Genomic DNA, 115,343 nt, shown 5'->3' with positions numbered 1-115,343 from the left:
CGGCCTCTGGAGTCAATGCTGATTGCAGGGACCGGGCTGAGGATCGCGGCAGCAATGCGCTCATGGTAGTTAGCCCAGAGACCTGCCTTGCCGGCCAGAACATGATGTTGGCTATAGACGCGTAAGCCAAAGCCAACCATGGAAAGCAGTAGGTGCTGAAAAGCAAGGCGCCAGATTGGGGATTTGCCTGCCCGCTCCTCGATAGAGTTAAAAAGGGTGGAGAGTGCTTTGGCCTGACCGAGAGCGTCGGTCGCGTCGTTTGCCCCGAAGACGCCGCCTTGCCTGTACTTCACCTCGATAGGCGTGAGGTGCAAGCGTATTTTGCTATCGCTGGCGTGGATGCCGACTACAAGTAAATCGGGACGTGACAGTGAGGTATCTTTTCGGTCCTTCCCTAGCGAACGAGCTAAGTCGGCCATATAGCCACGGAATGGGTCGATAGGGATGATGATCGCGAGGGATGCGTCGTCTGCCGAACCGGTAAGTACCGGAAGTAGACTATTCAGGTTGCCCTCGAGGCGAAATTGGTCCTGTAGGAGACGCACTGCCAAGAACAGTCCCAGATCACCAGTGGCTCCCGTATCATCCCCAGAGAGACCACGCACAGTCGGGATGCCCCTTCGTGCGACCTCTAGGAGAATTTGCTCGACTTGTTCCCCTGGGAGCTCTTTGCAGCCGGGCAGTGGTAATAGGACTCTCCGCAGGGCTTCGCGGTCTGCTTCCTTGACTTGTGACAATAGGTAATAGCCGCTCGTATCGCCGGCTCGATGCGAATATGCGGGAAGGTCGTAATCCCATAGGTATGCCCCGTCAATCCAGCCACCGAGGAAACAAGCAGGATCTATCGCGGAGGAGGAAACAGCGACGAATCCAGCCTGCTTTTCTACGAGCATATTGGATACTGCATGGACGTTCGGAGCAAACTGTAATCCGACCTTACGATCTAGTCCGCCCTCCAGCGCAAGGATGCAGGCCGATACCTTGTCAGCGAACTCTTCCCCGGAAGGCGGCATTTGCAACCCCTGCCTGGATTCGCAAAGGAAGGCTCCGTGAAGTTGGCGCCGGACCCGGTGCCTGATCAATCCACCCATGGCTAGTGGGGAGCGCATTCCTACCTCGGTGGATTCCGGCTGCGCCGAGTCTAGCTGTGCAACAATTCCTAGGTCAGGCTTGGTCCCGAGAGGTTGCTTGTTGAACCACCGGACACTATTGCTGGTGTCCTCGGATAAGTTCGCGATCGTGGCTTGGTCAGGTCGGGAGCTATCCGGTCGTATGTCGAACACCTCCAGCACCCTCGGTCCAACCCCATGTCCCTGATTTCCTTTTTCGCCATCGCCGAAACGCCTAGTGCACCAGCTTGTAAGGCCATCGTTACAAGCGTCGGTCGTACCGCCGGCGCTGGACACTACCAGGCTAAGGACGGGCTTGGCTGCAAGTAGGTCAGAAACATCTTCGAGCGCTCGCGCGACTTGCGCAGGGCTAAAACCGCTCGCGATCCCACCGATGGTAAGACCAAATGAACCGTCGAAGGGTGGCCGAAGAGACCTATCGGCGAGTTGCCCAAGCTGCGAGCCATTCCAGAGTACGGACCAGTAATCGGAGTTGCATTCCACGGATAGGAAATCGACCATGGAAACTCCCCCTGGTGCCTGAATCGACATCGTCAGGAGATCGGGGATGCAATCTGGATCGAGGATGCTAGCTGCAGGACACGGGCGTGTGTCGTCGCCTGACACTTCCCCATACAGAACCTGTTGTGCCAGGCAGTGCCAGGCGAGCCGCAAGGGATGCAAGGGGGATAGGATGATGGCATCGGGGATCCTCGCAAGCGTGTGGCCGTCGGCTCCTAGGGAGCAAACCGCGATGGCATCAACCCAACAGGCGGTTTCCCTATCGGATGCCAGCCAGTCCATGTATGCCTTAAGGTATATCTCTACCTGCTGTCGGAACGAGGGATCGCACTTAAGCCATTCCCCCAGCCGAGCCGACTCTATAAGGCCTGACTGTTCGTCAGTACTTCTGATGCACCGTGCGATTTCTACCCTGGCTTCGATAAAGCCTTGTGGCGGCTGGAACATCTGGAGCCCGGGACGGGGGTCATGCAAAAACCTGCCTTGCGACAGGATTGGGCCATTTTGCAAATCCCAATCGGGCGGTGCCCAGCGCGTAACAAAGTCGTCAGCAATCACAAGGGGACGAAACGATTTTTCTACGTTTTGCTCGTCGAGGATCCAGGACTGTAAGCTCGAAGACCGGGCATGGCGATCAAGCTGAACTACTGCCTTTGCATCGAATTTTTCCAGATGCTTCCGGTTCAACTTGATAAGTCGCTCGAACTCGCTACGACAGCCTTCCTCCTTCGTTTCCTCGCAGGATACATACACCCGGCAGGTCTCTGGCTTCCTGCCCGACGGCGTGAATGTTATGTCGAGCTGATACTTGCCATCAGCTTCTATTTCTACCTGATAGCTTCCGTCCTTGAGCTCCTCGAGCTTGAGGGGGGCCCGGCTTTCTTCAAACTCCGTAGCATCGTCGGGCATTCCCTCTGCCCTGCTGATGCTCGTTCCCGGTGAGGCGTGTAGTCTCAATTCATAGCGCCCAGAGCCGGGCAGCGACATCGAGGTTTCCCACTCCGTTACCGCAGTTGTCTTGCGCGGCTTCTTTGGGGGCGACAGCTTTGTCGCAAGACGGCTAGATACTAGTATTCCAGGCGTCCAGCTATTGAGCGAAATTACCCTTGTCGTTGCGGTCTTATGTCCAGCTGCGGTGACCTTGTAGGATATTGGCGTCTTATGCGCAGGTGGAAATGAGTCCTCATCTGCGGCTTGATTTTCTACATCGATCAGGGTCGGTACCTTGCCAAAGGATCCTCCCGTCAGCGAAACCGTTACAGCTCGCCGCTCCTCCCCCGCGGAGATGGTCAGTTCGACCTCGTTTACTACCACCGCAGGCATACCTTTGCCAGCCGGGATGATGGAGTTGCTGCACTGGATGGAAAGGTCGCCTGCTGTCTCTTCTTGCTCTTCAAGAATGAGGTCGGACCATTGTTCCGCCGTCAATATTGTCCACCATGAAGGCGGGGACTCGATCTGGAGGGTATCTTCTGGCAGGTAGAAGGCCTCCGTGGCACGCTCAAAGGCGGTAGGTACCTCGCAATTTGCTTGCAAGTGAGCAAGGAGTCCGCGAAGGGCTCGTCCTGTTTCGTCCGCGGTGCCTTGAAGCAGGCGTTCGATGCCTGTTTTGAAACCATCGGCAAGCTCGTCTGCAACTCTCTCCAGAATGCCGAGTTGCGCCTTGGGTGAGATGCCGCCGTCTTGCATCGGTGGGATACCGCAAGCCAGTGCGAGTGCAGTTCCCGGCGGTAGTCCTGTCGAATTAGCACCTATCGAGTAGATGCGTGATAGCAGGCGCCAAGCTGCGTTGCGGATGCCTTCGTTAGTGTCTACTTCATCTAAGGACGAAGCAGACTTCTGGACTAGCTGTCTAGCATCGTCAAGCTCCTGAATCCCAGCGTTCTGCAAGCCACTGGTAACTACTCGCTGGACGAAGCCGTCATCCCACCAGGTGTCAAAGGACGCGTGGCCCATGCTGGTGGTAGCGCTCATGCCGAACTCGTCGGTCGTCGACGAAACCGATTTGTTGTTGTGCTGCCCAGGGGGTACGAGCGCCACGAAACTAGGACAGTTAGGATCGTTGCGAATATGCAGCAGATGGCTCTCGTCGCACTTGCCAGAGGCCCCAATTTCTGGGTTTGGGCCTTGGGCGAGACTGGAGGGGTACTGCAGCAGTACGGGCAGCGTGACAAAATATCCATTCTCCCCATCGGGGACCTGTATCCCTCCATCTCGGGCCAACTCTTCATAGACAGTTTCGAGTATCTCGATGGGCGGCCCATGGAAAATCAGTCGCGACTCAAGATTAGTACCACTGCGTCCTTGGGTTGCATTCAGGACTTTCTCGCGGATAAGGGCCGCAAGTGATTGTGCGAGTCTATTCATTAGCTGTTGTTCCGGACGGCTAGGCTTGCGGGGAAAGGCGGTAGCAGCAGCATGCCGCTTTCGGCATCCGGGCTATCGAGCACGAGGCCGAGCATTCTGAGTTGGTAGCCCAAGTCGTTCTTGGCTATGTCGTGCCTATCCACGGCCATGCCATAGGCCGCCAGATGCTGCCCTAGCCGGTGGATTGATCGGGGCCCGCCCATACCTGCAAGAGCGCAGTGGACAAAGGCAAGAACGGCGACTGGTCCCAGGGACACGACCCACGGGCTGGAGGGGCTGTTACCTTTCTTCTTGAGCACATACCCCTGGTCGTACCCCCTCAGCAAATGCACGGCTGCCTGACGTTGTCCCAGTACATGTCGCGCGAACTCGAACAGGTTTGAGCCAATGCCTTTCTTGCACAGCAATGCCCTGGCCTCGCGTTCGCGTATGTCCAGGATGATATCCCTGGCCCCGAGCGCAATAAGAGAATCCTTGTGTTTGTGGATATGTTGGCAAAGACTGGCGATTCCCTCGCTGGAGGAAAGATCCCCTTCGTACGGGGCGCCCACCTGTTCGAGCGACCAGAGGAGCGCATTGGTACCAAGTCGCGCGGAGAGGTAGCTGGAAAATTTATCCTTGAGCCCTTGAAATGCTTTCCCCCCGTAAGTCATGTACTGGGACATCTCCGGAAACATCGCAAATCTAGCTTCACTTTCTTCTACAGGCCCGTCCCCTTTGGTCAGAGCTGCCCATAGGCACCCCCAGGTCCTGTAATGCACATCGCACAGCCAGGTCACATGCGATACAGTCGCCAGTCGAAGTACTGCTTCGAGAAGGCTGATCCATTGCCGGCGGGTCATGGCATCCTTTGCCTGTATGATCGCTTTTAGGTCTTTGGTGAACTGGCGCGCAGGTAGGAAAGAAATACCATCGAAATCGCCCATGGCAAGTGACGCCACTTCCCCCTCTGGGACCACTGCCATCTCCCAAGGTGCAGAGCTGCTTCCCCAGGCGACAGTTTCCTGATCCAGCCAGCGGGCAAAGATGTCGTCGTTATCTCCTACGCTCAATGCCGAGAAAAGGTCCTTCCAAAGCGAAAGCGCCGACTCATCGTCCTTGGAGCCTAGCCAGATCATCCGTCTAACAAGTCCACCGGCATGCCAGGAGTTGCTGGTCAAACGGGCGGATCCTGAGAAAAGTGCTGTTCCAGGAACGAGCGGGGTGACTTGCAGGAAGCGCTTGGTCGACTGGTTCGGGAGCTTTGGGCTTTCCAGCACCCCATGGAGAACTGTGTTCCATGTCTCCACGTCAACGACCCCTCCGGTTGGCGTTGCGAGGGGCCTGTTGCGAAGCTTCTGGATTCGTTTGTCCAAATCGCGCCCCGATTGTGGGACGCTACTTTCCCTGGTCGATGGGAAACCGATGGTGCGGTAGAGCGAGGCAAGTAGCACCTCGGAGTTAGCGTATTCAGGTGCAGGGCTGATCGCTAGCGCCGATTCCTTGTATCTGGGGTGGGAAGTCCTCCAGGGGGCCTGCTTGAAATCAGCGAGGGTCATGCTCTTTCTCCTTGCTCGCCACGAAGCCATTCCATGAATGGGCCACTACTACACCATCTGCGCCGATACGGATCTTGGCGCCATCGAGCGAGTCCTCGTCGCGGACGATTGGACCTGAAAGTCGCGCTTTCGTGGTATCCAGCAACGCCACGACCGTACGGGGCAGTGACGCTGGCGACAAGCCTCGCTCCAGTTCCTTCACTGCCTTGAACAAGTCATAGGTCAAGGCAATGGGCTGTGCCGAACTGCCGGTACCCACCTCGAGAAAACATATTGGCGATCGAGGTCGGTTCTTCAGTGTTGGAGGCAAGATCCTGACTTTTCGTGGTTCCACAACTAGGGTTGCCTGCCGCTGTCGGGGCGGTAGGGGCTGACCGAAGGTTGTCGTCAGCGAAACCTCGAAGTCCTTGCCATTGTTGAGAAGATCCTTCACCTGTCTCGCAATCTCGAAAAGATGTTGCCTTTTCTCGTCATCTTCAACGACCTGCTGGAAGGACTTGAGGATTGCTGCATCCGCTACGACAGCGGAGCGGGTACAGATACTGCGCCTTACTAACCTGCATGCGAAGTCACGCAGCATGCGCTGGATACGGCTCGCCGCCGTGGGCTTCTTGCGTCGGATTGCTGGCAACGAAAGCATGGTGTCGGCCGCGGAAAGTCGCTTGAGCAACTCAAGTTCAGTCGCCGAAAGCGCTTGGTATTTGCGGATGAATTCAATGCCGCCAGCAAGTGATCGGCTGAACCTGATATCCAGCTCCCCTAAAATGATCTTGCTACGACTGCTTACCGCGACCTCGTTTTCTGGACTTGCCAGGGCAGGGTCCAAAAAGTCCACGAGACTTTCGAGTAAGGGGGCGATCGTTGCAGGGAGGTAGGGAGCCTTGCGTTCCTGAAGGAAATGGTAAAGGCCATTTAGAGTGCGGTTTTCCTCACGCTCGTATTGCTTCTCTAGGCCCAACTCCTTGAGGTCTTGCTTCAACGAGGCTGCGCTATCCCTGTCCCAGCGATGGAAGAGGGCTTGCTGGTAGCTGGACGTGACGATGTGGAAGATGGCGGTGAGCGCCTGTCTGCTCGGCTTCTTGGCGCCCGTTGTTTTTTGGTCGAGTTCAATGAGGTTAGCCGCCCACTCGCAAGGAGTGGATTGCTGCAGTTGCCGGGTTTGGCTGTGGTCAGCCGGGTGGTGTCCGGCCAGCAAGTAGGATACAAGCGAGAAGAGGTCTCGAAAGCTCCACCGCTTGCCGCTGGCGAGCTCGTACCAGCGCAGGATTTGTAGCAGGGCTGCCTGGTGTTCTTCGCGTGATAGTAGTGCTTGGCTGGTGCAGAATGGACATCCGTCCCCCGCTGGACAAGTACCCTCGGAGGGCCAGCATTCCGGCGCTGTTGCTTGGCCGAGGAGAATTGCTCCAGGTGACGTGGGCTCGCTGTCTGGCTTTACGAGTAGTGACTCTGCGTCCATCGGCCAAACGGCTATCGATGGGAAACCCTCCAGAGGCCAGCACGACGGCGCGTTGTACACCAGGCTGACCGCCCTGGTTATTGCTTCGAGAAGGATTCGTGCTTGCTCAAGTCCATTTTCTAGGGCATAGATCAACGCATCGTCAAGTACTCCGCGGTTGACGCAGCACAAATAGGCTTGGGAGCTAGATCCTTCAAGTACCCGGCCGAGCTCCTCGATTAGAAGGGCGGGAGCTGATTTTCCTTCGTGCCCGGCTGTAGCGGAGGCATCCTGAACAATGTCCAGATCTAGGTCGCTGTCCCTTCTCGCAAGCTTGCCAGCATCTACCTTTACTAGTCGTGGGACGGCAATTCCAGCGGGTGGATGAAAAGCCTTCGATAGCTCTTCGATCAGGCGTTGATCACAACCGAGGCTCTCATCTAGCCATCGGATGGTGGACTCGATCGCTTCGGTTTTCCCGTTGCCCGGTCCTCCAACCAGCAGGACTATTCGAGGGACCTCCGCCTTGGCATCCGCGAGCATGTAGGCCCAGCTACGAAGGCGGGCCAGGAGGTTCGTTTGTAACAATCGCTTGTTTGGTTGGCCGCTATTCTTATCTAGTAGTCGCTTTACTCCGCCGGAGTGATGACCTGCCCAATCGACAAGCGCGGCGGGATAGCGCGCTCCTTCCTGTTTGGAGCTATCCATATTTCCTTGTCCTCTATGTTCAAGCGATAGCAATCATTTTTTCTTTTTGCTTTAGGCCTTCCCGCTGAACAGCTAGACCAACAGCTTCCTGCACTGTCGCCACTATGGCTATGCCTATAGCTCGTGCAAGATAAGGAGGAACCGCATTGCCAACCTGCGTATAGCGAGGGCACTCCTTGGTTCGTTGACTTCCTCCGGTCGTGAACTTGCCTCGGAATTGGAACCAATCAGGAAAGGTCTGCAGCCGTGCCGACTCGCGAACCGTGAGGATTCGGGGTTCACTGTAGTGGAGCACATCGTCGGGCAGCGTTGTTATGGTCGGGGCTGGTGCAGTTGCTTGCATTGGACAAATACGGTGTTTCTTAAGACCGTATTTTTCGCGCAACGCGGCATTCATGTGAACACCCTTGGCACACTCCTGGTCCGCGATGATACGAGCGAATCTGTCTTTTACCTCTGGCCTATGTCTTGCGAGGCGAAGACTGTCCACTGCCTCATCGCATCCGTTGTGCATTAGCGTTTGAAATTTTGTCCGGGGCCCTGCATAAACAATCTCAGAGAATCCAGGGGGAGAAAAGGGATCGGTGCATGGCTTTTTCTCAACCCCAAGGGTCTCCAGATCTGAAATGGCATCCTTAGCCGTCACCACGTCCTGAAGGTCAAACTCCTGTAGCTGACTGAGTCTTGCCTCCTCGAGCAATTCGAAGGCTCTGCTAACGCCGCCTTCTAGATGGCAGGCTAGATCCTTTCGAATCCCAATGACTATCAAGCGGGATCGTTTCTGGGGAACCCCAAAGCGTGATGAATCAACGATGCGGCCGAGGACGTCATAACCAATCTCATCGAGTTTCTGAGCCAGTTTTTCATAGTAGGATTGAGGCTTAACCAGAATACCGAGTTGCTTCCATGTCTTCGTGGCGTGCGCAACCTTCATGCCTGGTACATTCTCGAGAACAAGGGCCGAAGGGCACAAGATCTCGACCATCTCTACATACTTCTCGAACAGCTGGTTACGAGGGTCGGATTCTTGGCGTTTTCCCGAGAAGCTAAAACCTTGGCAGGGGGGGCCGCCCGCGAGAATCTGTACCGAACCCTTGAGTTTGGAAAGCTTCAGGGGATGCTCTTTGAGGAGCTCATCGATAGGCCAAGCTTTCTTTTCTAGCCAGGATGGCCAGGAAAACTGTCCAACCGGTACTTTCCTTGCTTCAAGCAAATTCGCAGAAAGAGTTGAAAAAGCCATGGCGTCGCGTTCGACAGCAAAGATGCCTTTCAAACCCGCGAGTGATAGCCCAAGAGATAGACCGCCACATCCTGCAAAGAGGTCTGCGAAGGCCAGGGGAGTACTCAAATTTGGTAAAGGGGGAAAATCGAGTTTCTTCGTCATGAACTCCGGCCCGGATTCTTTTGCTTTCAAGGGAAGGAGGGTTTCGCATGGCTCCCGGTCAACGGTTGCGGAGGCTGTAGCGCTGGGGATTCCCATCTCCATCAAGACCTCTCTCCATGCCCTTAAGGCTGAGTTTTACATTAAAAAACCATCCCGAGGTCCCTGCCACAAGGCATAAGATCCAGAGCTAACGTACTAACCGGGGAGCGAGATTGGCGGATTGCACACATATGGCGTTGGATTTGAGGAATGATAGACCTGCCTCCGAAGAGCCGTATCCTACCAGTTTCCTCTTTGCAGAGCATATCTGACACAAGGCGGAATGCCTGATTTTTGTCGGCTCAATTGCAGCGGCACGATGCCATCATTTGGTGGGTTTCGAAGATCCATGATTGAGGGCGTCGTAAGCGCTCGATGATTAGTCGTGCGGTTAGTCGGTAATGATACCGGGTCTTCTACTGCGGTTGCAGCAGACGCTGATGATGCGGCGTGAAGCCGTTACCTCCCAATCAACTAGCTTTGATGCTTGAGTCTGTAATTGACGTTTGAGACTTTGCTTTTCCCGCCAAACCCTCCGATCCAGCGATCTTTGATCGCGCCGATCGGAGGGTTCACTCGCTTTTTCTCGCCGCCACTTCGATCTACCCTCCCATTTCAATTTGATTAGCGCAGGGCCGTCGTTTCCCCGCCAGTAATTACTTACGATCTTTATCGAGTGCAACGCAGTTTCAGCGTTAGAGCCGAGCTTGTCGTAATACTACGGTTAGACATCTGGCGACACCGGCGACACCGGCGACAACCCGCGTAAAACATGGCCTGCGGCATGGCGACACTAGTGGCGACAGTCGCCACTTCTTGCACGCTTTGGCCGTGATGCTTGACCGACTTTCCGAGTGGGTATAAAAATTGGCGCACGGATCGCTGTCGTTGACAGCACCAGCCCAGGTAGCCAGAACCTTCAAGGCTACGCCACTTGCGTGGTGGTTCTTCCCCAAGTGCGATTAGCGTCCGGCGGCTCGCACGGTCACTCCCAGAGAGTGATGGATGCCTATTCGACTTAGCTGCCCACTGCGGCAGACGATGGACCTACCTCGCTACGCTGCAGCCACCTCACCTTTAGGCACACTTCTATGCGCCAGACCGCGCCCGTCTCTTTCTCCCGGAAAGAGACGGGCACTCGTACCACTGCTGCAAGCCACGTTGTACAAGGCATTGCCGCAACTCTCCTCGTGACAATCGGCCTGACAAATACGATTCGTCGCCATCCGCAACGACAAAGACACCGGTGCCGCAGCCCATGGAAAGGCTGCACCTGACTGTCAGTCAGGCATGCCCCAGGTGTCTAGGTATTTGCCTTCTCTCACCCAGGATCTCTAGGTGCCGAACTCGTCAGTCGGCACAGCCTCCACCCGCCCGCATCTTCGGATGCGTTTAAGGAGGCCAGATTCATGGGTTCATGCCCTTGCTCCCGGTCGTAAGGAGCCGTTCGTTCCGCGTCAGTGAACACCTCACAGGCCGCAGGAGCCTTGATCCCTGATAACACTCAACAGCCGTGGCGGGACTACGTGAGGACAACCAGCAATGAGCGAGGAGAGGGGCCCATGCAGCAGTTAGATCCGAAGCTTGAACAACCACGACCGCCTCGACCGCTGATCGAGTCGAATCCCGTGGCCCAGCCTTATCCGGTGCAGGCACTGGGTGGGATTCTTGGGCCTGCGGTGGAGCGCATGGCCGAGGTCATCGGCGTGCCTCAGGCGCTGGCCGCGCAATCGATGTTGGCTGCCTCGGCGCTGGCCACTCAAGGCCATGCCGGCTTATATCTCGACGGACGCAGTTATCCGCTGTCGCTGTACCTGATCACGGTGGCCGCGTCCGGCGATCGCAAAACGGCGGCAGATCGATGTGCCTTGCTGCCAGCACGGCAATGGGAGCGTGAGCAGTGGCAGCACTATCGCGAACAACTTGCTCGATACCGTGCCATACAAAAACAGGCTCAGCGTATCAATCCTACCGAACCCGACACTGCAAACGGCACGCCACTCGAAGCGGAGCCCTCGGCCCCTAGGTTGATCACCTCGGACCCGACTATCGAGGCGTTGATCAAGGGGCTCTGTCATGACTTACCGAGCATGCGCCTGTTCTGTGATGAGGGAGGACAATTCCTCGGTAGCAGCACCATGAGTCGGGATAACCGTTTGAAAGCGGTTACGACCTTGTCGTCACTCTGGGATGGTAGTCCGATTGATCGTGCCCGCGCCATGGCCGGTGAAAGTCTGCGAGCCTATGACCGGCGTTTGAGCTTGCACCTGATGCTGCAACCGTACTTGGCCATGCAGTTACTCAGTGACCCGTTGCTGCAGGGGCAAGGCATCCTTGGTCGCTGCCTGATGACCTGGCCTACCAGCCTGGCTGGGCAGCGCAGTTATCAGTCTGTCGACTTGTCGAAAGACGCCGCTCTAAAGCGCTATCACCATCGCCTCTCTGCTCTGTTTCATCAGCCTTGGTCACTGTCTCCTGATGGTGCTTTGCAGTTATCACCGCTAACCCTCAGTCCGTTAGCCCGCCGCCGCTGGATTGATTTGCATGATGCCATCGAGGCGCAGTTGGGTGAGTTTGGCGAGTTGGCCAGCGTACGGCCTAGCGGTTCGAAGGCCGCCGACAACCTGCTGCGCGTCGCCGGCATTCTGGCAGTGGTGGAGGAGAGCAGAGTCGTGGAGGCCGACCATATCCAACGGGCCTCGGCCTTAGTTGGCTACTACCTCACCGAGATCCAGCGACTGACTGAGCAGGAGCCAGTGTGTCGAGTTAAGGAGGAGGCGGACCGGCTGTTGCGCTGGCTGCAGGTCAAAGATTGGAAGCGCTTTAGTATTCGAGACCTGAACCGTAACGGGCCCCGCTTTGCTCGTAAGAGCAGTCGCCATGCCACCAAGCTTTTAGTCGAGTTGCTTGATCATCAGTGGCTGATCACCGACGGCCACACCTTCGAGGTGCGCCATGTTCAATCTTGATGAGGCACTGCGCAACCATCTGGCTCAGCGCCAAAAGGAGCCGAAAGCGCGGTTTGTCGCCGCTACTGTCGCCACTTTGTCGCCACGCTCAAAGCCAGGCAGGACAAGAGTTGTCGCCGGTGTCGCCGGTGTCGCCACCACCCATAAAGCTATCATCTCGCCGACAGCCATCATCCAATGGTTGAAAGAGGAGGGTGCGCATCTCTACGTCTCCGATAACAGACTGTGTTTTCGTCCGACGGATTGGGCCCAGCTCGCCATCGTGAGTACGCACTGGCAAGCCCTTTTGCGTGATCTCGCTGCAGTCGATCAGGAACAGAAAAATGGCTCGGGTCGGTAAGCGAGCGGGACGTAATTTTGGCTTCGGTCGCCAGCTCAGCTATGCCGGACCACAAGCATTGAAAGATCTGTTTGGCGATGGCCACTTTGCTACCGTCAAAGCCCATAGCGATCGCTGGCAAGCCTTCGTGAGTTGGTGTCGATCCGAGGAAGAGCCGAGGCTGAATGACGCGCGACAGATCGACCGTGACATCCTCATGCGGTACGCCACTTATGTGAGGGAGCAGGTTGATCAGGGCAACGTCAGCATTGCCACCGCGCAGAACCGGCTGTCCAGTGTGAACCGCACCATGGCCGCGCTGCGCGGTGATCAGTACGTCAAAATCCCCAGTCCGAGCAAGGCGCTGGGCTTGCAGCGCTCAAGCGTGCGCAGTGAGGCCCCGCAAGGCCAAGACCGTGTGCAGGTCAGGCTGATTGCGCAAGCGCTGTTGGAGCAACAGCAAGCAAGGGTGAGTGCCATTGTGCTCCTTACCCGGGAGACCGGCATGCGCTTGCGTGAAGCGATCTTGGCGGACCTGCCACGGCTGCAACGGGAGGCTCAACGACTGGGAAAGATCAACATCCAGGATGGCACCAAAGGTGGTCGGTCAGGGGCATCGGCACCGCGTTGGATCGCGGTCACGGATCAAGTCCGCGCGGCCCTCGACAGGGCCAGCGAGGTCTCACCCACGGGCAGTCGGAACCTGTTAGCACCCAACGAGAGCTACAGAGACTTTATGCAATCAGTTGTGCGACCAGCACGGGACATCCTGCATAAGCAGGGTTTGAAAGGCTTTCATGAGCTGCGAGCTGCTTACGCGTGTGAGCGCTATGAGCAACTGACCGGCTTCTCCGCACCCATCAATGGCGGTCGTGGTCATCGAGACGATCGAGCACTCGATCAACGTGCACGCCAGCAGATCAGCCGTGAGTTGGGACATAACCGCATCGATGTGGTGAGTGCCTACATCGGAGGTCGTCGATGAAAGCAGCGTTCGACATCGCGTTGTTTTTGAGTCCCGTGCTCAAAGGAGCAAATGCCACACGGCAGCGGCATATCAGGCAGGCAGAAAGGATGCACGAGGTGATTCGTGAACGCTGGGGTTGCGCGACTCCCTGGTCCTGGAGAGAAAAGCACGTGAGATGGTTTCTTAAGCACTACCTGCGATGCTCAGCTCCAGCTACCGTCTACTACTACGACTTAACAGCAGGGTTGATCCGCCGCAGAAAGGCAAAAGTCGTGGTTGCCTGATAGACCTTTAAGCGTGAGCCCCTGAGTATGGGAATGCGGAGCCTTCCCATACTCAGGGGCTTGGCTGAAGAGGCGCAGGCATACCAGAGATCTAGCGACCGTCGTCACTTCTTTCGCCCTGCTACACGGCACGGACCGTAGCCGGTGTCGCGTACTTTTTGGATGCTCAGCGAATTGGTACGACATTGCGGTCTCTTGTTTGATTGATGGCCGATGCCGAGAGGCTGCCGGTGGCCGCCTTCTGGATATGCTCACTCCACCAAGCCATCATTGGACGCCGGCGTTCGATGTAGTCCGTCCTGTTGTAGGCGCTACGAACTTCGTCCTTGTCGACATGCGCCAGCGCGACCTCGATCAGTTCCGGATCCCAGCCATGCTCATTCAGGATGGTGCTCGCCATCGAGCGCAAGCCGTGGCTGACTAGACGGTCCTGAAAGCCCATGCGCTTCAACGCCATGTTGGCGGTTTGGCTATTGGCATGGGTGCGGGGATTTCTATCTGAGGGGAACACGTACTCTCTGTTACCACTGAGTTGCTTGAGCGTCTCCAGTAACGACAGTGCCTGATCGGTAAGGGGGATTGTGTGCGGGCGACGCTTTTTCATGCGCTCTGGCGGAATGGTCCAAATGCGCTTGTCGAAGTCGATATCTGCCCATCGTGTGGTGGCTGCTTCGGCAGGGCGGGTCATTGTGTGCAACTGCCATTCGATCAGGCAGCGGGTCGTTCGCTTGATGCTGGCGTTCGCGATTTCCATCATGAGCTCGGGAAGCTCCTCAGGTGGTAGCGCAGCCATGTTCTCTTTCTTGGGTTTCTTGAACACCGCCCGAATACCATTGAGGGGGTTCGCAAATATCAGCCCGGAGTTGACCCCGTAGGTCATGATCTCGTTGAGTCGTTGGCTCAATCGTTTCACGGTTTCGAGGCTCCCTTTGGCCTCGATTGGGCGAAGGATCTTGATAACCATCGGAGCAGTGATTTGAGAGAGCGGCGTTGTTTTCATGCTTGGGAAAACATGGAGCGTCAGCGATCTCCAAATGTCTTCGGCGTAGGCTTTGGTGACGGAGTCTTTCTTCAGCTCGAACCAGGCAGTGGCCACCTTCTCGAAAGTGTGTTCAGTCTCAGCAAGTTTGGCTTGCCTTACCTCATCACGCTGGGTTTTGGGATCAGTGCCCAAAGCGAGCAACTCACGCGCCTCTGCGGCTTTCTTCCGGGCGTTGGCTAGCGAGAGGTCGGGGTATGGACCAAGGGCCATGTTGATACGGCTTCTGGTCAACGGCTCGCGGTAATTGAAATTCCACATCATTGAGCCGCTCGCACGTACTCGAAGCTGTAAGCCATCGCCGTCGCTGAGGACGAAGTCTTTACCAGTTGCCTTGACTGCCTTGAGCTGGCGATCGGAGAGACGGGTTGCGTTAGTAGGCATGGGGCTACCTCCAGCACCGTTTTGGTATCCTGAAAATAGCATTTGGCAGTCCGGGATACCACCTGGGATACCAAAGCGGCTGGAACTCAGAAAACCTCCAGAGCTCCCATGAACGCTGAAACCCCCGTATTTACTGGATTTCAGGCACAAAAAAAGACGTCCGTGGACGTCTTTAGATGATGAAGTGGTGGAGCCGGGGGGAATTGAACCCCCGTCCGCCAGTACTCCGCTGTCGGTACTACATGCGTAGCCGTGTCTATTAAGTTAACCCTCAGCGACCCGACGGGCAGGGTGCTTTGGGCGAGTTGTGTAAGTTTTAGCCGCTTCGTCCACAACGTACTGCACGGCGATTCTGTTCTATATGACAATCACTTTGGGTTTACAGACATCCCCTGATGATTGCTGGACCCGAAGGTACCAGAAGCTCAGGATCTAAGGCTGCTTACGCAGCGAGAGAGAATTCCTGGCCGTAGGTTTCGTCATTGGCAACTATAAGTAGTTGCAACAGTGGATTTACGACTTCTGTTACCAAGTCGGCATGCACCTAAAGTTTCGCAACCGGCGTCGAATCCAAAGCGGCCCCGAACCTGCTGTGTGTAACCAGCAGGTAAGCGAAGTGTACGCCAATATGCGCGGCGAGTCGACCTTCTGTCCTTACCTGCATGTTATCTGGCCCGGCCCTAATGGCTATTCATGTGGCTTTGAATGTCCTGAAGCGCTTGCTGCGCCAGGGAAACACACTCTCTGTCGTTGTTGGAGGCGTGGGCGGCCTTGGCTTGTTCGGCTTTGGTGACGACGACACCTTTGGTGGCGGCGTCCAGCGTGGCTGCGCTGGACAGCTTGCTATTGACCTCCTGGAGCTTCATTACGCATTGATCGCTATCGTTTGAGGCGTATGCGGAGGAGGCCAGCATTGTTGCAGTGAGGAGCAGTCCAGCCAGGGCGGAACGCTTCATGGGTATCTCCTGGAACGGGGGTGGGGATTGGGCCACGCTGATTGGGGCTTAACAAATGGACTGTGACGGCGTGCAAGGGTTCTGTTTTCGCTTGCGAGGGAGTGAAAGATTTTCCGGGAGGAGGGTGCGAAAAAGGGGCAATGACGCCTAACGCACAATCCCTGTGGGAACGGGTTTTTGCATTATGCGTTATTGCCCCTTCTTTTTGTGCTTCGGTGTCAGACCGCTCTGGCCTGGGTCACCCGATCCACCAGATAGACCAGCCCGTGGTAGTCAATTCCACCGTGTTGTGTCAGACCAATCTCACAGGTGCGGCTGGTGGAAATCCCTTCGCTGCATTGCTGTACCGCGTCCTTCAGCGTGCGTAACGAATGGGCGTTTAATTCCGGCGTGGTGAAGCCTTTGTCGCCAGCAAAACCACAGCAGTGAATGCCTTCCGGAATGACCACGTTTTTACTGCATTTGCGCGCCAGATCGATCAACGCCTGGCTCTCGCCTAGATGCTGCGTGCTGCACGAGACGTGCACCGCGATCGGTGCTTCCTGCGGGGTGAAGTCCAGTCGGTCCATCAAATGCGTACGGATGAAACGCACCGGGTCGTACAGGTCCAGTCGTACGTCGCCGAGGTCCTGAACCAGCCGCAGCGTGCAGGGGCTGGTGTCGCAGTAGATCGGGTCGAGCCCGCCGCGGCTGGCGTGCAGCAGTGCGCCGATCAGCTCCTGACGTTTGTGTTCGGCCTGTTCGGCATAGCCCTTGGACGCGAATGGCTGGCCGCAGCAGAGGTTGTCCTGATTGTCTGGAAAGACTACCTGGTAACCGGCCTTTTCCAGCAGGCCACGGGTTTTGTCGTACAGCGACATTTGCTCTTTATCACCCGCCGCCGGGCCCATGACCCGCGACACGCAGGCCGCGAGATACACCACCCGAGGGCGTTCGTCCGATACGCTCGGGCTGAAGCGAATGGCCTTTTCCGGCTGTGGCATGGCGTTGGTCCATTGCGGGACCTGGCCTTTGGACAAGCGGGTCAATGTTGCCGAAAGCTTCGCCAAGCGTGGCGCCCCCAACAGCATCCGCGCACCGTTGGCGACATGCAGGGTGAAGCGCGCGCCTTGTAACGCAGTGGCGAAATTGCCTTCAATCCAGTTGGCGGTTTTCGTATGGGTCGCGTTACGGCCACGGAGCTTTTTCACCAGCTCGCCGGTGTTGATGCCTACAGGGCAACGTTGTGCACACAGGCCTGTGGCGGCGCAGGTATCGATGCCCTGGTATTCGTAGGCTTGCTCCAGTTCGGCGGTGTCTATGCCGGCGCGTTTCTTCGCCTGGATGTCACGCCAGATCACGATGCGCTGGCGTGGGCTCAAGGTCAGGCCTTTCGACGGGCACACCGGTTCGCAGAAACCGCATTCGATGCACTTATCCACAATCTCGTCGGCGGCCGGCAACGGTTTCAAGTGCTTGAGGTGAATCTGTGGATCGTCGCTGAGCACCACGTCCGGGTTGAGAATGCCGTTGGGGTCGAGCAGGCGTTTGAGCTGCCACATCAACTGGTAGGCGTCGCTGCCCCATTCCAGTTCGACGAAGGGCGCCATGTTGCGACCGGTGCCGTGTTCGGCCTTCAGCGAGCCGCCGAACTCCACGGCCACCAACTGCGCCACGTCGTCCATGAACGCCTGGTAGCGTGCGACTTCTTCCGCGCTGTTGAAGCCTTGGGTGAAGACGAAGTGCAGATTGCCTTCCAGGGCGTGTCCGAAAAGGATCGCTTCGTCGTAGTGATGTTTGTCGAACAGCTCGATCAGGCGATTCACGCCGATGGCCAGTTGTTCCACCGGGAAGGTCACGTCTTCGATGATCACCGTGGTGCCGGTTTTGCGCACCGCGCCGACGGCGGGGAAGGTGTCCTTGCGGATCGCCCAGAGCCGGGCGTTTTCCACCGGGTCTTCGGTGAAGTCGACTTGTTTTTCCACTGGGAAGTCGGTCAGCGACGCCATGATCTGCGCCAGTTGTTCCTGCAGCAAAGTGGAGGAGGCCGCGCGGGATTCGATCAACAGAGCGCAGGCATTAGGCGACAGTTGTTGTACGAAAGCCGGCATGCCGGGCTTGTCCTGCACTGAGCGCAGGCTGCGACGGTCCAGCAGTTCCACGGCCGACACTGGTTGGCTTTTCAGGACGGAAACCGCGTTGCAGCAGGTTTCCACGTCCGGGAACACAATCAGCGCCGATGCCTTGTTCGGGTGGTCGATTACTGTGTCGTAGGTCACCGCGCTGATGAACCCCAGCGTGCCTTCGGAACCCACCAGCAAGTGGCTCAAGATATCCACAGGCTCGTCAAAATCCACCAGGGCATTGAGTGACAGCCCGGTGGTATTTTTCAGACGGTATTTGTGGCGAATTTTCGCAGCCAGTTCGGCATTGGCGCGGGTCTCGCGGCCCAGTGTCGCCAGACGCTCCAGCAATTCGGCGTGGCTCTTTCGGAACGCCGCAACACTGCTGGGGTCTTCGGTATCGAGTCGGCTGCCATCGGCCAACACCAGACGAATCCCGGCCAGGGTGTGATAGGTATTTTGCGCTGTGCCGCAGCACATGCCGCTGGCATTGTTGGCGACGATGCCGCCGATTTTGCAGGCATTGATCGACGCCGGATCCGGACCGATCTTGCGTCCGAACGGTGCCAGCCACGCATTGGCCTGGGCGCCGATCACGCCCGGTTGCAGACGGATTTGCGTACCCTGGCCGCGGATCTCGCGACCGTTCCAGTTATCCCCCAGCACGATCAGCACCGAGTCACTGATGGCCTGGCCAGACAGGCTGGTGCCGGCGGCACGGAAGGTCACCGGGACGTGGTCCCGTTGCGCCAGTTTGAGCAGCGCCACTACTTCGTCTTCGGACTCGACGCGGATCACCAGTTTTGGAATCAGCCGGTAGAAACTGGCGTCGGTGCCGAAGGCCAGGGTCGACAGCGGATCGTCGAAACGTCGTGCTTCAGGAATCAGTTGCTGCGCATCGCGCAGAAAAGCCGCCGGTAGACTCATTGGTCCTCCAGGATCAACACCACCAGGTCTTTCGGGCCGTGGGCACCGTAAGCCAGCACTTGCTCGATGTCGGCAGTCTTCGACGGGCCGGACACCAGCAAGGCGTTGGTCGGCATGCCTTGGGCCCATTCGAATTCCTGCTGCACCTGATAGAAGTTGTCGCGGATTTCACTGGCCTTGAGCAGGGCGAAATGCACCGGCGGCACCAGGCTCATCAAGCGCGGTTCTTCCCGCGTCGGCCAGAGAATCAGGCTACCGGTCGCGGCGATCGCGCCTAGGGTAGTGGTCAGGCTTGCCGGGGTGTCGTTGAACAATTCGGCTTTCCATTCCTCGACCGGGCGGTTGTAGGCTTTGAGCGCTGGCAGGCCAGGGTTTTTCGCCCAATGCTCGGTGATGCGTTGCCCGTGGGGCGTCGTCGGCGCAATCAGCAGGCTCGGCAGCTGGCGAGTCTGCAGCAGTTGCGCCAGCAGTTCGGGCCAGCCTTCTTTGGACGTCAGATGGATTTCGGTGTGCACCGCTTCCATCAGTTTGCGCAGTTGCGAAATGCGTTGTTCCGGCGTGTAGGTGTAGGGCTCGGTCACCAGTTCGACATCGAAGTTGTCAGCCACCGGCGTGGTGCCCGTCAGACTGTTGCGCAACTTGGCGAGGATATTTTGCTTGGCGCTCATCAACGGTCCCCTTGTTTGGCCAGATGCTCGCGGGCCATGTCATGCAGTGAGCGGGCCGCGGGTTTCGGTGCGCTGTGGTTCTGGGTCCATGGGCCGACGTTGCTCGGTGTCAGCGCTCGCAGGCGAGTGGCGAGGAAGCCGAACAGGCGATAAAGCGTTGGCGAACTGTTGAGCCTGGCCCAGGCGTTCCAGATAAATCGTTCTTTGCGCGAATACTTGCTGCCCTGACCGCGCATCACTTGATGTGGGCTGTCCGGCGCTTTGACGTTTTCTTCCCGCAGGCGACGCAGCAATGCGGGGATCGGAATTTTTACCGGGCAGACCTCACCGCAGGCGCCGCATAACGACGAGGCACTCGGGTGGTCGGGGACTTTCGCCAGGCCGACCATGTGCGGGGTAATGATTTTTCCGATAGGCCCAGGGTAAACCTCGCCGTAGGCATGACCGCCGATTCGGGTGTAGACCGGGCAATGATTCATACAAGCACCGCAGCGGATGCAGTTCAGGGTCTGGCGCAATTCGCTGTCGGCAAACGCCTGGCTGCGACCGTTGTCGAGCAGCACCAGGTGCACTTCCTGTGGGCCGTCGAGTTCATGTTCCTTGCGCGGGCCGGAGATCATGTTGACGTAGGTGGTGATCGGGATGCCCAGGGCCGAGCGGGTCAGCAGCGACAGGAGTGGAACCACGTCGCGCAGGTTTTCCACGACTTTTTCGATGCCGGTTACGGCGATGTGCACTGGCGGCACCGTGGTGGTCATCCGCCCGTTGCCTTCGTTTTCCACCAGCAGCAAGGTGCCGGTTTCGGCCACGGCGAAGTTGACGCCGGAGACGCCAATGTCGGCTTCGAAGAATTTCTGCCGCAAGACTTTGCGACCGATCTGAATGAGTTGGTCAACGTCCTTGGTGTACTCCACGCCAAGTTTGTCGTGGAACAAGGACGCGACCTGACCGGCATTCTTGTGGATCGCCGGCATAATGATGTGTGAAGGCTTCTCGTGGTCGAGCTGGACGATGTATTCACCCATGTCCGACTCCAGGCATTCAATGCCTTGAGCTTCGAGGACATGGTTCATCTCCATCTCTTCGCTGACCATCGATTTGCCCTTGATCACTTGCCGCCCCTCGTGAGCGCGGATGATCGACAAGACGATGCCATTGGCTTCGTCCACCGTTTCCGCCCAGTGCACTGTCACACCGTTGCGGGTCAGGTTCTGTTCAAGCTGCTCGAGCAGGTCGGGCAGCTTGGATAATGCACGGGCGCGGACCGCATTGCCCAGCGCTCGCAAATGTTCTCTTTCATGGGCATCGCTGAAGGACGCTGCCCGTTTGTTCATCAGTGAATCCATCGCGCTGCGAAAGTTGTTTCGCAATTGCGTGTCAGCCAAAGCCTTGTGAGCCCGGCTGCGAAAATCTTCATCTACGGCGACCGTAGGAATAATCGTGGAGCTGCTCATCGGGCACCTCCGGTACGCTGCCAAAGGAAGCTGGCCAGATGCTGACCGCGCAACGCTTCCTGTTGTTTCTCCAGCGAGCCGTTGATGTTCATCAGGCAACCGCAATCGGCACTGAGTACCTTGTGCGCGCCGGATTCCTTCAACGCACGGGTCTTGTCAGCCACCATCGCACCGGAAATATCCGGCATACGGACGCTGAAAGTCCCACCAAAGCCACAGCATTCACTTTCGTGGCTGTGGTCGACTCGCTCCACGTTGCTCAGCTGCGCCAACAGCTCACGGCCATGCAGGTGGGTGTTCATTTCACGGCGTGCCGAGCACGACGTGTGCAACGCCACTTTCACCGGTTCGCCGCTGTCCTTGAGCTGCACCTTGCAGACAAACAGCAAGAACTCGGCAAGCTCGTAAGTCCGTGCCGCGAGGGCCTGAACCTGTTTCAGCGTTTGCGGCTCGTCCTTGAACAGGTCGGCATAGTGTTCGCGCAACATGCCCGCGCAAGAACCCGACGGCACCACCACCGGATAATCCCCGGCAAACAACGCCAGTTGCGAGCGCGCCACGGTCCGGGCCTGTTCGGTGTAACCCGAGGTGTAGGCCGGTTGCCCGCAGCAGCTTTGCCCTTGCGGGTATTCGACACGAATGCCCTCGCGTTCCAGCAGGTGGATCGCGTCCATCCCGGCTTCGGGGTAGAACAGATCCACCACGCAGGTCCCGAACAGGTACACCCGTGACGGTTTTTCGCTGGGGTATTGCCGAGGTTCAGGCAGTGGCGGGGCGACGCGGGTCGCGTTCGGCACAGCGTTGTAAAAAAGCTCGCTCATCAGGCGTGTCTCCGGGTGGTCCCGGTTATCCGTCCGCTGAGGCTGCTGAATATAGAGAGAGAAGCTTTCAGCAGCCTTGCAGACCCGGTTGTGAATAGCTGACGCCGGGGGCGTAACCCAGCGTCGGTTTTTTCCGTGTGGCGTGTAGTGCTTAGTGCACCAGCATGCCGGTGAACCAGTAAGCCTGAGCCAAGGTGATCAGGCCGACGATCGTTGCAAAGAATAGGCTGTGCTTGAGGGTGAAGCGGAACAGATCCGATTCTTTGCCCACCAGCCCGGTCGCGGCGCAGGCCACGGCGATCGATTGCGGCGAGATCATTTTGCCGGTCACCCCGCCGCTGGTGTTCGCCGCCACCAACAGGGTGTCGTTGACGCCGATCTGGTGCGCGGTGGTCGCTTGCAGCGAACTGAACAGCGCATTGGATGAGGTATCGGAGCCGGTCAGGAACACGCCGAGCCAGCCGAGGAATGGCGAGAAGAATGGGAACGCCGCACCGGTGGCAGCCAATACCAGAGCCATGGTCGACGACATGCCCGAGTAGTTGGTGACGAAGGCGAAGGCCAGCACCATGCCGATGGACAAAATCGGCCAGCGCAGTTCGTAGAACGTCTCTTTTAAAGTGGTCAGACCAGTTTTAATGTTGACCTTGAGCACCAGCATCGAGATCAGTGCGGAGAAGAAAATCGCCGTGCCGGTCGCGGAAACCGGATCGAGTTTGAACACTGCCGGAATCGCTGTCGGGTTGGTTACGATCGGTGCGACCTTGATCACCATTTGATCCAGGTGCGGGATCGCGAAGTTGAACACCCAGCCATACATCGAGCCGCCGGCGGCAAACATCGCCTTGAACGGTTTCAGCGTCCAGATGGTGACCAATACGGTGAGGATCAGGAACGGCGACCAGGCTTTGAAAATTTCTCCCAGGCTGTAGGGCGAAGCCACGGTGGTGCGCGGTTGGCCGAAACCACCGGTGCTGGCCACTACGGAAGCCGAGACTGCGCCGACGATGTGCGCGCCTGCAGCGCGTTTTGGCTGCCAGATTTTCAGGAACAGCGTCAGGGAAATCAGGCTGACCAGCGCCGAGGTGATGTCCGGCAGTTCCGGGCCAATGAAGTTCGAGGTGAAGTATTGGGTGATGGCAAAACTCAAGCCGGCCACCAGCGCAGCTGGCCAGGTTTCCCGAACGCCGCGCAGGCCGTCCATCATGAACACCAGCCAGAACGGCACGAACAGCGACAGCAACGGCAGCTGGCGACCGGTCATGGCGCCGATCTTGAAGGCGTCGATGCCGGTGACTTGCCCGGCGACGATGATCGGAATCCCCAAGGCGCCGAAGGCCACCGGCGCGGTGTTGGCGATCAGGCACAGGCCGGCGGCGTACAGCGGGTTGAAGCCCAGTCCAACCAGCAGTGCGGCGGTAATCGCTACCGGTGCGCCGAAACCGGCGGCACCTTCAAGGAACGCGCCGAAGCAGAAGCCGATCAGCAGCACTTGCAGGCGCTGGTCGTCGGTGATCGACAGCACCGAGCTGCGGATCACTTCGAACTGGCCACTCTTGACCGTCAGTTTGTAGAGGAACACCGCTGCCACGATGATCCACGCAATCGGCCACAGCCCGTAGGCAAAGCCATATCCAGCGGCGGCGAAAGCCATGTCGACCGGCATCTGGAAAGCGAAGATTGCCACGGCAATGGACAACGCCAGGGTGATGCTGCCGGCCACATGGCCTTTGAGGCGGAACACGGCCAAGGCCAGGAAGAAAAATACGATGGGAATGACGGCCGCGAGTGCGGACACGCCGAGACTGCCGAGCGGGCTGTAGAGCTGTTGCCAGGTTTGCATATGGGGTGGCCCCTAATTGTTGTTGGTCAGGCACTGGTCAGCGTTCTTGGATAATTGGTAAGACCAATTTACAATCGCTGTTGGCTAGGGTAAAAGCCTTGGAGGCGGTGTGTCAATTTGCCGCCCTAAAACTTTTGTCGAATGAGCGGTGCAGAACGCATCTGATCTGTTCGATCAAGCGTCGTCTGGTAGGTGCTGGCGCAGCGCCGATAGGCCAGAATAGAGAGCCCGGCGAGCCGCCGGGATCGTGGAGAATTGAGTGATGGGGTTTGATCAGATTCGGCAACGCCGTTTGTCTGACGATATTGTCGAGCAACTCGAGGGGATGATTCTCGAGGGCACCTTGAAGGCTGGCGAACGCCTGCCGGCAGAGCGTGCGTTGGCCGAGCAGTTCGGCGTGTCACGCCCTTCGTTGCGTGAGGCGATTCAGAAACTGGTGGCCAAAGGGCTGCTGGTCAGTCGTCAGGGCGGCGGCAACTATGTGGTGGAATCCCTGGGCTCGACGTTCAGCGATCCATTGCTGCACCTGCTGGAGAGCAACCCCGAGGCCCAGCGCGATTTGCTGGAGTTTCGCCATACCCTGGAAGCGTCCTGCGCTTACTACGCGGCACTGCGCGCCACCGAGGTGGATCGTGAGCGGCTGACGGCGGCGTTTGACGAATTGCAGGACTGCTATTCGCGCCACGATGAAGTGAGTCGGGCGGAAGAGGGCGCGGCGGATGCGAATTTCCACTTGGCTATCGCCGAGGCCAGTCATAACGCAGTGTTGCTGCACACCATTCGCGGGCTGTTCGATCTGCTCAAGCGCAACGTGGTGACCAACATTGGCGGCATGTACAAACAGCGCGTCGAAACCCGTGACATGCTGATTGCGCAGCACCGGGAGTTGTACCAGGCGATTATTGAGGGGCGGGCGGAAGAGGCACGAGAAGTGTCCAGTCGGCACATTTTGTATGTGCAGGAAGTGCTGGAAGAGGTGCGTCAGGAAGTGCAGCGCATGGCTCGGGCGGAGCGACGCAAGGGGATGTAGTGTGTGGCGAGGGAGCTTGCTCCCGCTGGGGCGCGAAGCGGCCCCCCGGCCAGCATTGTGGGCGGATTGTTTACGACTGCTTCGCAGCCGAGCGGGAGCAAGCTCCCTCGCCACAAAAGCCGCGATCAGGCAGGAAAATTAATCTTCCTTGCCCTTGTTCCGCACCGCACGCTGCAATTCACGGCCGGCATCGCGTTCGCGTTCGGTATCACGCTTGTCGTATTCCTTCTTGCCCTTGCCCAGAGCGATCTCGCACTTGACCATGTGCTTGCTCCAGTACCAGGACAGGCATACGCAGGCGTAACCTTTTTGCTGCACGGCAGCGGCCAGCTTCTCCAGCTCGCGCCGATTGAGCAGCAATTTTCGGGTGCGGGTCGGATCAGCGATAACGTGGGTGCTGGCCGTCGTCAGAGGCGTAATGTGGCTGCCGAGCAGCCAGGCTTCGCCATCTTTGAGCAGTACGTAACTGTCAACCAGTTGCAGCTTGCTTGCCCGCAGACTTTTTACTTCCCAGCCGGCCAGGACCAGACCAGCCTCGAACCGATGTTCGATGAAGTAATCGTGTCGCGCCTTTTTATTTTGCGCGATGGTCCCTGTTGGGTGTTTCTTCTGTTTAGCCATAGGGGCGGCATTATAGGGAGTTGCGCGCGAGTCGGCTACGGTGACGCTACGTGCTTGAGCAGGTTGATTGAATCCCGGACAATGCGGCCTCTTTTTTGAACGCTTGGGCGTGATAACGATGTCGACAGACAAGGTTTCTGTCCACGGCAGTTGGGCTAGCCGCTGGGTCTTCATACTCGCCGCGACCGGTTCGGCCGTGGGTTTGGGGAGTATCTGGAAATTCCCTTATATGGTTGGCGTCTATGGCGGCGGGGCCTTCGTGCTGATGTTCCTGGCCTGCATCGCGCTGATCGGTATGCCCGTCATGCTGGCCGAAACCCTGATCGGCCGGCGCGCGCGGCAGAGCCCGGCCAATGCCTTGAAGGTTCTGGCGCTGGACGCGGGGCATTCGGCGAAGTGGTCCTGGGGCGCCTTTGCCGGGATGATCACGGCGTTGCTGATTCTGTCTTTCTATAGTGTGGTTGGCGGTTGGTCGCTGGATTACATCATCGACATGGGCCGTGGCGACTTTCGGGGCGTGACGGCTGATCAGGTCGGCGCATACTTCGGTAATGTGATCGCCGACCCATGGCGCCTGACACTTTGGCACACGATTTTCATGCTGTTGTCGGCAGTGGTGATCGCCAAGGGGGTGGTCGCCGGGCTGGAGCGCAGCCTGCGGATCATGATGCCGTTGCTGTTCGTGATGGTGATTGTCCTGCTGGGTTACAGCATGACCACCGGCCACTTCATGGAGGGCGTGCATTTCATGTTCGACTTCCACCCGGACAAGGTGCTTGATGGCTTGCTGCCGGCCATGGGGCACGCGTTCTTCTCTCTGAGCGTGGGTGTCGGCTCGATCATGATCTACGGCGCCTACATGCCGAAGCACTCGTCGATTTCCGGAACCGTCGTCGGTGTGGCGTTGCTCGACACCTTCGTTTCGCTGTTGGCCGGTCTGGCATTGTTTCCGATTGTGTTCGCTGCCGGCCTGAACCCGAGCGAAGGCCCAGGCCTGATGTTCGTCAGCCTGCCATTCGCCTTCGGTAACGTAGCGTTCGGCCAGTTGATGGGCGTAGTGTTCTTCGTACTGGTGGCGATTGCGGCCTGGAGTTCGGCGATTTCCCTGCTCGAACCGATGGTGGCTTACCTGGTTGAACGCACGAAAATCAGCCGCGCCTGGGTCACCTTCTGGCTGGCATTCACCTGCTGGTTCGTGGGCCTGGGTACCGTGTTTTCTTTCAATATCTGGAAGGAAGCCAAGTTTTTCGTGAACGAAGGCGGGATGTTCCATCTCTACCAATGGGGGGCGGCCGGAGGCCTGGACTTCTTTGGTGTGATCGACTTCTTCACCTCGCGGATCATGCTGCCACTCGGTGGTTTGTGTTTCGTGGTGTTTGCGGGCTGGGTGATGGGGCGTGAAGCGGTGCGCGACGAGTTGTCGATCCGCAGCCCAGTACTGTTCGCCCTGTCCCTGTTTTTGATGCGCTATGTGGCGCCCATCGGCATTCTTGTAGTGTTTGCCGCACAGCTGTGGAAGTAACGCTGACATGACGACACACATTCAACGTTCGGCCCTGCTGCCGTATCCGGCGCAAGCGCTTTACGACCTGGTCAACGACGTGGCCCGCTATCCGGAATTCCTGCCGTGGTGCTCATCGACCGAAATTCTGGAAAGCTCTCCCGAGTTCATGCGCGCCAGCGTCGGTGTGGCCAAGGGTGGGCTTAGTCAGCATTTCGTAACGCGTAATACCCTGGTGCCCGGGCGTTCGATCGAAATGAACCTCGAGGAAGGTCCGTTCAGCCAGTTGCACGGCGTCTGGGTGTTCAAACCGTTGGGCGAGAAGGCCTGCAAGATCAGTCTGGACCTGTCGTTCGACTACTCCGGGCCGCTGGTGCGTGCGACGTTGGGGCCTTTGTTTAATCAGGCGGCGAATACGTTGATGGACGCATTCTGCCAGCGTGCGAAGCAAATGCATGGTTGAGGCCGTGATCAAGGTCGAGGTGGTGTATGCCGCCGTTGATCGTCAGGTGCTGCTGAGCGTAACGGTGCCGGTGGGTGCGACGGTGCGGGATGCGTTGTTCAAATCGGGCCTGAATGACGAATTCCCGGAGCTTGATCTGGCCAGTTGCCCGGTCGGGATCTTTGGCAAAGTGATCGCTGATCCGGCCACTCGCCAGGTTCAGGAAGGGGATCGCATCGAGGTTTACCGGCCGTTGCTCGCCGATCCAAAAGAAGTTCGGCGGTTGCGTGCAGCCAAGGCGGCCGAGGCCAAAGCCCGGAATCAGTGATTCGATTAAACGCCAGACAATAAAAACCCCGGACATGCCGGGGTTTTTATTGCGTCGCAAATTATTGCGGCGAGGTTTCCAGCGGTTCTGGAGTCGGGACCGGGACAGTTTCTACGTTGTCCACGTCCTTCTGGATCTGGTCCAGCAGCGAGCCTGGCTTGACCGGTTTTTCTGGCTTCGGCTTCTCGGCGTTTCCTGCCGGCGCGGTCACGGTAGTGCCGCTGTCCTTGCCGAGAATGGCCTCGTCGCGGCTCACGCCTGGCATGAAATCGCCAGAGAGGCTGACAAGTTGGTCATTTGGGTTGAAGATAACGCTAATGCGTTCCTGTTGGCGTTCACCGCCACCGGGTTGCAGGCTATACAGGTAATCCCAGCGATCGGCATGGAACGTGTCGGTCAACAGAGGGTTGCCCATGATAAACCGTACTTGCCGACGGGTCATTCCCGGGCGCAACTGGTCTATCATGTCCTGCGTGACGACATTGCCCTGCTGGATGTCGATTTTGTAAACCCCGGGGAATGAACAACCGGCGAGTGCGAGCAGTCCCACAAAGGTGAAACTGGTTAGCAAGAGCTTGGTGTTTTGCATCGGTGGGCGACTTCCACTATCTTGGCTGGGACAACGTAAACGCCGATCATACCCGCATTAAGAGAAGCTGCGAAGCAGCATCGCGAGAAAGCTGACCATGGTTGAAAATAGCGAACTACGCAAAGCCGGCCTCAAAGTGACCCTTCCACGGGTCAAAATTCTGCAAATGCTCGATTCCGCCGAGCAACGCCACATGAGTGCCGAGGACGTCTACAAAGCACTGATGGAGGCTGGTGAGGACGTCGGTCTGGCCACGGTTTACCGTGTTCTGACCCAGTTCGAGGCAGCTGGCCTTGTGGTGCGGCACAACTTCGACGGAGGCCATGCGGTCTTCGAACTGGACGACGGCAAGCATCACGACCATATGGTCAACGTCGAGACCAGTGAAGTGATCGAATTCTTCGACGAAGAAATCGAGCGGCTGCAGAAAGCAATCGTCGACAAGTATGGCTTCGAGATGGTCGATCACAATCTTGTACTGTACGTGCGCAAGAAAAAGTAAGCATGTCGCGCGAACTTCAGGTTCGCGAAACGAACGAAGGCGACCTCAGGGTCGCCTTCGTGCTTTCTGCCCTTCTTAGATTTTCGCGGTAACAACCATTTTCTTCGCGTGAGCCAGGGACTCCTTGGTGAGGTCGATGCCGCCGAGCATCCGTGCCACTTCTTCGACACGATCATTCTTGCTCAGCTTGGAGACGGCTGTGTGCGTGGCATCTTCACCGCGGACCTTGTGCACAAATAGATGTTGATGCCCCTGCGCCGCCACTTGCGGCAAGTGCGTCACGGTCAGAACCTGCCCGCGCTCCCCGAGGCGTCGCAGCAACTGGCCGACAATCTCGGCGGTCGGGCCGCCAATACCTACGTCCACTTCGTCGAACACCAGCGTCGGTACGCGGGAGGTCTGTGCGGTGATCACCTGAATCGCCAGGCTTATACGCGACAGCTCGCCCCCCGATGCCACTTTTGCCAGGGCTTTCAGCGGTTGCCCTGGGTTGGCGCTCACCAGCAGTTCCACTTGTTCTAGCCCGTTGGGCAGCAGTTCATCGCTGCTGTTGGGGCGCAGTTCGATGGTGAAGCGGCCGCCGGGCATGCCCAGGCGCTGGATTTCCTGCTCCACGGCGCTGGCCAGGCTGCTCGATGCTTGATGGCGCAGGTCGCTCAATTCCCGAGCCTTCTCCTGATAATGACGGGCGTAGGAGGCCAGCTCATCGCCCAGGCGTTCGATGGATTCATCGTTGGCATTCAGGGTTTCGATTTCGTCGAGTAGCTTCTGTTGCATCTCGGCGACCTCGGTCGGCTGGATGCGGTGTTTGCGAGCCAGGGTGTAGATCGCATCGAGGCGCTCTTCCAGGTATTGAAGGCGTGCCGGGTCTGCGTCGAAATTGTCGAGAAAACGGTTCAATTCGCCCACCGCTTCTTCAACCTGAATCTGCGCGCTGGTCAGCAGGTTGCTGGCTTCACCCAGGGCGCCGATCGAATTGTTCACGCTCGATAGGCGATTGAGGCTGGCGGTCAGTGCGTTCAATACATTGCCGGAATCACTTTCGCTGCATTGTTCGACCACTTGCCGACAAATGCCCAGCAAGGTTTCGGCGTTGGTCAGGTTCTTGTGTTCCTGCTCCAGTTGCTCCAGCTCGCTTTCGCCGAGGCCGAGGTTTTCCAGTTCTTCGAGTTGATAGCTGAGCAACTGATGACGAGCGCGCTGTTCGTCGCCGGAGTTGGAGAGGCGTTCCAGCTCCTGACGGGTCTGGCGCCAGCGTTGGGCGGCCAGTTGCACCTGACGGGCAAGGTCCGTGGCGCCGGCGTACTCGTCGAGCAGGCGGCGATGGGTATCGGTTTTGAGCAGGGATTGGTGTTCGTGCTGGCTGTGGATATCGATCAGCAACTCGCCCAGGGCCTTCAGGTCGCCGAGAGGGCAGGGGGTGCCATTGATATAGCCGCGCGAACGCCCTTCAGCGGTGATCACGCGGCGCAGAATGCACGGGCCGTCGTTCTCGAGGTCGCGTTCGGCCAGCCAGGCGCTGGCTTCAGGGATGTCGATCAGGTCGAAGGTGGCCAGGATGTCGGCCTTGTCGGCCCCCGGGCGGACTACGCCGCTGTCGGCGCGATCGCCCAGGGTCAGGCCGAGGGCGTCGAGCATGATCGACTTGCCGGCGCCGGTTTCCCCTGTGATCACGCTCATCCCGCGATCGAGTTCGAGATCGAGATGTTCAACGATGGCGTAGTTGTGTACGGACAGGTGCACCAGCATGAAGGCCGCTCCCAGGCTTTAGGTCTGGTTATTTATACAGTGTTTTGTTTCTGGCTGACAATGCCCCCGCTTAGGTCGATTTGCTTGATTGAAAGAAATCCTTAGTGCGCCTGGGAATGACAAAGCAGTTGTTTTTTGTAGGGTTAATCATCGGATAGCCCTTGAAGCTGAATTTTGCGACCCCATATACCGGGGCAGAAGCGTGAGTTGAGCTCGCGGACGATATTGGAAGGAGAAATCTATGGCTGACGAACAGACAGTGGATACGCAAAATCTAGACGCCAACCAGACCCCCGAGGCTTCGGGTGAAGACCTGGCGGCTCGTGTACAAGTGCTCGAAGAGCAATTGGCTGGTGCGCAGGATCAGGCTTTGCGTGTAGCCGCCGATCTGCAGAACGTCCGCCGTCGTGCCGATCAGGACGTTGAAAAGGCTCACAAGTTCGCCCTGGAAAAATTCGCAGGCGACCTGCTGCCGATCATTGACAGCCTGGAGCGCGGCCTGGAGCTGTCCAGCCCTGACGACGAAAACATTCGTTCGATGCGCGAAGGGATCGAGCTGACCCTGAAAATGTTCCAGGACACCCTGAAGCGCTATCACCTGGAAGCCATCGATCCTGAAGGCGAACCTTTCAATGCCTCGCATCATCAGGCGATGGCCATGCAGGAAAGCGCCGACGTCGAGCCAAACAGCGTGCTCAAGGTGTTTCAGAAGGGCTATCAGCTCCACGGTCGCCTGCTGCGCCCGGCCATGGTCGTGGTCAGCAAGGCACCTGCACCGGTTTCGCCTTCGATTGACGAGCAGGCTTGAAATTAGCCGCAAGGCCCCCATTTAGAAGTCAAGCGTTTAAGTGCTACCGCAGTCAGCCACCACTACTGCGGCATCCAAATCCAAAGTTTCGGGAGAGTGAACATGGGCAAAATTATCGGTATCGACCTGGGGACTACCAACTCCTGCGTCTCCGTGCTGGAAAACGGCAAGGCCAAAGTTATTGAAAACGCTGAAGGCGCGCGTACCACGCCGTCGATCATCGCTTATGCCAACGATGGCGAAATCCTGGTTGGCCAGTCGGCCAAGCGTCAGGCAGTGACCAATCCGCATAACACCCTGTACGCGGTGAAGCGTCTGATCGGTCGTCGTTTCGACGAAGAAGTCGTACAGAAAGACATCCAGATGGTCCCTTACAAGATCGTCAAGGCTGACAACAGCGACGCCTGGGTTGAAGTGAACGGCCAGAAAATGGCACCGCCACAAATCTCGGCTGAAATTCTGAAGAAAATGAAGAAGACCGCCGAAGACTACCTCGGCGAGCCTGTGACCGAAGCGGTGATCACCGTTCCGGCCTACTTCAACGACAGCCAGCGTCAAGCCACCAAAGACGCCGGCCGCATCGCGGGCCTGGACGTAAAACGCATCATCAACGAACCAACCGCAGCCGCACTGGCCTACGGTATGGACAAGGCCAAGGGCGATCACACTGTGATCGTTTACGACTTGGGTGGCGGTACTTTCGACGTTTCCGTTATCGAGATCGCTGAAGTCGATGGCGAGCACCAGTTCGAAGTGTTGGCCACCAACGGCGACACCTTCCTGGGCGGTGAAGACTTTGACATTCGCCTGATCGACTACCTCGTCGACGAATTCAAGAAAGAAAGCGGCATGAACCTCAAGGGTGATCCGCTGGCCATGCAACGCCTGAAAGAAGCTGCCGAGAAAGCCAAGATCGAACTGTCCTCGAGCCAGTCGACCGACGTGAACCTGCCGTACATCACTGCAGACGCTACCGGTCCTAAGCACTTGAACGTGAAAATCTCCCGCGCCAAGCTCGAAGCGCTGGTGGAAGACCTGGTTCAGCGCACCATCGAACCTTGCCGCATCGCGATGAAAGACGCCGGTATCGATGTCAGCAAGATCGACGACGTGATTCTGGTCGGCGGTCAGACCCGTATGCCGATGGTGCAGAAAGCTGTTTCCGACTTCTTCGGTAAAGAAGCTCGTAAAGACGTTAACCCGGACGAAGCTGTTGCCATGGGTGCTGCGATCCAGGGCGCTGTATTGGCCGGTGACGTGAAAGACGTTCTGCTGCTCGACGTCAGCCCGCTGACCCTGGGTATCGAAACCATGGGTGGCGTGATGACTGCGCTGATCGAGAAAAACACCACGATTCCTACCAAGAAATCGCAAGTGTTCTCGACCGCTGACGACAACCAGAGCGCCGTGACCATTCACGTGCTGCAAGGTGAGCGTAAGCAAGCCGCACAGAACAAGTCCCTGGGCAAGTTCGATCTGGCCGAGATTCCACCGGCTCCACGTGGCGTGCCACAAATCGAAGTGACCTTCGACATCGACGCCAACGGCATTCTGCACGTAGGCGCCAAAGACAAGGCTACCGGCAAGACTCAGTCGATCGTGATCAAGGCCAACTCCGGTCTGTCCGAGGACGAAATTCAGCAGATGGTTCGCGACGCTGAACTGAATGCTGAAGAAGACCGCAAGTTCGAAGAGCTGGCGAGCGCTCGTAACCAGGGTGACGCACTGGTTCACTCGACTCGCAAAATGGTCGCTGATGCTGGCGACAAGGTGAGCGCTGAAGAGAAGACTGCAATCGAAGCGGCAGTCGTTGCCCTGGAGGCCGCTGTTAAAGGCGACGACAAGGCTGCGATCGAAGCCAAGGTTGAAGAGCTGTCCAAGGTCTCCGCGCCAGTGGCTCAGAAAATGTATGCCGAGCAGGCTCAGCCAGCTGAAGGCGCGGCACCGAAAGGCGAAGCGGCTGAAAAAGCTGACGACGTCGTCGACGCTGAGTTCGAAGAAGTTAAAGACCACAAGTAAGTTGTTGGTCGCCCGGTTGACTGCCTTCAGGCGGTGACTGGTAGGATGTCGCCGCGCGGGAGCTTGCTCCCGCGTTGGCGTGTCTGGAGTTAGCGAATTTTTACAGCATGCGACAACGCTCGCGTGTTGGTGGCATGGCCGGGGATGCTCCTGCTTTCCGCGCCGAAAGTGCCGCATCGAATCAAAGACCAGGATCGTTGAATTGACGTGAGTTGGGTCCGGGCCTGTATTGGGGCTCAACGAGTTTGACGAGGCTCAGGAGAGGTTTGTCGAACGTCCTTAAGAGTGCAAAGACTTATGGCAAAGCGTGACTATTACGAAGTATTGGGTGTTGAGCGTGGCTCAAGCGAAGCAGACCTGAAAAAGGCCTACCGCCGCCTGGCGATGAAGCACCACCCGGACCGTAATCCCGATGACAAAGCGTCGGAAGATATGTTCAAGGAGGCCAACGAGGCCTACGAAGTGCTGTCCGATTCCAGCAAGCGCGCGGCCTATGACCAATACGGTCATGCCGGTGTCGACCCGAGCATGGGTGGCGGCGGTGCCGGTTTTGGTGGCCAGAACTTCTCCGATATCTTTGGCGATGTCTTCAGTGACTTCTTCGGTGGCGGTCGCGGCGGCTCCCGTGGCGGCGCGCAGCGTGGCAGCGACCTGCGTTACACGCTGGAGTTGAACCTGGAAGAAGCGGTGCGCGGCACAACCGTGAATATCCGTGTTCCGACACTGGTCAACTGCAAGCCGTGTGATGGCTCGGGCGCCAAGAAAGGCTCCTCGCCGGTCACCTGCCCGACGTGTGGCGGTATCGGTCAGGTACGCATGCAGCAAGGCTTCTTCTCGGTGCAGCAGACCTGCCCGCGTTGCCATGGCCAGGGCAAGATCATTTCCGATCCGTGCGATTCCTGCCACGGCGAAGGTCGTGTCGAAGAGTACAAGACGCTTTCCGTCAAAGTGCCGGCCGGTGTCGATACCGGTGACCGTATTCGTCTGTCCGGCGAAGGCGAAGCAGGCGCGCAGGGTGGTCCGACCGGCGATCTGTACGTGGTGATCAATGTGCGTGAGCACGCGATCTTCCAGCGTGATGGCAAGCACCTGTTCTGCGAAGTGCCGATCAGCTTCGTCGACGCAGCGTTGGGCGGCGAGCTGGAGATTCCGACCCTTGATGGTCGGGTCAAGCTGAAGATCCCTGAGGGGACTCAGACCGGCAAGCAGTTCCGTGTTCGCGGCAAAGGCGTTGCGCCGGTTCGTGGCGGCGGCGCTGGCGACCTGATGTGCCGTGTGGCGGTCGAAACCCCGGTCAACCTGGGTCGTCGCCAGCGCGAATTGCTGGAAGAGTTCCGCAGCTCCCTGGCGGACGACAACAGTCATTCGCCGAAAACCACTGGTTGGTTCGAAGGCGTGAAGCGCTTCTTCGGCGATTTGTAAGGAGTGAGCATGCGACGTATAGCTGTGATGGGTGCCGCCGGCCGCATGGGCAAGATCCTGGTCGAGGCGGTGCAGCAGCGCGCGCCGCTGACCGGTCTGACCGCCGCCATCGTGCGTCCCGGCAGTACGCTGATTGGCGTGGATGCCGGCGAGCTGGCCTCGTTGGGGCGTATTGGTGTGCCGCTGTCCGGTAGTCTGGATTCGGTGGCCGATGAGTTCGACGTGTTGATCGACTTCACGCTCCCGGAAGTCATGCTGAAAAACCTGGCTTTCTGCCGTAAGGCGGGCAAGGCCATGGTGATCGGCACGACAGGATTGGACGCTGCGCAGAAGCAGTTGCTGGCCGAGGCGGGCAAGGATATTCCTATCGTGTTCGCGGCCAATTTCAGCGTCGGTGTAAACCTGTCGCTGAAGCTTCTCGACATGGCTGCGCGCGTGCTGGGTGATGATGCGGATATCGAAATCATCGAGGCTCACCATCGGCACAAGATCGATGCGCCTTCGGGCACGGCGCTGCGCATGGGTGAAGTAATCGCCAATGCGCTGGATCGTGATCTGCAGAAGGTTGCGGTCTATGGGCGTGAAGGTCACACCGGTGCGCGTGAGCGTGAAACGATCGGCTTTGCGACTGTTCGCGGTGGTGATGTGGTCGGTGATCATACGGTGCTGTTCGCCTGCGAGGGCGAGCGACTGGAAATCACGCACAAGGCATCCAGTCGTATGACCTTCGCCAAGGGTGCGGTACGTGCGGCTTTGTGGCTGGACGGTCGTGAGCCAGGCCTCTACGACATGCAAGACGTGCTCGACCTGCGTTAAGATGCAGCCGAAACCGGGTTCAAACATAGCCTTTGAGCCCGGTTTTAAACCGCCAAGCGACGTCCTGTCGCATTCTCCGGCCTTTAGGGCTCATTGGCGGTAGACCAAAAATGCCTTTTTCTGTAAGCTACAGCTTTAGTGTGTCCACTAAAAGCGCGCAGAATAATTCGATGAAGAAGCGGGGTGACGTGTCCATACGTCACTCCGCTTTTTTACAACCTGCGATCGCCCTTTCAGGCTTTATTTACGGGAGGTCTTCTTGACTAAGCCAGCCATACTCGCCCTTGCTGATGGCAGCATTTTTCGCGGCGAAGCCATTGGAGCCGACGGACAAACCGTTGGTGAGGTGGTGTTCAACACCGCAATGACCGGCTATCAGGAAATCCTTACCGATCCTTCCTACGCCCAACAGATCGTTACCCTGACTTACCCGCACATCGGCAACACTGGTACTACGCCGGAAGACGCCGAGTCCGATCGCGTCTGGTCCGCTGGCCTGGTCATCCGTGACCTGCCACTGGTTGCGAGCAACTGGCGCAACACGATGTCTCTGTCCGACTACCTGAAAGCCAATAATGTCGTGGCAATCGCCGGTATCGACACTCGTCGCCTGACACGCATCCTGCGTGAGAAAGGCGCGCAGAACGGCTGCATCATGGCCGGTGACAACATTTCCGAAGAAGCCGCCATCGCCGCTGCCCAGGGCTTCCCTGGCCTCAAAGGCATGGACCTGGCGAAAGTCGTCAGCACCAAAGAGAAGTACGAGTGGCGCTCGACTGTCTGGGACTTGAAGACCGACAGCCACGCGACCATCGACGCTTCCGATCTGCCATATCACGTGGTTGCCTACGACTACGGCGTCAAGCTGAACATCCTGCGCATGCTGGTCGAGCGCGGTTGCCGCGTGACCGTGGTGCCAGCTCAAACGCCGGCGGCTGACGTTCTGGCTCTGAAGCCGGACGGCGTGTTCCTGTCCAACGGCCCGGGTGACCCTGAGCCATGCGATTACGCGATCCAGGCCATTAAAGACGTGCTGGAAACCGAGATCCCGGTATTCGGTATCTGCCTCGGCCACCAACTGCTGGCTCTGGCCTCCGGCGCCAAGACCCTGAAAATGGGCCACGGCCACCACGGTGCAAACCACCCGGTTCAGGATCTGGACAGCGGTGTGGTGATGATCACCAGCCAGAACCACGGTTTTGCGGTAGACGAAGCGACCCTGCCAGGCAACGTTCGGGCGATCCACAAATCGCTGTTCGACGGCACCCTGCAAGGTATCGAGCGTACCGACAAGAGCGCCTTCAGCTTCCAGGGTCACCCTGAAGCCAGCCCTGGCCCGAACGACGTAGCGCCACTGTTTGATCGCTTCATCAACGAAATGGCCAAGCGACGCTAATCGCTCGCCCTGATGTAGCGAAGCCTGGGGGCGGTCCCGAAACCGGCGGCCCCCTCAAGGCTTCAGAGATTGAACAAGACGGCTTGCCGACTGACCTGCGGATTTGAGTGACAACCCATGCCAAAACGTACAGACATTAAAAGCATCCTGATTCTCGGCGCTGGCCCGATCGTGATCGGCCAGGCCTGCGAATTCGACTACTCCGGCGCCCAGGCCTGTAAAGCCCTGCGCGAGGAGGGTTACCGCGTCATCCTGGTGAACTCCAACCCGGCGACCATCATGACCGACCCGGCCATGGCCGACGCCACCTACATCGAACCGATCAAGTGGCAGACCGTTGCCAAGATCATCGAGAAAGAGCGTCCGGACGCGCTGCTGCCGACCATGGGTGGCCAGACCGCCCTGAACTGCGCCCTGGACCTGGAGCGCGAAGGCGTTCTGGAGAAGTTCGGCGTAGAGATGATCGGCGCCAACGCTGACACCATCGACAAGGCTGAAGACCGTTCGCGCTTTGATAAGGCGATGAAATCCATCGGTCTGGACTGCCCGCGTTCGGGTATCGCCCATAGCATGGAAGAGGCCAATGCGGTTCTCGATCGTCTGGGATTCCCGTGCATCATTCGTCCGTCCTTCACCATGGGCGGCACCGGTGGCGGTATCGCTTACAACCGTGAAGAGTTCGAAGAAATCTGCGCCCGCGGTCTGGATCTGTCGCCGACCAAAGAGCTGCTGATTGACGAATCGCTGATCGGCTGGAAAGAATACGAGATGGAAGTTGTCCGCGATAAAAAGGACAACTGCATCATCGTCTGCTCCATCGAAAACTTCGACCCGATGGGCGTGCACACCGGTGACTCGATCACGGTTGCACCCGCACAGACCCTGACCGACAAGGAATACCAGATCCTGCGTAACGCCTCTCTGGCGGTACTGCGCGAGATCGGCGTGGAAACCGGCGGCTCCAACGTCCAGTTCGGCATCTGCCCGAACACTGGTCGCATGGTGGTCATCGAGATGAACCCGCGGGTATCCCGTTCCTCGGCCCTGGCATCGAAAGCCACCGGTTTCCCGATCGCCAAGGTCGCGGCGAAACTGGCCGTCGGTTACACCCTCGACGAACTGTCGAACGACATCACCGGCGGCAAGACCCCGGCGTCCTTCGAGCCGTCCATCGACTACGTCGTCACCAAACTGCCACGCTTTGCCTTCGAGAAATTCCCGAAAGCCGACGCACGCCTGACCACTCAAATGAAGTCGGTCGGTGAGGTCATGGCCATCGGCCGGACCTTCCAGGAATCCCTGCAGAAAGCTCTGCGCGGTCTGGAAGTGGGTGTTTGCGGCCTGGACGAGAAGCTCGACCTGAGCAACCCGGAAAGCATGAGCATCCTCAAGCGCGAACTGACCGTGCCGGGTGCCGAGCGTATCTGGTACGTGGCTGACGCGTTCCGCGCGGGCCTGTCGGTCGAAGACATCTTCGGCATGAACATGATCGACCCGTGGTTCCTGGTGCAGATCGAAGATCTGATCAAGGAAGAAGAGAAGGTCAAGACCCTGGGTCTGTCCGCTATCGACCGCGACCTGATGTTCCGCCTCAAGCGTAAAGGCTTCTCCGATCAGCGTCTGGCCAAGCTGCTGGGCGTCACCGAGAAGAACCTGCGTACCCATCGTCACAAGCTGGAAGTGTTCCCGGTCTACAAGCGCGTCGACACCTGCGCCGCCGAGTTCGCCACCGACACCGCGTACCTGTACTCGACTTACGAGGAAGAGTGCGAAGCCGCGCCGTCGGGTCGCGACAAGATCATGATCCTCGGCGGTGGTCCAAACCGCATCGGCCAGGGCATCGAGTTCGACTATTGCTGCGTACACGCAGCACTGGCCCTGCGCGATGACGGGTACGAGACCATCATGGTCAACTGCAACCCGGAAACCGTTTCCACCGACTACGACACCTCCGATCGTCTGTACTTCGAACCAGTGACCCTGGAAGACGTGCTGGAAATCGTCCGCGTCGAGAAGCCAAAAGGCGTGATCGTTCAGTACGGCGGTCAGACCCCGCTGAAACTGGCTCGTGCCCTGGAAGCCGCTGGCGTGCCGATCATCGGCACCAGCCCTGACGCCATCGACCGCGCCGAAGACCGTGAGCGCTTCCAGCAGATGGTTGAGCGTCTGAACCTGCGTCAGCCGCCTAACGCCACCGTGCGCAGCGAAGACGAAGCGATTCGTGCCGCCGCCAAAATCGGTTACCCGCTGGTGGTTCGTCCGTCCTACGTACTGGGCGGGCGTGCGATGGAAATCGTTTACGAAGAGGAAGAACTCAAGCGCTACCTGCGTGAAGCGGTTCAAGTGTCCAACGACAGCCCGGTGCTGCTGGACCACTTCCTCAACTGCGCGATCGAAATGGACGTGGATGCGGTCTGCGACGGCACCGACGTGGTGATCGGCGCGATCATGCAGCACATTGAGCAGGCCGGCGTCCACTCCGGTGACTCCGCGTGCTCCCTGCCGCCGTATTCGCTGCCTGCACATATCCAGGACGAGATGCGCGAACAGGTCAAGAAAATGGCCCTGGAACTGGGCGTGGTCGGCCTGATGAACGTTCAGTTGGCGCTGCAAGGCGAAGACATCTACGTCATCGAAGTCAACCCGCGCGCATCCCGTACCGTACCGTTCGTCTCCAAGTGCATCGGTGTGTCCCTGGCGATGGTCGCGGCTCGCGTGATGGCCGGTAAAACCCTGAAGGAAATCGGCTTCACCAAAGAAATCATTCCGAACTTCTACAGCGTGAAAGAGGCAGTGTTCCCATTCGCCAAATTCCCTGGCGTGGACCCGATCCTGGGCCCAGAGATGAAGTCCACCGGTGAAGTGATGGGCGTGGGCGACACCTTCGGCGAAGCCTTTGCCAAGGCTCAGATGGGCGCCAGTGAAGTGCTGCCAACCGGTGGTACCGCGTTCATCAGCGTGCGCGACGATGACAAGCCGCTGGTTGCAGGCGTGGCCCGTGATCTGATCAACTTGGGCTTCGAAGTGGTCGCCACTGCCGGTACTGCCAAGCTGATCGAAGCTGCAGGCCTGAAAGTGCGTCGTGTGAACAAGGTGACCGAGGGTCGTCCGCACGTGGTCGACATGATCAAGAATGACGAAGTCACTCTGATCATCAACACCACCGAAGGTCGTCAGTCGATCGCTGATTCCTACTCCATTCGTCGTAATGCCTTGCAGCACAAGATCTACTGCACCACTACTATTGCTGCTGGCGAAGCTATCTGCGAAGCGCTGAAGTTCGGTCCTGAGAAGACCGTGCGCCGCTTGCAGGATCTACACGCAGGATTGAAGGCATGATCAAATACCCAATGACCGTCAAGGGCGCTAAAGCCCTGGAAGAAGAACACGCTCATCTGACCAAGGTCGTTCGTCCGAAACTCAGTCAGGATATCGGTACGGCCCGCGAGTTGGGTGACTTGAAGGAAAACGCCGAATACCACGCTGCTCGCGAGCAGCAGGGGATGGTCGAGGCGCGGATTCGTGACATTGAAGGCCGCATGCAAAACGCTGTGGTCATCGACGTAACGACCATCGAGCACACCGGCAAGGTGATTTTCGGCACCACCGTCGAAATCGCCAATGTCGAGACCGATGAAAGCGTGACTTACCAGATCGTTGGTGAGGATGAAGCAGACATCAAGCTCGGCAAGATCTCCGTCGGTTCGCCGATCGCCCGTGCCTTGATCGCCAAGGAAGAGGGTGATGTGGTGGCGGTCAAAACGCCGGGTGGCGTTATCGAGTATGAGATTGTCGAAGTTCGCCACATCTGAAAGAAGGCGCCCGCTACGTGCGGGGGCCATGCTTTGGCAGCTGACCCAGATGCTCTGGGTTGGCGGCTTGTGGTTGTTGCACATCGGTCTGCTGCCGGTGCTGGGGCAAATAGGCCTGGCGCCGCTGCTGATCGACGAAATTGCAGGTGCGCTGAATACGCTGATGGTGGGATTCGCCACAGCGAGTGTGATTTTTCAGGCTTTGGTGCTGGTACGGGCCGAGGGTCTTGCCAGTCTATGGCGGGATATTCGCGGGCAACTGCTGCTGATGGCGCTGTATGGGTGCGCGATGTATTTCGCAGTACGCTTCGGTTGGCCGCAGGCGCTGCATTGGCAGTTGTTCAGCTATCTTGTCCTGGGGTTTTCCGGGCTGGTGCTGGTGATGCAGCCGGTGCCTGGATGGAGTGTCAGGGTGCGCGAAGCACACCCTTGACCCTTGCCATCACTTGAAGCGATGGACGTTCGACAACTGCTTGTTGACGCTGAAGTTCTTGCGATAAATAAGTGCCATCTTGCCGATGACCTGAACCAGATCGGCTTTGCCGGCCTTGCAGAGTTCTGCAATGGCTGCCAGGCGCGATTCGCGATCGAGGATGTTGAGCTTGATTTTGATCAGCTCGTGATCCGCCAAAGCGCGTTCAAGTTCGGCTAACACACCTTCAGTCAAGCCGTTGTCAGCCACAATCAAAACTGGTTTCAGATGGTGGCCAATGGACTTGTACTGTTTCTTCTGCTCTTGAGTGAGCGGCATAATCTGACCCTTTCGTCTGGATTCTGTAAAATGGCGGCCATTTTACCCGAGGGCTCGTGGATCCGCCCAATTAATCACGACCCTTATCATCGAGGTGCCCAATGGCGCGTTCCAAGACAAGCCTTGGTTGGCTGAAAAGACATGTCAACGATCCCTATGTGAAGCAGGCGCAAAAGGATGGCTACCGCTCGCGTGCGAGTTACAAACTTCTGGAGGTCCAGGAGAAATACAAGCTGATCCGTCCCGGCATGAGCGTTGTCGACCTGGGTGCGGCGCCCGGCGGATGGTCGCAGGTGACTAGTCGTCTGATTGGTGGTCAGGGGCGACTGATTGCCTCGGACATTCTGGAAATGGACAGCATTCCGGACGTGACTTTCATTCAGGGGGACTTCACCGAGGACGAAGTGCTCACGCGGATCCTTGAAGCTGTGGGTAATTCGCAGGTGGACCTTGTGATTTCCGATATGGCCCCCAATATGAGTGGTACGCCTGAAGTGGACATGCCAAAAGCCATGTTTCTTTGCGAGCTGGCGCTTGATTTGGCGGAACGGATACTCAAGCCGGGTGGTAATTTTGTGATCAAGATTTTTCAGGGCGAAGGGTTTGATGTTTACCTGAAGGATGCTCGTCGGAAATTCGACAAGATCCAGATGATCAAGCCAGACTCTTCCCGTGACAGTTCCCGCGAGCAATACATGTTGGCTTGGGGTTACCGCGGGCGTAGTGAGTAAAACGAGGTTTTTTGGCGGGGTGATAGGTTTTTCATATTTCGCCCCGCGTGCATTAGCGAATATTGTGTAGAAAGTGTTTCACAAAGGGTTACAGACGGCGCCTGCCAGAGCCGTAGGTAATGTAGTAAGTTAGGCCGGTGAATATCATGCGAAGCGCGCGCCATTAGCGGAGCTTGCTTCAGAGGGTAGTTAATTGAACGATATGGCAAAGAATCTGATCCTGTGGTTGATCATCGCAGCTGTCCTGGTGACGGTGATGAACAACTTCTCCAGCCCTAACGAGCCGCAGACCCTCAACTATTCCGACTTCATCCAGCAGGTCAAGGATGGCAAGGTCGAGCGCGTAGCGGTTGATGGCTACGTGATTACAGGCAAGCGCAACGATGGCGACAGCTTCAAGACCATCCGTCCGGCAATCCAGGACAACGGTCTGATCGGCGACCTCGTGGATAACCACGTTGTGGTCGAAGGCAAGCAACCTGAGCAGCAAAGTATCTGGACTCAACTCCTGGTCGCAAGCTTCCCGATCCTGGTGATCATCGCCGTCTTCATGTTCTTCATGCGGCAGATGCAGGGCGGTGCCGGTGGCAAGGGTGGGCCGATGAGTTTCGGCAAGAGCAAGGCGCGCCTGCTCTCCGAAGATCAGGTGAAAACCACCCTGGCTGACGTTGCAGGTTGTGACGAAGCCAAGGAAGAAGTCGGCGAGCTGGTCGAGTTCCTGCGTGATCCGGGCAAGTTCCAGCGCCTGGGCGGTCGCATTCCTCGCGGCGTGCTGATGGTTGGTCCTCCGGGTACAGGTAAAACCTTGCTGGCCAAGGCGATTGCCGGCGAAGCCAAAGTACCGTTCTTTACTATTTCCGGTTCCGATTTCGTCGAAATGTTCGTCGGCGTCGGTGCCAGCCGTGTCCGTGACATGTTCGAGCAGGCGAAGAAGCATGCGCCATGCATCATCTTCATCGATGAAATCGACGCCGTCGGTCGCCACCGTGGTGCCGGCATGGGTGGTGGTCACGATGAGCGCGAGCAGACCCTCAACCAGTTGCTGGTAGAGATGGACGGCTTCGAAATGAATGACGGCATCATCGTCATCGCCGCGACCAACCGTCCGGACGTACTGGACCCTGCGTTGCTGCGTCCGGGCCGCTTCGACCGTCAAGTCGTGGTTGGCCTGCCGGACATCCGTGGTCGCGAGCAGATTCTCAAGGTCCACATGCGCAAAGTGCCGATGGGTGACGACGTCGCTCCGGCCGTGATCGCTCGTGGTACTCCTGGTTTCTCCGGTGCCGACCTGGCCAACCTGGTGAACGAGGCTTCGTTGTTTGCGGCTCGTGCCGGCAAGCGCATCGTCGAGATGAAAGAGTTCGAACTGGCCAAAGACAAGATCATGATGGGTGCCGAGCGCAAATCCATGGTCATGTCCGAGAAAGAAAAGCAGAACACTGCTTATCACGAAGCCGGCCACGCTATCGTCGGTCGCGTCGTGCCTGAGCATGACCCGGTCTACAAAGTGTCGATCATTCCGCGCGGTCGCGCACTTGGTGTGACCATGTTCCTGCCGGAAGAAGATCGCTACAGCCTGTCCAAGCGTGCACTGATCAGCCAGATCTGCTCGCTGTACGGCGGTCGTATCGCTGAAGAGATGACCCTGGGCTTCGATGGCGTCACCACTGGTGCGTCCAACGACATCATGCGTGCCAGCCAGATAGCACGAAACATGGTGACCAAGTGGGGGTTGTCGGAAAAACTCGGTCCATTGATGTACGCCGAAGAAGAGGGCGAAGTGTTCCTCGGTCGTGGCGGCGGTGGTCAGCATGCCAGTTTCTCTGGCGAGACGGCCAAGCTGATCGACTCCGAAGTGCGCAGCATCATTGACCAGTGCTACGGCACGGCCAAGCAGATCCTCACGGATAACCGTGACAAGCTTGATGCGATGGCGGATGCCCTGATGAAGTACGAGACGATCGATGCCGATCAGATCGATGACATCATGGCGGGTCGTACGCCTCGCGAACCTCGCGACTGGTCTGGCGGCAACGACACTTCCGGCACGCCTCCAGTGGTGCAGGATGGGCGTCCGGAAACACCTATCGGCGGCCCGGCTGCTGACGTTTAAGGTTTGAAATGACTTCTGTTCAGTCCTCGACCCGGTTGCCTTGCGGCAACCGGGTTCTTGATTTGGCCCAGACGCATGTCATGGGCATTCTCAATGTCACTCCCGATTCCTTTTCCGATGGCGGCCGATACAGCCAGCTGGACGCGGCCCTGCGCCACGCCGAGGCGATGGTGGCGGCCGGTGCGACGCTGATCGACGTCGGCGGTGAATCGACCCGGCCCGGTGCCAGGGCCGTTTCGCCGCTTGAAGAGCTCGAGCGCGTAGCGCCTATCGTTGAGCGCATCAGTCGCGAACTGGATGTGATTATCTCGGTCGATACCTCCACGCCTGCCGTCATGCGTGAAACCGCAAGGCTGGGGGCGGGGTTGATCAATGACGTACGCTCGTTGCGTCGAGATGGTGCTCTGGATGCAGCGGCGGCCACCGGTTTGCCGGTGTGCCTGATGCATATGCTCGGCGAGCCGGGCGACATGCAGGACAACCCTCAGTACCAGGATGTTACGAAAGAGGTCGGCGAGTTTCTTGCCGAGCGCATGGTTCAGTGTGCCTCGGTAGGTATCCCTGCTGAGCGGATCATTCTTGATCCGGGCTTCGGCTTCGCGAAAACCCTGCAGCACAATCTAAGTTTGTTTAAGCATATGGAGGCCCTGCATGCTTTGGGGCGGCCTCTGTTGGTCGGTGTTTCGCGAAAGAGCATGATCGGCCAGGCCTTGAATCGACCTGTGGGAGAGCGTCTGCATGGTGGTCTGGCACTTGCGGCGCTGGCTTCGGTCAAAGGTGCGCGTATATTGCGCGTCCATGATGTAGCGGAAACGGTCGACGTGGTGCGGATGATTGCCGCCGTAGAATCAGCTGAATAAGAAAGATGGAGTACTTATGAGTAAGAAATACTTTGGCACCGACGGCATTCGTGGTCGGGTCGGTCAATACCCTATCACTCCTGATTTCATGCTCAAGCTTGGCTGGGCGGCAGGCATGGCATTTCGCAGCATGGGCGCCTGCAAGGTGCTCGTGGGCAAGGACACCCGTATCTCCGGTTACATGTTCGAGTCGGCGCTTGAGGCTGGGCTGACCTCGGCCGGTGCTGATGTGATGCTGTTGGGGCCAATGCCGACTCCGGCCATCGCCTATTTGACGCGGACCTTTCACGCCGAAGCCGGCATCGTGATCAGCGCTTCGCATAACCCTCATGACGACAACGGTATCAAGTTTTTCTCTGGTAAGGGCACCAAGCTCCCGGATGAAGTCGAGCTGATGATCGAAGAGCTGCTAGACACCCCGATGACCGTGGTTGAGTCGAGCAAGATCGGCAAAGTGTCGCGAATCAACGATGCCTCGGGCCGTTATATCGAATTCTGCAAGAGTAGCGTTCCCACCGGCACCAGTTTTGCCGGCCTGAAGATCGTGCTCGATTGTGCTCACGGCGCGACTTATAAAGTGGCGCCTAGCGTGTTCCGTGAGTTGGGGGCTGATGTCGTTGTGCTTTCTGCTCATCCCAACGGCCTGAACATCAATGATAATTGCGGTTCGACCCATATGGCGCCGCTGCAAGCGGCCGTGCTGGCCGAGCGCGCCGATTTGGGTATCGCCTTCGACGGTGACGGTGATCGGGTGCAGATGGTTGATCACACCGGTGCTGTCGTCGATGGTGACGAGCTGCTGTTCATCATCGCTCGCGATCTGCAAGAGCGTGGCAAGTTGCAGGGCGGTGTGGTCGGTACGCTGATGAGTAACCTGGGGCTGGAGTTGGCCCTGGCGGATCTGGCGATTCCTTTTGTGCGGGCCAACGTTGGTGACCGTTACGTCATCTCCGAGTTGCTGGAGCGCGATTGGCTGGTGGGCGGTGAAAACTCGGGGCACATTGTCTGCTTCAGTCACACCACTACCGGGGATGCGATCATTGCTGCGTTGCAGGTCTTGATGGCGCTGAAACGGCGCGCAGAAGGCCTGGCTCAGTCGCGTCAGGCGTTGCGCAAGTGCCCTCAGGTGTTGATCAATGTGCGGTTTGGCGGTGGTGTGAGCCCGCTCGAGCATCCGACCGTCAAGGAGGCCAGTGATCGTGTCACTCAAGCGATGGCGGGCCGCGGGCGCGTGTTGTTGCGCAAGTCCGGGACAGAGCCGCTGGTGCGTGTCATGGTCGAAGGCGAGGACGAAACGCAGGTTCGCGATTACGCCGAAGAGCTGGCAAAACTGGTAACTGAAGTTTCTGCCTGATTTCGGCTTGCCAGCCATGATTGTGTTGGGTAACATCTGCGCCCACTTTGACCGACGAGGTACAGCATGCGTCGCCCTATGGTAGCTGGTAACTGGAAGATGCACGGTACCCGCGCCAGCGTCGCTGAGCTGATCGACGGCCTTCGTCATCTGGCCTTGCCGAGCGGTGTTGATGTCGCGGTGTTCCCGCCTTGCTTGTATATCAATCAAGTGATTGATGGTTTGCAAGGGAAGTCGATTTCGGTCGGCGCGCAGAACTCTGCGATTGAATCCGGGCAGGGTGCGTTGACAGGTGAAATTTCACCGAGTCAGTTGGTGGATGCAGGTTGTTCCCTGGTGCTTGTCGGGCACTCTGAGCGCCGCCAGATAATGGGCGAGCTCGACGGGACGCTGAATCGCAAATTTGCGGCAGCACAGGCATGTGGCTTGATTCCAGTGTTGTGTGTAGGGGAAACCCTCGAGCAGCGCGAAGCTGGAAAAACTCTTGAGGTTGTTGGGCGTCAGCTGGGCAGCATCATCGAGGAGCTGGGTGTTGGTGCTTTTGCAAAGGCAGTAATCGCTTACGAGCCGGTCTGGGCCATTGGTACCGGGCTGACTGCTTCGCCGCAACAGGCGCAGGATGTGCATGCAGCCATTCGCGCCCAGTTGGCGGCAGAGAATTCTGAAGTCGCACAAGGTGTGCGGCTTCTATACGGCGGCAGCGTGAAGGCGGCCAATGCGGCCGAACTGTTCGGCATGCCGGATATCGATGGGGGGCTCATTGGTGGGGCTTCCCTGAATGCAGATGAGTTCGGTGCGATTTGTCGCGCCGCGGGAAACTGAAAAAATGCTGGAAACAGTCGTAGTCGTTTTTCATCTGCTGGGTGCGTTGGGCGTAGTTGCTCTGGTATTGCTGCAGCAGGGTAAAGGTGCGGACGCTGGTGCATCTTTCGGAGCAGGTGCTTCAAATACTGTGTTCGGAAGCCAAGGTACCTCTACCTTTCTTAGTAAGTTTACTGCTATACTTGCCGCCGGTTTCTTCGTGACCAGCTTGGGGTTAGGTTACTTTGCTAAAGAGAAAGCTCACCAGCTGACTCAGGTAGGTTTGCCAAACCCAGCAGTGTTGGAAGTTCCAAAGCAAAAACCGGCTTCTGATGATGTCCCGGTGCTTCAAGAGCAAAAGTCGGCTACTCCAGCGACTGACGTGCCTCCAGCTCAAGAGCAGAAGTAAGAAGAGTTTCAAACGTAGTATTGCCGAGGTGGTGGAATTGGTAGACACGCAACCTTGAGGTGGTTGTGCCCATAGGGTGTAGGGGTTCGAGTCCCCTTCTCGGTACCAATTATCAGGAGAGCCCGCTGTTGCGGGCTTTCTTGTAGGTGGAAGGTTACATTGACCCTGTTAGGGATCGGTCGTATACTTCCGCCCCAGCTTTGTCGCGGGGTGGAGCAGTCTGGTAGCTCGTCGGGCTCATAACCCGAAGGTCGTCGGTTCAAATCCGGCCCCCGCAACCAGTTTAAGGAGCCCCTTTTCAGGGGCTTTTTGTTAGCTGGACACTTTCAACGCCGCTATTCGGCGGCGTTTCAAGGATGGGCGTTTCGCCCATTTTTTTATTTTGCATAGCATGCACATACATGCACGAGGGGGTTCAGGTGTCGAGCAAGCTAGAAGAGTTGCAGGCCTTGCTGGCCCCGGTGGTCGTGGCCCTAGGCTATGAATGCTGGGGTATTGAGTTTTCGGCTCAAGGTCGCCACTCAATGTTGCGCGTTTATATCGATAAAGAAGGCGGCGTGCTGGTGGACGATTGTGCCATCGTCAGTCGCCAGATCAGCGGTGTGCTGGATGTTGAAGATCCAATCTCCGTTGAGTACACCCTTGAAGTTTCCTCGCCTGGCATGGAACGCCCACTGTTCACTCTTGAGCAGTTTGCAAAATTTGCCGGTGAACAAGTGAAGATCAAGCTGCGCTCGCCTTTTGAAGGTCGACGCAACTTTCAGGGCCTTCTGCGCGGTGTAGAAGAGCAGGACGTCGTGGTGCAGGTTGAAGACCATGAGTTCCTGTTGCCGATCGATATGATCGACAAGGCCAACATTATTCCCAGTTTTGACTGAGACGCGGATCCCGCGGATCCAATGGCTTGCGAAAGGCGAGGCGTACGATGAGCAAAGAAGTACTGCTGGTTGTTGAGTCGGTATCCAATGAAAAGGGCGTACCGGCAAACGTAATTTTTGAAGCGCTGGAGCTGGCTCTGGCCACTGCTACCAAAAAGCGTTTCGAGGACGAAGTCGATCTGCGTGTGGAAATCAATCGCCACACCGGTGCTTATGAGACATTCCGTCGCTGGACGGTCGTCGAAGAAGCAGACCTGGACGATCCGGCGATCGAAACCTGGCCGAGCAAGGTTGCGCAAACGCATCCTGGCGCCAAGGTCGGTGACGTTGTCGAAGAAAAAATCGAATCCATCGAGTTCGGCCGCATTGCTGCACAGACTGCCAAGCAAGTCATCGTGCAGAAAGTTCGCGAAGCCGAGCGTGCTCAAGTCGTTGATGCCTATCGCGAGCGTCTGGGGGAAATCATCTCCGGCACCGTGAAGAAAGTCACCCGCGACAATGTGATCGTCGACCTGGGCAATAACGCAGAAGCGTTGCTGGCCCGTGAAGACATCATCTCTCGCGAAACCTTCCGGGTTGGCGTGCGTCTGCGTGCGCTGCTCAAGGAAATCCGCACCGAGAACCGCGGCCCGCAGCTGATCCTGTCGCGTACCGCGCCGGAAATGCTGATCGAGTTGTTCCGCATCGAAGTGCCGGAAATCGCTGAAGGCCTGATCGAAGTAATGGCTGCATCCCGTGACCCGGGTTCGCGTGCCAAGATCGCGGTCCGCTCCAAAGACAAACGCATCGATCCGCAAGGCGCTTGCATCGGTATGCGCGGTTCGCGCGTCCAGGCAGTGTCCGGCGAGTTGGGCGGTGAGCGTGTGGACATCGTCCTGTGGGACGATAACCCTGCTCAGTTCGTGATCAATGCAATGTCGCCGGCTGAAGTGGCGGCAATTATCGTTGACGAAGATGCCCATGCAATGGACATCGCCGTTGGCGCAGACAATCTGGCTCAGGCCATCGGTCGCGGTGGTCAGAACGTGCGTCTGGCTAGCCAGTTGACTGGCTGGACCCTGAACGTGATGACCGAATCGGACATCCAGGCTAAGCAACAAGCAGAAACCGGCGACATCCTGCGCAACTTTATCGACGAGCTGGAAGTCGACGAAGATCTGGCACAGGTGCTGGTAGATGAAGGTTTCACCAGCCTGGAAGAGATTGCCTACGTACCGTTGGAAGAAATGCTCAACATCGACGGCTTTGACGAAGAAACCGTCAACGAGCTTCGCGCTCGCGCCAAGGATCGTTTGTTGACCAAAGCCATCGCTACTGAGGAAAAGCTGGCAGACGCCCATCCGGCCGAAGACCTGCTCTCGCTTGAGGGCATGGACAAGGATTTGGCGATGGAACTGGCGGTGCGCGGCGTAATTACCCGCGAAGACCTGGCCGAGCAGTCTATTGACGACCTGCTCGACATCGACGGCATTGACGATGATCGTGCCGGCAAGTTGATCATGGCCGCCCGAGCCCACTGGTTCGAGTAATTAGGCGCGGCCTGAGGAGAGAAGTGCATGACGCAAGTCACGGTGAAACAACTGGCCGATGAGGTCAAAACACCGGTAGAGCGCCTGTTGCAGCAGATGCGTGAGGCAGGTCTGCCGCACACCGCCGCCGAAGAACATGTGACTGACAGTGAGAAGCAATCTTTGCTGACTCACTTGAAAAGCAGCCACAAGGCGAAAGTGGAAGAACCACGCAAGATCACGCTGCAGCGTAAAACCACCAGCACCCTGCGTGTTGCTGGCAGCAAAAGCATCAGCGTTGAAGTACGCAAGAAGAAAGTCTTCGTGCAGCGCAGCCCGGAAGAAATCGAAGCCGAGCGCAAACGCGAACTGGAAGAACGTCGCGCAGTAGAAAATGCTGCACGTCAGAAGGCTGAAGAAGAAGCCAAGCGTCGCGCCGAAGAAGAAGCGCGTCGCCAGCCTGCTGCTGCGCAAACCGCTCCTGTCGAAGCTGTCGCAGCGCCTGTTGCAGTTGCCGAACCTGTGCGTGAAAGCGCCCCGGTCGTGGCCGCTGCACCTGCACCGGCAGCCGACACTCGCAAGCGCGACGAGCAGCGCCGTCCGGACAAACCACGTGCCGACGATAGCAATCGTCGTGGCAGTGGTGATGGCGAGCGCAAAAACGCTCCACATCGTGCTTCGGTCAAGGAAAAAGCGCCTGCTCCACGCGTTGCCCCACGTACTACCGACGAAGAAAGCGATGGCTTCCGTCGTGGTGGTCGCGGCAAGGCCAAGCTGAAGAAACGCAACGCCCACGGTTTCCAGAGCCCAACCGGCCCTGTTGTGCGCGAAGTGAAGATCGGCGAGACCATCACTGTTGGCGATCTCGCCCAGCAGATGTCGGTCAAGGCTGCTGAAATCATCAAGTTCATGTTCAAACTGGGTACCCCAGCGACCATCAACCAGGTACTGGATCAGGAAACTGCCCAACTGGTTGCCGAGGAGCTGGGCCACAAAGTGACCCTGGTCAGCGACACCGCCCTGGAAGATTCCCTGGCCGAGTCCCTGAAGTTTGAAGGTGAGACGTTCTCCCGTGCACCGGTTGTGACCGTAATGGGTCACGTTGACCACGGTAAGACCTCGCTGCTCGACTACATCCGTCGTGCCAAGGTAGCTGCTGGCGAAGCCGGTGGTATCACCCAGCACATCGGTGCGTACCACGTTGAAACCGAACGCGGCATGGTCACCTTCCTCGACACCCCTGGTCACGCCGCGTTTACCGCCATGCGTGCCCGTGGTGCCAAGGCGACCGACATCGTGATCCTGGTGGTTGCAGCGGACGACGGCGTAATGCCGCAGACCGTTGAAGCTGTTCAGCACGCTCAGGCGGCTGGCGTACCTCTGGTTGTTGCAGTGAACAAAATCGACAAGCCGGGCGCCGATCTCGATCGCATCCGTAGCGAATTGTCGGTTCACGGCGTGACTTCGGAAGAGTGGGGCGGCGACACCCCGTTCGTATCGGTTTCGGCGAAAGTCGGTACCGGCGTGGACGAGTTGCTCGAAGCTGTTCTGCTGCAAGCTGAAGTTCTCGAACTGAAAGCAACCCCATCGGCCCCTGGTCGTGGTGTTGTGGTTGAATCGCGTCTCGACAAAGGTCGTGGCCCGGTTGCAACCGTTCTGGTTCAAGACGGTACCCTGCGCCAGGGCGACATGGTGCTGGTCGGTTCGAACTATGGCCGCGTTCGCGCCATGCTCGACGAGAACGGCAAGCCAATCAAGGAAGCCGGTCCTTCCATCCCTGTCGAGATCCTCGGCCTGGACGGTACTCCGGACGCTGGCGACGAGATGAGCGTAGTTGCTGACGAGAAGAAAGCCCGTGAAGTGGCTCTGTTCCGTCAAGGCAAGTTCCGCGAAGTCAAACTGGCCCGTGCTCACGCCGGCAAGCTTGAAAACATCTTCGAGAACATGGGGCAGGAAGAGAAGAAGACGCTCAACATCGTCCTCAAATCCGACGTCCGTGGTTCGCTGGAAGCGTTGAACGGTGCCTTGAATGGCTTGGGTAACGACGAAGTGCAAGTGCGTGTGGTCGGTGGCGGTGTCGGTGGTATCACCGAATCCGACGCCAACCTGGCACTGGCCTCCAACGCTGTACTGTTCGGCTTCAACGTGCGTGCCGATGCCGGCGCTCGCAAGATCGTCGAGCAGGAAGGTCTGGATATGCGTTACTACAACGTGATCTACGACATCATCGAAGACGTCAAGAAAGCCCTTACCGGTATGCTGGGCAGCGATGTTCGCGAGAACATCCTGGGTACCGCTGAAGTGCGTGACGTGTTCCGTTCGCCGAAGTTTGGCGCGATCGCCGGTTGCATGGTTATCGAAGGTGTTGTTCACCGTAACCGTCCAATCCGTGTACTGCGTGAAGACATCGTTATCTTCGAAGGCGAGCTGGAATCCCTGCGCCGCTTCAAGGATGACGCTTCCGAAGTACGTGCCGGCATGGAATGCGGTATCGGCGTGAAGAGCTACAACGACGTCAAAGTCGGTGACAAGATCGAAGTCTTCGAGAAGGTTCAGGTTGCTCGCAGCCTCTAACTCGCGCACTTCAAGAGCCGTGATGGCCAGCCGCATGCAATTGCGCGGCGCATCAGTCGGACTCTAAACGCAACGCCCGGTCTGGCTTTTGTCAGGCCGGGCGTTTGCCGCTTTCAGACCCTTCGGGTTTCACCGTGGGGCAGTAACAGGTAACAAGACATGGCAAAAGAATATAGCCGTACCCAACGTATCGGCGATCAGATGCAGCGTGAGCTGGCACAGCTGATCCGTCGTGAAGTCAAAGACCCGCGCGTCGGGCTGGTCACTATTACCGCTGTTGAAGTCAGCCGTGACGTCGGTCACGCCAAGATCTTCATCACCGTGATGGGGCAGGACAGCCGCGACGACATCGCGCAAAGCATCAAGGTGCTCAACTCCGCCGCCGGTTTCCTGCGCATGCAGTTGGCTCGCGAGATGAAATTGCGCAGCGTTCCACAGTTGCACTTCCATTACGACGAAAGTGTCGTGCGTGGTGCGCACCTGTCGGCCCTGATCGAACGCGCGGTGGCTGAAGACAGTCAGCACCCGGTTGCGGCTGAACCCGAAGACGCCAAGGAGTAATCGGTGGCTCAGGTCAAACGTATCCGTCGTAACGTCAGCGGTATCATCCTGCTCGACAAGCCGTTGGGGTTCACTTCCAACGCGGCGTTGCAGAAGGTCCGCTGGTTGCTCAATGCCGAGAAGGCCGGGCACACCGGCAGTCTCGATCCGCTGGCCACTGGCGTGTTGCCGTTGTGCTTCGGCGAGGCCACCAAGTTCTCGCAATACCTGCTCGATTCCGACAAAGGTTATGAAACCCTGGCGCAACTGGGCAAGACCACCACCACGGCGGATGCCGAAGGTGAGGTTTTGCTGGAACGTCCGGTGACCGTTGGTCGTGCCGATATCGAAGCTGTGTTGCCGAAATTTCGTGGGCAAATCAGTCAGATACCGCCGATGTACTCGGCACTCAAGCGCGATGGGCAGCCGCTGTACAAGCTGGCCCGTGCAGGTGAAGTAGTGGAGCGCGAACCGCGTTCTGTTACTATTGCGCGCTTGGAATTACTGGCCTTTGAGGGTGATACTGCGCGGCTTGCGGTGGATTGCAGCAAAGGCACCTATATCCGTACCCTGGTGGAGGATATCGGTGAGCAACTCGGTTGTGGCGCTTACGTGGCTGAATTGCGACGTACCCAGGCCGGGCCTTTCACGCTTGCACAGACCGTCACTCTGGAAGAGCTGGAAGCGGTACATGCCGAAGGCGGCAACGAAGCGGTCGACCGCTTCCTGATGCCATCGGACAGCGGCCTGCTGGATTGGCCACTGTTGCAGTTCTCGGAAGCGAGCGCGTTCTACTGGCTCAACGGCCAGCCGGTACGTGCCCCGGATGCACCGAAATTTGGCATGGTACGGGTACAGGATCACAATGGTCGCTTCATCGGTATCGGTGAAGTGAGCGAAGACGGGCGCATCGCGCCACGTCGACTGATTCGGTCAGAATGACCGAACGAGGGTGGCTGTTAACAGGCACGGTCACTACTCATTTTTAGATACAGGGATTTGTCCCTGGCCTGTTGAAACTGTTTTTCTGAAACAGTTTCCTGATAAAAGGATTGCCTCATGGCTCTCGACGTTCAAGAAAAAGCTCAAATCGTAGCTGACTACCAGCAAGCTGTTGGTGACACTGGTTCGCCAGAGGTGCAAGTTGCACTGCTGACCGCCAACATCAACAAACTGCAAGGTCACTTCAAGGCCAACGGTAAAGATCACCACTCCCGTCGTGGTCTGATCCGCATGGTTAACCAGCGTCGTAAGCTGCTGGACTACCTGAAAGGCAAGGACGTGAGCCGTTACAGCGCTCTGATCGCTCGCCTGGGTCTGCGTCGCTAATAAGCGATTGCGCTAGAGGTTGGTTGTTTGCTGTGTGCCAGCGGGTTTCCCGCAGGTACATGGCAGGCTCCCAGCCTCAAGTTTTATCTGGACAATAGTTTTACCCTGGACAATGACAGTCGGGCCGATTCCCGGCGTTGCCCAAGAATTTCGCAAGAAACCAGTTCCCCCAAGAGCCACAAAGAAGGTAGGACACCGTGAACCCGGTAATCAAAAAATTCCAGTTCGGTCAGTCGACCGTTACCCTCGAGACTGGCCGTATCGCCCGTCAGGCCTCCGGCGCAGTATTGGTCACCGTTGACGACGACGTCAGCGTATTGGTGACCGTAGTCGGTGCCAAACAAGCCGATCCAGGCAAGGGCTTCTTCCCTCTGTCTGTTCACTACCAGGAAAAGACTTACGCCGCCGGTAAGATCCCTGGCGGTTTCTTCAAGCGTGAAGGCCGTCCTTCCGAGAAAGAAACCCTGACTTCCCGACTGATCGACCGTCCGATCCGTCCGCTGTTCCCTGAAGGATTCATGAACGAAGTGCAGGTTGTCTGCACCGTCGTTTCCACCAGCAAGAAGACCGATCCGGACATCGCAGCGATGATCGGTACCTCGGCTGCGCTGGCTATCTCCGGCATTCCTTTCGATGGCCCGATCGGCGCTGCCCGCGTTGCATTCCACGAAAGCACCGGTTACCTGCTGAACCCGACTTACGAACAACTGAAAGCTTCGAGCCTGGACATGGTCGTTGCCGGTACTTCGGAAGCCGTGTTGATGGTTGAATCGGAAGCCAAAGAGCTGACCGAAGACCAGATGCTGGGCGCGGTACTGTTTGCTCACGACGAGTTCCAGGTGGTGATCAACGCCGTTAAAGAACTGGCCGCTGAAGCTGCCAAGCCGACCTGGGCCTGGGCTCCTCAGCCAGAAGCCACTGCTCTGCTGGGTGCTATCCGTGCCGAGTTCGGCGAAGCGATCTCCCAGGCTTACACCATCACCATCAAGGCCGACCGTTACGCTCGCCTGGGCGAACTGAAAGACCAAGTGGTTGCCAAGCTGTCCGGTGAAGAAGGCCAGCCTTCCGCTGCTGACGTCAAAGCTGCTTTCGGCGAAATTGAATACCGCACCGTTCGCGAAAACATCGTTAACGGCAAGCCACGTATCGACGGCCGCGACACCCGCACCGTACGTCCGCTGAACATCGAAGTGGGTGTTCTGCCGAAGACCCACGGTTCGGCACTGTTCACCCGTGGCGAAACCCAGGCTCTGGTCGTCGCGACACTGGGCACCGCCCGTGACGCACAGCTGCTGGACACCCTGGAAGGCGAGAAAAAAGACCCGTTCATGCTGCACTACAACTTCCCTCCGTTCTCGGTGGGCGAGTGTGGTCGCATGGGTGGCGCTGGTCGTCGTGAAATCGGTCACGGCCGTCTGGCTCGTCGTTCGGTTCAGGCCATGCTGCCTGCTGCCGACGTGTTCCCGTACACCATCCGTGTCGTGTCGGAAATCACCGAGTCCAACGGTTCGAGCTCCATGGCTTCGGTCTGCGGCGCTTCCCTGGCTCTGATGGACGCTGGTGTACCGATGAAGGCACCGGTTGCCGGTATCGCCATGGGTCTGGTTAAAGAAGGCGAGAAATTCGCCGTCCTGACTGACATCCTGGGTGACGAAGACCACCTGGGCGACATGGACTTCAAAGTAGCCGGTACCGCCAAAGGTGTTACCGCGCTGCAGATGGACATCAAGATCAAGGGCATCACCGAAGAAATCATGGAAATCGCTCTGGGCCAAGCCCTGGAAGCGCGCCTGAATATCCTCGGTCAGATGAACCAGATCATTGGCCAGTCGCGTACCGAACTGTCGGAAAACGCTCCGACCATGATCGCGATGAAAATCGACACCGACAAAATCCGTGATGTCATCGGTAAAGGCGGCGCGACCATTCGTGCGATCTGTGAAGAGACCAAGGCTTCGATCGACATCGAAGACGACGGCTCGATCAAGATCTTCGGCGAAACCAAGGAAGCGGCTGAAGCTGCACGCCAGCGCGTTCTGGGCATCACCGCTGAAGCTGAAATCGGCAAGATCTACGTCGGTAAGGTTGAGCGCATCGTCGACTTCGGCGCATTCGTCAACATCCTGCCGGGCAAGGACGGTCTGGTTCACATCTCGATGCTGAGCGACGCTCGCGTTGAGAAAGTGACCGACATCCTGAAAGAAGGCCAGGAAGTGGAAGTTCTGGTACTGGACGTGGACAACCGCGGCCGTATCAAGCTGTCCATCAAAGACGTAGCAGCGGCCAAGGCTTCGGGCGTTTAATTACCCCCGCGCCTGACCGTTGAACAGCAAAACGCCCCGACTGGTTCGGGGCGTTTTGCTGTGTGCAGGAAAAAGCTGAGCGTGGAATTTGGTGTGGCGAGGGAGCTTGCTCCCTCGCCACAAGTTGCCGGACCTCGAGACCGGTGCTAGGTTTAGCCCACAGCCCGTGTAGCTCAGCCGGTAGAGCAGCGCACTCGTAACGCGAAGGTCGCAGGTTCGATTCCTGTCTCGGGCACCATTTTCCCCGCTTACTTCACCTTTCTGCTCAGCTCCTCGACGGTGCGCTTGAGCTGATCCATCGCGCGATCCTGATCGCTGATTTCCCGTTTAAGACTGGAGATCTCGCTGTTGTTCGAGCTGGAGCTGGAACCGCTGTTGCGCTTGAGCTCTTCCACTTGTTTGGTGAGAGTGTTCAGGTCGCGTTCCTGTTCATTGACCGTGCGCTTGAGATCATCAATCTCCTTGCTGCTGGAGCTGGTGCTGGAACCACTGTTGCGTTTGAGTTCTTCGATCTGACGGGCCTGTTCGCTGATAGTGCGCTTCTGGCTTTCGAGATCGCTGGCATTGGCCTTCACGGTTTTTTGCAGGTTTTCCAGATCATCGATGCTGACACTGGTTCTGACGAGCGTGTCCTTGCCGTATGAATTGTGGAGGGCAGAGATTTTGTCGGAGTACAGCGAAGGGTCAGAGGCGACTTCGACAGCCGCTTGAGCTGCACTGGCCAATGTCAGGCTGCCGAGCAGCAGGGTAGCAGCGGCAAGACGGGTAGACGAAAGCTTCGAAAAACTGCGCATCACTGGGGTTCCTTGTGAAGTGCCGATATGGCACATCGCTATGACTTGGGATTTGAATTTATGTTCCCCGAGGTCTCCAGCATCTCTTGCACACAGCTTTTTGCGGGATAGATGTAAAGAGCCGTGTAAATCGTCGGCAAAACGTCCTATATTCGTTGCCTGCATGAGCATCGCCCAGCAGTTTTCAGATGATCCCGAATGGTTCTGAAGGCCAGACAAACCGGGCTTCAAACGGTTTTTTTGCGTCAGAGAGATCCTTGATGATCCAGATCCATCTTCCATTCCCCAGATCAGCGAGAACGCCATGACCGTTAAAGAATTGACCCAAGAAGCCAGACACGAAGAAGCCCTGAAAAAGTACGTACTGGATGCACCCCAGTTACTGGAAGAGATCAAGGACTTGCCTGCCGACGATCAGAAGGACCAGATCCAGTGGGCGTTCGAGGATGAGGCAGAAGCCCAGGGCTTGCAGCCGTGGGAGCTGACGCTCAAGTACACCTCAACCCCGGAAGAGTTCGAGGCTGCGCGCCTGGCGCTGCACAAGGAAGCGGCCGAGGTATTGGGTGTCGAGTGGGAAGAGTACTGCGAGATGAACAATCTGGTGGTCTGATACAAAAACGCCAGCCTCATCGGGGCTGGCGTTTTTCTTTATGCGAAGAACTCAGAGGCTCAGTCGCATCGACAGATCCACCGCCTTCACATCCTTGGTCATCGCACCAATCGAAATGTAATCCACCCCGGTTTGCGCAATCGGCAGCAACGTACTTTCGTTGATGCCGCCACTGGCCTCCAGTTTTGCCTTGCCGGCATTCAGGCGCACGGCTTCACGCATGTCATCCAGGCTCAGTTCATCGAGCATGATGATGTCGGCCCCCGCCGCAAGGGCTTCTTTGAGCTCCGTCAGGTTCTCCACTTCGATCTCCACCGGTTTGCCCGGAGCGATCTTGTGCGCGGCAGCAATAGCCTCAGGGATGCCACCGCAGGCGGCGATATGGTTTTCCTTGATCAGGAAGGCGTCATACAGGCCGATGCGGTGGTTGTAGCAACCGCCGCAGGTCACGGCGTATTTCTGGGCCAGACGCAGCCCCGGCAGGGTTTTGCGGGTATCGAGCAACTTCACTTGGGTCTGGGCGACGAAATCCGCCAGGTACTGCGCGCGCGTGGCCACGCCCGAAAGCAGCTGCAGGAAGTTCAGCGCGCTGCGCTCGCCGGTGAGCAGCGAGCGTGCCGGGCCTTCGAGGTGGAACAGCGCCTGATTGGGTTTCACCCGCTCGCCATCGCTCACCTGCCAGTGCACGGCGACCCGCGGATCCAGCTGCCGAAACACGGCATCGACCCATGCAGCGCCGCTGATGACGGCCGCGTCGCGGGTGATGATGGTGGCTTTGGCCAGACGTTCGGCCGGGATCAGTTGCGCGGTGATGTCGCCGCTGCCGATGTCCTCGAGCAACGCACGGCGCACGTTGGCTTCGATTTCGGCGGTCAAATCGGCGAGACGTAGATTCGGCATAACGGGCTCCACAAACAAAGTGGCCCGATTATAGGGCCATGGCGCGAGGCAACCCAAGGCATCAACAACCATCCCGTCGTTCACGAACCTGCATTTGGTCGATTCGCGTGAGCAATTGACTCTAAGCAAGGGTCTTTCATAAACGTCTGTTTCTTTGGGAGCGCAGAGTCTGCTGGCACAAGAGAGGTCTTTTGCAGATAATTCTGCCTTGTATTTGACGTCATAGCTTTGACGTACCTTTGGATTCCCGATTATTGAATGACAGCGGGTGTGCAATGTTCTCCGCTGAACGCCGGCTGTGTGGCCGGCGTGCTCGATCTTTCTTACCGAACCGAAGAATCACCGTTTCAGGAGGCTTGGATGCACAACGACGGGAATGTAGTGCCTTTGCACAAGGCAACTACCGATCAGGCGACTCATTCGCTGCTCGCCCGCCTGCCCGTGATTCTGCTTCAGGTTCGCGACAAAGCTGCCCAACAGCTCAAGCAGGGTTTGCAGGAGCTGTTCGATAACGCCGACGACACCTTGTTCGAAATGGCCGACCGGGCCCGAAACGATGTCGAGCAAAACATTTTCTTCGAAGCCATGCGCGATTTGCGCCTCAAGCGCAAAAGTATCGAGCGCGGTTTTCTCGAGCAGTTCCTCGAGGCTTTCCTCAGACTCACGCAGTGCGACACCTCACAGGCTGCCTTGCCCCGGGCATTGGCTTTCGATACCTCGGCGTCGCTATCCCATGACGACATGGAGCGTAATGTGGCGGTGGAGATCATGGTCGGCAAAGTGCTGAACCGCGATGGCTTCGCCCTCGACCAACTCACCGCCCGACTGAGCACCCTGTTGAGCAAGAAACTGGTCGAACAGCACAACCCTCTGGGGCCGACGCTGCTCTGCGAGTATTTCCTGCAGGCGGGTCGCAACCTGGGGATGGAGATCAAGGTCAAGCTGATCATCCTCAAGCTGTTTGAGCGCTATGTGCTCAGCAACGCCGATCAGCTCTACGCCGAAGCCAATCAATTGCTGATCGCCACCGGTGTGCTGCCGGACCTCAAGCCCGCCCCGGCGCGGCGTGCCACTGATCGAGCGGCTGCCAGTGCTCACGCCGACCCTGTCGAGGCAGGGAGTCGCAGCAGCAATCCACAGATTGACGAGGGGGTGCAGGAAGTTTTCGCCGCCTTGCAGGAGTTGCTGCTCCATGTGCGCGGCAGCGTTGCGCCGACCCTGGAGGTCAGTGCCCAGACCCAGCCCATTTCCACCCGCGACCTGCTGCGACTGCTCTCGCACTTGCAGCAATATGTGCCGGCGCTGGCGGTTCAGGACGACTTCGACCTGCGTAACCAGCTCGAACTGCTGCTGACCCGGGTCAGCGTCAAAAGTGGCAGGTCGCGGGTGGTCGGGGTGGCTGATGAAGACGTGATCAACCTGATCGCCATGCTCTTCGAATGCATTCTCGATGACCGCAACCTGCCGGACTCCCTCAAGGCGCTGATTGGCCGCTTGCAGATTCCGATGCTGAAAGTCGCAGTGCTCGACAAGAGTTTTTTCAGCCGCAGCAGCCATCCCGCCCGGCGCTTGCTCAACGAAATCGCCGCGGCGGCCATGGGCTGGGGCGAGTGCGATGACCATCAGCGCGACAGTCTGTACCTGCGCATTGAGCAGGTGGTGCAGCGCTTGTTGAACGACTTTGTCGATGACCCGGCGATCTTTTCCGAACTGCTGGCGGATTTCCTCGCCTTCACCCATGACGAGCGTCGTCGCAGTGAATTGCTGGAGCAGCGCACCCGAGACGCCGAAGAAGGCCGCGCCAGGACCGAACTGGCCCGTCAGCGCGTCGAGCAGGCGTTGAATCAGGTGTTGGTGGGCAAGGTTTTGCCGCACAGCGTGGTGGTGTTTGTTCAGGAGGCCTGGAGCAAAGTGCTGTTGCTGACCGGCCTCAAGCACGGTGATCAGTCCGCCGAATGGCACGCCGATGTGCAGACCATGGAGCAGTTGATCTGGAGCGTGCAGCGCCATGACGAACCCGATGCGAGCCTGCGCTTGTTGGCGCTGGTGCCAGGGTTGCTCAAGTCATTGCGCGATGGGCTGAACAGCTCGGCATTCGACCCGTTTGCTACCAGCGAGTTTTTCAGCGAGCTGGAAGCCCTGCACGTTCAACTGTTTGAACGTCCGAGCCAGAACAGCACGCCTGTCGAGGGGCCGATAATGGTCGAAGTGCAGGAGGAAATCGTGCTTCGCACTGCTGACGAAGGCCCGGTCGAAACGGCCTCGGTGCGTTTGCCGGAGGGTGATGCCGCGCTACTGCAAGTCGATCAACTGCGCCCGGGGTGCTGGGTCGAGTTTCAGGAAGACGAGGAAAACACCCTGCGTTGTAAATTGACGGCAATCATTGAATCCACCGGCAAGTACATCTTTGTCGACCGTACCGGAATGAAAGTGCTGGAGCGCAACCGTACCGGCCTGGCCCTGGAGTTTCGGCGTGGCGCGGTGCGCACGCTGGACGACACCTTGCTGTTCGATCGGGCGCTGGAATCGGTGCTGGGCAACCTGCGGCGTCTCAATCGCGGCAAGTGATCGCGCGCCGAGGGTCTATCGCGGCATACTGGGCGCCAACACAGTCGTCGTTGAAGGAGCCTGTATGCAGTTGGACCCCGCGAGTGGTTGGTGTCAGGGTGTGCGTTTATGCCCTTCGCCCAACTTCAATGCGCGCCCCGAGGGCGAGATTTCCCTGCTGGTGATCCACAACATCAGTCTGCCGCCCGCGCAGTTTCTGACCGGCAAGGTGCAGGAATTTTTCCAGAATCGTCTGGATGTCACGGAACATCCCTACTTTGCAGGGATCGCCGACCTGCGGGTGTCTGCGCACTTTCTGATTGAACGTGACGGCACCGTCACTCAGTTTGTCTCTTGTCTTGAGCGCGCCTGGCACGCCGGCGTTTCGTGTTTTGAGGGACGGGAAACCTGTAACGATTTTTCCGTGGGCATCGAGCTTGAAGGCACGGATGATCTACCGTTTACCGATGCGCAGTATCAGGCGTTGACGACTCTGACCCGACAGCTGCAAAGCGCCTTCACGGGCATCACCGCGCAACGTATCTGTGGGCATAGCGACATTGCACCCGGGCGCAAGACTGATCCGGGACCGGCGTTTGACTGGGCGCGCTATCGTGCGGACCTGGCAAAAGCCGCTCAGGAAGAAGAGGAGCAACAATGAGTTTTCTGGTGCTGCTGTTAGCGGTCTGGATCGAGAAATTCTCGGCCCTGCGCCATCGGGTTCAACGTGATGCGGGTTGGGTGCGTGAGCTGAACAAGCTTGAAGTGAGCCCACGCATGACCAACCGTCCGTGGCTGATACTGGTGGTGCTGGTGTTGTTGCCGGTGGCACTGCTGGGGTTGCTGTTGGTGGTGCTGGACCCGGTGGCCTATGGCTTGCTGGCGTTGCCCGTGCACCTGTTGGTGGTGATTTACAGTCTGGGGCGTGGCGATCTGCTGGCCGGCCTGGGGCCGTTTCGCGATGCCTGGCGCCGGGAAGACCTGCAGGCTGCCGCCCATGTGGCCAAACGCGACCTGGATATCTGCGCCGACAGTGGCGAGCAACTGCTGGAACGGGTGCAGGGGCATCTGTTGTGGGAGGCCTATCAGAGCTTTTTCGCGGTGATCTTCTGGTACTTCCTGCTGGGCCCGGTTGCGGCCCTGAGCTATCGGCTGCTGGCGCTGGCCGAAGAGCATGGGCAGAACCCGGCCGTGGTCGAGCGCGCGACACAACTGCGCCACGCGTTCGATTGGGTGCCGGTGCGGTTGCTGGCGGCGAGCTTCGCGCTGGTCGGCAACTTTGTCGCGGTCAGCCGGGTGATGCTGCATGAGCTGCTGAACTGGAACATCAGCGCCACCCAACTGATCGAGAAGGTCGGACTGGTTGCCGGTGAAATTCCGGCGCCGGTGGTCGGCCCGAACGGCATCAACAGCCTGGACCGGATCTGGGAACTGCTGCTGCGCGCGGCAGTGCTTTGGTATGCCGGTTTTGCGTTGTGGACTGTTTTGTCCTGACTCCAATCTACGGACGCTTTTGTGGCGAGGGGGCTCGCCACAGGGGCTCATCCGCTCCAACAACGGCGACCTGTCGTTAACCTTAAGTTACAAAACCTCCCTCCGATTTAGGCTATACAGAGGCAGCGCCAATAGTGGCTATCTGCTGTCTCTGCGCGCCTGCCAATAAAAATAAGAAATCAAAGGGAGACTTCACAGTGAAGAGCTTGCTCTATCCCGCCGTCGCGCTGATGAACCGCCTGAGCTTCGGCATGAAGTTCAGCCTGATCAGCGTGCTGTTCCTCGTACCGATGCTGGTGACCAACTTCTATCTGGTGCGCGACTCCTATCGCGAATTCCAGGGCACCCGGATCGAGTTGCAGAGCCTCGACCTGTTGGGCAGCGGCCTGAGCCTACGTCGGGACCTGGAGACCCTGAACAACCTGGTACAGATCAACGTCACTCTGGGCCAGTCCGGCAAGGCCAATCATGTCGAATCGACGATAAGTGCCCTGGAGCAAAGCGTCCTGAGCCGTTTGCAGGGGCTGGCGGCGATGACCACTGACCCGGAGCAAATCACGTTTTTCGATGGTAAACGCGATGAAATGATCGCCGCGTTCAAGGCCCAGCAAGCGGAAAACTCCCTGCAAAGCAAAAGTGCGCTGATCGGCAAGTTGCTCGGCAGCGCGCAGATTTTCAGCCAGATCATCGCCAGTCAGGCCGGCCTGAGCCGCGACAGCCAGAGCGACATGCGTCAGCTGAGCGAACTCATTACCAACGTCACGCCGGCCGTCACCCAGACACTCGGCGAGGGCCGGGCGATGGGGTCCTACTCGCTGGGGCAGGGTTTTCTCAATTCGGCCTCGAGTACCCGATTCGATGAGTTGCTGGCGCAGATCGAGAAACTTCAGGCCGAATACGGCCTGAAGTTGAAGGACGCTCTGGGCTCCAGTAAAGCCGCGCACGAAACCCTGGCGGCTCAGGCAGAAAGCAGCAAGGCCTCCCTGAAAAAGGCCAGTGAATTGTTCGAAGAACAGGTGGTGATGGCCGACACCCTCGATGCGCCGTGGCAGGCCTTTTTCGATCAGGTCACGGGCCTGATGGACCAGACCTATCAACTCAACGAAGCCACCCTGAAGTTTCTCGGCACCCAGTTGCAGCAGCGGCTGGAGCAGCACCGTACCCACATGGTGTTGCAGGCGGTGGCGCTGGCGCTGGTGTTTGTGTTGATTTTTTACCTCTATGGCGGGTTCTACGCTTCGACTCGCACCACCCTCAAGCGTCTGGGCGCGGTGATGGACAAGGTGGCGGCCGGTGACATGACCGTGACCTTCAGCGCCAACAGCCGCGACGAGCTGGGCGAGTTGGGTGAGGTGTTCACCGGTACAGTGAAGAAAATCCATGACCTGATCGAGCGAGTGGGGCAGACCGTCAGCGAGGTCGAGCGCCAGGCCGGGCAGGTCGAAAGCGTGTCCGCCCAGAGCAACCAGGCGGTAGCGGGGCAGCGTACGCAGATCGAACAGGTCGCCACCGCGATGAACCAGATGTCGGCCACTTCCCAGGAGGTGGCGCGCAGTGCCTCTGCGGCCGTCAGCAGTGCCCACAGCGTCAATGACGAGACCGTCAGCGGTCGCGGATTGGTGGAGTCCCAGCAGGGCAGCATCGCTGCACTGGCCAGCGAAATCGATCAGTCGGTGCGGGTGATCAATCAACTGGCCAGCGACAGTCAGTCCATCAGTCGTGTGCTGGAGGTGATCAAAAGCATTGCTGAACAGACCAACCTGCTGGCCCTCAACGCCGCCATCGAAGCCGCCCGCGCGGGCGAGCAGGGCCGGGGTTTTGCGGTGGTGGCGGATGAGGTGCGGACCCTGGCCAAGCGCACCCAGCAATCGACCGAAGAAATCGAGCAGATGATCGCCAAGTTGCACAGCGGTGTCGGTGCGGCGGTCAAGGCAATGGGCACCAGCCATCAGATGGCTAGCGGCACGGTCGGGCAGTCGGAAAAGGTCCAGCAGGCGCTGGAAAACATCCTCGGCGCCGTCGGCATGATCGTCGACCAGAACCAGCAGATTGCCGCTACGGTAGAGCAGCAGACCGCTGTGGCCCACGACATCGACCAGAACATCGTCGAGATCAACCGCGCCGGCGAGCGCACCGCCGAAGGCGCGCACCAGACCGAGAATGCGAGCCGAGCGCTGTCGGCGCAGGTGGTGGAGCTCAAGCAGTTGATCAGTGCGTTCCGGGTTTGATGCCACGAAGCAGATCAAATGTGGGAATCAACGGATTACCAGTTGAACAGCTCACAGGCGTTGGCCGTGCTGGCAGCGGCCAGTTGTTCGGGGCTGATCGTCATGAGGGTGGCCAGTGCCTCACAGATCGCCGGCAAATGGGCCGGGCTGTTGCGTTGGCCGGGGAACATGGTGGGGGCCATGTCCGGTGAGTCGGTTTCCAGTACCACCGATTCAAGGGGCAAACCGGCAATCACCCGGTGCATGCGCAAGGCTTGTGGCCAGGTCGCGGCGCCGCCGAGGCCGAGTTTGAAACCGAGCTTGATGTATTCGCGAGCCTCTTCCTGGCTGCCGGCGAAGGCATGAATGATCCCCGCCCGTTTCAAGCGAAACCGTTTGAGTGTGGCGATCACCGCTGCGTGGCTGCGTCGCACATGAATCAATGCTGGAAGATTGAAGTCCGCCGCCAGTTGCAGTTGGGCGTCGAACAGCGTTTGCTGACGTTCACGATCCAGAGTTTCGATGAAGTAATCCAGACCGATCTCGCCCACCGCGCATAGCTGGCGATGGCCCGCTAACCGCGTCAGCCAGTCACCGAGTTCGGTCAAATCTTCAGGGCGATGGTCATCCAGATACACCGGGTGCAAACCAAACGCCGCGTGCAGATCGGGATCGCTTTGCACCAGCTCCCAGACCCGCTGCCAATTGGCCTGATACACCCCCAGCACCACCATCCGCCGCACGCCGAGGGCGCGGCTCTCGGCCAGCAGCGCCTGACGATCCGGGTCGAAGTCCGGAAAGTCCAGGTGAGTGTGGGTGTCGATCAGTTCCACGGTTCAGTCCTGAAGAATACGCTGCTTGAACGTCCGCGCGATGGCCTGCACGCCGGGCTGGTAATCGGCCTGTTCGATGGCGGTCACTGCCAGTTCCAAGGCTTTGTCGGCGATCAGTTGATGCTGCTGGGCCATGGCGTTGACCGGCAGCGGCAGGAAGTCCAGCAACTGCGTATCACCAAAGGTGCCCAGGCGCAGCGGGCGGCTTTTCAGCGGGAAATCGTGCAAGGCATCGAACACGCCCTGAAGCAGCACGTAGGAGGTGGTCACCAGCGCATCCGGCAAATGGCCCAGGCGTTGGATCAATTCTTCCATCAGTTGTTTGCCGCACTCACGGCTGAACGACTCGCCGTGCTCGATCAGCGCCTCGCCTTTGAAACCGTTCAGCGCTTCCTTGAAGCCCGCTGCCCGCTCCTGGCTGATACTCAATTCAGGGCGTGCGCCGAGCAGCGCGATCTGTTTTGGCAGCGGGGTCAGCAGGCTGCGGGTCAGGTGCAGGCTGGCTTCGCGATCATCGCTGATCACCGAGCAGAAATGCTCGGGCTCCATCACCCGGTCGATGGCGATGATCGGAATGCCTTTGGCCTGTAACTGGCGATAACTGTCGTCACCGGCCGGCAGGCAACTGGCGACGATCAGCGCATCGCAGCGGCGGGCGCGGAACAGTTGCAGCAATTGCCGTTCGCTGTCCGGCGCATCGTCGGAGCTGGCGATCAGCAGCTGATAGCCGCGCGCCCGGGCGCCTTGTTCCAGCAGTTTGGCGATTCGCGCGTAACTGGGGTTTTCCAGGTCCGGCAGAATGAAGCCCAGGGTGCGGGTGTGCCGACTGCGCAGCCCGGCGGCCTGCGGGTTGGGCGTGAAGCCATGTTGTTCGACCACTGCCCGCACGCGCTCGACAGTGGCGCTGCTGATGCGTTGCTGTTCGGCCTTGCCATTGATGACGTAACTGGCGGTGGTCACGGAGACACCGGCCAATTGTGCAATATCACTGAGTTTCAACCCGGTATTCCTTGTTTTTAGAGCGTGCCCCGACATTTTCGCCAATCCTACCCGATTGAGGCAGGCGACCATTGTCGCAGCACATCCGATAATTGGACTTCAAGGATGAGACATTATCGAGTAACGTGCCTAAGATTCTAGATTAAACGTTTCAGCAGGCGTATTTTCTACGTTATAGGTCGCTTTGGCCGGTTCTGCCGCGAAACCGCCAAAACTGCGTCTGAAAAGGTGTTCTCAAAACGCCTAAGCTGAATCAATCAAAACAATACCTGGCGTCACACGGCGCCAAAAAGGAGAAAGCATGCTCGAGCTCACCATAGAGCAGATATCCATGGGCCAGTCGGCTGTGGATAAAGCCACCGCCTTGCAATTGCTCGCTGACCGACTCGTGACCGATGGCCTGGTGGCCGACGGTTACCTCGCAGGCTTGCAGGCCCGGGAAGCCCAGGGCTCGACCTTTCTCGGCCAAGGTATTGCCATCCCCCATGGCACTCCCGAAACCCGCGATCAGGTATTCGCCACCGGCGTGCGGCTGATGCAGTTTCCTGACGGTGTGGACTGGGGCAATGGCCAGATCGTTTATCTGGCCATCGGTATCGCCGCCAAATCCGATGAACACCTGCGCCTGCTGCAACTGCTGACCCGTGCCCTCGGTGAAACCGACCTCGGCCAGGCCCTGCGCCGCGCCAGTTCCGCCGAAGCCTTGCTGAAGCTGCTGCAAGGCGCGCCACAAGAGCTGGCACTGGACGCACAGATGATCGGCCTCGGTGTGTCCGCCGATGACTTCGAAGAGCTGGTTTGGCGCGGTGCCCGTTTGCTGCGTCAGGCCGATTGCGTGAGCAACGGTTTTGCCGGCGTCTTGCAGCAGGTCGAAGCGCTGCCGCTGGGCGATGGCCTGTGGTGGCTGCACAGCGAACAAACGGTGAAGCGTCCCGGCCTGGCGTTCGTTACCCCGGACAAACCCATCCGCTACCTCGGTCAGCCGCTGAGCGGGCTGTTCTGCCTGGCCAGCCTCGGTGAAGCCCATCAGGCGCTGCTCGAACGTCTTTGCGCGTTGCTGATTGAAGGTCGCGGCCATGAATTGGGCCGTGCCACCAGTAGCCGCGCGGTGCTGGAGGTCCTTGGCGGTGAAGTGCCGGCGGACTGGCCGAGCGCACGCATTGCCCTGGCCAACGCCCACGGTTTGCATGCGCGCCCGGCGAAGATCCTCGCGCAACTGGCGAAAAGTTTTGACGGCGAGATCCGTATACGCATCGTCGATGGTCACGACAGCGCGGTGTCGGTGAAGAGTTTGAGCAAACTGCTCAGCCTTGGCGCCCGTCGCGGTCAGGTGCTGGAGCTCATCGCCGAACCGGTCATCGCCGCCGACGCCTTGCCGGCCTTGCTGGCGGCCATCGAAGAAGGCCTCGGTGAAGAAGTCGAGCCGCTGCCCGTGGTGAGCCAGCAGCGCGAAGTGCTCGTGGAGGTGGAGGTCGTCGAAACACTGCTCGCGCCAGCGTCCGGCAGCCTGATTCAGGCGATTGCCGCGGCCCCCGGGATCGCCATCGGCCCGGCGCATATTCAAGTGCTGCAAGTCATCGATTACCCGCTGCGCGGTGAGTCCGCGGCCATCGAGCGCGAGCGTCTCAAGCAAGCGCTGGCCGATGTGCGTCGTGACATCGAAGGCCTGATCGAGCGCAGCAAGGCCAAAGCGATTCGCGAGATTTTCATCACCCATCAGGAAATGCTCGACGACCCGGAATTGACCGACGAAGTCGAAACCCGCCTCAAGCAAGGTGAAAGCGCCGAAGCGGCGTGGATGACGGTGATCGAAGCCGCCGCCAAACAACAGGAAGCGCTGCAGGACGCGTTGCTCGCCGAACGTGCCGCCGACTTGCGCGACATTGGCCGTCGGGTGCTGGCGCATTTGTGTGGCGTCGAAACGCCTGCGGAGCCTGCGCAACCGTACATTCTGGTGATGGACGAAGTCGGCCCGTCGGATGTGGCGCGTCTTGATCCGACGCGCGTCGCCGGCATTCTCACCGCTCGCGGTGGTGCCACGGCCCACAGTGCGATTGTCGCCCGGGCCCTGGGTATTCCAGCACTGGTGGGCGCCGGCGCCGCCGTGTTGCTGCTGAAACCGGGCACGCCGCTGTTGATCGATGGCCAACGCGGCCGCCTGCACGTGGACGCCGATGCCGCGACCTTGCAGCGCGCCACCGAAGAGCGCGACACCCGCGAACTGCGCCTCAAAGCCGCCGCCGAACAACGCCATCAACCGGCGCTGACCACCGACGGCCACCCCGTGGAAGTGTTCGCCAATATCGGTGAAAGCGCTGGCGTCACCAGCGCGGTGGAGCAGGGCGCCGAAGGCATTGGCCTGTTGCGCACCGAACTGATTTTCATGGCTCATTCACAAGCACCGGACGAGGCCACCCAGGAAGTCGAATACCGTCGCGTACTCGATGGCCTGGCCGGGCGACCGCTGGTGGTGCGCACGCTCGACGTCGGTGGCGACAAACCGCTGCCGTACTGGCCGATCGCCAAAGAAGAGAACCCGTTCCTCGGTGTGCGTGGCATTCGCCTGACCCTGCAACGTCCGCAGGTCATGGAAGCGCAATTGCGCGCCTTGCTGCGTGCGGCGGATAACCGTCCCTTGCGGATCATGTTCCCGATGGTCGGCAGCGTCGATGAGTGGCGCCAGGCTCGGGACATGACCGAACGTCTGCGTCTGGAAATCCCGGTCGCCGATCTGCAACTGGGGATCATGATCGAAGTGCCGTCGGCCGCCTTGCTGGCGCCGGTATTGGCCAAGGAAGTGGACTTCTTCAGCGTCGGCACCAACGACCTGACGCAGTACACCCTGGCCATCGACCGTGGTCATCCCACTTTGTCGGCCCAGGCTGACGGCTTGCACCCGGCGGTGCTGCAACTGATCGACATCACCGTGCGTGCGGCTCATGCTCATGGCAAGTGGGTCGGCGTGTGCGGTGAACTGGCGGCCGATCCGCTGGCGGTGCCGGTGCTGGTGGGCCTGGGTGTGGATGAGTTGAGCGTGTCGGGCCGCAGCATTGCCGAGGTCAAGGCGCGCATTCGCGAACTCAGCCTGACCCAGACTCAAACCCTTGCCCAACAGGCCCTGGCCGTGGGCAGCGCGAACGAAGTCCGCGCATTAGTGGAGGCGCTGTAATGGCCAAGATCTTAACTCTGACCCTCAACCCGGCGCTGGACCTTACCGTTCAATTGCCGATGCTTGTGCCCGGTCAGGTCAATCGCAGCGACGAAATGCACACCCATGCCGCCGGCAAAGGGGTGAACGTGGCGCAGGTGCTGGCCGACCTCGGGCATCAGCTGACCGTCAGCGGATTTCTCGGGGAAGATAACCTTCAGGCGTTCGAAACCCTGTTCGCCAAACGCGGCTTCACCGACGCGTTTATCCGCGTCCCTGGTGAGACCCGCAGCAATATCAAGCTGGCGGAAAACGATGGGCGCATCACCGACATCAACGGCCCGGGGCCGCGGGTCAGTGAAGCGGCGCAGCAGGCTTTGCTTGATCGGCTCGACCAGATTGCACCAGGGCATGACGCCGTCGTGGTGGCCGGCAGTTTGCCCCGTGGCGTGAGTGCTCAATGGTTGCGGGAGTTGATCCTGCGCTTGAAAAAACGCGGCTTGAACGTTGCGCTCGACACCAGCGGTGAAGCCTTGCGCGCCGGCCTGTCGGCTGGCCCGTGGCTGATCAAGCCCAACACTGAAGAGCTGGCTGAAGCACTGGATTGCGAAGTGGTTTCCGTGGGCGCCCAAGCCGAGGCCGCAAGCCGTTTGCACGCTCATGGCATCGAGCACGTGGTGATTTCCCACGGTGCCGACGGGGTGAACTGGTTCAGTGTCGGCTCGGCGATGCATGCCACACCGCCCAAGGTCAGCGTGGTCAGCACCGTCGGTGCGGGGGATTCGCTGCTGGCGGGCATGCTGCACGGTTTGCTCAGTGCCGATACGCCTGAACAGACCTTGCGCACCGCCACTGCGATTGCCGCCATGGCCGTCACCCAGATCGGTTTTGGCATCGGCGACGCCGCGCAACTGGCGCAGCTCGAACAGGGCGTGCGCGTGCGCCCCCTGACAGAACAATAAGAGGGTTTGCAATGAAATTAGCCATTGTTACGGCCTGCCCGAACGGCATGGTCACCAGTGTGCTGTGTGCTCGTCTGCTCGATGCAGCGGCCCAGCGTCAGGGCTGGAGCACCAGTGTCGAAGTCGTGGATGCAGCCCATCCGGAACGTCAATTGTCGGCGGCGATCATCGAGGCCGCCGAGTGGGTGTTGCTGGTCACCAGCGCACCGGTGGATATGTCACGGTTTATCGGCAAACGGGTGTTCCAGAGCACCCCGGCCCAGGCTCTGCAAGATGTCGAAGCGGTGCTGCGCCGTGGGGTAGAGGAAGCCGAGGTTTACGTCGCGCCCGCAGCCACCGCTGAACCTGCCGCGGTTGCTAAACAGGCGCCACGCCTGGTGGCCGTCACCGCGTGCCCGACCGGTGTCGCCCACACCTTCATGGCCGCCGAAGCCTTGCAGCAAGCGGCCAAGCGTCTGGGTTACGACCTGCAAGTGGAAACCCAGGGCTCGGTCGGCGCACGCAATCCGCTTAGTGCAGAGGCGATTGCCAATGCCGACGTGGTGCTGCTGGCGGCAGACATCGAAGTTGCCACCGAGCGTTTCGCCGGCAAGAAAATCTACCGCTGCGGCACAGGCATCGCCCTGAAACAGGCCGAAGCGACGCTGAACAAAGCCCTGGCCGAAGGCAAGCAGGAAAGCGCTGCGACCGGCGCCAAAGGCCCGGCCAAACAAGAGAAGACCGGTATCTACAAACACCTGCTGACCGGTGTCTCGTACATGTTGCCGATGGTGGTGGCGGGCGGTCTGATGATTGCCTTGTCCTTCGTGTTCGGCATCACCGCGTTCAAGGAGCAAGGCACGCTCGCGGCGGCGCTGATGCAGATCGGCGGCGAGAGCGCGTTCAAACTGATGGTGCCGCTGCTGGCGGGTTATATCGCCTACTCGATCGCTGACCGTCCGGGCCTGGCGCCGGGGATGATCGGTGGTTTGCTGGCGAGCACGCTCGGTGCCGGTTTCATCGGCGGGATCATTGCTGGTTTTATCGCCGGCTATGCGGCCCAGGCGATCAACCGTTATGCGCGCTTGCCGCAAAGTCTTGAGGCGCTGAAGCCGATCCTGATCATTCCGTTGCTGGCGAGCCTGTTTACCGGTCTGGTGATGATCTACGTGGTTGGCAAACCGGTGGCCGGGATGCTTGCGGGGCTTACCCATTTCCTCGACAGCATGGGCACCACCAACGCAATTCTGCTCGGTGTGCTGCTGGGCGGCATGATGTGCGTCGACCTTGGTGGGCCGATCAACAAGGCGGCTTACGCGTTTTCGGTGGGGCTGCTGGCATCGCAGAGTTATGCACCGATGGCCGCGACCATGGCCGCCGGCATGGTGCCGCCGATTGGCCTGGGCATCGCCACGTTGATTGCCCGGCGCAAGTTCGCCCAGACGGAACGCGAGGCCGGTAAAGCGGCGCTGGTGCTGGGGCTGTGCTTTATCTCCGAAGGGGCGATTCCGTTCGCGGCCAAAGACCCGCTGCGGGTGATTCCGGCGAGCATCGCCGGCGGTGCGCTGACCGGCGCGTTGTCGATGTACTTCGGCTGCAAACTCATGGCGCCGCACGGTGGATTGTTTGTGATGCTGATTCCGAATGCGATCAACCATGCGCTGTTGTATCTGCTGGCGATCGTGGCCGGGAGTCTGCTGACGGCGGTGGTGTATTCGGTGCTCAAGCGACCGGAAACAGTGGAACTGGCGCTGGAGCCGGCTAACGCTTAACAGCCAAAGATCGCAGCCTTTGGCAGCTCCCGGCCAGAACAGTGTTCGACCGCGATATGGCGGCGTACATCGAGCCTGGAGCTGCTGGAGGGTGCGATCTTTTTTGTGTCATACCTGATTCATGCGGTCATGCTTTAGTTTTCCTTTTTCAGGGAGAGCACCATGAGCGAATTCGACCTCGGCCGCCGTCGTGTCATACAAGCTGTCGGAGCCGGGCTGTTGCTGCCCGGGCTGGCGCCGGCGGTGATTGCATCGGTCAAGGATCGGCCGCAACTCACCGATGGTGTGCAGTCCGGCGACCTGTTGGGCGACCGGGCGATGATCTGGAGCCGTAGCGATCGCGCGGCGCGGATGGTGGTGGAATGGGACACGCGCAGCCTGTTCAGCAACCCTCGTCGATTCGTCTCGCCATTGGCCGATGCCGGCACCGATTTCACCGCTCGGGTCGAACTCACCGGCCTGCCTGCCGATCAGGCAATTTTCTACCGCGTGACGTTCGAAGACGCCCAGAGCGGTGTCGCCAGCGAACCGTGGTTCGGCCATCTGCGCAGTGTGCCCAGCGCTCGGCGGAATATTCGCTTCGTCTGGAGTGGCGACACGGTTGGCCAAGGCTTCGGCATCAACCCGGACATCGGCGGTATGCGCATCTACGAAGCCATGCGTCTGCGCCTGCCGGACTTTTTTATCCACAGCGGTGACACCGTCTACGCCGACGGCCCTGTGCCGGCGCAACTGACCACCGAAAGCGGCCGGGTGTGGCGCAACGTCACCAGCGAAGCCAAGAGCAAAGTCGCCGAAACCCTCGACGAGTATCGCGGCAATTACCGCTATAACCTGATGGACGAAAACGTCCGTCGCTTCAACGCCGAAGTGCCGCAGATCTGGCAGTGGGACGACCACGAAGTGGTGAACAACTGGTCGCCGGGCAAGCAACTGGATGATCGCTACAAGAGCAAAGATATCCACAGCCTGGTGGGCCGCGCACGGCAGGCCTGGCTGGAATATGCGCCGATGCGTTTGCAGAGCGCCGACGGTGGCGGGCGGATTTATCGCAAGCTGAGTTATGGGCCGATGCTCGATGTGTTCGTGCTCGACATGCGCAGCTACCGAGGTGCCAATGACGACAACCTTGGTGCCGCCAAACCGTTCCTCGGTCGAGAGCAATTGGATTGGCTCAAACGTGAATTGAAAGGCTCCCAGGCTCAATGGAAAGTCATCGCCGCCGACATGCCTATCGGCCTCGGCGTCCCGGACGGCGAAGTCAGCCCCGGTGTGGCGCGTTGGGAGGCGGTGGCCAACGGTGATCCGGGCCCGGCTCAAGGCCGTGAGCTGGAGATCGCTGAGTTACTGAGCTTTCTGCGGGCGCAGCAGGTGCGCAATTTCGTTTGGCTGACGGCGGATGTGCATTATTGCGCGGCGCACCATTACCATCCTGATCGCGCGGCGTTCCAGGACTTCGAACCGTTCTGGGAATTTGTCGCGGGGCCACTGAATGCGGGGAGCTTCGGGCCGAATGCGCTGGATAAAACCTTCGGCCCCGAGGTGGTATTCCAGAAGGCACCCGCAGCGCAGAACACCTCGCCGTTTGCCGGGTTTCAGTTTTTTGGCGAGGTGAACATCGATGGGCAGTCGGGGGAGTTGAGTGTCGTGCTGCGGGATCTGGATGGGGTGGGGGTGTTCGAGCGTAAGTTGCAGCCGGTTTGAGGGCTTGATGCATGATCGTTCCCACGCTCTGCGTGGGAATACCTCAACGGACGCTCCGCGTTCGACTCTGGAAGGGACGCGGAGCGTCCCAGGCTGCATTCCCACGCGGAGCGTGGGAACGATCATGTACCGCGCTATTAGTAAACGTCGCGGCGGTAGCGGCCTTGTTCGATCAGGCGCTCGACTTCATCCGCACCCAGCACGTCGTTAAGCACTTGGTCCACCCCTGACGCCATCCCCTGCAAACTGCCGCAGATGTAAATCACGGCGCCATCGGCCAGCCATTTCTTCAGCTCGCCGGCAGACTCGCGCAGGCGATCCTGCACGTAGATTTTCTCGGACTGATCGCGGGAAAACGCCAGGTCCAGACGTGCCAGATCACCGTTGATCAACCACTCTTCCAGTTCCGCACGGCACAGGTAATCGTGTTCCCGATTGCGCTCGCCAAACAGCAGCCAGTGGTGCTGTTGCCCGTCGGCAATCCGTGCCTTGAGCAAGCTGCGCAACCCGGCCAGCCCGGTGCCGTTGCCCAGCAGGATCATCGGCACCGGTTCGTTCGGCAGATGGAAACCACTGTTGCGCCGCACCCGCAGGTTGACGTGGCTGCCTACAGGCACGTGTTCGGTCAACCAGCCGGAGCCGATGCCCAGGCTGCCGTCTGGGTGCCGCTCCTGACGCACGATCAATTCCAGCGCGCCGTCGGCGGCGATCGAGGCGATGGAGTATTCGCGCAGGGCCAGTGGCACCAACGCATTCACCAGCGCTTGCGCGTGCAGGCCGACCAGATGAGCGCGGTTCTCGGGCAGTTGGCGGCTGGCCAGGGCTTGCTCCAGAGACTGCGACAGGCCATCGAGTTCAACCGTGGCTCGACCGTCAATTCCCAGGCCTTCGAGGAAATGCTCGATGGCCCACGCACCATTGCGCGGCAGCACTTCCACCAGATCACCGGCCAGCCAACTGCTGGTGCTGGGAGCGGTGAGGCCGAGCAAGTACACGGGAGCTCCACTGCTGTCCGGGTTCATCAATTCGCGGCGGGTCAGGGTCCAGTTGTCGTAGCTGGGCGCTTGCCAGGTGTCGACCGGTGCCTGACCCGTCAGCAGACCGAGTTGCTGTTGCCAGTGACGCAGGGCGTAAGGGTCGCCACCGTCGACTTCAACCGGGGCGAACAAGGTCTTGCCGCCGTGCTCGCCCAGCCAGGTGTGCAAGCGACGGGCGAAGCCGCAGAAGTGTTGATACTGGCGGTCACCGAGGCCGAGCACGGCATAGTTCAGGCGTTTAAGACTCGGTGCACGCCCCAGCACTTTACGTTCGAAACCGCGGGCGCTGTCCGGCGCTTCGCCGTCGCCGAAGGTGCTGACCACAAACAGCGCGTTGCTGGAATCTCGCAGGTCCTGTTCGCTGACATCGGCCAACGGTTGAACCTTCACCGATAATCCGGCGGCCTGCAATTGCCCGGCAGTCTGCCAGGCGAGCTGCTCGGCAAACCCGCTCTGGCTGGCGAAGCCGATCAGCCATGCCGGTGCGTCGCTACCCGGTTGCTCAAGGCCTTTACGGGCATCCTTGATCTGACGTTTCTTGCGTCGGCGGTCCAGGTACAGCAACCAGCCCGTGACGAAAAACAGCGGCATGCTCAGCGCGGTGATGGTCAGGATGATCCGCCCGACCAGCCCGAAATAACTGCCGACGTGCAGTGCATAAATACTGGTCAGCAACTGCGCCTTGAGGCTCTTGTCGCTGTAGCGGTCATGACGGCTGACGGCGCCGGTCACCGGATCGAGGGTGATCTGGTTCCGTGCCTGGTCGTGGGGTGAATCCTTCAGCAGGTAGAACACGGTTGCCGGTTGCCCGGCCACTGGCGGCATCCGAACGTTGTAGGACGAAAGACCAGGGCCGGCGGCGCTGTAGATGCTGCTCCACATCGCGGCGTAATCGGCGGTGGGGGCCGGGCCGCTTGGTGCAGGGCCGCGACCACTGCGAACCCGCTCGTTTTGCGGCGAATCGGAAAGCAGCCTGGTCAGCCCTTTGTTGTACCACTCGTACGACCAGGACAACCCGGTCAGTGCCGCCAAAAGGTAGAACACCAGGCACCAGGTACCGGCCACCGAGTGCAGGTCCCAATTGAAGCTGCGACCCTTCTTCTTCCAGTCCAGTGTCAGCCAGGCGCGCCAGCTTTTCCACTGGCGCGGCCAGCGCAGGTACAGGCCGGACAGGCAGAAGAACACCAGAATCAGCGTGCAGGCGCCGGTGATCTGCCGGCCGGTATCACCCATGGCGAGGAAGCGGTGCAACTGCAGCATCAGGCCGAAGAAGTCCTGGCCGGTGACGTCGCCCATGAACTCGGCGGTGTACGGATCGAAATAACGCATCTGCCCGCGACGTTCGCCGGGCGGCGCCGTGAAGATCACCCGCGCAGCATTGCCGCTGTCGGTCTCGACCCAGAGCATAGAGACGATCTTGCCCGAAGCGCTTTCGATTTTCTCCACCAGTTCGGCCGGTGGCAGCACGCCGGCGATCTGCTTCTCGACGTGCAGCACGGAGGGGTTCAGCGTTCGCAGGATTTCATCCTGAAACGAGACTGCCGCCCCGGTAATGCCCATCAGGGCCAGGACCAGTCCGGCGCTGATGCCGAAAAACCAGTGCAACTGGAACAGGGATTTCTTCAACACGTCGCTCGCCTTGTTCGTTCAAAAGTCATCATCACGGCGCGCATTATGCCGTGAGTTGTCGAGAAGCATTCTTTTTTACACGCAAAAGCCCCGTTCACTTTGATGAACGGGGCTTTTGCCTGAGCGCTTTGGTCTTCACGCTTCTGTTATCAGAAGTGGAAGTTGGCACTCAGCAGAGCAGTGCGGCCCGGCGCCACGTGGGCGTAGTGCGTCTGGAATACCTGGTCGAAGTAACGCTTGTCGGCCAGGTTTTGTACGTTGAGTTGCAGGTCGACGTTCTTGGTCAGGCGGTAGCTGGCCATCGCGTCGTAACGCCAATAGGACGGAATCTCCACCGAGTTGGCGACGTTGCCGAACTGGGAATCGACGAAGGTCGCACCGGCACCGACGGTCAACTTGTCCGGCACCAGGTCGTAGGTCGACCAGAACGTGAAGTTGTTTCGTGGGGTGCTTGGCATGTGGTTGCCTTCATCGGCGGCGAGGGTGGTTTTGACCACTTCGCTGTCCATGTAGGTGTAGCCGCCGAAGACTCGCCAGTTACGGGTCAGCTTGCCGGTGTAGGTCAGTTCCAGGCCATTGACCTGCTGTTCGCCGTCCAGCACTTGGGTGGTGCCGCCGTCCGGATCGTTGATACGCGCGTTGGTTTTCTCGGTGCGGAACAGTGCGGCGGTCAGCGACAGGTCGTCACCGAAGAAGTCCCACTTGGTGCCAATCTCGTAGTTGCGGTTCTTTTCCGGGTCCAGACTGCTGTTGTTCGCCGCCAGTTCCAGGCCACCGTTGCCGCTGGTTTCGCCGGCCGGGTTGCTGGACGTCGAGTAGGCGGCATAGAGGCTGCCGTTTGGCAGTGGGTTGTAGACCACGCCGATCTGGTAGTTCACCAGGTCGCTGGTGTTCTGACGGGAGAAACTGCCCGCTGGAGCCGTGCTGCTGGCGTTGGCGAAACCGCTGGATTCGACTTGGTAGTTGTCATAACGCAGGCCCAGGTTCAGGGACCATTGCTCGTTGAACTTCAGGGTGTCGAACACGTAGGCCGCGGCGGTCTTGGTGTCGGTGTCGGTGAAGGCGTTGCTGTCGGTGATCGTGCCGTTCCAGTTATCCCCAGGCGTCGGGTTGTACAGGCTGGTGCAGTCGCCGGAGTTGAACAGGGCACGGTTGCACCGGGTGCCGTTGGCGCTGGAGGTCAGGAGGTACGGGCGGTTGTGGGTGTCCTGATAGGAAAACTCCAGACCGGTCACCAGGCTGTGCTCGATGGCGCCGGTGTTGAATTTGGCACTCAGGTCGGTCTGGTTGATCCAGCCGCTGGACGTCGAGTTACGGCTCTTCGCGCCACGGTAGACACTGCCGTTGGCCACGTTGCCCTTGCTGTCGTCAGGGTTGGTGACGATGTAGTCCAGGGTTGAACGGGACATGCGAAAGCTGTTCGACACGGTCAGGCTATCGTTCAGATCGTGCTCGAGCTTGATCGTGCCGCTGTCGTTGCTGGTCTGGCGATAGTCGCGGCCGGTGAGGCCGTAGAAGTTGTCGCGGTTGACGTTGGCCGGCTTGTCGACGTTGTACTTGCTGCGGTTGGGGCTCAGGGTCAACGGGATGCCGTAGTCGGGCATGTCGTCGGTTTCGACGTGGTAGTAGCCGACGGTCAAGCGGGTGTCGGTGCCCAGGCCGAAGGCGAAGGACGGTGCCACGCCCCAGCGACTGACGTCCACGGCATCACGCCCGGCGACGTTGGCTTCGTGCTTCATCAGGTTCAACCGGAACGCCGAGGTGTCGGTCATTTGCTGGTTCAGGTCGAGGGTGGTGCGCTTGGTCTGGTCCGAACCCCAGGTGAAGCCGCCGTTGTAGGCATTGCCCAGCTTGGCGGTCTTGCTCACCAGGTTCAGGCTGCCACCGGTGGATCCGGCGCCGGTGAAGGCTGATCCCGGGCCCTTGCTGACTTCGATCGATTCAACGTTGAAGATCTCGCGGCTCTGGGACGCCACGTCGCGCATGCCGTCGATGAACACATCGCTTTCGGCGTTGAAGCCGCGAATGATCGGACGATCACCGGCCGGGTTGCCGCCCTCGCCGGCACCAAAGGTGATACCCGGGGTGGTGCGCAGGGCGTCGACCAGGCTGGTGGCGCCGGTGTCGCGAATCACTTGTTGCGGGATCACGGTGACGCTTTTCGGCGTCTCGCGCAGTGGCGCGGTGTACTTCTTGGAGGCCGAGGTATCGGTCTTGTAGGAGGTGTCATCCTGCTCGCCTACAACGCTGGTCGCGTCCAGGGATATCGCATTGCCGGGTGCTTTTTCGTCGGTCTTCTCGGCCGCGAAAACCATGTGGCCCGCAGAGCCGGCGGTGATCGCCACGCCAATTGCAGACGCGAGCAAACGCGGTGAACTGACCGTTGATTGTGGTTGTTGGCGTGACATGTGAATTCCCCTCCCCAAGGATTTGAGGTCGCGGAATGTAGAGTAAATACGTATCTGTATCAATTGCGAAACGTTGCTATTAGCAACGAATTTACATTCTTTACAATTTGCCTTTACGGTTTTTGCGGTTTCATTCGTCTCTTGGGTTTTACATAAGTAATAAGAATCAATACCATTAACGTCCCTTTGCTTTCAGGTGTCTTTCCATGTTGTTGCACATTCCCGGCGTGTTCGCGAAAGAAGAAGTGCAGCGCATTCGCGAGGCCCTGGCGCAGGCGGATTGGGCCGATGGCAAAATTACCGCCGGTTATCAGTCGGCGAAGGCCAAGCACAATCTGCAATTGCCTGAAGGACATCCGTTGACCAAGGAAATCGGTGCGGCGATGCTCGAGCGGTTGTGGAAAAATCCGCAGTTCATGTCAGCGGCATTACCGCACAAGGTCTTCCCTCCGTTGTTGAACTGTTACACGGCCGGTGGCAGTTTCGACTTCCATATCGACAATGCCGTGCGTCAGCCCAAGGGCAGCATCGAGCGGGTGCGCACCGACCTGTCGGCGACGCTGTTCTTCAGTGACCCGGAGGATTACGACGGCGGCGAACTGGAAATCCAGGACACCTTCGGCACTCAGCGCGTGAAATTGCCGGCCGGCGATATGGTCCTGTATCCCGGCACCAGCCTGCACAAGGTCAACGCCGTCACGCGTGGAACCCGCTACGCATCGTTTTTCTGGACGCAAAGCCTGGTGCGTGAAGACAACCAGCGCGCTTTGCTGTTCGAGATGGACGGGGCGATTCAGCAACTGACCCAGGACATGCCCGACCATCCTTCATTGATCCGCCTGACCGGTACTTACCACAACCTGTTGCGTCGCTGGGTCGAGGTATGAGTTATCAATTGCGCCGCGAGGAAGTCCTCGACGGTGATCGCCTCAAGGCCATGCTGGAGGAAAGCCCGGCGCGCGCAGCCCAGGCGATTCTGATCGCCGCCCGTGAAGGTGTGCTGGATGCCCAGGCCTTGCTGGGACAGATTTTGCTGGACGGGCGGGGTATCGAGCGGGATCAGCCGCTGGCGCTGCGCTGGTTCGAGATTGCGGCTCAGCGCGGGCACTTGATGGCGCGCAACATGCTTGGTCGTTGCCATGAACATGGCTGGGGGTGCACCGCCAACGCCACGAGCGCCGCGGGGCATTATCGCCTCGCCGCCGAGGCAGGACTGGATTGGGCGATGTACAACTACGCCAATCTGCTGGCTACCGGGCGCGGGGTGGTCGAGGATCAGGCGCAAGCGCTGAATCTCTATCGGCATGCCGCTGAATTGGGCCACGCAAAGTCGATGAACCTGCTGGGGCGATATCTGGAAGAGGGGCGCGATTGCCCGGCAGATCCGCATGCTGCCCGTGACTGGTATCGACGCTCGGCTGAAGGAGGGGATTTTCGCGGTCAGTTCAGTTATGCGGCGGTGTTGGCGGATGAAGGCAAGGTCGACGAGGCGTTGGGCTGGTTACGCAAGGCCTTGGATGGCGGGAATTTGAATTTCTTGCGGGTGGCGAGCAAGGCGCTATTGACGTCGACCGATCCAAGAATTCATGGGCTGGCTACCGAGTATCAACAGCGTGCTCGGGAGCTGACGCCAGGATAGATCGTTCCCGCGCCCCGTGTGGGAGCGATCAGCACAGGCACAAAAAAGCCCATGACACGTCATGGGCTTTTTGATTTCTGCGTGCAGTGCTTACACGTAGAACGACTTCAGCGGCGGGAAGCCATTGAACTCGACAGCGCTGTAGCTGGTGGTGTACGCACCGGTCGACAGCCAGTACAAACGATCACCGATCGCCAGGTTCAGCGGCAAACCGTACTTGTAGTTTTCGTACATGATGTCGGCGCTGTCGCAGGTCGGGCCGGCGATGACCACTTCTTCCATCTCGCCTTTCTTCTCGGTCCAGATCGGGAACTTGATGGCTTCGTCCATGGTTTCGATCAGGCCGGAGAACTTGCCCACATCCGTGTACACCCAACGCTCTACAGCGGTACGGGATTTACGCGCCACCAGCACCACTTCGCTGACCAGAATGCCGGCGTTGGCGATCAGCGAACGGCCCGGCTCCAGGATGATTTCCGGCAGGTCGTCGCCGAAGTCTTCCTTCAGGAAGCGGATGATTTCTTCAGCGTAGGTTTCCAGGCTGTTGGTGCGGGTGATGTAGTTGGCCGGGAAGCCGCCACCCATGTTGATCAGCTTCAGGTGGATGCCGTCTTCTTCTTTCAGGCGTTCGAAGATCACTTTGACCTTGGCGATTGCCGCGTCCCAGACGCTGATGTCGCGCTGCTGCGAACCGACGTGGAACGAGATGCCGTATGGCACCAGGCCCAGGTCACGAGCCAGGATCAGCAGGTCCATGGCCATGTCGGTCTGGCAGCCGAATTTGCGCGACAAAGGCCAGTCGGCAGTGGTCGAGCCTTCAGTCAGGATACGCACGTAGACTTTCGAGCCCGGAGCGGCCTTGGCGATGTTGCGCAGGTCGGCTTCGGAGTCGGTGGCGTACAGGCGCACGCCCTTGTCGTAGAAGTAGCGAATGTCTTTGGATTTCTTGATGGTGTTGCCGTAGCTGATCTGGTCGGCGCTGACGCCACGGCTCAGCACTTTGTCCAGCTCATAGATCGAGGCGATGTCGAAGCTCGAGCCTTTCTCTTTGAGCAGGTCGATGATTTCCACGGCCGGGTTGGCCTTGACCGCGTAGTAGACCTTGGCGAATTCGAAACCGGCACGCAGGTCGTCATAGGCCTGGGCGATCATCGCGGTGTCGATCACCACGAACGGGGTTTCTTGTTTGTCGGCGAAGGCCTTCATTTTCTGGAAGGTTTCGCGCGCGAAATAGTCTTCGACGTTGATCGACATGCTGGGAACTCCTACTGGCAAACTGAAATTATCAATGGGTGCAAATGAACGCCCTCCGTATCCCCACTTTGGTTCGCCTACTTCCCAAGGCATGTCGCCGAAAGCAAAAAGGCCATGGGAGGCGGTGCTTCCCTTGGCCTTGCTGTCTCGTCGTCAGTACTTGAGCCGGATGGATCGTTTCCAGCATGGACGTTCGGCGCGAACTTTAGGGCGTGAGGGGCTTGAGATCAACAAAAAATGTCGCGTTTTTGCACGCTTCCGTCGTGCGGTCCCTGACAGCTACTGATGTAACCGACCTGCGTGACAGTGTGATGTTCCCAAGACAAGGATTTTAGAAGGGAGCTTGGTTGGCTTTTGTGGCGAGGGAGCTTGCTCCCGCTGGGGCGCGTAGCGCCCCCAAAATCAGGCAATGCGGTTCTTCAGAAGGATCGCATCGGCTGACTTCACGACTGCTTCGCGGCCGGACGGGAGCAAGCTCCCTCGCCACAAAAGCACTAGAGCCTCATACAAGTCAGGTCAACGCAGTTTCCGCTGGCGAAACAATGCTGGTCTTGCCCCCACGGGACTTACCGGAGCTCAGGTATTCGGCAATCGATTCCTGAGTCACCTCACCGAGAAACACCCGCTCGGCGTCCATCACCGGCAGCCACGAGCGGTTGAACTCGTACATGCGCGACAGCAGGATGCGCAAATGCTCGTCGTACGCCGCGGTGGCGTTGAACTCGCGCAGGTATTGCGCGCAGGTGCCTGTCTGGCGATGCAGGTCGCGACGGCGCACGTAGCCCAAGGCCTTGTTCTCGGCGCAGGTCACCACCACGTAGCGCCGGTCCAGTTCGTCCATCAATTCCAGGGCTTCGGCCACCGGGGTTTCCGGGCTCACCGACGGCGCGTTGTCCGCCGCATCTTCAGCCTTCACCAGCAGCAAGCGTTTGAGCGTGCTGTCCTGGCCGACGAAGTTGCTGACAAAATCGTCCGCCGGATGCGCGAGCAAGGTGTCCGGGTGGTCGATCTGCAACAGCTTGCCGGCGCGGAAAATCGCGATTTTGTCACCGAGCTTGATGGCTTCGTCGATGTCATGGCTGACCATGATCACGGTCTTGTTCAGCGCCCGTTGCATCTCGAAGAACTCGTTCTGGATCATTTCGCGGTTGATCGGGTCGACCGCGCCGAACGGTTCGTCCATCAACAACAGCGGCGCATCCGCCGCCAGTGCTCGAATCACACCGATCCGCTGTTGTTGGCCGCCGGACAATTCACGGGGGTAGCGAGTCAGGTATTGCTTGGGTTCAAGCTTGATCATGCTCATCAACTCGCGGGCGCGGTCGTGGCATTTCTGTTTGTCCCAGCCGAGCAGGCGCGGAACGATGGTGATGTTTTCCTCGATGGTCATGTTCGGGAACAGACCGATCTGCTGGATCACATAACCGATGTTGCGGCGCAGGGTCACTTCGTCGAGGTCGGTGGTGTCTTCGCCGTTGATCAGGATCTTGCCCGAAGTCGGTTTGATCAACCGGTTGATCATTTTCAGCGTGGTGCTCTTGCCGCAGCCCGATGGCCCGAGGAACACGCAGATCTCGCCTTCATTGACGGTCAGACTCACCGAGTCCACGGCTTTCACATCTTTGCCGTTGCTTTGGAAGGTCTTGCTGAGGTTTTGAAGTTCGATCATTTGAGCAGTCCTTTTGGAGTCAGCGTGCGTTGCAGCCATTGCAGAAGCAGGTCGGCGAAGATGGCCAGGAGACTGACCAGCACCGCGCCGACGATCAGCATCGACATGTCGCTGCGGCTGATGGAAGCGAGGATGAGTACACCGAGGCCACCGGCGCCGATGGTGGCGGCGATGGTCATCACGCCGATGTTCATCACTACGGCGGTGCGGACACCGGCGAGGATCACCGGCACGGCAATCGGCAGTTCGACCATGCGCAGGCGCTGACCGAAGGTCATGCCGATACCCCGGGCGGCTTCGCGAATGCCGGGTTCCACGCCGGTCAGCGCCAGGTAGGTGTTACGCATGATCGGCAGCAGCGAATAGAGAAACACGGCGGTGATTGCCGGCATCGGGCCCAGGCCCTGGCCGAACCTGGAATAGAACGGCAACAGCAGGCCGAATAGCGCAATCGACGGCACGGTCAGCAAAACCGTGGCGCTGGCTTGCAACGGGCCGGCCAATGTCGGGAAGCGGGTCATCAGGATGCCCAGCGGCACGCCGACCAGAATCGCCAGCGTTACCGCGATGCCAACCAGGGTGATGTGCTGCCAGGTCAGGTGCAGCACTAGCGGCCAATCGAGATGGGAAAAGGCGTTGAGAAATTCCATGTCTTTTTCTCCTCTGCCTTATTGAACAGACAGCAGTGGATGCTGGCGCAGGAAATCGGCGGCAACGGATGAAGGGCTTTCGTGATCGACATCGACCCGTGCGTTGAGCTGGCGCATGGTGGTGTCGTCGAACAGTTCGGCCAGTGGCTTGAGCTCTTCGGCGAGTTTCGGGTGGGCATCGAGGTAGGCCTGGCGCACCACCGGCGCGGCGGTGTAATCGGGGAAGTAATGCTTGTCGTCGTCGAGCAACTTGAGTTTGAAGGCGTTCAAGCGACCGTCGGTGGTGTAGACAAGACCGGCGAACACCTGGCCGTTGCGCAAGGCGGTGTAGACCAGCCCGGCATCCATCTGGCGAATGTTGTTGCGGGTCAGGTTCATGCCGTAGAGATCAACCATGCCGCCCAGGCCGTCGGAACGGTTGGCGAATTCGGTGTCCAAAGCGACGAGGTGATTAGTCTTCGCCTCGGCTTGCAACACCTCGTTCAACTGGCTGATGGTGTTGATCTGCGGGTAAGCCTTCGCGGTTTTTTCCGGCAGGGCCAGGGCGTAGGTGTTGCTGAATTTCGACGGAGTCAGCCAGACCAGGCCTTTTTTCTCGTCGAGTTCTTTCACCCGGGCGTAGGACTGCGCGCTGTCGAGTTTTTCAGTGACATGGTTGTAAGCCACCAGCGAGACGCCGGTGTATTCCCAGAGCATGTCCAGTTGGCCGCTTTCGTGAGCACTGCGGGCCAGATTGCTGCCCAGGCCGCCGGTCACCTGGGTGTCGTAACCCTTGGTGCGCAGGTATTGGGAGGTGATTTCCGCCAGCAGGGTTTGTTCGGTGAACACCCGGGCGCCAATGCGGATCACGGGTTTTTCAGCGGCTTGGGCGATTCCTGCGAACAGCAGAACGCAGCCTAAAAATAAGCAGACTTTTTTCATGTTAATTCCTTTGCCGAGGCTTAAGACGGGCGTAGGCCGCGTTCGAGCCAGAGGCGGCTGGCGAGTGTCACCAGTCCGTCGAGCAGCAAGGCCAGCAGGGCGGTGCAGGCCGCGCCGAGCAGCAGTTGCGGCTGATTGTTCAGGGCGATGCCGGGGAAAATCAGGCTGCCCAGGCTGTTGGCGCCAATCAGGAACGCCAGCGGCGCGGTCCCGACGTTGATCGCCAATGCCACGCGCACTCCACCGATGATGATTGGCACGGCGTTCGGCAGTTCGACCCGGCACAGCACCTGAGTCGGGGTCATGCCGATGCCGACGGCGGCTTCCTTGAGCGAACCCTGAACGTTTTTCAGCCCTTCATAGGTGTTGCGCACGATCGGCAACAGCGAAGCCAGGAACAGAGCGAAGATCGCCGGGCCGCTGCCGATGCCGAGGATGCCCAGGGCGATGGCCAGTACGGCGAGCGGCGGCACGGTGTTGCCGATGTTGAAGATCTGCATGAAGCGTTCGGCGCGTCCCACCAGGGGCGGGCGGCTTAAAACGATGCCGGCGGGGATGCCCACAACGAGGGCAGCCAGCATGGAAGCGAGGACAAGAATCAGATGAGCTTGCAGGTAAAACAACAAATCGTCGCGGTACTGTTCGATCGTGTTGATGCCAATCCAGTGGACCAGCAGGGCCAGAAGAGCGACGACAACCGCACCTCCTGTCAGCCCTTTGCCATAGCGAATAGCCACAGGCAGACTCCTTTTTTCAGTCGGCGAACGCAGTCCCGTGTGGCATGCCATTCCTGGCTGCCGGGAAAATAACGTTCGCGAGAAGCAGCTCTTCATGCTGATGAAACCGCATGAGATAGAGCCATAAGCGCAGCCTCGTCAGGCTAACTTGCTGATTTTTCAGCCCCTGACGATGGGTCGTAACAGGGGAGTGGACGTCTCCAGCTTTTAAAAGGTTCCATAATCAGCAGCATTTAGCCACCAAGAAGGAGCTGCCCGCGCTGATTACGGCCATCGGTAGCTCCTGTGCGTGGTGGTCCGTAGATCACTTTTTAAGCTATACTCGCCGCCCTTTTTTGAATCACCGCCAGGCGATTTCCCATGACCAAACAGGCCGCCGAAGTCGCGAAACGCCGCACTTTCGCCATTATTTCCCACCCCGATGCCGGTAAGACCACCATCACCGAGAAGCTCTTGCTGATGGGCAAGGCGATTGCGGTTGCCGGCACGGTGAAATCTCGCAAGTCCGACCGCCATGCCACCTCCGACTGGATGGAAATGGAAAAACAACGGGGTATTTCCATTACCACGTCGGTCATGCAGTTCCCGTATCGCGACCACATGATCAACCTGCTCGACACCCCGGGCCACGAAGACTTCTCCGAAGATACTTACCGCACCCTGACTGCGGTGGACTCGGCATTGATGGTCCTCGACGGCGGTAAGGGTGTAGAACCACGGACCATCGCCCTGATGGACGTCTGCCGTCTGCGTGACACGCCGATCGTCAGCTTCATCAACAAACTCGACCGTGACATCCGCGACCCGATCGAACTGCTCGACGAAATCGAAGCAGTCCTGAAGATCAAGGCCGCGCCGATCACCTGGCCGATCGGTTGCTACCGCGACTTCAAGGGTGTTTATCACCTCGCCGACGACTACATCATCGTCTACACCGCCGGCCACGGTCATGAGCGCACCGAAACCAAAATCATCGAGAAGCTCGATTCCGATGAAGCGCGCGCACACTTGGGTGACGAGTACGAGCGTTTCATCGAGCAGCTGGAACTGGTGCAGGGCGCCTGCCACGAATTCAATCAACAGGAATTCCTCGACGGCCAACTGACCCCGGTGTTCTTCGGTACCGCGCTGGGCAACTTCGGTGTCGATCACGTGCTCGACGCTGTGGTCGACTGGGCACCGCAACCACTGGCCCGTGTCGCCAACGAGCGCACCGTCGAGCCGGTGGAAGAGAAGTTCAGTGGTTTCGTGTTCAAGATCCAGGCGAACATGGACCCCAAACACCGCGACCGCATCGCCTTCATGCGCATTTGCTCCGGCAAATACGAAAAGGGCATGAAGATGCGCCATGTGCGCACCGGCAAGGACGTGCGGATCGGCGACGCGCTGACCTTCTTCTCCTCCGAGCGTGAGCAACTGGAAGAAGCGTTCGCCGGCGACATCATCGGCCTGCACAACCACGGTACCATCCAGATCGGCGACACCTTCACCGAAGGCGAAACCCTGGGTTTCACCGGCATCCCGCACTTCGCCCCGGAACTGTTCCGTCGCGTACGCCTGCGCGATCCACTGAAATCCAAGCAACTGCGTCAAGGCTTGCAGCAACTGGCCGAAGAAGGCGCCACCCAGGTGTTCTTCCCCGAGCGCAGCAACGACATCATTCTCGGCGCCGTCGGTGTGCTGCAGTTCGATGTGGTCGCCAGCCGTTTGAAAGAGGAATACAAGGTCGAGTGCTCCTACGAGCCGATCACCGTGTATTCCGCGCGCTGGATCGAGTCCGGCGACAAGAAGAAGCTTGAGGAATTCACCAACAAGGCCGTGGAAAACCTCGCCCTCGACGGCGGCGGTCACCTGACCTACCTGGCCCCGACCCGGGTCAACCTGGCACTGATGGAAGAACGCTGGCCGGACGTGAAATTCCGTGCGACGCGTGAGCATCACTAAGCGCTGAGTTGCAAACCCCAAAGCCCCGATGTGCGAGTCTCGGGGCTTTTTATTGTCTGGGCTGTGTACCGCACTGAAGCGACTCGGTTGTCCGGGTGCGACAGGGTTCTTCCTTCCGTGCTCGGCGAGCCCGCATCACTTAGTTGATCTGGTTATAGGCATTATTCGAAACCAATCTCCCTTCTCACGGCATTTCCCGACCTTCGTTAGCGTCCTATCTGGAGAATCGCGCTAAATTTCTCTCTGCGCCATTCCGGCACCCATGCTTCACCCAAGAAAGGATGGAATCGGCTATGAGCATTATTCAACGCATAGTGTTGCTGCTGAAGGTTTTGGTGATGCTATCCCTCGGCACGTCAGCGGCGTGGGCGGAGTGCACGAACCATGATGAACAGGCCTGGAGCGGGCAAGGCGTGCACAGCGAGCTGATGCTCGCCGCATCGGAATCGGGTAGCTCGAACGATGATGACTCGACCGACGACCCGGACAGCAACGAAGACGACACTTGAGCCTGAATGACAGGCAAAAGAAAACCCCGTCTGCCTGACTGATGCGCAGTCGGGGCAGAAGGGGTTTGGTTAACTCAGCAAAAAGCGCGCCCCGGTACCGGGGCGCGTTTTTTTCAGGACGCGCCGTCGAGGAATTGCTCGGCGTAGTGGCAAGCCACCTGGCGTGTGTCGAGCAGACGCAGGGCCGGCTCTTCGATGGCACAGCGCTCGGTCGCGTACGGGCAGCGCTTGTGGAAGGCGCAGCCGGACGGTGGATTCAGCGGGTTTGGCAGTTCGCCGACGATCTTGATTTTCGGCTTGTCCGGATCCGGGTGAATGGTCGGCGTCGCCGACAACAGCGCCTGGGTGTATGGGTGCAGGGGACGGGTGTAGATGTCCTCTTTCGGCCCCATTTCCACTGGACGACCGAGGTACATCACCATCACGTGATCGGCAACGTGGCGTACCACCGCCAGGTTGTGGGAGATGAACACGTAGGCGGTGTTGAACTCTTGCTGCAAATCCATGAACAGGTTGAGTACCTGCGCCTGAATCGACACGTCCAGCGCCGAGGTCGGTTCGTCCGCCACCAGCACTTTCGGCTGCAACATCATCGCGCGGGCCAGGGCGATCCGCTGGCGCTGACCGCCGGAGAACATGTGCGGATAGCGCTGGTAGTGCTCGGGACGCAAGCCCACCTGCTTCATCATCGCCTGGACTTTCTCGCGACGTTCGGCGGCGGAAAGGTTGGTGTTGATCAACAGCGGTTCTGCCAGTTGATCACCGATTTTCTGCCGTGGATTCAACGACGCGTACGGGCTCTGGAACACCATCTGCACATCTTTGCGCAGTTGCTTGCGCTGAGCCTTGTCGGCGCCGGCGACTTCCTGCCCGGCGATTTTCAACGAGCCGGAGGATGGCTCTTCGATCAACGTCAGGGCACGGGCCAGGGTGGATTTGCCGCAACCGGACTCACCCACGACAGCGAGGGTCTTGCCGGCTTCCAGTTCGAACGACACACCGTTGAGGGCGCGCACGGTCGCATGGCCCTTGAACAGGCCACGGGACACTTCGTAGTGACGGGTCAGGTTGCGGGCGGTAAGTACGACGGCCATTACGCCACCTCCTGGTTCAGCGGGTAGAAGCAGCGGGCGAGGCTGTTGCTTTTCTGGTCAAGGGCTGGACGCTGGGTGCGGCAATTGTCTTGCACGTACGGGCAGCGCGGCGACAGCAGGCAACCTTGCGGACGGTCGTAACGACCGGGAACGATGCCCGGTAGCGTCGACAGGCGCGCAGCACCCAGGCTGTGTTCTGGAATGGCCTTGAGCAGCGCTTCGCTGTACGGGTGCGCAGGAATGTCGAACAGTTGTGGCACCTGACCGACTTCAACCGCTTGGCCGGCGTACATCACGCACACGCGCTGGGCGGTTTCGGCCACGACCGCGAGGTCGTGGGTAATCAGCACCAGGCCCATGTTCTGCTCTTTCTGCAGGGCCAGCAGCAGGTCCATGATCTGCGCCTGAATCGTTACGTCGAGTGCCGTGGTCGGTTCGTCGGCGATCAGCAGTTTTGGTTCGCCGGCAATCGCCATGGCGATTGCAACACGTTGGCTCATGCCGCCGGAGAGTTGATGCGGGTAGGCATCCATACGGCTGGCGGCGCCGGGGATTTCCACTTTTTCCAGCAGTTCGATGGCGCGCTTGCGAGCGTCCTTCCTGGACATTTTCAGGTGCAGGCGCAGCACTTCTTCGATCTGGAAGCCCACGGTGTAGCTCGGGTTCAGCGCGGTCATCGGGTCCTGGAAGACCATGGCCAGGTCTTTGCCGACGATCTGTCGACGCTGACGGTTGCTGAGCGCGAGCATGTTCTTGCCGTCGAAATTCAGGGCGTCGGCGGTGACGATCCCCGGACGCTCGATCAGGCCCATCAGCGCCATCATGGTCACGGACTTGCCGGAACCCGACTCGCCAACGATGGCCAGCACTTCGCCCTTTTCCACGGATATGTCGAGACCATCGACCACCGGAACGGCGTTGGCGTCGCCGAAGCGAACGTTGAGATTCTTGATTTCTAACAGTGACATTTGAATCTCCTCAGGCGGCGTTCTTGAGTTTCGGGTCCAGCGCATCGCGCAGGCCGTCGCCCATCAAGTTGATTGCCAGCACGCTGAGCAAAATGGTCAAACCAGGCAAGCTCACCACCCACCAGGCGCGTTCGATGTAGTCGCGAGCCGAAGCCAGCATGGTGCCCCACTCAGGGGTTGGCGGTTGTACGCCAAGGCCGAGGAAGCCCAGTGCCGCGGCATCGAGAATCGCCGAGGAGAAACTCAAGGTGGCCTGAACGATCAGCGGCGCCATGCAGTTGGGCAGCACGGTGACGAACATCAGGCGAGGCAGACCGGCACCGGCCAGGCGCGCGGCGGTCACGTAGTCGCGGTTCAATTCGCCCATCACCGCGGCGCGGGTCAGACGAACATAGGACGGCAACGAAACCACGGCGATGGCAATAATGGTGTTGATCAGGCCAGGGCCGAGGATGGCGACAATTGCCACCGCCAGCAGCAGGGACGGCAGGGCCAGCATGATGTCCATCAGACGCATGATGGTCGGGCCGAGCACGCGCGGGAAGAACCCGGCGAACAGTCCCATCAGGATGCCTGGAATCAGCGACATCACCACCGATGACAAGCCGATCAGCAGGGACAGGCGCGAGCCGTGAATCAAACGCGACAGCAGGTCACGACCGAGTTCATCGGTACCCAGCAGGAACTGGATATGCCCGCTTTCCAGCCAGGACGGCGGGGTCAGCAGGAAGTCGCGGTACTGTTCGCTCGGGTTATGCGGTGCGACCCACGGGGCGAAGATCGCGCAGAAAATCACCAGCAGCATGAACAACAGGCCGGCGACGGCCCCTTTGTTCCTGGAAAACGCATGCCAGAATTCTTTGTAGGGCGACGGATACAGCAGGCTTTGATCGACTGCTACCGGTGTAGTGAGAGTGGTCATGGTCATTGATCTCAGCGCTGATGACGGATGCGTGGGTTGGCAAAGCCGTAGAGGATGTCCACTACGAAGTTGACCAGAATCACCAGGCAGGCGATTAACAGGATGCCGTTCTGCACCACGGGATAGTCCCGTGCGCCAATGGCTTCGATCAGCCATTTGCCGATGCCGGGCCAGGAGAAGATGGTTTCGGTCAGGACCGCGCCGGCCAGCAGCGTGCCGACTTGCAGGCCGACCACCGTCAGTACTGGAATCAGCGCATTGCGCAGACCGTGCACGAATACCACGCGCGATGGCGACAGGCCTTTGGCGCGGGCGGTGCGGATGTAGTCTTCACGCAGCACTTCGAGCATCGACGAACGGGTCATCCGCGCAATCACCGCCAGCGGGATGGTGCCGAGCACGATGGCTGGCAGGATCAGGTGATGCAGGGCATCGAAGAACGCTCCGACGTCATCGGCCAGCAACGTATCGATGAGCATGAAGCCGGTGCGTGGCTCGATGTCGTAGAGCAGGTCGATCCGCCCGGATACCGGGGTCCAGCCCAGGCTCACCGAGAAGAACATGATCAGGATCAGGCCCCACCAGAAGATCGGCATCGAGTATCCCGCCAGGGAGACACCCATTACCCCATGGTCGAACAGGGACCCTCGCTTGAGTGCCGCGATCACCCCGGCCAGAAGGCCCAGGATGCCGGCGAACAACATGGCGGCCGAGGCCAGTTCCAGGGTCGCGGGGAATAGAGAGCTGAACTCGGTCCAGACGCTTTCACGGGTACGCAGGGATTCGCCGAGATCGCCGTGGGCCAGTTTGCCAATGTAATCCAGGTATTGGGCATACAGCGGTTTGTTCAGACCTAGGCGTTCCATTGCCTGAGCATGCATTTCGGGGTCGACCCGACGTTCGCCCATCATCACTTCCACGGGGTCGCCAGGAATCATGCGGATCAACGCGAAAGTCAACAAGGTGATGCCGAAGAACGTGGGGATCAGTAACCCCAATCGGCGGGCAATAAAACTAAACATCTTGTGTGGTACCTCATCAGCCGGTTAGGCATGCCCGGTATCGCTGGGGTCAGCGATGCCGGGCGTTTCTTATCTACTTCACCTGGGTGGTGGCGAAGTTGTTAGTGGTGAGGGGGCTAATGTGATAACCCTCTACGTTGGTGCGCATTGCAGTGAACATGCGGGTGTGCGCCATGCTGATCCATGGCTGGTCCTGATTGAAAACGTCCTGGGCCTGTTCGTAGAGCGCCGTGCGTTCAGCCGGGTTCACTTTGGCCCGTGCTTCGTCGATCAGCGCCTGGAACTTTTCATTGCACCAGCGAGCGTAGTTTTCGCCGTTCTTGGCGGCCTCACAACTGAGCATAGGCGTCAGGAAGTTATCCGGGTCGCCGTTATCGCCTGCCCAACCGGCGGACACCATATCGTGTTCGCCGTTCTTCGCGCGCTTGAGCATCTCGCCCCATTCCATGACACGAATATCGACCTTGATGCCGACCTTGGCCAGATCTGCCTGCATCATTTGTGCGCCGAGCATCGGATTAGGGTTGGTCGGGCCGCCGCCGTTACGGGTGAACAGGGTGAACACGGTGCCCTCCGGTACCCCGGCTTCCTTGAGCAGGGCACGAGCCTTGTCGAGGTCGCGAGGCGGGTTGGTCAGTTTATGGTTGTAGCCCAGCAGGGTGTCCGGGTACGGGTTGACCGCCACCGTCGCATTGCCTTTGCCGAACAGCGCGTTGACATAGGCCTCTTTGTCGAACGCGATGTCGATGGCTTTGCGCACCCGCACGTCGCTCATGTACTTGCGGGAGGTATTCATGGCGACATAGGAGACGGTCATCGCGTTCAGCTCATCAACCTTCAGGTTGGTGTCTTTCTTGATGCTCGGGATGTCATCCGGTTTTGGATACAGCGCGATCTGGCACTCGTTGGCCTTGAGCTTTTGCAGGCGCACGTTGTTGTCGGTGGCAATCGCCAGGACTAGCGCATCAGCCGGTGGCTTGCCACGGAAGTAGTCCGGGTTGGCCTTGAAGCGCACCTGGGCGTCCTTGGCGTAACGCTGGAAGATGAACGGGCCGGTACCGACCGGTTTGTTGTTCAGGTCGCCGGTCTTGTTGGCCTTGAGCAGTTGATCGGCGTACTCGGCGGAGTAGATCGAAGAGAAGGCCATGGCGATGTCGGCCAGGAACGGCGCTTCGCGGCGGGTCAGGGTGAACTTGACCGTGTTGTCGTCGACTTTCTCTACGCTTTTGAGCAGTTCCTTGAAGCCCATGCTCTCAAAGTACGGGAAGCCCACGCTCGACAGCTTGTGCCATGGGTGATTCGGGTCCAGCTGACGCTGGAAGCTCCAGACCACGTCGTCGGCGTTCATGTCGCGGGTCGGCTTGAAGTAATCGGTGGTGTGAAACTTGACGCCTTTGCGCAGGTGGAACGTGTAGGTCAGGCCGTCTTCACTGATGTCCCAGGATTCGGCCAGCGCCGGAATCACTTCAGTGGTGCCGGGCTTGAAGTCCGCCAGGCGATTGAAGATGGTTTCGGCCACTGCGTCGGCTGTGACTGCAGTCGTGTACTGGGCCATATCGAAGCCTTCCGGGCTGGCTTCGGTACAGACCACCAAGGGTTTGGCCGAGACGCCAACAGCGACACTCAGCAATGCGGCAGCGATGGCCGCTCGTAGGGGAAGCATTTTCATCAAGAACCCTCTGCAATCGGTTGAACAGGAAAAAACCGAACGGCCGACTCGTCATGAGTCAGCCGCCGGCGTGCGTTTTACAAAATGTTGAACGGGATGGTGGTCACGAGACGGAACTCGTTGATGCTGCCATCCGCCTGGTTTTCGCTGGCACGGTGCGCGGTGTAGGTTGCGCGAACAGTGGTGGCCTTCAGCGGGCCGCTCTGCAGGGCGTAGGTCGCACCGATACCGTATTCGTAATGGGTTTCGCCATCCTGGGCCTGGATACCGTCGTAACCCTTGCCTGCTACGCCTTCATTGCCGGTGTAGTGAGTACCGTCGATGCCCCAGCCACGTGCCTGGTAGATGTTGAACTTCAGACCTGGCACGCCGTATTCGGCCATGTTCAGACCGTAGGCAATCTGGAAGGACTTCTCGTTCGGGCCGTTGAAGTCCGACAGCAGGGAGTTGGCCAGGTAGATGCCGTTGGTTTCGTGCAGGTAGTCGAAGTACTCGTTACCGTTCACTTCCTGGTAGGAGAAGGTCAGGCTGTGGGCCTGGTGGGTCAGGCCGAACGACAGGGAGTAGGTGTCGTTGTCGATTTTGCCTATGAGGGCTTTACCTTCTTCCTGGGTTTTGTAGTAGTTCAGGCCGGTGGTCAGGCTCAGGACCTGGCTGTCGCCCAGCACATGACTGGCGCCGAAGTAGTACTGGTTCCAGATGTCTTCGGCCTGGGTCGCCCAAAGGCTGGTGGTCAGGCTGGCGAATGGGGTGTAGGTGATACCGCCGGTGTAGATGTGATCGGTTTCAACGATGCCGTTGGCGTATTCGGTGCGGAATTTACGCTGGCTTTCTTCGGTACGCGGAGAGTTGCGATCGAAGGTGGCCAGGTCGAAAGCCAGATTGTTCAGCTCTTCGCTGTGGATGGCCACACCTTCGAAGCTCGAAGGCAGCGCACGGTTACCGATGACATCGACCATCGGGCTGCTGAAGTTCATGCGGCCAGCGGTCAGGGTAGTGTTGGAGACACGGGCCTTGACGTTGGCCAGGCCCAGTTTGCTCCACTGGCCGACGGCGTCACCACCTTCTTCGGTCAGGGTACGGTTGTTGCCCGCGCCAGGACGGGTTCCCGGTGCGCCGCCGTTGTTGGACGCCAGATCCTTGCGATCACGATCCAGAGCGATGGCGTTGTAGGCCGCCACTTCGGTGCTGAAACCTACGGTGCCTTGAGTGAAGCCGGAGTTGTACTTGAGGATGGTGCCCTGAACCCAGTTGATACGACGATCAGTCGGGGTTGATACACCGTCTTTCTTGTAGCTGAACGTGCCGCCACGTTTCAGTTGCTCGTTGGCATACCAGTTACGCGTGCTACCGGTGATCGACTGCCCTTCGACGAAGCCAGTGGCTTCACTCTGAGCACTTTTCTCATTCACGGTAACCGGGGTGAACGCCTGGCTCTGGGACTCTGCGTAAGCCGTGGCGGTCACGCTGCTGATGGCCAAGGCCAATAACGCGGTGCTGCTCAGTTTCATGTGTGAAGCTCCTTTCTTTCTTTTTTTAATGCCGGTCTTTTTTGGTGATCCGGCTATTTGGTTTAGAACTCATTCAGGCTTCGCAAACGTTTGCTGCAGGCCGATTTGACGAATTACGGCAATACGCTTGCGTGAGGGCGGAATCCGCCCCCCAGCGTTTCTGGCTAATTGGTTATTGGTCGATACTGACGCCCGAGAACACGTTGCGACCGAAGGGGCTGACCTTGAACCCTTCGACTTTGGCGCTCAACGGCTGGTTGACCGTCGAGTGGGCGACCGGCGTGATCGGCACCTGCTGCTTGAGGTACTGCTGCGCCTGTTTGTAGAGCACGGTGCGCTGGTCGCGATCGGTGACGACCTTGGCCTGCTTGATCAGCTTGTCGTAGGCCGGATCACACCACATGGAGTAGTTGTTGCCGCCGATGGCATCGCAGCTGTAGAGCGTGCCGAGCCAGTTGTCCGGGTCACCGTTGTCACCGGTCCAGCCGATCAGGCTGATGTCGTGCTCGCCGTTCTTGGTGCGCTTGATGTACTCGCCCCATTCATAGCTGACGATCTTGACCTTGAGGCCGATCTTCGCCCAGTCCGCCTGGAGCATTTCGGCCATCAGTTTGGCGTTGGGGTTGTACGGACGCTGGACCGGCATGGCCCAGAGAGTGATTTCGGTGCCTTCCTTCACGCCGGCAGCCTTGAGCAGTTCCTTGGCTTTTTCCGGGTTGTAGGAGGCGTCCTTTATGGTGTCGTCATAGGACCACTGGGTCGGTGGCATGGCATTGACCGCCAGTTGACCGGCACCTTGATAGACGGCGTTGAGAATGCCTTGCTTGTTCACCGCCATGTCCAGCGCCTGGCGCACTTCGAGCTGGTCGAAAGGCTTGTGCCGGACGTTGTAGGCGATGTAGCCGAGGTTGAAGCCGGGTTTCTCGATCAGCTGCAGTTTCGGATCATTCTTCAGTGCGGTCACGTCGGCGGGGCGCGGGTGCAGGGTGATCTGGCATTCGTTGGCCTTGAGCTTCTGCACGCGCACCGAGGCGTCGGTGTTGATGGCAAAAATCAGGTTGTCGAGCTTGACCCGGCTCGGGTCCCAGTACTGTTTGTTGCCGCTGTAACGGATGTTGGAGTCTTTCTGGTAGCTCTTGAACACGAACGGCCCGGTGCCGATCGGCTTCTGGTTGATCTCGCTCGGCTTGCCGGCCGCCAGCAACTGGTCGGCGTATTCGGCCGAAAGGATGGCGGCGAAGCTCATGGCGATGTTCTGGATGAACGCGGCGTCGACGTTGTTGAGCGTCATCACAACGGTCAGCGGCCCGGTCTTTTCGACCTTGGCAATATTCTTGTTCAGGCTCATCCCGTTGAAATACGGGAACTCGGTCGGATAAGCCTTACGGAACGGGTGCTGCGGATCGAGCATGCGATTAAACGTGAACAGCACGTCGTCGGCGTTGAAATCGCGAGTCGGCGTGAAGTATTTGGTCGTGTGAAACTTCACCCCTTCACGCAGATGAAACGTGTATTTGAGTCCGTCCTCGGAAATATCCCAGCGGGTTGCCAGGCCTGGCACGACATTGGTGGCGCCTTTTTCAAACTCTGCCAAACGGTTGTACAGCGGCTCGGCGGCGTCGTTATCGGTCGCAGTGGTGTACTGCGCGGTGTCGAAACCGGCGGGGCTGCCTTCGGAGCAGAACACCAGGCTGTTATTGGCGGCCTGGCTGATGGAAGTGGCGGCCAGCAGGCCGGTGCCCAGCAATGCGGATAAAACCAAGGAATGGCGCATGACGCTCCCTCTTTTTTTAGTGTTATTCAATGCGCCGCGATCCCGTCCGTGGACGTTGTGGCGGCATTGAGCTCAAACCAATACGGGCAGCAAACCGATAGCCCACACAGTCACTGGTCAGAACCCGACGGTAGGTGCCGTGGGTCTGGCAGTAAATGCGCTGAGTCCTAAAGACTCGTAGGAAAAGGCAACGCGTCCTAACCCCTGGCTGCGTCAGACAGCGGATTTGGATGTAGGCAAATTCCTAACTTCTCGGCAGAAAAAAGCAGCGGCGACACTGAAAACGTCGCCGCTGCCTTTTCTTATTTGCTGACGCTGACGCCGTAGAAGGAGTTCAAGCCAAATGGGCTGATCTTGAAGTCCTGCACGTTGGCGCGCATGGGTTGGAACACCGTCGAGTGAGCGATAGGTGTCATTGGAACAGCATCTTTGAGGACGTGTTGCGCCTGTTTGTACAGTTCGGTGCGCTTGGCCTGATCGGTGGTGCGTTTGGCTTCCTTGACGAGGCCGTCGAATTTCTTGTCGCACCATTTGGAGAAGTTGTTGCCACTCAGCGAGTCGCAGCCGAACAGCACGTTGAGCCAGTTGTCCGGATCACCATTGTCGCCGCTCCAGCCGATGATCATCGCCTGGTTCTCGCCGCCTTTGGAGCGCTTGATGTACTCGCCCCATTCGTAGCTGGTGATCTTCACGTTCAGGCCGATCTTCTTCCAGTCGGACTGCAGCATTTCAGCCATCAGCTTGGCGTTCGGGTTGTACGGACGCTGTACCGGCATCGCCCACAGAACGATTTCGGTGCCTTCCTTGACGCCGGCTTCCTTGAGCAGCTGCTTGGCTTTCTCAGGATCGTACTTGGCATCCTTGATGGTGGTGTCGTAGGACCATTGGGTCGGCGGCATGGCGTTGACGGCCAGTTGGCCTGCGCCCTGATAAACCGAGTCGATGATCTGCGGCTTGTTGACGGCCATGTCCAGCGCCTGACGAACTCGCAGGTCGGCCAGCGGGTTCGGCTCGTTGCTGCCCTTGACCTTGTCCATCACGTTATAGGCGATGTAGCCCAGGTTGAAACCAGCCTGCTCAGGCATCTTCAAAGTTTTATCTTCTTTGAGCGCCTTCAGGTCGGCTGGACGCGGGAACAGAGTGATCTGGCACTCGTTCTTCTTCAGCTTCTGGATGCGTACCGACGGGTCGGTGGTGATGGCGAAGATCAGGTTGTCGATCTTCACGTCATCAGGCTTCCAGTAGTCCTTGTTCCCGGTGTAGCGGATGTTGGAGTCTTTCTGGTAGCTCTTGAACACGAACGGGCCGGTGCCGATCGGTTTCTGGTTGATGTCGGCAGCCTTGCCTTCCTTGAGCAGCTGGGCAGCGTACTCGGCGGACTGGATCGAGGCGAAGCTCATGGCCATGTTCTGAATGAACGCGGCGTCTACGTCTTTGAGGGTGAACTTGACGGTGTGGTCGTCGACTTTATCGATCTTGGTGATGTTGGTATCCATCCCCATGTCGGTGAAGTACGGGAATTCGGTCGGGTACGCCTTACGGAACGGGTCATCCTTGTTAATCATGCGATTGAAGGTGAACAGCACGTCGTCGGCGTTGAACTCACGCGTCGGCTTGAAATACGGGGTGGTGTGGAACTTGACGCCTTCACGCAGGTGGAAAGTGTAAGTCAGGCCGTCACTGGAAATGTCCCACTTGGTCGCCAGGCCAGGAATCACGGCGGTGCCGCCGCGCTCGAACTGGGTCAGGCGGTTGAACATGGTTTCTGCAGAGGCGTCGAAGTCGGTTCCGGTGGTGTATTGACCTGGGTCGAAACCGGCCGGGCTTCCTTCGGAGCAGAACACCAGGTTAGACGCCGCTTGGGCGAAAGGTGCACTGGCTAACAGGCTTGCGCCGACTAAAAACGGAATGACCGCGTGTTTAAGCATGGTGGCCTCATGATTTGTTGTCATTTTTGGATTAGAGGACGACCTCGTGAGTCGACCTGCGGATACTTATGCAGGGGCCGTACCCAATGCAAGATCCGGAATGGCCACAAGTCCTAAAGAGTGGCACGAACGTACCTTAATGTCGCATATGTGTAAAAACTGATGTATTTGACCGTTTGCGCAGGTTTTTTACGGTGCAAGTCGTGCACCGATAAGGGGCGACCGGGGCGGTTGACGCACCCGGTTGGAGCCTGGTGTTACTTATTTATACCCACGCCATAGAACGGTGTGAGGCCAAACGGACTGATCTTGAAGTCGGTGACTTCCTTGCGCAGTGGCTGGAACACCGTCGAGTTGGCAATGGGTGTGATAGGTACTTGTTGTTTAAGGATTTGCTGGGCCTGTTGGTACAGTTTGACCCGCTGTTGTTTGTCCGTGGACACCTTGGCTTGCTGCACCAGTTTGTCGTAGACCGGGTCACACCATTTGGCGTAGTTGCTACCTTTCACCGCAGCGCAGCTGTAGAGCACGCCGAGCCAGTTATCCGGGTCACCGTTGTCGCCGGTCCAGCCGTAGATCATTGCGTCATGCTCACCGTTCTTGGCGCGCTTGATGTACTCGCCCCATTCATAGCTGACGATGTTGGCCTTGATCCCGACTTTCTCCCAATCCTGCTGGATCATCTGTGCCGACATCCGCGCATTGGGGTTGGAGGCGCGCTGCACGGTCATGGCCCACAGATTAATTGTAGTGCCGGGTGCAACCCCCGCTTCTTTCAGTAGCGCGCGGGCTTTGGTCGGGTCGTGCGGGGCGTCCTTGATGCTCGGGTCATACGACCATTGCGCCGGTGGCAAGGCGTTTTGCGCCAGTTGCCCGGCACTCTGGTAGACAGCCTTGATGATCGCCGGCTTGTCGATGGCCATGTCCAGCGCCTGACGCACCTTGAGCTGGTCCAGCGGTGGGTGGGTCACGTTGTAGGCAAGGAAGCCGAGGTTGAAACCGGCTTGCTTGAGCACCCTCAGATTAGGGTCTTGCTCCATCACTTCGATGTCTGCCGGGCGTGGGTAGCCGCTGACCTGGCACTCGCCGGCCTTGAGTTTTTGCAAGCGCACGGCGGCGTCCGGGGTGATCGAGAAAATCAGGTTGTCGAGTTTCACGTCCTCGGGTTTCCAGTAGGCCTTGTTGGCGGTGTAGCGGATTTGCGAGTCCTTTTGGTAGCGCTTGAACACGAACGGGCCGGTGCCGACGGGTTTCTGGTTGAGGTCGGCGGCTTTGCCTTCCTTTAACAGTTGGGCGGCGTATTCGGCGGATTGCACCGAGGCGAAGCTCATGGCGAGGTTTTGCACGAATGCGGCGTCGACGTTGTTCAGGCTGAAGCGCACGGTGTGGTCGTCGATCTTGTCGATGCTTTTGATCGTGGTGTTCAGGCCCATGTCGGTGAAGTACGGCGACTCGGCGGGGTAGGCCTTGCGGAAGGCGTTGTCCGGGTCGAGCAGGCGCTGGAAGGTGAACAGCACGTCGTCGGCGTTGAAGTCGCGGGTGGGGGTGAAGTAGTCGGTGGTGTGGAATTTCACGCCGTCGCGCAGGTGGAAGGTGTAGGTGAGGCCGTCCTCGGATACGTCCCATTTTGTTGCCAGGCCGGGTTCGATTTCGGTGCCGCCGCGTTTGAATTGGGTGAGGCGGTTGAAGACGGTTTCGGCGGAGGCGTCGAAGTCGGTGCCGCTGGTGTATTGGCTGGGGTCGAATCCGGCAGGGCTGGCTTCGGAGCAGTAGACCAGGGTGGTGGCGGCTTGGGCGGTTTGTGCGAGTGATGCGGTTGTGGCGAGGGCGAGTGCGAGCAGAAGTGGTTTGACGGTGGTTCTTTCCATGGAGTCCCCGGGATTTGAGCAGCGATATTTTCCTGAGAGTAGCGTTGTTGGCGGGGAGGGTGGAAATATCGTTTTTTGAGGGGGACCCCTCTATCCGGGCATAGTCTGCCGGTCTTTGCGTTGATGGCGGACTGTAGGAGCTGCCGAAGGCTGTGATCTTTTGATCTTAAAAATCAACGTCAAAAGATCGCAGCCTTCGGCAGCTCCTACGCAAAGCGGTGTCAGGCGGGCGTTGTGGGTGAAGTTAATCCGTTTCACGTTGCTTGAATGAGCGCGTGGCTCACGCCGTATACCGGGCCCGACTAAAAAACAGCGCAGCCCCGAGGGCGATAGCATTGGTTGAAACGATGCCCAGATCGAAGCCGGCGATGAAAGGCGGCAGCATAAAAATACTCGAAAACCCCAGAGCGAACAGGGTGATGCCCAGCCATTTTCTGAGGCCATAGGATTTCAGATAGAAGAACAACAGCAGGAATACTGCATAAGCCACGGCGTACAGGCCATATTCGTTCATGATCTCACCCGCCTTGAGTCTTGATGATCATGGACGATCCTGAGTGCTGAGGGCCTATGCCACCGCTGACCTGTGCATCCAGGCTGACGATGACATCGCCGGCGTGATAAGTCGGCAATTTGCTCAGCGTGAACTCGCGGACTGCCCATCCCACCGGGATGGCCGCACCGGGCATGAATTTACCTGCCGCTGCCCCGAAAACACCACTGGTGAGGTTGGCGATACTTGTTCGTTGAGCATTGAGTAAATCCCCCTGTTGCCGGGTCAGGGGTTTGGAGATCCCGACCATCATTTGGCAAGGCAAATCCTTGGCGAGCATTTTGTCATAGAGCTCTACCACCAGATTGCTCACTTCATAGTGGGCGGCTTTCGCTTCACCAAAATGCAGTGTTCTGAGGCTACCCCGTTCACCGGCTGACAGGGTGAAGCGCGATACGTTGAAGACAATTCCATGGTTGCCGGAAAACTGATCCCTTTCAAACTTCAATGCTCGCGTCCTTATCGAGTCTGGAAAGGCAGGGAGTTTCTCTTAGCTCCTGGGCTTTCGCAAATGCAAAATCAAAAGCAGCTGAGGCGGCCTGTTTACTCGCGTGTACACCGCCCTGCCGTTTTCGTGTCCGGGTTATCGCATCAAGGCATCAACACTTCAATCGCCCCATCCGCTGTCATGCTGACCTGGCTGGTGCCGGCTTCAACTTCTGGCGTCACCGGTGCCGAATCCATGCCGGCGGCTTTCATCATCATCGGCCCGCGCATGTACGGTTGTGGATAGCCGTTGCTGTTGAGGTTCAGGTTGACGATTTTGTAGCTCTTGCCGCCCAGGGCGTCGGTGGCCAGTTGGGCGCGGGCCTTGAAGGCGGTCACGGCTTCTTTGAGCAGGGCGTCTTCGCTGGCTTTGCGGGTTGGCGTTGCGATGGCGAAGTCCATGCCGCCCATTTTCAGGTCGGTGAGCAATTCGCCGGTGAGTTTGGACAGGGCGGCGAAGTCCGAGCTTTCCAGGCGCAGTTCGGCGCGTTCGCGCCAGCCGGTGATTTTCTGGCCTTTGGTGTCGTAGATCGGGTAGCTGTTGCGGCTGCCTTGGCGCAGGGTGATGTCCTTGACCTGTTTGGCCTGGGCCAGCGCCTTGTTCATGGTAGTGCTGACGTCGGCGGCGAGTTTGGCCGGGTCGGTGTTTTGTTCTTCGGTGTAGAGGGTCACGATCATCAGGTCGCGGGCCACTTCCTGGCTGACTTCGGCGCGCAGGGAGATCTGGTTGTAATGCAACTCGTCGACGGCCAGGGCCGGGAGGCTGGCGGCGGTGCCAACGCTTAGGGCAAGAAGGGCGGCGCTGCGGCGCAATGTGTGCATGAAAAGCTCCTTGGACGATGCGCAGGGGTTAGGGTCCGAACCTGCGTGAAACCATCAGACTCTAGCTTCAATGGTCCGTTTCGCACAGTTACAACTTCTATACAGTCTCAACCGGTGCCGGGCTTTTGTGGCGAGGGAGCTTGCTCCCGCTCGGCTGCGAAGCAGTCGCAAAGTCGGTATGCGTGGTTTGCCAGTTTCACCCGGTTGAATGGTTGGGGTCCGCTTCGCAGGCCGACGTGAGCAAGCTCCCTCGCCACAGGGGCTCATCGGCGAAGCATTCACTTATAAATCCATGAGCCGCAACTGTGGTCGTTTGCCGCACTTTCGCCTCTCAGGCCCGCGGCTTGGTTATACTCCGTGCGATCCGCCTGGAGCGCTCATCAGGAGAGCTCATGCTCGCCCCCGTACAATTGACTTCCGCCACTCGCCAGAACCTCTGGCGGCTGACTTTCATCCGGATTCTGGTGCTCGCCGCCCAGGCCGGCTCCGTAGGCCTGGCCTACTGGCTCCAGCTGCTGCCGTTGCCGTGGGTGCCGCTGGCGATGACCCTGGGCTGTTCGACGCTGTTGTGTGTGTTCACCGCCGTGCGCCTGCGCACTTCGTGGCCGGTTACCGAGCTTGAATACGCCCTGCAACTGGCCTGCGACCTGTTTATCCACAGCGCCTTGTTGTATTTCTCCGGTGGTTCGACCAACCCGTTCGTCTCTTATTACCTGGTGCCGCTGACCATCGCCGCCGTGACGCTGCCGTGGCGCTATTCGGTGATTCTGTCGGGTATCGCCCTGGCGCTGTATACGTTGCTGCTGGCGCGGTTCTACCCGCTGGAAACCTTCCCCATCGCCCGGGAAAACCTGCAGATCTACGGCATGTGGTTGAGTTTTGCCTTGGCCGCCGCCGTCATCACCTTCTTTGCTGCACGCATGGCTGAAGAGCTGCGTCGGCAGGAAGAGCTGCGTGCGATCCGTCGCGAGGAAGGCCTGCGCGATCAGCAATTGCTGGCCGTCGCGACTCAGGCTGCCGGTGCCGCTCATGAACTGGGCACGCCGCTGGCGACCATGAGCGTGTTGCTCAAAGAGATGCAGCAGGATCACCCCGACCCGATGTTGCAGGACGATTTGAAGGTTTTGCAGGATCAGGTCAAGTTGTGCAAGGAAACCTTGCAGCAACTGGTGCGCGCCGCCGAGGCCAACCGTCGTATGGCGGTGGAGATGCAGGATGTCACCGACTGGCTCGACGAAGCGCTCAACCGCTGGCACCTGATGCGTCCTGAGGCCAGTTATCGCTTCCAGCGTCTGGGCCAGGGCACGGTGCCGCGCATGGCGCCGCCGCCGGATTTGACTCAAGCGCTGTTGAACCTGCTGAACAACGCCGCCGATGCCTGCCCTGAAGGCTTGCAAGTGACCCTGGACTGGACCGTCGAAGACTTGACCATCAGCATTCGCGACCATGGTGCCGGTGTACCGCTGGCTATCGCCGAGCAGATCGGCAAACCGTTTTTTACCACCAAGGGCAAAGGTTTCGGCCTGGGCCTGTTTTTGAGCAAGGCCAGCGTGACACGCGCCGGCGGCTCAGTGAAACTCTACAGTCATGAGGAAGGCGGCACGCTCACCGAGCTGCGCCTGCCCCGTGTCGCCCGAGGAGACGAACATGAGTGACGAGATCCAAGTTGAAGGCGAAGAACTGCCGCATTTGCTGCTGGTAGACGACGATGCAACCTTCACCCGCGTGATGGCCCGCGCCATGGCCCGCCGTGGTTTTCGCGTCAGCACCGCAGGTTCCGCCGAAGAGGGCCTGACCATCGCCCAGGCCGATATCCCTGATTACGCCGCGCTGGACCTGAAAATGGACGGCGATTCAGGCCTGGTGTTGCTGCCCAAGCTGCTCGAACTCGACCCGGACATGCGCGTGGTGATCCTCACCGGTTACTCGAGCATTGCCACTGCCGTCGAGGCAATCAAGCGCGGCGCCTGCAATTACCTGTGCAAACCGGCGGATGCCGATGACGTGCTGGCCGCGCTGCTCTCCGAGCACGCCGACCTCGACAGCCTAGTGCCGGAAAACCCGATGTCCGTGGACCGTCTCCAGTGGGAGCACATCCAGCGCGTCCTGACCGAGCACGAAGGCAACATCTCCGCCACCGCCCGTGCCCTGGGCATGCACCGCCGCACGCTGCAGCGCAAACTGCAGAAGCGTCCGGTCCGTCGCTGAACGAGCGCTGAACGGTTATCGCCAGCTCTCGCGATCACACGAGCCGATCATCTATGATCGGTTCGTGTGTGTTCTTTTCTTTATCGAGCCTTATCCATGAATCAGAACGCTGAATATTCCGCGGTCAACGATGCTGTGCGCGGGCAGTTTTTTCGCAAAGTGTGGGCGATGACCACGCCTTACTGGCGCAGCGAAGAGAAGGGCAAGGCCTGGACGCTGTTGATCGCTGTGATTGCGCTGTCATTGTTCAGCGTGGCGATTTCGGTGTGGATCAACAGTTGGTACAAAGACTTCTATAACGCCCTGCAAAAGAAGGACGAAGCAGCCTTCTGGCAGCTGATTCTGTATTTCTGCGGCATCGCCGCCGTGGCGATTCTTGGCGCGGTGTATCGGCTTTATCTGACTCAGATGCTGACCATTCGCTGGCGAGCCTGGCTCACCGAAAAGCACTTCGCCCGCTGGCTAGGCAGCAAGAATTACTATCAGCTGGAGCAGGGCGGTTACACCGATAACCCGGACCAGCGGATTTCCGAAGACCTCAATAAGTTCACCACCAACACCTTGGGCCTGGGCCTTGGGCTGATACGGAACATCGTCAGCCTGGTGTCGTTTTCGATCATTTTGTGGGGCGTGTCGGGCAGCATCGAAGTGTTTGGCTTCACGATCCCCGGCTACATGTTCTGGTGCGCACTGGTTTACGCCGCCGTCGGCAGCTGGCTGACGCATGTGATCGGTCGTCGCTTGATCAGCCTCAACAACAACCAGCAACGTTTCGAAGCCGACTTGCGTTTCTCCATGGTGCGGGTCCGCGAAAATGCGGAGAGCATTGCGCTGTACAACGGCGAACCCAACGAGAACCGTCGTCTGAGCAGTCGCTTCGGCCTGGTTTGGCACAACTTCTGGGACATCATGAAAGTGTCCAAGCGCCTGACTTTCTTCACCGCCGGCTATGCCCAGATTGCAATCATCTTTCCATTCATGGTCGCTGCGCCGCGTTACTTCGCCGGCAAGATCGAACTTGGTGAGCTGATGCAAATCAACTCCGCGTTCGGCAATGTGCAGGAGAACTTCAGCTGGTTCATCAGCGCGTACCAGGACCTTGCCGAGTGGCGCGCCACCTGTGATCGTCTGCTGAGTTTCCGTCAGGCCATGACCGACAACGAAGAGCGCGCGCCGGCTATCGACGTGCAGAATCAGGGTTCGGCACTACGGGTGCATAACCTTGGTCTTGACCTCGCTGACGGTCGTCATTTGCTGACCAATGCCGACATGACCGTGGAGGAGGGCGAGCGCGTCATGCTCAGCGGTCGTTCCGGCAGCGGCAAGTCGACCTTGCTGCGAGCGATGGGGCACCTTTGGCCAGCCGGCCACGGCAGCATTCGCCTGCCGACGGCGCGTTATCTGTTCCTGCCGCAAAAACCCTATCTGCCGATTGGCAGCCTGCGTGAGGCGTTGAGTTATCCACAACCGGGCGACACCTACCCGCACGAGCGCTACGTCCACGTGCTGGAAACCAGCCGCTTGCCGCACCTGGTTTCACGTCTGGATGAAGCCAATCACTGGCAGCGCATGCTTTCGCCGGGTGAGCAGCAACGTCTGGCCTTCGCCCGTGCGCTGCTGTATGCGCCGCAATGGCTGTACATGGACGAAGCCACCTCGGCGATGGACGAAGAGGATGAAGCGTCGTTGTATCAGGCGTTGATCGATGAATTGCCGGGGCTGAGCATTGTCAGCGTCGGCCATCGCAGCAGCCTGAAACGTTTCCATCCACGGCATGTGCGCATCGAGAATGGTCACCTGGTGGACCAGGCCGTGACCGCCTGAACCTGTGGGAGCGTGGCTTGCCCGCGATGAACGATAACGCGGTTCGTCAGGAAACCGCGTCAAGGCCATCGCGGGCATGCCACGCTCCCACAGGTCAACGGTGATCGTACAACCCGCATGCGCTATGATGCGGTTTCAGCCGTTTTTTCGAGACAGACGTTCACCATGGAAAACCCGATCGACGCACCTCGCCTCCCTCGCAAGCGCCGCAGCCTCGCACAGGAATTGGTGACGGTGTTGTCCGAGCAGATCCGCGACGGTCAGCTCAAGCGTGGCGACAAATTGCCCACCGAGTCGGCGATCATGAATGCCCATGGCGTCAGCCGCACCGTGGTGCGTGAAGCGATCTCCCGTTTGCAGGCCGCAGGGCAAGTGGAAACCCGTCACGGCATCGGCACCTTCGTGCTCGACACCCCGAGCCCGAGCGGTTTTCGCATCGACCCGGCGACCGTGGTGACCTTGCGCGACGTATTGGCGATTCTGGAACTGCGCATCAGCCTGGAAGTGGAGTCCGCCGGCCTTGCCGCGCAACGTCGCAGCCCGGAGCAGTTAGCAGCGATGCGTGAGGCGCTGGACGCCCTCAACGAAAGTGCCGCCCACGCCGGCGATGCCGTGGCGTCGGACTTCCAGTTCCACCTGCAAATCGCCCTGGCCACCGGCAACCGCTACTTCACCGACATCATGACCCACCTGGGCACCAGCATCATTCCGCGCACACGCCTCAACTCCGCGCGCCTGGCCCATGACGACCAGCAGCACTACATGAGTCGCCTGAGCCGTGAACACGAAGAGATTTACGATGCGATTGCCCGGCAGGATTCCGATGCGGCGCGAGCGGCGATGCGCTTGCACCTGACCAATAGCCGCGAGCGGCTGCGCCAGGCGCATGAAGAGGCGCAGGCGCAAGGTTGAACGGTGCGTGGCAGGAAATCGTTCTACTCAAAAAAGCGCCTGACCGGTAAACGATCAGGCACGATGAGGGTCAGGCTTCGATAAACAGTATCAGGGGCTCAGAACACGGCTCCAGACTCGACTCGTCCGCGAGTTTGTAGCGCAATTCCACTTCTGTGTTCAGGTACTTATCCAGTTCTGTTTTGGGGATTCGCAGTTCAATTCCCGTCAGTTTTACCATGTCGTCGCAGGCGTCATCCCAGACGCCGGTAGGCTCTGCGAGGCCCTCCCAGTCAGGCTCTTCCGTATTTGTGCCGAGGATCGGGTAGACATCCCAGTTCGGCGGAATATCGTTCGGGTCCGGCACGCGGACGATCAAGTCTTCACTTAGGGTCGATAGCTGGATGGTTGCCCGATCGGCTGAGTACTCCGGGAACTGCGGAAGGTGTGCAATAGCAAAAGTCATGTTGAATCGCTCTCCTTGAAAGATCTGCCGCGATCCTTCGCGGCAGTCGTCGCACTTTACCGGGCGCATCGGTGATCTGCCGAACCCGATCATGACCAGGCATTTCAAGGTTCAACACTGCGCGCAGGCAATGATCCTGGGGCGTTGAGTGAAAAATTCCCGAGGGTGCTCTTCCGACAACGTATCTCTCTTCTGAGCTTGAAAGGCGCCGCTTTCACCCCTTTAAACAACAATGTTGTCTGACAAAAATACCCACCCAGCGATGAAATGCAGTTGACGGTTGTATTTTAAGTTGTACGATGACCTACAACTTCGGCGAAAGCTGAACGGTTTTCTCACACAACGTTGCTACCCAGGGTGTTCGAATAATGAATCCACAAGAACTGAAGTCCATCCTCTCTTCCGGCTTGCTGTCGTTCCCGGTCACCGACTTCAATGCCCAGGGCGATTTCCATCGCGCGGGCTACATCAAGCGTCTCGAGTGGCTGGCCCCATACGGCGCCTCGGCGTTGTTCGCCGCAGGCGGTACCGGTGAGTTCTTCTCTCTGGCGGCCAGCGAATATTCGGAAATCATCAAGACTGCGGTCGACACCTGCGCCAGCAGCGTGCCAATCCTCGCCGGTGTCGGTGGTTCGACCCGCCAGGCTATCGAATACGCTCAGGAAGCCGAGCGCCTGGGGGCCAAAGGCCTGTTGCTGCTGCCGCACTACCTGACCGAAGCCAGCCAGGACGGCGTTGCCGCGCACGTTGAAGCCGTGTGCAAATCGGTAAAAATCGGCGTGGTGGTTTACAACCGCAATGTCTGCCGCCTGACCGCGCCGCTGCTGGAACGACTGGCCGAGCGCTGCCCGAACCTGATCGGCTACAAGGATGGCCTGGGCGATATCGAGCTGATGGTGTCGATCCGTCGCCGTCTCGGCGATCGTTTCAGCTACTTGGGCGGCTTGCCGACTGCTGAAGTCTACGCCGCGGCCTACAAGGCTTTGGGCGTACCGGTTTATTCCTCGGCGGTGTTCAACTTCATCCCGAAAACCGCGATGGATTTCTACCACGCCATTGCTCGCGAAGATCACGCCACCGTCGGCAAGATCATCGATGACTTCTTCCTGCCGTACCTGGATATCCGCAACCGCAAGGCCGGTTACGCGGTGAGCATCGTCAAGGCCGGGGCAAAAATCGCCGGCTATGACGCAGGCCCGGTGCGTGCACCGCTGACTGATCTGACGGGCGAAGAGTACGAAATGCTCGCCGCGCTGATCGACAAGCAGGGCGCGCAGTAACACTCGATAAAACCAGGGCCGCTGAGCGATCAGCGGCTTTTTGCGTGAGGAGATTTGTTGTGGCAGATGCAAAGCGTTTTGATAACTACATCAACGGTGAATGGGTGGCGGGCAGTGATTACTGCGCCAACATCAACCCGTCCGAGCTGAGCGATACCCTCGGCGACTATGCCAAGGCTGATCTGGCGCAGGTCAACGCCGCCATCGACGCCGCCCGCGCCGCGTTCCCGGCGTGGTCCACTTCCGGTATTCAGGCTCGGCACGATGCGCTGGATAAAGTCGGCAGCGAGATCCTCGCCCGTCGCGAAGAACTCGGCACGTTGCTGGCCCGGGAAGAGGGCAAGACCCTGCCCGAAGCCATCGGCGAAGTGACCCGCGCCGGCAACATCTTCAAGTTCTTCGCCGGTGAATGCCTGCGTCTGTCCGGTGACTACGTGCCGTCGGTGCGTCCGGGCGTCAATGTCGAAGTCACTCGCGAAGCGCTGGGCGTGGTCGGCCTGATCACGCCATGGAACTTCCCGATCGCGATCCCGGCGTGGAAAATCGCTCCAGCTTTGGCTTACGGCAACTGCGTGGTGCTGAAACCTGCCGATCTGGTACCGGGCTGTGCCTGGGCACTGGCGGAAATCATCTCCCGCGCCGGTTTCCCGGCCGGCGTGTTCAACCTGGTGATGGGCAGCGGGCGAGTAGTCGGCGAGGCGCTGGTCAACAGCCCGAAAGTCGATGGCATCAGCTTCACCGGTTCGGTCGGCGTGGGCCGGCAGATCGCGGTCAATTGCGTGTCGCGCCAGGCCAAGGTGCAGCTGGAGATGGGCGGCAAGAACCCGCAGATCATTCTCGACGATGCCGACCTCAAGCAAGCGGTCGAACTGTCGGTGCAGAGCGCGTTCTACTCCACCGGCCAGCGTTGCACCGCGTCGAGCCGTCTCATCGTCACCGCCGGGATTCACGACAAATTCGTCGAAGCCATGGCTGAGCGCATGAAGTCGATCAAGGTCGGTCATGCGTTGAAGTCCGGCACCGACATCGGCCCTGTGGTCTCGCAAGCGCAGTTGGAACAGGACCTGAAGTACATCGACATCGGCCAGTCCGAAGGTGCGCGTCTGGTCAGCGGCGGTGGTCTGGTGACGTGCGACACCGAGGGTTACTTCCTCGCCCCGACGCTGTTTGCCGACAGCGAAGCTGCGATGCGCATCAGCCGCGAAGAGATCTTCGGCCCGGTGGCCAACATCGTTCGCGTAGCGGATTACGACGCTGCACTGGAAATGGCCAACGACACCGAGTTCGGCCTGTCGGCGGGTATCGCCACTACGTCGCTGAAGTACGCCAACCACTTCAAGCGCCATTCCCAGGCCGGGATGGTGATGGTCAACCTGCCGACCGCCGGTGTGGATTACCACGTTCCGTTCGGTGGGCGTAAAGGTTCATCCTATGGTTCACGTGAGCAAGGTCGCTATGCGCAAGAGTTCTACACGGTCGTAAAAACTGCCTACATCGGTTCCTGATACGCCGCAATACCTGTAGGCGCCGGCTCCCATAAAAGCCGGCGCCTACAAATAAATCGTTATTACCCGCATAAAAATAATCAGTGGGAGTACATCTACAATGCAATCGACCAAGCCGACTCACGTCCGCTATTTGATTTTGCTCATGCTGTTTCTGGTGACCACGATCAACTACGCCGACCGGGCGACCATCGCGATCGCCGGCTCCAGCCTGCAAAAAGACCTCGGCATCGACGCGGTCACTCTCGGTTATATCTTCTCCGCATTCGGTTGGGCCTACGTGGCCGGGCAAATTCCCGGTGGCTGGTTGCTGGACCGGTTCGGTTCGAAAAAAGTCTATGCCCTGAGCATCTTTACCTGGTCGCTGTTCACCGTACTGCAAGGCTATGTCGGTGAGTTCGGGCTTTCCACCGCCGTCGTCGCGCTGTTCATGCTGCGCTTTCTGGTGGGCCTGGCCGAAGCGCCATCCTTCCCCGGCAACGCACGCATCGTAGCGGCGTGGTTCCCGACCGCAGAACGCGGCACCGCCTCGGCGATCTTCAACTCGGCGCAATACTTCGCCACCGTACTGTTTGCGCCGCTGATGGGCTGGATCGTCTACAGCTTCGGCTGGCAGCACGTGTTCATCGTCATGGGCGTGATCGGCATCATCTTCTCGGGGATCTGGCTGAAAGTTATCCACAGTCCGCGCCAGCACCCGATGATCAACGACGCCGAGTTCAAGCACATCGCCGACAACGGCGGCATGGTCGACATGGACCAGGACAAAGGTAAAGGCAAAAAGGTCGACGGTCCGAAGTGGGACTACATCCGCCAGTTGCTGACCAACCGCATGATGCTCGGCGTGTACCTGGGCCAGTACTGCATCAACGGCATCACCTACTTCTTCCTGACCTGGTTCCCGGTGTACCTGGTGCAAGAACGCGGCATGACCATCCTCAAGGCCGGTTTCATTGCCTCGTTGCCGGCAATCTGCGGGTTTATCGGTGGCGTGCTCGGCGGAGTGATTTCTGACTATCTGCTGCGTAAGGGCCACTCGCTGACCTTCGCCCGCAAGGCGCCGATCATCGCCGGTCTGCTGGTTTCCAGCAGCATCGTGGCTTGCAACTATGTCGATATCGAATGGATGGTGGTCGGCTTCATGGCCCTGGCCTTCTTCGGCAAAGGCGTGGGCGCGTTGGGCTGGGCGGTAGTGTCCGATACCTCGCCGAAACAGATCGCCGGTTTGAGTGGTGGCCTGTTCAACATGTTCGGCAACATTGCGTCGATCACCACGCCGATTGTCATCGGTTACATCATCAGCTCCACCGGCTCCTTCAAATGGGCGCTGGTGTTCGTCGGTTGCAACGCGCTGGTCGCGGTATTCAGCTACCTGGTGATCGTTGGCCCGATCAAACGTGTGGTACTCAAAGAGCCGCCAGTCAGCGGTCCTGAAACGAACAACAAGTTATCTGAAGCGCATTCCTGAGGAGCGGCGTCATGCAGTTGATTGAACATTCCGACTCGCCGCGCTACATCCGCCTGCACGAGCGGGACAATGTGGTGATCGTGGTCAACGATCAGGGCGTGCCGGCCGGCACCCAATTCCCCGATGGCCTGGTCACCGTGGATTTCGTGCCGCAGAGCCACAAGGTCACCCTCGAGGACATTCCCGCGGGCGGCCAGGTGATTCGATACGGCCAGACGATCGGCTACGCGTTGCAGCCGATTCCTCGCGGCAGTTGGGTCAAGGAAGATCAACTGCGCATGCCCACCGCGCCACCGCTGGACAGCTTGCCGCTATCCACCGAAGTGCCGGCCGCGCAGGCACCGCTGGAAGGCTTCACCTTCGAGGGCTATCGCAACGCCGACGGCACCGTCGGCACGCGCAACATTCTCGGCATCACCACCACCGTGCAGTGCGTCACCGGCGTGCTGGATCACGCGGTAAAACGCATCAAGGACGAGTTGCTGCCCAAGTACCCGAACGTCGATGACGTGGTGGCGCTGACCCACAGTTACGGCTGTGGCGTGGCGATCACCGCCACCGACGCGTACATCCCGATCCGCACCGTGCGCAATCTGGCGCGCAACCCGAACCTGGGGGGCGAGGCGCTGGTAATCAGCCTGGGCTGCGAGAAATTGCAGGCCGGGCAGGTGATGCATGAGAACGATAGCTCGGTGGATTTGAGCGAGCCGTGGTTGTATCGCTTGCAGGATTCCAGTCACGGTTTTACCGAGATGATCGAGCAGATCATGGCGCTGGCCGAAACCCGTTTGAAGAAGCTCGATCAACGCCGCCGGGAAACCGTGCCTGCGTCCGAGCTGATCCTCGGCATGCAGTGCGGCGGCAGCGATGCGTTCTCCGGGATCACCGCCAACCCGGCCCTGGGCTATGCCTCGGACCTGTTACTGCGGGCCGGTGCGACGGTGATGTTTTCCGAAGTCACCGAAGTGCGCGATGCGATTTACCTGCTGACGTCCCGGGCGGAAACTGAAGAAGTCGCTCAGGAACTGGTGCGGGAAATGGACTGGTACGACCGTTACCTGGCCAAGGGCGAAGCGGATCGCAGCGCCAACACCACGCCGGGGAACAAGAAGGGCGGGTTGTCGAACATTGTCGAGAAGTCCTTGGGCTCGATCGTCAAGTCCGGCAGCAGTGCGATCAACGGGGTGCTTGGCCCTGGGGAACGGTTCAAGCGCAAAGGGCTGATTTTCTGCGCGACCCCGGCCAGTGATTTTGTCTGCGGGACGTTGCAGTTGGCGGCGGGGATGAACCTGCATGTGTTCACCACCGGGCGTGGTACGCCTTATGGATTGGCGATGGCGCCAGTGGTGAAGGTCTCGACTCGCACAGAACTGGCGCAGCGCTGGCCGGACCTGATCGACATCGATGCCGGGCGGATTGCCACCGGGCGGGCGTCGATCGAAGACCTCGGCTGGGAGTTGTTCCACTACTACCTGGACGTGGCCAGCGGCAAGAAACAGACGTGGGCGGAGCAGCACAAGCTGCATAACGACATCACCTTGTTCAACCCGGCGCCGATCACGTAAGACAGCGTTATCGTTCATTGCGGGCTTGTCCGCGAAGGGGCCTTGGAACTGACTGAAGGTTTCAAGAATGTACCCTGTCTAGTCCTGAAATAGGTTTACACCTGTTTCACCCTCAAAACGCCCGATGCACCGCATCGGGCGTTTTGCATTTC

Annotated in this window: 90 protein-coding genes, 3 tRNA genes, 1 other RNA gene and 1 pseudogene (1 of these 95 running past the window's edge); 55 read left to right on the top strand and 40 right to left on the bottom strand. The window is 59.0% G+C overall.

Annotated elements, in window-relative coordinates; translation table 11 throughout:
* The 4 genes in view from AC07V0_RS23490 to AC07V0_RS23475 are tightly spaced (at most 19 nt apart) and all read right to left on the bottom strand, a layout consistent with a single transcriptional unit that may run on beyond the window.
* On the bottom strand, window positions 1-3,998 hold the 5' portion of the coding sequence (locus AC07V0_RS23490; protein WP_495019970.1) for a putative type IV secretion/conjugal transfer ATPase. Its footprint begins 1,498 nt before the window's first position; the window shows 3,998 of its 5,496 coding nt (coding positions 1-3,998); its start codon is at window positions 3,996-3,998; the stop codon falls past the left edge of the window.
* Window positions 3,998-5,536: a hypothetical protein gene (locus AC07V0_RS23485; protein WP_495019969.1), complete on the bottom strand. Its 1,539-nt coding sequence runs from the start codon at window positions 5,534-5,536 to the stop codon at window positions 3,998-4,000. Before AC07V0_RS23485 ends, AC07V0_RS23490 begins: the two co-directional genes overlap by 1 nt.
* On the bottom strand, window positions 5,523-7,679 hold the full coding sequence (locus tag AC07V0_RS23480; protein WP_495019968.1) for a hypothetical protein: 2,157 nt from the start codon (window positions 7,677-7,679) through the stop codon (window positions 5,523-5,525). Before AC07V0_RS23480 ends, AC07V0_RS23485 begins: the two co-directional genes overlap by 14 nt.
* 19 nt (window positions 7,680-7,698) lie before the next feature.
* Complete coding sequence (locus tag AC07V0_RS23475) at window positions 7,699-9,165, bottom strand: DNA cytosine methyltransferase (protein ID WP_223448156.1); 1,467 nt, start codon at window positions 9,163-9,165, stop codon at window positions 7,699-7,701.
* A gap of 1,499 nt (window positions 9,166-10,664) precedes the next feature.
* On the opposite strand from AC07V0_RS23475, the gene AC07V0_RS23470 reads away from it, so the two are divergent.
* The 4 genes from AC07V0_RS23470 to AC07V0_RS23455 are packed head-to-tail and all read left to right on the top strand — an operon-like array spanning window position 10,665 to window position 13,641.
* Complete coding sequence (locus tag AC07V0_RS23470; protein WP_495019967.1) at window positions 10,665-12,071, top strand: YfjI family protein; 1,407 nt, start codon at window positions 10,665-10,667, stop codon at window positions 12,069-12,071.
* Window positions 12,058-12,411: a hypothetical protein gene (locus tag AC07V0_RS23465; RefSeq protein WP_495019966.1), complete on the top strand. Its 354-nt coding sequence runs from the start codon at window positions 12,058-12,060 to the stop codon at window positions 12,409-12,411. Before AC07V0_RS23470 ends, AC07V0_RS23465 begins: the two co-directional genes overlap by 14 nt.
* On the top strand, window positions 12,395-13,375 hold the full coding sequence (locus tag AC07V0_RS23460; RefSeq protein WP_495019965.1) for an integrase domain-containing protein: 981 nt from the start codon (window positions 12,395-12,397) through the stop codon (window positions 13,373-13,375). Before AC07V0_RS23465 ends, AC07V0_RS23460 begins: the two co-directional genes overlap by 17 nt.
* Window positions 13,372-13,641, top strand: a complete 270-nt coding sequence (locus tag AC07V0_RS23455; RefSeq protein ID WP_495019964.1) for a hypothetical protein — start codon at window positions 13,372-13,374, stop codon at window positions 13,639-13,641. The genes AC07V0_RS23460 and AC07V0_RS23455 overlap by 4 nt, the downstream gene beginning before the upstream one ends.
* Window positions 13,642-13,807: 166 nt before the next feature.
* Here AC07V0_RS23455 and AC07V0_RS23450 read toward each other — a convergent pair whose 3' ends face one another.
* The 8 genes from AC07V0_RS23450 to AC07V0_RS23415 form a co-directional block, all read right to left on the bottom strand.
* On the bottom strand, window positions 13,808-15,064 hold the full coding sequence (locus AC07V0_RS23450; protein WP_014719966.1) for an integrase domain-containing protein: 1,257 nt from the start codon (window positions 15,062-15,064) through the stop codon (window positions 13,808-13,810).
* Window positions 15,065-15,249: 185 nt separating this feature from the next.
* Window positions 15,250-15,647: a transfer-messenger RNA gene (gene ssrA / locus AC07V0_RS23445) on the bottom strand.
* A gap of 97 nt (window positions 15,648-15,744) precedes the next feature.
* Window positions 15,745-16,020 carry a PA2433 domain-containing protein gene (locus tag AC07V0_RS23440; RefSeq protein ID WP_018929463.1) on the bottom strand — a complete coding sequence of 92 codons (276 nt, stop codon included), beginning with the start codon at window positions 16,018-16,020 and terminating at the stop codon, window positions 15,745-15,747.
* Window positions 16,021-16,238: 218 nt separating this feature from the next.
* A complete protein-coding gene (locus AC07V0_RS23435) occupies window positions 16,239-19,049 on the bottom strand; it encodes an FAD-binding and (Fe-S)-binding domain-containing protein (protein WP_495019963.1) in 2,811 nt (936 codons plus the stop codon).
* On the bottom strand, window positions 19,046-19,717 hold the full coding sequence (locus AC07V0_RS23430; RefSeq protein WP_019582462.1) for a LutC/YkgG family protein: 672 nt from the start codon (window positions 19,715-19,717) through the stop codon (window positions 19,046-19,048). The genes AC07V0_RS23435 and AC07V0_RS23430 overlap by 4 nt, the downstream gene beginning before the upstream one ends.
* Entirely contained in the window at window positions 19,717-21,171 is a 1,455-nt protein-coding gene (locus AC07V0_RS23425) for a LutB/LldF family L-lactate oxidation iron-sulfur protein (RefSeq protein WP_495019962.1), read from the bottom strand. The genes AC07V0_RS23430 and AC07V0_RS23425 overlap by 1 nt, the downstream gene beginning before the upstream one ends.
* Window positions 21,168-21,992, bottom strand: coding sequence for a (Fe-S)-binding protein (locus AC07V0_RS23420; protein WP_018929467.1), 825 nt, complete (start codon window positions 21,990-21,992; stop codon window positions 21,168-21,170). The genes AC07V0_RS23425 and AC07V0_RS23420 overlap by 4 nt, the downstream gene beginning before the upstream one ends.
* A 151-nt stretch (window positions 21,993-22,143) precedes the next feature.
* Window positions 22,144-23,835, bottom strand: coding sequence for a lactate permease LctP family transporter (locus AC07V0_RS23415; RefSeq protein WP_064616135.1), 1,692 nt, complete (start codon window positions 23,833-23,835; stop codon window positions 22,144-22,146).
* A 262-nt stretch (window positions 23,836-24,097) separates the two neighbouring features.
* Here AC07V0_RS23415 and AC07V0_RS23410 point away from each other — a divergent pair, with 262 nt between their 5' ends.
* Entirely contained in the window at window positions 24,098-24,865 is a 768-nt protein-coding gene (locus AC07V0_RS23410) for an FCD domain-containing protein (RefSeq protein ID WP_064616136.1), read from the top strand.
* 138 nt (window positions 24,866-25,003) lie between these two features.
* Here AC07V0_RS23410 and smpB read toward each other — a convergent pair whose 3' ends face one another.
* Window positions 25,004-25,486, bottom strand: a complete 483-nt coding sequence (gene smpB, locus AC07V0_RS23405; RefSeq protein ID WP_018929470.1) for an SsrA-binding protein SmpB — start codon at window positions 25,484-25,486, stop codon at window positions 25,004-25,006.
* A gap of 118 nt (window positions 25,487-25,604) precedes the next feature.
* Here smpB and AC07V0_RS23400 point away from each other — a divergent pair, with 118 nt between their 5' ends.
* The 3 genes from AC07V0_RS23400 to AC07V0_RS23390 are packed head-to-tail and all read left to right on the top strand — an operon-like array spanning window position 25,605 to window position 27,757.
* The gene (locus AC07V0_RS23400) at window positions 25,605-27,008 is read left to right on the top strand and encodes a sodium-dependent transporter (protein WP_019582460.1); all 1,404 of its coding nucleotides are present in this window, start codon (window positions 25,605-25,607) and stop codon (window positions 27,006-27,008) included.
* A gap of 7 nt (window positions 27,009-27,015) precedes the next feature.
* Window positions 27,016-27,450: a type II toxin-antitoxin system RatA family toxin gene (locus AC07V0_RS23395; RefSeq protein ID WP_007933502.1), complete on the top strand. Its 435-nt coding sequence runs from the start codon at window positions 27,016-27,018 to the stop codon at window positions 27,448-27,450.
* A complete protein-coding gene (locus AC07V0_RS23390; RefSeq protein WP_495019961.1) occupies window positions 27,443-27,757 on the top strand; it encodes an RnfH family protein in 315 nt (104 codons plus the stop codon). The genes AC07V0_RS23395 and AC07V0_RS23390 overlap by 8 nt, the downstream gene beginning before the upstream one ends.
* Window positions 27,758-27,818: 61 nt before the next feature.
* On the opposite strand, the gene AC07V0_RS23385 is transcribed toward AC07V0_RS23390, so the two are convergent.
* Window positions 27,819-28,346 carry an outer membrane protein assembly factor BamE gene (locus AC07V0_RS23385; RefSeq protein ID WP_018929473.1) on the bottom strand — a complete coding sequence of 176 codons (528 nt, stop codon included), beginning with the start codon at window positions 28,344-28,346 and terminating at the stop codon, window positions 27,819-27,821.
* Between the two features lie 97 nt (window positions 28,347-28,443).
* Here AC07V0_RS23385 and fur point away from each other — a divergent pair, with 97 nt between their 5' ends.
* Window positions 28,444-28,848, top strand: coding sequence for a ferric iron uptake transcriptional regulator (fur, locus tag AC07V0_RS23380; protein ID WP_003197684.1), 405 nt, complete (start codon window positions 28,444-28,446; stop codon window positions 28,846-28,848).
* 75 nt (window positions 28,849-28,923) lie between these two features.
* On the opposite strand, the gene recN is transcribed toward fur, so the two are convergent.
* Window positions 28,924-30,597 carry a DNA repair protein RecN gene (gene recN / locus AC07V0_RS23375; protein ID WP_018929474.1) on the bottom strand — a complete coding sequence of 558 codons (1,674 nt, stop codon included), beginning with the start codon at window positions 30,595-30,597 and terminating at the stop codon, window positions 28,924-28,926.
* A gap of 241 nt (window positions 30,598-30,838) precedes the next feature.
* On the opposite strand from recN, the gene grpE reads away from it, so the two are divergent.
* From grpE to AC07V0_RS23335, 8 genes are all read left to right on the top strand, one after another.
* Entirely contained in the window at window positions 30,839-31,405 is a 567-nt protein-coding gene (gene grpE, locus AC07V0_RS23370; RefSeq protein WP_018929475.1) for a nucleotide exchange factor GrpE, read from the top strand.
* A gap of 102 nt (window positions 31,406-31,507) precedes the next feature.
* Entirely contained in the window at window positions 31,508-33,424 is a 1,917-nt protein-coding gene (gene dnaK / locus AC07V0_RS23365; RefSeq protein WP_018929476.1) for a molecular chaperone DnaK, read from the top strand.
* A 297-nt stretch (window positions 33,425-33,721) separates the two neighbouring features.
* Entirely contained in the window at window positions 33,722-34,846 is a 1,125-nt protein-coding gene (gene dnaJ, locus AC07V0_RS23360; RefSeq protein ID WP_018929477.1) for a molecular chaperone DnaJ, read from the top strand.
* A gap of 9 nt (window positions 34,847-34,855) precedes the next feature.
* Window positions 34,856-35,662, top strand: a complete 807-nt coding sequence (gene dapB / locus AC07V0_RS23355; RefSeq protein WP_026286671.1) for a 4-hydroxy-tetrahydrodipicolinate reductase — start codon at window positions 34,856-34,858, stop codon at window positions 35,660-35,662.
* A 259-nt stretch (window positions 35,663-35,921) separates the two neighbouring features.
* Window positions 35,922-37,058: a glutamine-hydrolyzing carbamoyl-phosphate synthase small subunit gene (gene carA, locus AC07V0_RS23350; protein ID WP_018929479.1), complete on the top strand. Its 1,137-nt coding sequence runs from the start codon at window positions 35,922-35,924 to the stop codon at window positions 37,056-37,058.
* A 117-nt stretch (window positions 37,059-37,175) separates the two neighbouring features.
* Window positions 37,176-40,397 carry a carbamoyl-phosphate synthase large subunit gene (gene carB / locus AC07V0_RS23345; protein ID WP_018929480.1) on the top strand — a complete coding sequence of 1,074 codons (3,222 nt, stop codon included), beginning with the start codon at window positions 37,176-37,178 and terminating at the stop codon, window positions 40,395-40,397.
* Complete coding sequence (greA, locus tag AC07V0_RS23340; RefSeq protein ID WP_018929481.1) at window positions 40,394-40,870, top strand: transcription elongation factor GreA; 477 nt, start codon at window positions 40,394-40,396, stop codon at window positions 40,868-40,870. The genes carB and greA overlap by 4 nt, the downstream gene beginning before the upstream one ends.
* Before the next feature lie 28 nt (window positions 40,871-40,898).
* Window positions 40,899-41,303, top strand: a complete 405-nt coding sequence (locus tag AC07V0_RS23335) for an MFS transporter (protein ID WP_495019960.1) — start codon at window positions 40,899-40,901, stop codon at window positions 41,301-41,303.
* A 9-nt stretch (window positions 41,304-41,312) separates the two neighbouring features.
* Here AC07V0_RS23335 and AC07V0_RS23330 read toward each other — a convergent pair whose 3' ends face one another.
* A complete protein-coding gene (locus AC07V0_RS23330; protein WP_007900503.1) occupies window positions 41,313-41,621 on the bottom strand; it encodes a YhbY family RNA-binding protein in 309 nt (102 codons plus the stop codon).
* 101 nt (window positions 41,622-41,722) lie between these two features.
* Here AC07V0_RS23330 and rlmE point away from each other — a divergent pair, with 101 nt between their 5' ends.
* The 16 genes from rlmE to AC07V0_RS23250 all read left to right on the top strand — a co-directional run bounded on the left by rlmE (window position 41,723) and on the right by AC07V0_RS23250 (window position 57,259).
* Window positions 41,723-42,352 (top strand): 23S rRNA (uridine(2552)-2'-O)-methyltransferase RlmE, encoded by a 630-nt coding sequence (rlmE, locus tag AC07V0_RS23325; protein ID WP_007933535.1) that lies wholly within the window; start codon window positions 41,723-41,725, stop codon window positions 42,350-42,352.
* 202 nt (window positions 42,353-42,554) lie between these two features.
* Entirely contained in the window at window positions 42,555-44,465 is a 1,911-nt protein-coding gene (gene ftsH / locus AC07V0_RS23320; RefSeq protein WP_018929483.1) for an ATP-dependent zinc metalloprotease FtsH, read from the top strand.
* Window positions 44,466-44,473: 8 nt separating this feature from the next.
* On the top strand, window positions 44,474-45,325 hold the full coding sequence (gene folP / locus AC07V0_RS23315) for a dihydropteroate synthase (protein ID WP_019582454.1): 852 nt from the start codon (window positions 44,474-44,476) through the stop codon (window positions 45,323-45,325).
* A gap of 16 nt (window positions 45,326-45,341) precedes the next feature.
* Entirely contained in the window at window positions 45,342-46,679 is a 1,338-nt protein-coding gene (gene glmM, locus AC07V0_RS23310; protein ID WP_018929485.1) for a phosphoglucosamine mutase, read from the top strand.
* A gap of 66 nt (window positions 46,680-46,745) precedes the next feature.
* Window positions 46,746-47,501, top strand: a complete 756-nt coding sequence (gene tpiA, locus AC07V0_RS23305) for a triose-phosphate isomerase (protein ID WP_007933541.1) — start codon at window positions 46,746-46,748, stop codon at window positions 47,499-47,501.
* 4 nt (window positions 47,502-47,505) lie between these two features.
* The gene (gene secG, locus AC07V0_RS23300) at window positions 47,506-47,889 is read left to right on the top strand and encodes a preprotein translocase subunit SecG (protein ID WP_495019959.1); all 384 of its coding nucleotides are present in this window, start codon (window positions 47,506-47,508) and stop codon (window positions 47,887-47,889) included.
* 22 nt (window positions 47,890-47,911) lie between these two features.
* A tRNA-Leu gene (locus AC07V0_RS23295) sits at window positions 47,912-47,997 on the top strand.
* Window positions 47,998-48,093: 96 nt separating this feature from the next.
* Window positions 48,094-48,170: transfer RNA gene (locus tag AC07V0_RS23290), tRNA-Met, on the top strand.
* Window positions 48,171-48,308: 138 nt separating this feature from the next.
* The gene (rimP, locus tag AC07V0_RS23285; RefSeq protein ID WP_007973115.1) at window positions 48,309-48,767 is read left to right on the top strand and encodes a ribosome maturation factor RimP; all 459 of its coding nucleotides are present in this window, start codon (window positions 48,309-48,311) and stop codon (window positions 48,765-48,767) included.
* Between the two features lie 47 nt (window positions 48,768-48,814).
* Window positions 48,815-50,296, top strand: a complete 1,482-nt coding sequence (gene nusA / locus AC07V0_RS23280; protein WP_007933547.1) for a transcription termination factor NusA — start codon at window positions 48,815-48,817, stop codon at window positions 50,294-50,296.
* A gap of 27 nt (window positions 50,297-50,323) precedes the next feature.
* A complete protein-coding gene (gene infB / locus AC07V0_RS23275; protein ID WP_086945987.1) occupies window positions 50,324-52,849 on the top strand; it encodes a translation initiation factor IF-2 in 2,526 nt (841 codons plus the stop codon).
* A gap of 159 nt (window positions 52,850-53,008) precedes the next feature.
* A complete protein-coding gene (rbfA, locus tag AC07V0_RS23270; protein WP_028939914.1) occupies window positions 53,009-53,410 on the top strand; it encodes a 30S ribosome-binding factor RbfA in 402 nt (133 codons plus the stop codon).
* Window positions 53,411-53,413: 3 nt separating this feature from the next.
* The gene (gene truB, locus AC07V0_RS23265; RefSeq protein WP_007933551.1) at window positions 53,414-54,331 is read left to right on the top strand and encodes a tRNA pseudouridine(55) synthase TruB; all 918 of its coding nucleotides are present in this window, start codon (window positions 53,414-53,416) and stop codon (window positions 54,329-54,331) included.
* 117 nt (window positions 54,332-54,448) lie between these two features.
* Window positions 54,449-54,718: a 30S ribosomal protein S15 gene (gene rpsO / locus AC07V0_RS23260; protein ID WP_011332409.1), complete on the top strand. Its 270-nt coding sequence runs from the start codon at window positions 54,449-54,451 to the stop codon at window positions 54,716-54,718.
* A gap of 197 nt (window positions 54,719-54,915) precedes the next feature.
* Window positions 54,916-57,021 (top strand): polyribonucleotide nucleotidyltransferase, encoded by a 2,106-nt coding sequence (gene pnp, locus AC07V0_RS23255; RefSeq protein WP_018929489.1) that lies wholly within the window; start codon window positions 54,916-54,918, stop codon window positions 57,019-57,021.
* A 162-nt stretch (window positions 57,022-57,183) separates the two neighbouring features.
* Window positions 57,184-57,259: transfer RNA gene (locus AC07V0_RS23250), tRNA-Thr, on the top strand.
* Between the two features lie 10 nt (window positions 57,260-57,269).
* Here AC07V0_RS23250 and AC07V0_RS23245 read toward each other — a convergent pair.
* Complete coding sequence (locus AC07V0_RS23245) at window positions 57,270-57,815, bottom strand: hypothetical protein (RefSeq protein ID WP_018929490.1); 546 nt, start codon at window positions 57,813-57,815, stop codon at window positions 57,270-57,272.
* Between the two features lie 304 nt (window positions 57,816-58,119).
* Here AC07V0_RS23245 and AC07V0_RS23240 point away from each other — a divergent pair, with 304 nt between their 5' ends.
* Window positions 58,120-58,425: a DUF6388 family protein gene (locus AC07V0_RS23240; protein WP_018929491.1), complete on the top strand. Its 306-nt coding sequence runs from the start codon at window positions 58,120-58,122 to the stop codon at window positions 58,423-58,425.
* A 51-nt stretch (window positions 58,426-58,476) separates the two neighbouring features.
* On the opposite strand, the gene nadC is transcribed toward AC07V0_RS23240, so the two are convergent.
* Window positions 58,477-59,325: a carboxylating nicotinate-nucleotide diphosphorylase gene (gene nadC, locus AC07V0_RS23235; protein ID WP_495019958.1), complete on the bottom strand. Its 849-nt coding sequence runs from the start codon at window positions 59,323-59,325 to the stop codon at window positions 58,477-58,479.
* Window positions 59,326-59,685: 360 nt separating this feature from the next.
* Between nadC and AC07V0_RS23230 the strand changes: the two genes are divergently transcribed.
* From AC07V0_RS23230 to AC07V0_RS23210, 5 genes and pseudogenes are all read left to right on the top strand, one after another.
* The gene (locus AC07V0_RS23230; protein ID WP_495019957.1) at window positions 59,686-61,893 is read left to right on the top strand and encodes a DUF1631 domain-containing protein; all 2,208 of its coding nucleotides are present in this window, start codon (window positions 59,686-59,688) and stop codon (window positions 61,891-61,893) included.
* A gap of 64 nt (window positions 61,894-61,957) precedes the next feature.
* Window positions 61,958-62,533 carry a 1,6-anhydro-N-acetylmuramyl-L-alanine amidase AmpD gene (gene ampD, locus AC07V0_RS23225; RefSeq protein WP_018929494.1) on the top strand — a complete coding sequence of 192 codons (576 nt, stop codon included), beginning with the start codon at window positions 61,958-61,960 and terminating at the stop codon, window positions 62,531-62,533.
* Complete coding sequence (gene ampE / locus AC07V0_RS23220) at window positions 62,530-63,366, top strand: regulatory signaling modulator protein AmpE (RefSeq protein ID WP_495019956.1); 837 nt, start codon at window positions 62,530-62,532, stop codon at window positions 63,364-63,366. Before ampD ends, ampE begins: the two co-directional genes overlap by 4 nt.
* Window positions 63,367-63,596: 230 nt before the next feature.
* A pseudogene (locus AC07V0_RS23215) lies at window positions 63,597-64,688 on the top strand (methyl-accepting chemotaxis protein); the annotation flags it as partial.
* A complete protein-coding gene (locus tag AC07V0_RS23210) occupies window positions 64,665-65,594 on the top strand; it encodes a methyl-accepting chemotaxis protein (RefSeq protein WP_495019974.1) in 930 nt (309 codons plus the stop codon). The pseudogene AC07V0_RS23215 and the gene AC07V0_RS23210, both read left to right, overlap by 24 nt.
* Window positions 65,595-65,629: 35 nt before the next feature.
* On the opposite strand, the gene AC07V0_RS23205 is transcribed toward AC07V0_RS23210, so the two are convergent.
* Together AC07V0_RS23205 and cra are read right to left on the bottom strand one after the other, a co-directional pair.
* Entirely contained in the window at window positions 65,630-66,406 is a 777-nt protein-coding gene (locus tag AC07V0_RS23205; RefSeq protein WP_495019955.1) for a TatD family hydrolase, read from the bottom strand.
* A 3-nt stretch (window positions 66,407-66,409) separates the two neighbouring features.
* A complete protein-coding gene (gene cra, locus AC07V0_RS23200) occupies window positions 66,410-67,405 on the bottom strand; it encodes a catabolite repressor/activator (protein ID WP_018929498.1) in 996 nt (331 codons plus the stop codon).
* A 301-nt stretch (window positions 67,406-67,706) separates the two neighbouring features.
* Here cra and ptsP point away from each other — a divergent pair, with 301 nt between their 5' ends.
* The 4 genes from ptsP (at window position 67,707) to AC07V0_RS23180 (ending at window position 74,970) form a co-directional block, all read left to right on the top strand.
* On the top strand, window positions 67,707-70,574 hold the full coding sequence (gene ptsP / locus AC07V0_RS23195) for a phosphoenolpyruvate--protein phosphotransferase (protein ID WP_495019954.1): 2,868 nt from the start codon (window positions 67,707-67,709) through the stop codon (window positions 70,572-70,574).
* Window positions 70,574-71,515: a 1-phosphofructokinase gene (gene pfkB, locus AC07V0_RS23190; protein WP_018929500.1), complete on the top strand. Its 942-nt coding sequence runs from the start codon at window positions 70,574-70,576 to the stop codon at window positions 71,513-71,515. Before ptsP ends, pfkB begins: the two co-directional genes overlap by 1 nt.
* A gap of 11 nt (window positions 71,516-71,526) precedes the next feature.
* Window positions 71,527-73,266 (top strand): PTS fructose-like transporter subunit IIB, encoded by a 1,740-nt coding sequence (locus AC07V0_RS23185; protein WP_018929501.1) that lies wholly within the window; start codon window positions 71,527-71,529, stop codon window positions 73,264-73,266.
* Between the two features lie 162 nt (window positions 73,267-73,428).
* Window positions 73,429-74,970, top strand: coding sequence for an alkaline phosphatase D family protein (locus tag AC07V0_RS23180; protein WP_495019953.1), 1,542 nt, complete (start codon window positions 73,429-73,431; stop codon window positions 74,968-74,970).
* Between the two features lie 137 nt (window positions 74,971-75,107).
* Here the strand turns inward: AC07V0_RS23180 and AC07V0_RS23175 are convergent, their stop codons facing one another.
* Both AC07V0_RS23175 and AC07V0_RS23170 read right to left on the bottom strand, forming a co-directional pair.
* Window positions 75,108-77,636, bottom strand: coding sequence for a PepSY domain-containing protein (locus tag AC07V0_RS23175; RefSeq protein ID WP_495019952.1), 2,529 nt, complete (start codon window positions 77,634-77,636; stop codon window positions 75,108-75,110).
* Window positions 77,637-77,785: 149 nt separating this feature from the next.
* Window positions 77,786-80,044, bottom strand: coding sequence for a TonB-dependent receptor (locus AC07V0_RS23170; RefSeq protein WP_495019951.1), 2,259 nt, complete (start codon window positions 80,042-80,044; stop codon window positions 77,786-77,788).
* Window positions 80,045-80,250: 206 nt separating this feature from the next.
* Here AC07V0_RS23170 and AC07V0_RS23165 point away from each other — a divergent pair, with 206 nt between their 5' ends.
* Window positions 80,251-80,931 carry a Fe2+-dependent dioxygenase gene (locus tag AC07V0_RS23165; RefSeq protein ID WP_018929505.1) on the top strand — a complete coding sequence of 227 codons (681 nt, stop codon included), beginning with the start codon at window positions 80,251-80,253 and terminating at the stop codon, window positions 80,929-80,931.
* Window positions 80,928-81,683, top strand: a complete 756-nt coding sequence (locus AC07V0_RS23160) for a tetratricopeptide repeat protein (protein WP_495019950.1) — start codon at window positions 80,928-80,930, stop codon at window positions 81,681-81,683. The genes AC07V0_RS23165 and AC07V0_RS23160 overlap by 4 nt, the downstream gene beginning before the upstream one ends.
* Before the next feature lie 90 nt (window positions 81,684-81,773).
* Here the strand turns inward: AC07V0_RS23160 and AC07V0_RS23155 are convergent, their stop codons facing one another.
* The 5 genes from AC07V0_RS23155 to AC07V0_RS23135 all read right to left on the bottom strand — a co-directional run bounded on the left by AC07V0_RS23155 (window position 81,774) and on the right by AC07V0_RS23135 (window position 86,914).
* Entirely contained in the window at window positions 81,774-82,937 is a 1,164-nt protein-coding gene (locus AC07V0_RS23155; protein WP_018929507.1) for a type III PLP-dependent enzyme, read from the bottom strand.
* 511 nt (window positions 82,938-83,448) lie between these two features.
* A complete protein-coding gene (locus tag AC07V0_RS23150) occupies window positions 83,449-84,606 on the bottom strand; it encodes an osmoprotectant ABC transporter ATP-binding protein OsmV (protein WP_495019949.1) in 1,158 nt (385 codons plus the stop codon).
* Window positions 84,603-85,256 carry an ABC transporter permease gene (locus AC07V0_RS23145; RefSeq protein WP_018929509.1) on the bottom strand — a complete coding sequence of 218 codons (654 nt, stop codon included), beginning with the start codon at window positions 85,254-85,256 and terminating at the stop codon, window positions 84,603-84,605. Before AC07V0_RS23145 ends, AC07V0_RS23150 begins: the two co-directional genes overlap by 4 nt.
* An 18-nt stretch (window positions 85,257-85,274) precedes the next feature.
* Window positions 85,275-86,177 (bottom strand): glycine betaine ABC transporter substrate-binding protein, encoded by a 903-nt coding sequence (locus AC07V0_RS23140; RefSeq protein WP_495019948.1) that lies wholly within the window; start codon window positions 86,175-86,177, stop codon window positions 85,275-85,277.
* Between the two features lie 20 nt (window positions 86,178-86,197).
* Window positions 86,198-86,914 (bottom strand): ABC transporter permease, encoded by a 717-nt coding sequence (locus AC07V0_RS23135; protein ID WP_086946000.1) that lies wholly within the window; start codon window positions 86,912-86,914, stop codon window positions 86,198-86,200.
* A gap of 360 nt (window positions 86,915-87,274) precedes the next feature.
* On the opposite strand from AC07V0_RS23135, the gene AC07V0_RS23130 reads away from it, so the two are divergent.
* Both AC07V0_RS23130 and AC07V0_RS23125 read left to right on the top strand, forming a co-directional pair.
* Complete coding sequence (locus AC07V0_RS23130; RefSeq protein ID WP_064616153.1) at window positions 87,275-88,858, top strand: peptide chain release factor 3; 1,584 nt, start codon at window positions 87,275-87,277, stop codon at window positions 88,856-88,858.
* Window positions 88,859-89,151: 293 nt separating this feature from the next.
* Window positions 89,152-89,367 (top strand): hypothetical protein, encoded by a 216-nt coding sequence (locus AC07V0_RS23125; RefSeq protein ID WP_018929513.1) that lies wholly within the window; start codon window positions 89,152-89,154, stop codon window positions 89,365-89,367.
* A gap of 113 nt (window positions 89,368-89,480) precedes the next feature.
* On the opposite strand, the gene AC07V0_RS23120 is transcribed toward AC07V0_RS23125, so the two are convergent.
* The 12 genes from AC07V0_RS23120 to AC07V0_RS23065 form a co-directional block, all read right to left on the bottom strand.
* Complete coding sequence (locus AC07V0_RS23120) at window positions 89,481-90,461, bottom strand: peptide ABC transporter ATP-binding protein (protein WP_495019947.1); 981 nt, start codon at window positions 90,459-90,461, stop codon at window positions 89,481-89,483.
* Complete coding sequence (locus AC07V0_RS23115) at window positions 90,461-91,429, bottom strand: ABC transporter ATP-binding protein (RefSeq protein ID WP_064616156.1); 969 nt, start codon at window positions 91,427-91,429, stop codon at window positions 90,461-90,463. The genes AC07V0_RS23120 and AC07V0_RS23115 overlap by 1 nt, the downstream gene beginning before the upstream one ends.
* Window positions 91,430-91,439: 10 nt before the next feature.
* Complete coding sequence (locus AC07V0_RS23110; protein WP_028939886.1) at window positions 91,440-92,351, bottom strand: ABC transporter permease subunit; 912 nt, start codon at window positions 92,349-92,351, stop codon at window positions 91,440-91,442.
* Window positions 92,352-92,362: 11 nt separating this feature from the next.
* Window positions 92,363-93,373, bottom strand: coding sequence for an ABC transporter permease subunit (locus AC07V0_RS23105; RefSeq protein WP_018929516.1), 1,011 nt, complete (start codon window positions 93,371-93,373; stop codon window positions 92,363-92,365).
* Window positions 93,374-93,446: 73 nt separating this feature from the next.
* Window positions 93,447-95,042, bottom strand: coding sequence for an ABC transporter substrate-binding protein (locus tag AC07V0_RS23100; RefSeq protein ID WP_018929517.1), 1,596 nt, complete (start codon window positions 95,040-95,042; stop codon window positions 93,447-93,449).
* 77 nt (window positions 95,043-95,119) lie between these two features.
* Window positions 95,120-96,553, bottom strand: coding sequence for an OprD family porin (locus tag AC07V0_RS23095; RefSeq protein ID WP_018929518.1), 1,434 nt, complete (start codon window positions 96,551-96,553; stop codon window positions 95,120-95,122).
* Between the two features lie 172 nt (window positions 96,554-96,725).
* Window positions 96,726-98,327, bottom strand: a complete 1,602-nt coding sequence (locus AC07V0_RS23090; RefSeq protein WP_018929519.1) for an ABC transporter substrate-binding protein — start codon at window positions 98,325-98,327, stop codon at window positions 96,726-96,728.
* A 302-nt stretch (window positions 98,328-98,629) separates the two neighbouring features.
* Window positions 98,630-100,255, bottom strand: a complete 1,626-nt coding sequence (locus AC07V0_RS23085) for an ABC transporter substrate-binding protein (protein WP_018929520.1) — start codon at window positions 100,253-100,255, stop codon at window positions 98,630-98,632.
* Window positions 100,256-100,512: 257 nt separating this feature from the next.
* The gene (locus tag AC07V0_RS23080) at window positions 100,513-102,123 is read right to left on the bottom strand and encodes an ABC transporter substrate-binding protein (protein ID WP_086946003.1); all 1,611 of its coding nucleotides are present in this window, start codon (window positions 102,121-102,123) and stop codon (window positions 100,513-100,515) included.
* Between the two features lie 280 nt (window positions 102,124-102,403).
* Window positions 102,404-102,637 carry a hypothetical protein gene (locus AC07V0_RS23075; protein WP_018929522.1) on the bottom strand — a complete coding sequence of 78 codons (234 nt, stop codon included), beginning with the start codon at window positions 102,635-102,637 and terminating at the stop codon, window positions 102,404-102,406.
* 4 nt (window positions 102,638-102,641) lie between these two features.
* Window positions 102,642-103,124, bottom strand: a complete 483-nt coding sequence (locus AC07V0_RS23070) for a hypothetical protein (RefSeq protein ID WP_019582420.1) — start codon at window positions 103,122-103,124, stop codon at window positions 102,642-102,644.
* A 143-nt stretch (window positions 103,125-103,267) separates the two neighbouring features.
* On the bottom strand, window positions 103,268-103,984 hold the full coding sequence (locus tag AC07V0_RS23065; protein WP_018929524.1) for an SIMPL domain-containing protein: 717 nt from the start codon (window positions 103,982-103,984) through the stop codon (window positions 103,268-103,270).
* Window positions 103,985-104,376: 392 nt separating this feature from the next.
* Here AC07V0_RS23065 and AC07V0_RS23060 point away from each other — a divergent pair, with 392 nt between their 5' ends.
* The 4 genes from AC07V0_RS23060 (at window position 104,377) to AC07V0_RS23045 (ending at window position 108,928) form a co-directional block, all read left to right on the top strand.
* Window positions 104,377-105,639 carry an ATP-binding protein gene (locus tag AC07V0_RS23060; RefSeq protein WP_018929525.1) on the top strand — a complete coding sequence of 421 codons (1,263 nt, stop codon included), beginning with the start codon at window positions 104,377-104,379 and terminating at the stop codon, window positions 105,637-105,639.
* On the top strand, window positions 105,632-106,192 hold the full coding sequence (locus AC07V0_RS23055) for a response regulator transcription factor (RefSeq protein ID WP_007939714.1): 561 nt from the start codon (window positions 105,632-105,634) through the stop codon (window positions 106,190-106,192). The genes AC07V0_RS23060 and AC07V0_RS23055 overlap by 8 nt, the downstream gene beginning before the upstream one ends.
* Before the next feature lie 96 nt (window positions 106,193-106,288).
* Complete coding sequence (locus AC07V0_RS23050; protein ID WP_018929527.1) at window positions 106,289-108,016, top strand: ABC transporter ATP-binding protein/permease; 1,728 nt, start codon at window positions 106,289-106,291, stop codon at window positions 108,014-108,016.
* Between the two features lie 165 nt (window positions 108,017-108,181).
* Window positions 108,182-108,928 (top strand): FadR/GntR family transcriptional regulator, encoded by a 747-nt coding sequence (locus AC07V0_RS23045; protein WP_018929528.1) that lies wholly within the window; start codon window positions 108,182-108,184, stop codon window positions 108,926-108,928.
* A gap of 70 nt (window positions 108,929-108,998) precedes the next feature.
* On the opposite strand, the gene AC07V0_RS23040 is transcribed toward AC07V0_RS23045, so the two are convergent.
* Window positions 108,999-109,373 carry a hypothetical protein gene (locus AC07V0_RS23040; RefSeq protein ID WP_495019946.1) on the bottom strand — a complete coding sequence of 125 codons (375 nt, stop codon included), beginning with the start codon at window positions 109,371-109,373 and terminating at the stop codon, window positions 108,999-109,001.
* Window positions 109,374-109,741: 368 nt separating this feature from the next.
* Here AC07V0_RS23040 and kdgD point away from each other — a divergent pair, with 368 nt between their 5' ends.
* The 4 genes from kdgD to garD all read left to right on the top strand — a co-directional run bounded on the left by kdgD (window position 109,742) and on the right by garD (window position 115,191).
* Window positions 109,742-110,653, top strand: a complete 912-nt coding sequence (kdgD, locus tag AC07V0_RS23035) for a 5-dehydro-4-deoxyglucarate dehydratase (protein ID WP_007939720.1) — start codon at window positions 109,742-109,744, stop codon at window positions 110,651-110,653.
* A 59-nt stretch (window positions 110,654-110,712) separates the two neighbouring features.
* Window positions 110,713-112,158, top strand: a complete 1,446-nt coding sequence (locus AC07V0_RS23030; RefSeq protein WP_495019945.1) for an aldehyde dehydrogenase family protein — start codon at window positions 110,713-110,715, stop codon at window positions 112,156-112,158.
* Between the two features lie 100 nt (window positions 112,159-112,258).
* On the top strand, window positions 112,259-113,626 hold the full coding sequence (locus AC07V0_RS23025) for an MFS transporter (protein WP_018929531.1): 1,368 nt from the start codon (window positions 112,259-112,261) through the stop codon (window positions 113,624-113,626).
* An 11-nt stretch (window positions 113,627-113,637) separates the two neighbouring features.
* On the top strand, window positions 113,638-115,191 hold the full coding sequence (gene garD, locus AC07V0_RS23020; RefSeq protein ID WP_495019944.1) for a galactarate dehydratase: 1,554 nt from the start codon (window positions 113,638-113,640) through the stop codon (window positions 115,189-115,191).
* The last annotated feature ends 152 nt before the right edge of the window (window positions 115,192-115,343 follow it).

It is taken from the genome of Pseudomonas sp. GW821-FHT01E10 (assembly GCF_059422365.1).
Note: the sequence above shows the minus strand (reverse complement) of the source record. Positions and strands in the feature narration are given on the sequence as shown.

Bases quoted from the DNA above. Each gene is read 5' to 3' on its own strand.
- AC07V0_RS23485 (WP_495019969.1), bottom strand. From the start codon at position 5,536: ATGACCCTCGCTGATTTCAAGCAGGCCCCCTGGAGGACTTCCCACCCC.
- AC07V0_RS23480 (WP_495019968.1), bottom strand. From the start codon at position 7,679: ATGGATAGCTCCAAACAGGAAGGAGCGCGCTATCCCGCCGCGCTTGTC.
- AC07V0_RS23475 (WP_223448156.1), bottom strand. From the start codon at position 9,165: ATGGAGATGGGAATCCCCAGCGCTACAGCCTCCGCAACCGTTGACCGG.
- AC07V0_RS23470 (WP_495019967.1), top strand. From the start codon at position 10,665: ATGCAGCAGTTAGATCCGAAGCTTGAACAACCACGACCGCCTCGACCG.
- AC07V0_RS23465 (WP_495019966.1), top strand. From the start codon at position 12,058: ATGTTCAATCTTGATGAGGCACTGCGCAACCATCTGGCTCAGCGCCAA.
- AC07V0_RS23460 (WP_495019965.1), top strand. From the start codon at position 12,395: ATGGCTCGGGTCGGTAAGCGAGCGGGACGTAATTTTGGCTTCGGTCGC.
- AC07V0_RS23455 (WP_495019964.1), top strand. From the start codon at position 13,372: ATGAAAGCAGCGTTCGACATCGCGTTGTTTTTGAGTCCCGTGCTCAAA.
- AC07V0_RS23450 (WP_014719966.1), bottom strand. From the start codon at position 15,064: ATGCCTACTAACGCAACCCGTCTCTCCGATCGCCAGCTCAAGGCAGTC.
- AC07V0_RS23440 (WP_018929463.1), bottom strand. From the start codon at position 16,020: ATGAAGCGTTCCGCCCTGGCTGGACTGCTCCTCACTGCAACAATGCTG.
- AC07V0_RS23435 (WP_495019963.1), bottom strand. From the start codon at position 19,049: ATGAGTCTACCGGCGGCTTTTCTGCGCGATGCGCAGCAACTGATTCCT.
- AC07V0_RS23430 (WP_019582462.1), bottom strand. From the start codon at position 19,717: ATGAGCGCCAAGCAAAATATCCTCGCCAAGTTGCGCAACAGTCTGACG.
- AC07V0_RS23425 (WP_495019962.1), bottom strand. From the start codon at position 21,171: ATGAGCAGCTCCACGATTATTCCTACGGTCGCCGTAGATGAAGATTTT.
- AC07V0_RS23420 (WP_018929467.1), bottom strand. From the start codon at position 21,992: ATGAGCGAGCTTTTTTACAACGCTGTGCCGAACGCGACCCGCGTCGCC.
- AC07V0_RS23415 (WP_064616135.1), bottom strand. From the start codon at position 23,835: ATGCAAACCTGGCAACAGCTCTACAGCCCGCTCGGCAGTCTCGGCGTG.
- AC07V0_RS23410 (WP_064616136.1), top strand. From the start codon at position 24,098: ATGGGGTTTGATCAGATTCGGCAACGCCGTTTGTCTGACGATATTGTC.
- smpB (WP_018929470.1), bottom strand. From the start codon at position 25,486: ATGGCTAAACAGAAGAAACACCCAACAGGGACCATCGCGCAAAATAAA.
- AC07V0_RS23400 (WP_019582460.1), top strand. From the start codon at position 25,605: ATGTCGACAGACAAGGTTTCTGTCCACGGCAGTTGGGCTAGCCGCTGG.
- AC07V0_RS23395 (WP_007933502.1), top strand. From the start codon at position 27,016: ATGACGACACACATTCAACGTTCGGCCCTGCTGCCGTATCCGGCGCAA.
- AC07V0_RS23390 (WP_495019961.1), top strand. From the start codon at position 27,443: ATGGTTGAGGCCGTGATCAAGGTCGAGGTGGTGTATGCCGCCGTTGAT.
- AC07V0_RS23385 (WP_018929473.1), bottom strand. From the start codon at position 28,346: ATGCAAAACACCAAGCTCTTGCTAACCAGTTTCACCTTTGTGGGACTG.
- fur (WP_003197684.1), top strand. From the start codon at position 28,444: ATGGTTGAAAATAGCGAACTACGCAAAGCCGGCCTCAAAGTGACCCTT.
- recN (WP_018929474.1), bottom strand. From the start codon at position 30,597: ATGCTGGTGCACCTGTCCGTACACAACTACGCCATCGTTGAACATCTC.
- grpE (WP_018929475.1), top strand. From the start codon at position 30,839: ATGGCTGACGAACAGACAGTGGATACGCAAAATCTAGACGCCAACCAG.
- dnaK (WP_018929476.1), top strand. From the start codon at position 31,508: ATGGGCAAAATTATCGGTATCGACCTGGGGACTACCAACTCCTGCGTC.
- dnaJ (WP_018929477.1), top strand. From the start codon at position 33,722: ATGGCAAAGCGTGACTATTACGAAGTATTGGGTGTTGAGCGTGGCTCA.
- dapB (WP_026286671.1), top strand. From the start codon at position 34,856: ATGCGACGTATAGCTGTGATGGGTGCCGCCGGCCGCATGGGCAAGATC.
- carB (WP_018929480.1), top strand. From the start codon at position 37,176: ATGCCAAAACGTACAGACATTAAAAGCATCCTGATTCTCGGCGCTGGC.
- greA (WP_018929481.1), top strand. From the start codon at position 40,394: ATGATCAAATACCCAATGACCGTCAAGGGCGCTAAAGCCCTGGAAGAA.
- AC07V0_RS23335 (WP_495019960.1), top strand. From the start codon at position 40,899: ATGCTTTGGCAGCTGACCCAGATGCTCTGGGTTGGCGGCTTGTGGTTG.
- AC07V0_RS23330 (WP_007900503.1), bottom strand. From the start codon at position 41,621: ATGCCGCTCACTCAAGAGCAGAAGAAACAGTACAAGTCCATTGGCCAC.
- rlmE (WP_007933535.1), top strand. From the start codon at position 41,723: ATGGCGCGTTCCAAGACAAGCCTTGGTTGGCTGAAAAGACATGTCAAC.
- ftsH (WP_018929483.1), top strand. From the start codon at position 42,555: ATGGCAAAGAATCTGATCCTGTGGTTGATCATCGCAGCTGTCCTGGTG.
- folP (WP_019582454.1), top strand. From the start codon at position 44,474: ATGACTTCTGTTCAGTCCTCGACCCGGTTGCCTTGCGGCAACCGGGTT.
- glmM (WP_018929485.1), top strand. From the start codon at position 45,342: ATGAGTAAGAAATACTTTGGCACCGACGGCATTCGTGGTCGGGTCGGT.
- tpiA (WP_007933541.1), top strand. From the start codon at position 46,746: ATGCGTCGCCCTATGGTAGCTGGTAACTGGAAGATGCACGGTACCCGC.
- secG (WP_495019959.1), top strand. From the start codon at position 47,506: ATGCTGGAAACAGTCGTAGTCGTTTTTCATCTGCTGGGTGCGTTGGGC.
- nusA (WP_007933547.1), top strand. From the start codon at position 48,815: ATGAGCAAAGAAGTACTGCTGGTTGTTGAGTCGGTATCCAATGAAAAG.
- infB (WP_086945987.1), top strand. From the start codon at position 50,324: ATGACGCAAGTCACGGTGAAACAACTGGCCGATGAGGTCAAAACACCG.
- rbfA (WP_028939914.1), top strand. From the start codon at position 53,009: ATGGCAAAAGAATATAGCCGTACCCAACGTATCGGCGATCAGATGCAG.
- rpsO (WP_011332409.1), top strand. From the start codon at position 54,449: ATGGCTCTCGACGTTCAAGAAAAAGCTCAAATCGTAGCTGACTACCAG.
- AC07V0_RS23245 (WP_018929490.1), bottom strand. From the start codon at position 57,815: ATGCGCAGTTTTTCGAAGCTTTCGTCTACCCGTCTTGCCGCTGCTACC.
- AC07V0_RS23240 (WP_018929491.1), top strand. From the start codon at position 58,120: ATGACCGTTAAAGAATTGACCCAAGAAGCCAGACACGAAGAAGCCCTG.
- nadC (WP_495019958.1), bottom strand. From the start codon at position 59,325: ATGCCGAATCTACGTCTCGCCGATTTGACCGCCGAAATCGAAGCCAAC.
- AC07V0_RS23230 (WP_495019957.1), top strand. From the start codon at position 59,686: ATGCACAACGACGGGAATGTAGTGCCTTTGCACAAGGCAACTACCGAT.
- ampD (WP_018929494.1), top strand. From the start codon at position 61,958: ATGCAGTTGGACCCCGCGAGTGGTTGGTGTCAGGGTGTGCGTTTATGC.
- ampE (WP_495019956.1), top strand. From the start codon at position 62,530: ATGAGTTTTCTGGTGCTGCTGTTAGCGGTCTGGATCGAGAAATTCTCG.
- AC07V0_RS23210 (WP_495019974.1), top strand. From the start codon at position 64,665: ATGACCGTGACCTTCAGCGCCAACAGCCGCGACGAGCTGGGCGAGTTG.
- ptsP (WP_495019954.1), top strand. From the start codon at position 67,707: ATGCTCGAGCTCACCATAGAGCAGATATCCATGGGCCAGTCGGCTGTG.
- pfkB (WP_018929500.1), top strand. From the start codon at position 70,574: ATGGCCAAGATCTTAACTCTGACCCTCAACCCGGCGCTGGACCTTACC.
- AC07V0_RS23185 (WP_018929501.1), top strand. From the start codon at position 71,527: ATGAAATTAGCCATTGTTACGGCCTGCCCGAACGGCATGGTCACCAGT.
- AC07V0_RS23180 (WP_495019953.1), top strand. From the start codon at position 73,429: ATGAGCGAATTCGACCTCGGCCGCCGTCGTGTCATACAAGCTGTCGGA.
- AC07V0_RS23170 (WP_495019951.1), bottom strand. From the start codon at position 80,044: ATGTCACGCCAACAACCACAATCAACGGTCAGTTCACCGCGTTTGCTC.
- AC07V0_RS23165 (WP_018929505.1), top strand. From the start codon at position 80,251: ATGTTGTTGCACATTCCCGGCGTGTTCGCGAAAGAAGAAGTGCAGCGC.
- AC07V0_RS23160 (WP_495019950.1), top strand. From the start codon at position 80,928: ATGAGTTATCAATTGCGCCGCGAGGAAGTCCTCGACGGTGATCGCCTC.
- AC07V0_RS23155 (WP_018929507.1), bottom strand. From the start codon at position 82,937: ATGTCGATCAACGTCGAAGACTATTTCGCGCGCGAAACCTTCCAGAAA.
- AC07V0_RS23150 (WP_495019949.1), bottom strand. From the start codon at position 84,606: ATGATCGAACTTCAAAACCTCAGCAAGACCTTCCAAAGCAACGGCAAA.
- AC07V0_RS23145 (WP_018929509.1), bottom strand. From the start codon at position 85,256: ATGGAATTTCTCAACGCCTTTTCCCATCTCGATTGGCCGCTAGTGCTG.
- AC07V0_RS23140 (WP_495019948.1), bottom strand. From the start codon at position 86,177: ATGAAAAAAGTCTGCTTATTTTTAGGCTGCGTTCTGCTGTTCGCAGGA.
- AC07V0_RS23130 (WP_064616153.1), top strand. From the start codon at position 87,275: ATGACCAAACAGGCCGCCGAAGTCGCGAAACGCCGCACTTTCGCCATT.
- AC07V0_RS23125 (WP_018929513.1), top strand. From the start codon at position 89,152: ATGAGCATTATTCAACGCATAGTGTTGCTGCTGAAGGTTTTGGTGATG.
- AC07V0_RS23120 (WP_495019947.1), bottom strand. From the start codon at position 90,461: ATGGCCGTCGTACTTACCGCCCGCAACCTGACCCGTCACTACGAAGTG.
- AC07V0_RS23115 (WP_064616156.1), bottom strand. From the start codon at position 91,429: ATGTCACTGTTAGAAATCAAGAATCTCAACGTTCGCTTCGGCGACGCC.
- AC07V0_RS23110 (WP_028939886.1), bottom strand. From the start codon at position 92,351: ATGACCACTCTCACTACACCGGTAGCAGTCGATCAAAGCCTGCTGTAT.
- AC07V0_RS23105 (WP_018929516.1), bottom strand. From the start codon at position 93,373: ATGTTTAGTTTTATTGCCCGCCGATTGGGGTTACTGATCCCCACGTTC.
- AC07V0_RS23100 (WP_018929517.1), bottom strand. From the start codon at position 95,042: ATGAAAATGCTTCCCCTACGAGCGGCCATCGCTGCCGCATTGCTGAGT.
- AC07V0_RS23095 (WP_018929518.1), bottom strand. From the start codon at position 96,553: ATGAAACTGAGCAGCACCGCGTTATTGGCCTTGGCCATCAGCAGCGTG.
- AC07V0_RS23090 (WP_018929519.1), bottom strand. From the start codon at position 98,327: ATGCGCCATTCCTTGGTTTTATCCGCATTGCTGGGCACCGGCCTGCTG.
- AC07V0_RS23085 (WP_018929520.1), bottom strand. From the start codon at position 100,255: ATGCTTAAACACGCGGTCATTCCGTTTTTAGTCGGCGCAAGCCTGTTA.
- AC07V0_RS23080 (WP_086946003.1), bottom strand. From the start codon at position 102,123: ATGGAAAGAACCACCGTCAAACCACTTCTGCTCGCACTCGCCCTCGCC.
- AC07V0_RS23075 (WP_018929522.1), bottom strand. From the start codon at position 102,637: ATGAACGAATATGGCCTGTACGCCGTGGCTTATGCAGTATTCCTGCTG.
- AC07V0_RS23065 (WP_018929524.1), bottom strand. From the start codon at position 103,984: ATGCACACATTGCGCCGCAGCGCCGCCCTTCTTGCCCTAAGCGTTGGC.
- AC07V0_RS23060 (WP_018929525.1), top strand. From the start codon at position 104,377: ATGCTCGCCCCCGTACAATTGACTTCCGCCACTCGCCAGAACCTCTGG.
- AC07V0_RS23055 (WP_007939714.1), top strand. From the start codon at position 105,632: ATGAGTGACGAGATCCAAGTTGAAGGCGAAGAACTGCCGCATTTGCTG.
- AC07V0_RS23050 (WP_018929527.1), top strand. From the start codon at position 106,289: ATGAATCAGAACGCTGAATATTCCGCGGTCAACGATGCTGTGCGCGGG.
- AC07V0_RS23045 (WP_018929528.1), top strand. From the start codon at position 108,182: ATGGAAAACCCGATCGACGCACCTCGCCTCCCTCGCAAGCGCCGCAGC.
- AC07V0_RS23040 (WP_495019946.1), bottom strand. From the start codon at position 109,373: ATGACTTTTGCTATTGCACACCTTCCGCAGTTCCCGGAGTACTCAGCC.
- kdgD (WP_007939720.1), top strand. From the start codon at position 109,742: ATGAATCCACAAGAACTGAAGTCCATCCTCTCTTCCGGCTTGCTGTCG.
- AC07V0_RS23025 (WP_018929531.1), top strand. From the start codon at position 112,259: ATGCAATCGACCAAGCCGACTCACGTCCGCTATTTGATTTTGCTCATG.
- garD (WP_495019944.1), top strand. From the start codon at position 113,638: ATGCAGTTGATTGAACATTCCGACTCGCCGCGCTACATCCGCCTGCAC.